Annotated in this window: 70 protein-coding genes, 2 tRNA genes and 3 pseudogenes; 41 read left to right on the plus strand and 34 right to left on the minus strand. The window is 68.0% G+C overall.

The genetic code is table 11. The annotated features are described in order from the left end of the window. Positions 1-75: 75 nt before the first annotated feature. From AX690_RS23520 to AX690_RS01910, 3 genes and pseudogenes are all read right to left on the minus strand, one after another. A pseudogene (locus tag AX690_RS23520) lies at positions 76-198 on the minus strand (hypothetical protein); the annotation flags it as partial. Further along, a complete protein-coding gene (locus AX690_RS01905) occupies positions 198-1,418 on the minus strand; it encodes a putative DNA modification/repair radical SAM protein (RefSeq protein WP_066682602.1) in 1,221 nt (406 codons plus the stop codon). The pseudogene AX690_RS23520 and the gene AX690_RS01905, both read right to left, overlap by 1 nt. Positions 1,419-1,549: 131 nt before the next feature. Then, positions 1,550-1,831 (minus strand): HU family DNA-binding protein, encoded by a 282-nt coding sequence (locus AX690_RS01910; protein ID WP_066682603.1) that lies wholly within the window; start codon positions 1,829-1,831, stop codon positions 1,550-1,552. Between the two features lie 326 nt (positions 1,832-2,157). On the opposite strand from AX690_RS01910, the gene AX690_RS01915 reads away from it, so the two are divergent. The 3 genes from AX690_RS01915 to AX690_RS01925 are packed head-to-tail and all read left to right on the plus strand — an operon-like array spanning position 2,158 to position 5,560. Then, positions 2,158-2,427 carry a hypothetical protein gene (locus AX690_RS01915; RefSeq protein WP_066682605.1) on the plus strand — a complete coding sequence of 90 codons (270 nt, stop codon included), beginning with the start codon at positions 2,158-2,160 and terminating at the stop codon, positions 2,425-2,427. Positions 2,428-2,438: 11 nt separating this feature from the next. Then, a complete protein-coding gene (ligD, locus tag AX690_RS01920; RefSeq protein WP_066682607.1) occupies positions 2,439-5,108 on the plus strand; it encodes a DNA ligase D in 2,670 nt (889 codons plus the stop codon). A gap of 56 nt (positions 5,109-5,164) precedes the next feature. Then, positions 5,165-5,560 carry a hypothetical protein gene (locus tag AX690_RS01925; protein WP_066682611.1) on the plus strand — a complete coding sequence of 132 codons (396 nt, stop codon included), beginning with the start codon at positions 5,165-5,167 and terminating at the stop codon, positions 5,558-5,560. Here the strand turns inward: AX690_RS01925 and AX690_RS01930 are convergent. The 3 genes from AX690_RS01930 to AX690_RS01940 form a co-directional block, all read right to left on the minus strand. Beyond that, positions 5,557-6,411 carry a Ku protein gene (locus tag AX690_RS01930; RefSeq protein ID WP_066682613.1) on the minus strand — a complete coding sequence of 285 codons (855 nt, stop codon included), beginning with the start codon at positions 6,409-6,411 and terminating at the stop codon, positions 5,557-5,559. The genes AX690_RS01925 and AX690_RS01930 overlap by 4 nt on opposite strands. A gap of 53 nt (positions 6,412-6,464) precedes the next feature. Next, the gene (locus AX690_RS01935; protein WP_066682615.1) at positions 6,465-7,496 is read right to left on the minus strand and encodes a DNA topoisomerase IB; all 1,032 of its coding nucleotides are present in this window, start codon (positions 7,494-7,496) and stop codon (positions 6,465-6,467) included. Between the two features lie 91 nt (positions 7,497-7,587). Next, positions 7,588-7,995 carry a helix-turn-helix domain-containing protein gene (locus AX690_RS01940; RefSeq protein WP_013080198.1) on the minus strand — a complete coding sequence of 136 codons (408 nt, stop codon included), beginning with the start codon at positions 7,993-7,995 and terminating at the stop codon, positions 7,588-7,590. A gap of 167 nt (positions 7,996-8,162) precedes the next feature. Between AX690_RS01940 and AX690_RS01945 the strand changes: the two genes are divergently transcribed. After that, positions 8,163-9,170 (plus strand): FAD-binding oxidoreductase, encoded by a 1,008-nt coding sequence (locus AX690_RS01945; RefSeq protein WP_066730222.1) that lies wholly within the window; start codon positions 8,163-8,165, stop codon positions 9,168-9,170. Between the two features lie 34 nt (positions 9,171-9,204). After that, positions 9,205-10,368, plus strand: coding sequence for an acyl-CoA dehydrogenase family protein (locus tag AX690_RS01950; protein WP_066682617.1), 1,164 nt, complete (start codon positions 9,205-9,207; stop codon positions 10,366-10,368). A gap of 72 nt (positions 10,369-10,440) precedes the next feature. Here AX690_RS01950 and AX690_RS01955 read toward each other — a convergent pair whose 3' ends face one another. After that, on the minus strand, positions 10,441-11,151 hold the full coding sequence (locus tag AX690_RS01955; RefSeq protein ID WP_066682618.1) for an energy transducer TonB: 711 nt from the start codon (positions 11,149-11,151) through the stop codon (positions 10,441-10,443). Positions 11,152-11,345: 194 nt separating this feature from the next. On the opposite strand from AX690_RS01955, the gene AX690_RS01960 reads away from it, so the two are divergent. Next, entirely contained in the window at positions 11,346-12,224 is an 879-nt protein-coding gene (locus AX690_RS01960; RefSeq protein WP_066682619.1) for a transglycosylase SLT domain-containing protein, read from the plus strand. Here the strand turns inward: AX690_RS01960 and AX690_RS01965 are convergent. The 3 genes from AX690_RS01965 to AX690_RS01975 all read right to left on the minus strand — a co-directional run bounded on the left by AX690_RS01965 (position 12,211) and on the right by AX690_RS01975 (position 15,918). Further along, positions 12,211-13,401, minus strand: a complete 1,191-nt coding sequence (locus tag AX690_RS01965) for a CaiB/BaiF CoA-transferase family protein (RefSeq protein WP_066682621.1) — start codon at positions 13,399-13,401, stop codon at positions 12,211-12,213. The genes AX690_RS01960 and AX690_RS01965 overlap by 14 nt on opposite strands. Before the next feature lie 79 nt (positions 13,402-13,480). Then, positions 13,481-13,900, minus strand: a complete 420-nt coding sequence (gene rnk / locus AX690_RS01970) for a nucleoside diphosphate kinase regulator (RefSeq protein ID WP_066682626.1) — start codon at positions 13,898-13,900, stop codon at positions 13,481-13,483. A 230-nt stretch (positions 13,901-14,130) separates the two neighbouring features. Then, entirely contained in the window at positions 14,131-15,918 is a 1,788-nt protein-coding gene (locus AX690_RS01975) for an ATP-binding protein (protein ID WP_066682628.1), read from the minus strand. A gap of 203 nt (positions 15,919-16,121) precedes the next feature. On the opposite strand from AX690_RS01975, the gene spbR reads away from it, so the two are divergent. Continuing rightward, entirely contained in the window at positions 16,122-17,255 is a 1,134-nt protein-coding gene (spbR, locus tag AX690_RS01980) for a pole-localized protein SpbR (RefSeq protein ID WP_066682630.1), read from the plus strand. 61 nt (positions 17,256-17,316) lie between these two features. Then, on the plus strand, positions 17,317-18,081 hold the full coding sequence (locus tag AX690_RS01985; protein ID WP_066682631.1) for an NUDIX hydrolase: 765 nt from the start codon (positions 17,317-17,319) through the stop codon (positions 18,079-18,081). Here the strand turns inward: AX690_RS01985 and AX690_RS01990 are convergent. From AX690_RS01990 to AX690_RS02005, 4 genes are read right to left on the minus strand one after another with little or no spacing between them, the layout of a single operon-like run. After that, complete coding sequence (locus AX690_RS01990; RefSeq protein ID WP_066682632.1) at positions 18,078-18,713, minus strand: ABC-type transport auxiliary lipoprotein family protein; 636 nt, start codon at positions 18,711-18,713, stop codon at positions 18,078-18,080. The two genes, AX690_RS01985 and AX690_RS01990, sit on opposite strands and share 4 nt — an antisense overlap. Next, complete coding sequence (locus AX690_RS01995; RefSeq protein ID WP_066682633.1) at positions 18,710-19,648, minus strand: MlaD family protein; 939 nt, start codon at positions 19,646-19,648, stop codon at positions 18,710-18,712. Before AX690_RS01995 ends, AX690_RS01990 begins: the two co-directional genes overlap by 4 nt. Continuing rightward, positions 19,648-20,481 (minus strand): ABC transporter ATP-binding protein, encoded by an 834-nt coding sequence (locus AX690_RS02000; protein WP_066682635.1) that lies wholly within the window; start codon positions 20,479-20,481, stop codon positions 19,648-19,650. The genes AX690_RS01995 and AX690_RS02000 overlap by 1 nt, the downstream gene beginning before the upstream one ends. Further along, positions 20,478-21,593: an ABC transporter permease gene (locus AX690_RS02005; RefSeq protein ID WP_066682637.1), complete on the minus strand. Its 1,116-nt coding sequence runs from the start codon at positions 21,591-21,593 to the stop codon at positions 20,478-20,480. The genes AX690_RS02000 and AX690_RS02005 overlap by 4 nt, the downstream gene beginning before the upstream one ends. Before the next feature lie 221 nt (positions 21,594-21,814). Here AX690_RS02005 and AX690_RS02010 point away from each other — a divergent pair, with 221 nt between their 5' ends. After that, positions 21,815-23,374 (plus strand): methyl-accepting chemotaxis protein, encoded by a 1,560-nt coding sequence (locus tag AX690_RS02010; RefSeq protein ID WP_066682639.1) that lies wholly within the window; start codon positions 21,815-21,817, stop codon positions 23,372-23,374. A 49-nt stretch (positions 23,375-23,423) separates the two neighbouring features. On the opposite strand, the gene AX690_RS02015 is transcribed toward AX690_RS02010, so the two are convergent. Further along, positions 23,424-24,476 (minus strand): LacI family DNA-binding transcriptional regulator, encoded by a 1,053-nt coding sequence (locus tag AX690_RS02015; protein ID WP_066682641.1) that lies wholly within the window; start codon positions 24,474-24,476, stop codon positions 23,424-23,426. Positions 24,477-24,694: 218 nt separating this feature from the next. Between AX690_RS02015 and AX690_RS02020 the strand changes: the two genes are divergently transcribed. From AX690_RS02020 to AX690_RS02030, 3 genes are all read left to right on the plus strand, one after another. Continuing rightward, positions 24,695-25,951: an MFS transporter gene (locus tag AX690_RS02020; protein WP_066682643.1), complete on the plus strand. Its 1,257-nt coding sequence runs from the start codon at positions 24,695-24,697 to the stop codon at positions 25,949-25,951. 18 nt (positions 25,952-25,969) lie between these two features. Then, positions 25,970-26,776 carry an RNA methyltransferase gene (locus tag AX690_RS02025; protein ID WP_066682645.1) on the plus strand — a complete coding sequence of 269 codons (807 nt, stop codon included), beginning with the start codon at positions 25,970-25,972 and terminating at the stop codon, positions 26,774-26,776. Positions 26,777-26,858: 82 nt separating this feature from the next. Continuing rightward, positions 26,859-27,842: an alpha/beta hydrolase gene (locus tag AX690_RS02030; protein WP_066682648.1), complete on the plus strand. Its 984-nt coding sequence runs from the start codon at positions 26,859-26,861 to the stop codon at positions 27,840-27,842. Positions 27,843-28,025: 183 nt separating this feature from the next. On the opposite strand, the gene AX690_RS02035 is transcribed toward AX690_RS02030, so the two are convergent. Next, on the minus strand, positions 28,026-28,745 hold the full coding sequence (locus tag AX690_RS02035) for a YafY family protein (RefSeq protein WP_066682650.1): 720 nt from the start codon (positions 28,743-28,745) through the stop codon (positions 28,026-28,028). Between the two features lie 94 nt (positions 28,746-28,839). Between AX690_RS02035 and AX690_RS02040 the strand changes: the two genes are divergently transcribed. Then, positions 28,840-29,568: a glutathione S-transferase family protein gene (locus tag AX690_RS02040; protein WP_066682651.1), complete on the plus strand. Its 729-nt coding sequence runs from the start codon at positions 28,840-28,842 to the stop codon at positions 29,566-29,568. A 194-nt stretch (positions 29,569-29,762) separates the two neighbouring features. Next, the gene (locus tag AX690_RS02045) at positions 29,763-30,098 is read left to right on the plus strand and encodes a hypothetical protein (RefSeq protein WP_066682653.1); all 336 of its coding nucleotides are present in this window, start codon (positions 29,763-29,765) and stop codon (positions 30,096-30,098) included. Positions 30,099-30,106: 8 nt separating this feature from the next. Here the strand turns inward: AX690_RS02045 and AX690_RS02050 are convergent, their stop codons facing one another. The 3 genes from AX690_RS02050 to AX690_RS02060 form a co-directional block, all read right to left on the minus strand. After that, positions 30,107-31,123, minus strand: coding sequence for a 2-hydroxyacid dehydrogenase (locus tag AX690_RS02050; protein WP_066682655.1), 1,017 nt, complete (start codon positions 31,121-31,123; stop codon positions 30,107-30,109). Positions 31,124-31,217: 94 nt separating this feature from the next. Next, positions 31,218-31,958 (minus strand): SDR family NAD(P)-dependent oxidoreductase, encoded by a 741-nt coding sequence (locus tag AX690_RS02055; protein ID WP_066682657.1) that lies wholly within the window; start codon positions 31,956-31,958, stop codon positions 31,218-31,220. Between the two features lies 1 nt (position 31,959). Next, a complete protein-coding gene (locus tag AX690_RS02060) occupies positions 31,960-32,436 on the minus strand; it encodes a DUF3429 domain-containing protein (RefSeq protein ID WP_066682658.1) in 477 nt (158 codons plus the stop codon). Positions 32,437-32,658: 222 nt separating this feature from the next. Between AX690_RS02060 and AX690_RS02065 the strand changes: the two genes are divergently transcribed. From AX690_RS02065 to AX690_RS02080, 4 genes are all read left to right on the plus strand, one after another. Then, the gene (locus AX690_RS02065; RefSeq protein WP_066682660.1) at positions 32,659-33,213 is read left to right on the plus strand and encodes an RNA polymerase sigma factor; all 555 of its coding nucleotides are present in this window, start codon (positions 32,659-32,661) and stop codon (positions 33,211-33,213) included. Further along, entirely contained in the window at positions 33,213-34,160 is a 948-nt protein-coding gene (locus tag AX690_RS02070) for a FecR domain-containing protein (RefSeq protein WP_066682662.1), read from the plus strand. The genes AX690_RS02065 and AX690_RS02070 overlap by 1 nt, the downstream gene beginning before the upstream one ends. 117 nt (positions 34,161-34,277) lie before the next feature. Next, positions 34,278-36,776, plus strand: coding sequence for a TonB-dependent receptor (locus AX690_RS02075; protein WP_066682664.1), 2,499 nt, complete (start codon positions 34,278-34,280; stop codon positions 36,774-36,776). 67 nt (positions 36,777-36,843) lie between these two features. Continuing rightward, positions 36,844-38,361: an alkaline phosphatase gene (locus AX690_RS02080; RefSeq protein WP_066682666.1), complete on the plus strand. Its 1,518-nt coding sequence runs from the start codon at positions 36,844-36,846 to the stop codon at positions 38,359-38,361. Positions 38,362-38,523: 162 nt separating this feature from the next. On the opposite strand, the gene AX690_RS02085 is transcribed toward AX690_RS02080, so the two are convergent. Beyond that, positions 38,524-39,285, minus strand: coding sequence for a helix-turn-helix domain-containing protein (locus AX690_RS02085; protein WP_197426748.1), 762 nt, complete (start codon positions 39,283-39,285; stop codon positions 38,524-38,526). 204 nt (positions 39,286-39,489) lie between these two features. On the opposite strand from AX690_RS02085, the gene AX690_RS02090 reads away from it, so the two are divergent. Both AX690_RS02090 and AX690_RS24165 read left to right on the plus strand, forming a co-directional pair. Next, positions 39,490-41,679 carry a TonB-dependent receptor gene (locus AX690_RS02090; protein WP_066682674.1) on the plus strand — a complete coding sequence of 730 codons (2,190 nt, stop codon included), beginning with the start codon at positions 39,490-39,492 and terminating at the stop codon, positions 41,677-41,679. A gap of 57 nt (positions 41,680-41,736) precedes the next feature. Next, the gene (locus tag AX690_RS24165) at positions 41,737-41,919 is read left to right on the plus strand and encodes a DUF2218 domain-containing protein (protein WP_066682676.1); all 183 of its coding nucleotides are present in this window, start codon (positions 41,737-41,739) and stop codon (positions 41,917-41,919) included. Between the two features lie 370 nt (positions 41,920-42,289). Here the strand turns inward: AX690_RS24165 and AX690_RS02100 are convergent, their stop codons facing one another. The 6 genes from AX690_RS02100 to AX690_RS02120 form a co-directional block, all read right to left on the minus strand. Beyond that, positions 42,290-42,703 carry a Fur family transcriptional regulator gene (locus tag AX690_RS02100; RefSeq protein ID WP_156449532.1) on the minus strand — a complete coding sequence of 138 codons (414 nt, stop codon included), beginning with the start codon at positions 42,701-42,703 and terminating at the stop codon, positions 42,290-42,292. A 28-nt stretch (positions 42,704-42,731) separates the two neighbouring features. Then, entirely contained in the window at positions 42,732-43,088 is a 357-nt protein-coding gene (locus AX690_RS02105; protein ID WP_156449533.1) for a hypothetical protein, read from the minus strand. Further along, complete coding sequence (locus tag AX690_RS02110; RefSeq protein WP_197426750.1) at positions 43,085-43,771, minus strand: protein-S-isoprenylcysteine O-methyltransferase; 687 nt, start codon at positions 43,769-43,771, stop codon at positions 43,085-43,087. Before AX690_RS02110 ends, AX690_RS02105 begins: the two co-directional genes overlap by 4 nt. A 95-nt stretch (positions 43,772-43,866) precedes the next feature. Next, positions 43,867-44,040, minus strand: a complete 174-nt coding sequence (locus AX690_RS23160) for a hypothetical protein (RefSeq protein ID WP_197426751.1) — start codon at positions 44,038-44,040, stop codon at positions 43,867-43,869. Further along, positions 44,037-45,131: a PepSY domain-containing protein gene (locus AX690_RS02115; RefSeq protein ID WP_062095370.1), complete on the minus strand. Its 1,095-nt coding sequence runs from the start codon at positions 45,129-45,131 to the stop codon at positions 44,037-44,039. The genes AX690_RS23160 and AX690_RS02115 overlap by 4 nt, the downstream gene beginning before the upstream one ends. A gap of 8 nt (positions 45,132-45,139) precedes the next feature. After that, the gene (locus tag AX690_RS02120; RefSeq protein WP_066682680.1) at positions 45,140-47,128 is read right to left on the minus strand and encodes a TonB-dependent receptor; all 1,989 of its coding nucleotides are present in this window, start codon (positions 47,126-47,128) and stop codon (positions 45,140-45,142) included. A 157-nt stretch (positions 47,129-47,285) separates the two neighbouring features. On the opposite strand from AX690_RS02120, the gene AX690_RS02125 reads away from it, so the two are divergent. Next, on the plus strand, positions 47,286-48,314 hold the full coding sequence (locus AX690_RS02125) for an AraC family transcriptional regulator (protein ID WP_066682682.1): 1,029 nt from the start codon (positions 47,286-47,288) through the stop codon (positions 48,312-48,314). Positions 48,315-48,403: 89 nt separating this feature from the next. Here AX690_RS02125 and AX690_RS02130 read toward each other — a convergent pair whose 3' ends face one another. From AX690_RS02130 to AX690_RS21955, 3 genes are read right to left on the minus strand one after another with little or no spacing between them, the layout of a single operon-like run. Next, a complete protein-coding gene (locus AX690_RS02130; protein ID WP_066682684.1) occupies positions 48,404-48,721 on the minus strand; it encodes a DUF3325 domain-containing protein in 318 nt (105 codons plus the stop codon). Further along, on the minus strand, positions 48,711-50,336 hold the full coding sequence (locus AX690_RS02135; RefSeq protein ID WP_197426752.1) for a PepSY domain-containing protein: 1,626 nt from the start codon (positions 50,334-50,336) through the stop codon (positions 48,711-48,713). Before AX690_RS02135 ends, AX690_RS02130 begins: the two co-directional genes overlap by 11 nt. Beyond that, positions 50,333-50,587: a hypothetical protein gene (locus AX690_RS21955; protein ID WP_082769448.1), complete on the minus strand. Its 255-nt coding sequence runs from the start codon at positions 50,585-50,587 to the stop codon at positions 50,333-50,335. The genes AX690_RS02135 and AX690_RS21955 overlap by 4 nt, the downstream gene beginning before the upstream one ends. A 143-nt stretch (positions 50,588-50,730) precedes the next feature. Here AX690_RS21955 and AX690_RS02140 point away from each other — a divergent pair, with 143 nt between their 5' ends. Then, positions 50,731-53,061 (plus strand): TonB-dependent siderophore receptor, encoded by a 2,331-nt coding sequence (locus AX690_RS02140; protein WP_066682688.1) that lies wholly within the window; start codon positions 50,731-50,733, stop codon positions 53,059-53,061. 316 nt (positions 53,062-53,377) lie between these two features. Here AX690_RS02140 and AX690_RS02145 read toward each other — a convergent pair. Further along, positions 53,378-53,452, minus strand: a tRNA-Val gene (locus AX690_RS02145). Between the two features lie 47 nt (positions 53,453-53,499). Continuing rightward, positions 53,500-54,213 carry an HAD-IA family hydrolase gene (locus tag AX690_RS02150; RefSeq protein WP_066682690.1) on the minus strand — a complete coding sequence of 238 codons (714 nt, stop codon included), beginning with the start codon at positions 54,211-54,213 and terminating at the stop codon, positions 53,500-53,502. Between the two features lie 69 nt (positions 54,214-54,282). Here AX690_RS02150 and glmU point away from each other — a divergent pair, with 69 nt between their 5' ends. The 9 genes from glmU to AX690_RS02195 all read left to right on the plus strand — a co-directional run bounded on the left by glmU (position 54,283) and on the right by AX690_RS02195 (position 64,367). Further along, positions 54,283-55,674, plus strand: a complete 1,392-nt coding sequence (gene glmU, locus AX690_RS02155; protein ID WP_066682692.1) for a bifunctional UDP-N-acetylglucosamine diphosphorylase/glucosamine-1-phosphate N-acetyltransferase GlmU — start codon at positions 54,283-54,285, stop codon at positions 55,672-55,674. Continuing rightward, entirely contained in the window at positions 55,671-56,357 is a 687-nt protein-coding gene (gene rpiA / locus AX690_RS02160; RefSeq protein WP_066682694.1) for a ribose-5-phosphate isomerase RpiA, read from the plus strand. The genes glmU and rpiA overlap by 4 nt, the downstream gene beginning before the upstream one ends. A 41-nt stretch (positions 56,358-56,398) precedes the next feature. Continuing rightward, complete coding sequence (gene gor, locus AX690_RS02165) at positions 56,399-57,799, plus strand: glutathione-disulfide reductase (protein ID WP_066682695.1); 1,401 nt, start codon at positions 56,399-56,401, stop codon at positions 57,797-57,799. Further along, on the plus strand, positions 57,796-59,031 hold the full coding sequence (locus tag AX690_RS22635) for an O-antigen ligase (RefSeq protein ID WP_066682696.1): 1,236 nt from the start codon (positions 57,796-57,798) through the stop codon (positions 59,029-59,031). The genes gor and AX690_RS22635 overlap by 4 nt, the downstream gene beginning before the upstream one ends. A gap of 112 nt (positions 59,032-59,143) precedes the next feature. Then, on the plus strand, positions 59,144-60,523 hold the full coding sequence (locus AX690_RS02175) for a class II 3-deoxy-7-phosphoheptulonate synthase (RefSeq protein WP_066682698.1): 1,380 nt from the start codon (positions 59,144-59,146) through the stop codon (positions 60,521-60,523). 62 nt (positions 60,524-60,585) lie between these two features. Then, the gene (locus AX690_RS02180) at positions 60,586-61,497 is read left to right on the plus strand and encodes an aspartyl protease family protein (protein ID WP_066682700.1); all 912 of its coding nucleotides are present in this window, start codon (positions 60,586-60,588) and stop codon (positions 61,495-61,497) included. Between the two features lie 96 nt (positions 61,498-61,593). Continuing rightward, the gene (locus tag AX690_RS02185) at positions 61,594-63,384 is read left to right on the plus strand and encodes a long-chain-acyl-CoA synthetase (RefSeq protein ID WP_066682702.1); all 1,791 of its coding nucleotides are present in this window, start codon (positions 61,594-61,596) and stop codon (positions 63,382-63,384) included. 164 nt (positions 63,385-63,548) lie between these two features. After that, on the plus strand, positions 63,549-63,905 hold the full coding sequence (panD, locus tag AX690_RS02190) for an aspartate 1-decarboxylase (RefSeq protein ID WP_010920154.1): 357 nt from the start codon (positions 63,549-63,551) through the stop codon (positions 63,903-63,905). 3 nt (positions 63,906-63,908) lie between these two features. Next, the gene (locus tag AX690_RS02195; protein ID WP_066682705.1) at positions 63,909-64,367 is read left to right on the plus strand and encodes a hypothetical protein; all 459 of its coding nucleotides are present in this window, start codon (positions 63,909-63,911) and stop codon (positions 64,365-64,367) included. 69 nt (positions 64,368-64,436) lie between these two features. On the opposite strand, the gene AX690_RS02200 is transcribed toward AX690_RS02195, so the two are convergent. Then, positions 64,437-65,198, minus strand: a complete 762-nt coding sequence (locus tag AX690_RS02200; RefSeq protein WP_066682736.1) for an SIMPL domain-containing protein — start codon at positions 65,196-65,198, stop codon at positions 64,437-64,439. Between the two features lie 149 nt (positions 65,199-65,347). Here AX690_RS02200 and AX690_RS02205 point away from each other — a divergent pair. After that, positions 65,348-65,423: transfer RNA gene (locus tag AX690_RS02205), tRNA-Ile, on the plus strand. Positions 65,424-65,684: 261 nt separating this feature from the next. After that, positions 65,685-65,915 (plus strand): annotated as a pseudogene (locus tag AX690_RS02210) (hypothetical protein); the annotation flags it as partial. A gap of 163 nt (positions 65,916-66,078) precedes the next feature. On the opposite strand, the gene AX690_RS02215 reads toward AX690_RS02210, so the two are convergent. Next, positions 66,079-68,805 carry a TonB-dependent receptor gene (locus tag AX690_RS02215; RefSeq protein WP_066682710.1) on the minus strand — a complete coding sequence of 909 codons (2,727 nt, stop codon included), beginning with the start codon at positions 68,803-68,805 and terminating at the stop codon, positions 66,079-66,081. 304 nt (positions 68,806-69,109) lie between these two features. On the opposite strand from AX690_RS02215, the gene AX690_RS02220 reads away from it, so the two are divergent. After that, positions 69,110-70,909, plus strand: a complete 1,800-nt coding sequence (locus AX690_RS02220) for an alpha-amylase family glycosyl hydrolase (RefSeq protein WP_082769449.1) — start codon at positions 69,110-69,112, stop codon at positions 70,907-70,909. Next, a complete protein-coding gene (locus tag AX690_RS02225; RefSeq protein ID WP_082769450.1) occupies positions 70,885-72,525 on the plus strand; it encodes an alpha-amylase family glycosyl hydrolase in 1,641 nt (546 codons plus the stop codon). Before AX690_RS02220 ends, AX690_RS02225 begins: the two co-directional genes overlap by 25 nt. Here AX690_RS02225 and AX690_RS02230 read toward each other — a convergent pair. Further along, positions 72,522-73,600, minus strand: a pseudogene (locus tag AX690_RS02230) (LacI family DNA-binding transcriptional regulator). The gene AX690_RS02225 and the pseudogene AX690_RS02230 overlap by 4 nt on opposite strands. Positions 73,601-73,853: 253 nt before the next feature. Here AX690_RS02230 and AX690_RS02235 point away from each other — a divergent pair. From AX690_RS02235 to AX690_RS02260, 6 genes are all read left to right on the plus strand, one after another. After that, on the plus strand, positions 73,854-75,350 hold the full coding sequence (locus tag AX690_RS02235; protein WP_082769451.1) for an MFS transporter: 1,497 nt from the start codon (positions 73,854-73,856) through the stop codon (positions 75,348-75,350). 36 nt (positions 75,351-75,386) lie between these two features. Then, entirely contained in the window at positions 75,387-77,708 is a 2,322-nt protein-coding gene (locus AX690_RS02240) for a glucan 1,4-alpha-glucosidase (protein ID WP_066682717.1), read from the plus strand. A 120-nt stretch (positions 77,709-77,828) separates the two neighbouring features. Continuing rightward, positions 77,829-80,180, plus strand: a complete 2,352-nt coding sequence (locus tag AX690_RS02245) for a methyl-accepting chemotaxis protein (protein WP_066682718.1) — start codon at positions 77,829-77,831, stop codon at positions 80,178-80,180. Between the two features lie 292 nt (positions 80,181-80,472). Continuing rightward, a complete protein-coding gene (locus AX690_RS02250) occupies positions 80,473-80,967 on the plus strand; it encodes a GAF domain-containing protein (RefSeq protein ID WP_066682721.1) in 495 nt (164 codons plus the stop codon). 54 nt (positions 80,968-81,021) lie between these two features. Continuing rightward, entirely contained in the window at positions 81,022-81,546 is a 525-nt protein-coding gene (locus AX690_RS02255; protein ID WP_066682723.1) for a flavin reductase family protein, read from the plus strand. Between the two features lie 76 nt (positions 81,547-81,622). After that, positions 81,623-82,299: aldehyde dehydrogenase family protein (locus AX690_RS02260; RefSeq protein WP_156449534.1), on the plus strand; the 677-nt coding region annotated here is incomplete at its 3' end.

Genomic DNA, 82,299 nt, shown 5'->3' on the forward strand with positions numbered 1-82,299 from the left:
GGATGGGAGTGTTTGCTCTGAGCGCGCCATGCTGACACCCCCACCCCCTGCCCACTCCCCGCAAGGGGGAGGGGAGAAGAGATCTCTTTCCACCGTCCAGACCACCGCTTCTGGCGGCGCGCCCTCCGCTCGCAGCGCCCGCGCCGACGCGCGCCAGCCGGTGAAGTCGATCTCGGAAGCCAGCCGCACCACCCGCATCAGAACAGGCTCAGCTGTTGGGGCTGGACCAACATCGCCTTCAGGCTGTCCTGGTCGGTCAAAGCGCCCGGCGTCCAGTCGGCGGTGATCACGAAGGCCTTGGCGCGCTTCAGGACGGCGCCGACGCGTTTCAGGTCGTCCAGGGTCAGGCGGGCGACCTTCCGGGCCGTCAGGACCCTCTCCACGGCCTTCGCGCCCAAGCCCGGCACGCGCAGCAGCGTCTCGCGGTCGGCGGTGTGGATATCGACGGGGAATTTCGCGCGGTTCTTCAGGGCCCAGGCGGTTTTGGGATCGACGGAGAGGTCCAGATCCTCGCCTTCGTCGACGATCTCGGGGCGCTCGAAGCCGTAGAAGCGCATCAGCCAGTCGGCCTGGTACAGGCGGTGCTCGCGCAGCAGCGGCGGCCGGGCCAGGGGCAGGCGGTGGCTGGCGTCGGGGATGGGACTGAAGGCCGAGTAGTAGACGCGGCTCAGTCGATAGGAGCCGTAGAGGTTGGCGCTGCGGGCCAGGATATCGCCGTCCCGGGCTTCGTCGGCGCCCACGATCAGCTGGGTCGACTGGCTGCGCGCGAAGGGTTTGCGGCCGGCCTTTCGCGCGGGCTCGGCGCGATCCTCGATCGCCAGGCGCATCCGCCCCATGGCGCGCTTGATGTCGGTGACGTCCTTCTCGGGCGCCAGGGTCTTGAGGCTGTCATCGCGCGGCAGCTCGATATTGATCGATACCCGGTCGGCGTAGAGGCCCGCCTCGGTCGCCAGCTCGGGCGAGGCCTCGGGGATCAGCTTCAGGTGGATGTAGCCGCGGAAGTCGTGGTCCCGCCGCAGCGACTTCGCCACCCGGACCATCTCCTCCATCGTGTAGTCGCCGGTGCGGATGACGCCCGACGACAGGAACAGCCCCTCGATATAGTTGCGCTTGTAGAAGTTCAGGGTGAGGTCGACGACCTCCTTCACCGAGAACCGCGCCCGGGGCGTGTTCGACGACACGCGGTTGATGCAGTAGGCGCAATCGTAGATGCAGAAGTTGGTCAGCAGGATCTTCAGCAGGCTGATGCAGCGCCCGTCGGGCGCGTAGGCGTGGCAGATGCCCATGCCCTCGGTCGAGCCGACGCCCTTGCCACCTAGCGAGTCGCGTTTCTGAGCGGCGGACGAGGCGCAGGAGGCGTCGTACTTGGCGGCGTCGGAGAGGATGGCGAGCTTGCGCCGAAGATCGAGAACGGCCATGCGTGGCACGTTATCGTTCTTGTTTTGTTCTGGAAAGGCTTCACGCGCAACGAGGGCATGAAGCGGATCGTCGCGCGTGAAGGGAAGCGTCGAGGAGCGGACACCGGGCGGCGTCCGCTCCCTGAACCGAATTAGCCGTTGACGGCGTCCTTCAGCTGCTTGGCCGGCGTGAAGGCGACCTTCTTGCTGGCGGCGATCTCGATGGTCGCGCCCGTGGCCGGGTTGCGGCCGGTGCGGGCCGGCTTGGCCTGGACCTTGAACTTGCCGAAGCCCGGGATCGAGACTTCTTCGCCCTTCACGGCGGCGTCGGAGATCGACTTGAAGACGCCGTCGATGATGGCCTTGGCTTGGGTCTTGGTCAGCTTGTCGTCAGCGGCGACAGCGGCGTCGACCAGATCGGAAACGTTCGTCATCTCTAAGCTCATTCCTGTGAATCAGGGAATTTCGAGCCTGACGAGCCCGATCGCGTTTGTCACCCGTTAGGGAAGGTTAAAAAGCCGATTTATGGGGGCAAAACGCCTGTCTGACTGGGTTTTTTATGAAATCGTCGCCTCCTGAACCGCCGCATCGGGGGCAAAAGCGTTAATTTTGGTTCCAAAAGTAGACCTTGGGTCCGCTCGCGCCATGGGTGATTCTGCGAACGAATCGCGCTGCGACGTCCGGTGGGCGGGGCGTGATCGACAAGACCGGAACGCCAAGCGCCGCCATCCATTCCTCCTGCGAGCACAGGAGAACAGCCATGACCGATGTGGATAACGGGTTGGACGGCCAGGACGGCGCCGAGACGATGGACGACGACGTGATCGGCCGCGACGGCGAGTTCCGCACCTTCGAGGAGCTGCCTGACGTGCTGGACGTGACCCAGGCCGAGGGCGACGCGGACGACGAGGACGCCCTGATCGCCGAGGAGCTCGACGACGACGAGATCATCGAATTGGAGCAGGATGAGGATCCGGGCGACGGACGCGACGTCGACGACGAGCGCCCCGAAGTCTTCGACGGCGAATAGGCGGGACGGCGATGGCGGCGCGCAAGCTCGCGGCCTACGAGGCCAAACGCGACTTCGAAAAGACGGCCGAGCCCTCGGGCAAGGTGGCCGTCGCCGCGTCCGAGCGCGCGCGTTTCGTCATCCAGAAGCACGACGCCACGCGCCTGCACTATGACCTGCGCCTGGAGCATGATGGCGTCTTCCTGTCGTGGGCGGTGACGAAGGGGCCCTCGCGCGATCCGCATGACCGGCGCTTGGCGGTGCACGTCGAGGATCACCCGCTGGCCTATGGCGATTTCGAGGGCACGATCCCAAAGGGCCAGTACGGCGGCGGCACGGTGATGCTGTGGGACCGCGGCTGGTGGGCGCCCGAGCCTGGCTTCGACCTCGCCAAGGGCCTCAAGAAGGGCGAGATCAAAATGGTCTTCGCCGGCGAGCGGATGAAGGGCGGCTATGTCCTCGTCCGGATCAACAACGACAAGTTCGCCAAAGCGGGGTCGAGCGGAAAGCGCGAGAACTGGCTGCTGATCAAGCATCGCGACGAGTTCGCGATCGAGGGCGACGCGGACTTCCTGGAGGACACGTCCTTCTCGATCGCCTCGGGCCGAACGATGGAAGAGATCGCTGCGGGGACGGGCAAGAAGCCCACGCCCTTCATGACCGCCAAGGGCCCGGCGTCCGACGCGGTCTGGAACAGTAACCGCTCGCCCGAGGCCAGCGCCGAGAAGGCGGCCGAGGAGACCAGCGCGCCAAAGGGACAGGCTGCGAAGCCCTCCGCCAAGGCCAGCCCCTCGCGAAAGGTCGTCAAGAAGGCGACCGCCATGCCCGACTTCGTGCCGCCGCAGCTGTGCAAGCTGGTCGACCGGCCGCCCGGCGGCGGCGGCTGGGCGCACGAGATCAAGTTCGACGGCTATCGCATGCAAATGCGCGTGGAAGGCGGGAAGGCGGCCTTGCGCACCCGGGCCGGCCTGGACTGGAGCGCCAAGTTTCCGCGGTTGATCCGGGACGGTTCATCGCTTCCGGACGCTCTCATCGACGGGGAGGTCGTGGCGCTGGACGCCGACGGCTCGCCCTCGTTCGCAGGCCTGCAGGCCGCCCTGTCCGAGGAGAAGACCGACGACCTGATCTTTTTCGTCTTCGATCTCCTCTACGCCGGCGGCGAGGATCTGACGGAGCTGCCGCTATCGGAGCGCAAGGCGCGGCTGAAGGCGCAGCTGCCGGAGGACAGCGACCGCATCCGCTATGTCGAACACTTCAAGAGCGGCGGCGAGGCGGTGCTGCAGTCCGCTTGCAAGATGTCGCTGGAAGGCGTGGTCTCCAAGAAGCTCGACGCGCCATATCGCTCGGGCAAGTCGGGGACCTGGACCAAGGCCAAGTGCCGGGCCGGGCACGAGGTGGTGATCGGCGGCTGGACGACGACCGGCGACGCCTTTCGCTCGCTGATCGTCGGGGTCTATCGCGACGGCGACCTCGTCCATGTCGGTCGCGTCGGCACGGGCTTTGGTCGCGACAAGGTCGCGCGCCTGCTGCCGAAGCTGAAGGCGGCCGCTCGCAAGACCTCGCCGTTCACGGGCAAGGGCGCGCCGCGCGGCGGCGCCAACATCCACTGGGTGGACCCCGTGCTGGTGGCGGAGATAGAGTTCGCCGGCTTTACGGGAGACGGCTCGGTGCGCCAGGCGTCGTTCAAGGGTCTGCGCGAGGACAAGCCGGCCCAGGCGGTCGAGGCCGAAGCCCCCGCGCCCGCGGAGGAGGTCGAGTTGGCCGAACCCACGGCCGTCCCCGCGCCTAAGCGGCGCACAGGTGGCAAGGCCTCGGTGCGCGGCGTGGCGATCTCCAACCCCGACAAGCCCTTGTGGCCGGACGCGGGCGACGGAACGCCCGGGACAAAGCTCGAGCTCGCCGAATATTTCGAAGTGGTCGGCGACTGGATGCTGGAGCATGTCAAGGGCCGGCCCTGCTCGGTGATCCGCATGCCCGACGGCATTGACGGCGAGAAGTTCTTTCAGCGCCATTCGGGCAAGGGCGTCTCGGCCCTGATCGACGAGGTCGTCGTCAGCGGCGACCGCAAGCCCTACTTGGTGTTCAATACGGTGGAGAGCCTGGTGGCGGCCGCCCAGTGGGGCGCCACGGAGCTGCATCCCTGGAACTGCCGGCCCGGCGAACAGGACGTTCCCGGCCGGCTCGTCTTCGACCTAGATCCGGCGCCGGACGTGCCGTTCGACGCCGTGGTCGAGGGCGCGCGGGAAATCCGCGATCGACTAGAAGCGCTGGGCCTTGCGCCCTTCTGCAAGACGACCGGCGGCAAGGGGCTGCACGTGGTTACACCGCTGAAGCCCACCAAGGTCGACTGGGACACGGCCAAGGCCTTCGCCCGCGAGGTGTGCGCCCAGATGGCCGCCGACAGTCCCGACCAGTACCTGCTGAACATGTCCAAGAAGGAGCGGGGCGGGAAGATCTTCCTCGACTACCTGCGCAACGACCGCATGAGCACGGCGGTGGCGCCCCTGTCGCCGCGCGGCCGTCCCGGCGCGCCGGTGTCTTGGCCGGTGTCGTGGACCCAGGTGCGCAAGGGCCTCGATCCGAAGCGCTTCAACCTTCGCACCGCGCCTAGTCTGCTGAAGAACCTGGACGCCTGGGACGCCTATGCCGAGAGCGAGCGCGATCTAGAGGCGGCGATCCGGAAGTTGAGAAGTGGGCGGTAGACGGCGGCAAGGGATGCGCTAAACCAAAGATATGCGCATCTGAAGTGAGCAGCCTTATGTTGATTTCCGCCCTCGTGGTCCTCGCGCTCACCACCGCCGCGCCGCCGGACTCGAACGCCGATCTTCGCGCAAAGCTCGCGCAATGGCCGATCCCTCAGACGCTGCGCGATGTCGAGAACCACTACGAGGTCCGCAAAATGCTGGCGATGCAGCTTGTGGCAGCCGATCGTTGCGACGACGCCGAAGCTAGCGTGGTCGCTTACGGTTATCTTCAGCTCGGCGAGACGATCCGAGCATACTGTTTTGCTACCGGACGAACCGTGCGCGACGGCCCGGACCTGAAGCGTCCGGTGGACCCGACCGCGTGGGGCCAGGACATCTCGCTAGAGACGGTCTACGCCAAGGGGAGACCCCCCAGCCAGCCTAAGGCCGCCGCGAAGCGCGGCCGTTAGGCGCTCTTCCTTTTCCTCGGCGTCGCCTTGCGAGCAGCGGGTTTGGCTTGCACCGCTGGCTTCTTCGCCGGCGCCTTGCCCAAGCTGGCCCGCAGCGCCTCCATCAGGTCGACCACGTTGGTGTCCTCGGGCTCCTCAGGCGCGGTCACCTTGCGGCCCTTGCCCTTCTGCTTTTCCTTGATCAGGGCGCGGAGGGCGTCCTCGTAGCGGTCGTTGAACTGCTCGGGATCGAACGGGCCTTCCTTCTGCTCGATGATCTTCTGGGCGATCTGGATCATCGCCGCGTCGGGCTTCTTGTCGGGAATGGAGTCGAAGTAGCTGGCCGCGTCGCGGACCTCGCGGCGCGAGCGCAGCGACCAAGCGACCATGCCGTTGTCGCGCGGTTCGATGGCCAGCAAACGCTCGCGCTGGTGCATGACCACGCGTCCCAGGGCGACCTGGCCCTCCTTGGTCATGGCCTCGCGGATCACGCCATAGGCCTCGGCCGCCAGCTTGCCGTCGGGAACCAGGAAGTACGGATTGTCCCAATAGAGCCGGTCGATCTCGGCGGCGGGGACAAAGCGCTCGATGTCGATCGTGCGGGTGCTTTCCAGTCGGACGCTGTCGATCTCGTCCTGGGTGATGACGATGTACTCGCCCTTCTCGTATTCGTAGCCCTTGACGATGTCCGAGCGCTCGATCGGACCCAAGTCCGGATCGGTCGGGATCATCCGGATCCGGTTGTGGGTCTTCTTGTGCAGCATGTTGAAGTGCACGTCGCCGCGCGCGTCGGTGGCGGTGTACATCGCGACGGGGCAGGTCACGAGCGATAGGCGCAGGTGGCCCTGCCAGGTGGGACGGCCGGCGGCCATGGGCGGTTCTCCGTTCGAGCCGACTCAACGACGCGAGGCGACGGCCGTTCCCGTCAGGCTTGCGCGTACGACGCCTTGGCCGCCTCCAGGAAGCGGATCACCGCTAGTTCGAAGGCGCGCTCGGACCCGCCGGGCTTCAGCGGCAACACGCCTTGCTGATAGGCCTCCAGCACCAGGGGGTGGATGTAGGAGCCGCGGCAGACGGCGGCGGTGTTGCCCAACAGGCCCGCGACCGCCTTCACGCAGGTGTTGACGTTGCGCTTGGCCTCCGCAGCGCCGCCGGCCTTGGGAACCAGGCACAGCGCGCGGGCGGCGGCCAGGGTGCCGGCCCAGGTGCGGAAGTCCTTGGCCGAGAAATCCTCGCCGATCGCGGCGCGGATATAGGCGTTGACGTCGGCGCTCTCGACCGACCGACGCTGGCCGTCATCGTCGAGATACTGGAACAGGCGCTGGCCGGGTACGTCCTGGCAGGCCTTGACGATGCGGGCCAGGCGTCGGTCGCGGAAGCCGGTCTTGTGGACCTTGCCGCTCTTGCCGCGAAACTCGAAGACGCCGCCGACGCCGGACAGTTTGGCGTGGCGATCGCGCAGGGTGGTGAGGCCAAAGCTCTTGTTGGCCTGGGCGTATTCCTCATTGCCCACCCGGATCAGGGTCAGCCCCATCAGGCGGATGACGGCGGCGATCACCTTCTCGCGCGGGAGGCCGCGCCTGGCCATATCCGCTTCGACCCGCGCCCGCAGGCGGGGGAGGGCGCGGCCAAAGGCGATCATGCGGCTGAACTTCAGCCCGTCGCGGTCGCGTCGCCAATCGTCGTGGTAGCGGTACTGCTTGCGGCCCTTCTGGTCGCGGCCGGTGGCCTGGATGTGGCCGCGCGCCGAGGGGCAGATCCACACCTCGGTCCAGGCCGGCGGGATCGCCAGGGCGCGGATGCGATCGAGGGTTTCGGGGTTCTTGACCGCGCGGCCGTCTGGGTCGCGATAGACGAAGCCTTCGCCCGCCGCCACGCGGCTTATCCCAGGGTCGTCGTCATTGACGTAGGAGAGGCCGGTGGAAGCCGGCGGAAGCTCGATCGTGTCGCGTGGCATGCCGCCAGCCCTCGTCGCGGGTCCGTTGGCGGATCAACGGGGCGCGAGAGCTGCGGGTTCCGACGGGGTAGTGGGGGCGGCGGCTCCGGCCTTAGGGCGCTTCGTCGTCGACCATCGCGCGGACCAGATCCACGACCCGGCGGCGCAGGCGGCGGTCTTCCAGGCGCGGGAACAGGCCGGCCAGTTCCAGGCCTTCCGGCGTCGAGACGAACTCGGTCATGCGCTGGGCGAAGCCGTCGTCCAGGCCGCCGTCGGTGTCTTCCAGGCCTTCGTAGAAATACGACACCGGCGCCTGCAGCAGCTTGGCGGCGTCATACAGCTTGCTGGCGCTGATGCGATTGGCGCCGCGCTCGTACTTCTGGATCTGCTGGAAGGTGATCCCGAGGGCGTCGGCGACCTGAGTCTGGCTGAGGCCCATCATCTTCCGACGAATTCTCAGACGCGCGCCCACGTACAGGTCGACAGGGTGGGCTTGCTCAGCCGCGGGTCGATCGTTCATCCGCCTCAAATCCCTCAACGCCGCGACGCGGCTCAAACGCGAGTATTAACGATATAGACCGAGCTTTGCAGAGTCGTCACGTCCGCGCGTACACGTAGCGGTCTCTTTGCAACATTATGGCCTCGCCCGGACTTGACGTTGACGGCACGGGGAGGTGTTTGCCCCCAATGTATTCTGCAAATGATGCAAAGATTTCGGTGGCTGGAGCTGGGGCCTTCGGCTTAGCGACAGCGTTACGTCTGGCGCGGGCGGGACTGGCCGTCACGCTGTTCGATCCCGCGCCGCCTGGCGACAACGCATCTGGCGTGGCGGCCGGCATGCTGGCTCCGATCAGCGAGGCGCTGTTCGACCCCGTCTCGCGCGATCATCTGGCCCTGATGCGGCGGGCGCGCGACCTGTGGCCGGACTTCGCGGAGGCCCTGGCGATTCCGCTGTCTCGCGCCGGCGTGCGGATCGAAGGCTCCGACAGCTGGCGCGCCGAGGTCGCCAAGCGGCTTGAGCAACTGGGCGTCTCGCCGACGGACGTTATCGACGAGGATTGGCGACTGGACGCGCGGCCCGCCCTGGCGGCGCTGCGCGCGGCGGCCGAAGAGGCCGGGGTGGTGTTCGAGACCGGCGCCGTGGCGGCCTTTCAGCCCGGAGCTCTGACCCTGGCCGACGGCCGCGTCGAGGCCTTCGACGTGCTGGTGCTGGCGACGGGGCCGGGAGTCCGTGACGGTCGCATCGCGCCCGAGACCGCCGCCCTGTCGCCGATCAAGGGACAGCTCCTGCGCGCGACGCTCCTCGACGACGAGGCGGTGGTGGTGCGCGGCGAGGGAGTCTATCTGGCGCCGGGCGAAGCGCTGGCCGTCGGCGCGACGATGGAGGCGGGCCGCGACGACCTCGCGCCCGACGCCTCGGCGACGCAGGCGCTACGCCAAGCCGCCCAGGCCTTGCGCCCGGCGTTGGACCTCGAAGGGGCGTCGGTGGAGGTCGGCGTCCGCGCCACGACGCCCGACGGCCTGCCGCTGGTCGGCTGGAGCCGCGCGCCGGGCGTGATGCTCGCGGTCGGCGCCCGACGTAACGGATGGCTGTTCGCGCCGCTTGTGGCGTCTATGGTGGCGGCTTATCTGACGGGCGATAACCCGGGCCCCGAGGCCGCCGCCTTCGATGCGCGGCGCTTCGAGAAGGCTTAGAGGAATGACGCATAGCGCAGGGGAGTAGGGCCGGATGTCCGGATTCTGGTTGACCGAAGAGCAGGAAGCCATTCGCGAAGGCGTCGCCAAGGTGTGCGCGGCCTTCGACGACGAATACTGGCGCCGCACCGACGAGACCGGAAACTTCCCCGAGGAATTCGTCGCCGCCATCGCCGAGGGCGGCTGGCTGGGCGTGGCCATGCCCGAGAGCGTCGGCGGGGCCGGCCTTGGCCTGACCGAGGCGGCGATCATGATGCAGACCGTGGCCCAGTCTGGCGCGGGCTTCTCGGGCGCCTCGGCCATCCACCTCAACATCTTCGGCCCGATGCCGCTGGTGAAGTTCGGATCCGACGAGCAGCGTGAGCGCCTGCTGCCCCGGATCATCTCCGGCGAGGACAAGATGTGCTTCGCCGTCACCGAGCCGAACTCGGGTCTCGACACCTCCAGCCTCGAAACGCGGGCCGAGAAGGTCGATGGCGGCTATCGCCTGAACGGGCGGAAGATCTGGACCACCGGCGCCCAGCGCGCCAACAAGATTCTGATCATCGCCCGCACCACACCTAAGGATCAGTGCGCCAAGCCGACCCAGGGCCTGTCGCTGTTCTATACCGACCGCGAGAAGATCGAGGCCAAGCCGATCCCGAAGATGGGCCGCAAGGCGGTCGAATGTAACATGCTCTTCATCGAGGACCTGTTCGTCCCGGCGCAGGATCTGGTCGGCGAGGAGGGCAAGGGCTTTCAGTACCTGCTGCACGGCCTGAACCCCGAGCGCGTGCTGTTCGCCGCCGAGGCCATCGGCCTGGGCCGCGCCGCGCTGGCCAAGGCGTCCACCTACGCCAAGGAGCGGGTCGTGTTCGGCCGGCCGATCGGCCAGAACCAGGGCGTCGCCCACCCGCTGGCCAAGTCGTGGGCCGAGCTGGAGGCCGCCAACCTTTTGGCCTTCAAGGCCGCGGCCCTCTACGACGCGGGCCAGGAGTGCGGGGCCGAGGCCAACGCGGCCAAGTACCTGGGCGCCGAGGCGGGCTTCCACGCCTGCGAGGCCTCGGTGCTGGCCCACGGCGGCATGGGCTACGCCAAGGAATACGACGTCGAGCGCTACTTCCGCGAGGCGATGATCGCCCGCATCGCGCCGATCAGCCGTGAGATGATTCTGAACTACATCGCCGAGCGCGTGCTGGGCCTGCCGAAGAGCTACTGAGCGACCAACAAAAGATGGCCGGGTCGCTGGAAGGCGCGACCCGGCCGCCGTTTCAACGCCGGAGGAGGGCTGTCAGCCCGCGTTGAACCGGATCGGGATGCTGACGCTGGCGCCGTCGACCGGCTCGCCGTTTTCCATCTGCGGCTTCATCTTGAAGAAGCGCGAGATCTTCAGGGCCGCGGCGCCGAAGCCCTGGCTGGCGGGCGTCTCCGAGATCACCGCGCAGTCGCGCACCGTCCCATTCACCGCCACCGTGCAGCTCAGCGTCGCCGAGCCCGAGACGCCCAGCTGCTGGGCCCTTTCGGGATAGTAGCGCGCGACCTCGTCGCCGGACGGAATGCGCAGCCAGTTGGCCCGAGTGATCACCTTGGGCGGAGGCGCGGGCGTCGTCGTGGGGGCGACAGGGACCGTCGGCAGGGTCACGGGACCGGGCGCAGTCGGCGTGTCGACCTCCACCGGCTTGATCGGCAGCGGATCCGGCGTGGGCAGGGGCGTCGGGACCGGCGTGTGCAGGCGAATCTGATTCTGCCTTGGCGTTGTCGGTTGCTGCGGCGGCGGGGGAGGCGGCGGCTTGGGCGTGTAAACCTGTTCGATCACGAACGGGTTTTCGGGCTCGGCCGTCGGCAGCGGCTGGTTCCACTTCTGATAGGCCAGGTAGCCGATCAGCATCAGGTGCGCGGCGGCCGAAACGCCGAGCCCCGCGATCAACACGGGAGACGGCTTGCGGGGCGCCTCGTCCAGGCCTGGAATGCCGGAGCCATTGGGATTCAGGGCCAGAGCCATATCGATCTCCCTAGCGAAAATTACATTCGTAGGATCAGATCAGCACGGGGGTGCGCCCCTGTAAATTGACAATCGTAATCTCCTGCCGATTTTTCTTACAATCGTACGATCCCCTGCGGCATCTCGTCTCCCAGACGGAGCGCGCGGAACGTGGTTAATTCTGAATTAACCATGATCGCCGACTCCTGAGGCCCATGCCCGCCGTAGGTTCCATTCGCAGCGTCGTCGAGTCGGCCATCCAGCGCGCCTCCAGCGCGACGGGCGTCGACTTCTCGTTCCTGATGGGTACGGCCAAGCGCGAGAGCGGCTTCAACCCCGGCGCCAAGGCTCGCACCTCGTCGGCTTCTGGCCTGTTCCAGTTCGTCGACCAGACCTGGCTGGCCACGCTGAAGAAGCACGGCTCCAAGTATGGCTACGCTCGCTACGCGGACCTGATCACGCAAAGTCCCGATGGTCGCTATCGCGTAAACGGCGACGAGGCGCGCAAGGCGGTGTTGGGCCTGAAAATGGATCCGCACGCCGCGTCGCTGATGGCCGGCGAGCTGACCTCGGACCACGCCTCGTACCTGCGCGGCCGGGTGGGGCGCTCGCCCACGGCCGGCGAGCTCTACGCCGCTCACTTCCTGGGGCCGCAAGGCTCGGCCAGGCTGATCCAGGCGGCGAACGCCTCGCCCGGCGCCAATGCCGCCGCGATGTTCCCCGAGGCCGCCCAGGCCAACCGCTCGATCTTCTATCGCGATGGCCGTCCGACCACCGTCGGCGAGCTCTACGCCAACCTGACCAAGACGGGCGGCGCCACGCGGATCGCCGATCCGGCCCCGTCTCGCGCGACCGATGGCGATCAGGGCTTCATGCAGTACGCTAGCAGCCGTCGCCTGGAGCACATCCAGCAGCAGGAGGCGGTGATGAACCTGATCCTGCGCGGCTCGCAGGATGTCGGCGACCCCTTCGGCGGCGCGGGTTCGTCCGGCTCCTCGGGCATGGGCGCGGGTCAGCGCCTGGCGAGCTCGATGTTCTCGGCCGAGATGCTGCGCGTGCTGGCCGACGCCAACGACAAGATCAAGCAGCGCTGATCGCGGTCAGCGCCGCGACCTTTTTCTCGTCCCAGCCCAGTTCCCGGAACACCGCCGCCGTGTCCGCGCCGAGCATCGGCGCTGGGCCTCGCGGTCCATCCTCCGCGCCGGGAAAACGGGCTGGAGCGGCCGGCGCGCGGAACGTCCCGCCGCGTCCATCCGGCGTCTGGACGAAGCAGCCCGCCGCCTCGGCCTGGGCGTCCTCGGCCAGTTCGCGCGGCGTCTGGTAGGGCGCCCAGGTGATGTCGCCAGCGTCCAGAGCTTCGGCCGCCTCGGCGTAGGTCATGGCCCCGAAGGCGGCGTCCAGGATGTCGACCAACGCCTCGCCGTGCTCGCGGCGGGCCTTGGCCGAGGCAAAGCGCGGGTCGTCGACCAGCTCAGGGCGTCCAGCGGCGGCGGCGATGCGGGGCCAGTCCACCGAGCCCTGGCGGGGCAGCAGGCAAATCCAGCGGCCGTCGGCGGTCTTGTAGAAGTTGGCGAGGGGCTGCACCGCCTCGCGCCGACCCCGCGTCGATGCCAGTTTCCCCAGGCGCAGCTGGATCGCCATGTCCGAGCCGATCGCATAGACGCCGGTCCGCAGCAGGGAGGTCTCGACAAGGCGTCCAGAGCCGGTTCGCTCGCGCTCATAGACGGCCGCCAGGATCGCCGAGACCGTCGCCAAAGATGTGACGTGGTCGCCCATGCCGGTGCGGATCGGGAAGGGTTCGGAGCCCTTCGGCGCGGTGATCGCGCCAACACCCGCACGCGACCAGAAGGCGGCCACGTCCATGCCGGGTTTGTCGGCGTCGGGACCGGTCAGGCCGTAGCCCGTCAGGCTGGCGTAGATCAGACGCGGATTGGCGGCCCGCAGGGTCTCATGATCGAGCCCGGCGCGGGCCAGGGCGGCGGGGCGGACATTGGTCAGGAAGACGTCGGCGGTCGCGACCAGGGCCTTCAGAGCCTCTCGGCCCAGGTCGCTGCGGATATCCAGCACAACGGCCCGCTTGCCGCGGTTGTCGAGCTCGAAGACCGGATTGGCGTCCTGGTCCGAACCGATGGTGTCGAAGAAGCGCCGCATCGGATCGCCCTCCGGCGACTCGACCTTGATCACGTCCGCGCCCCAGTCGGCCATGATCCCGGCGGCGCCCGGCGCGGCGATATAGGTCGCCAGTTCGACGACCCGCAGACCTTCCAGCATCGCGTCCTCCCTTTTTTGAGCGAGGATGCAGGCCTGGTCGGAGCTTGGAAAGGTTTACCCAGGGGCAGGTGGTCGCGGGTTAGAAGGCAAGGCGGCCGGGAGGCTCGGTCTTCAAGATCCTAAGCCATCTTTCATGGCCGTCGCGGTCAGGCCAGCGGATGGCCTGCCCTGTCGAGAGGCCGATGAGGCCCGCTCCGACCAGAGAAAGAACCGAGATCTTGCCGGAGGCGATGTCGGCTTCCTTCGGATAGACCAACAGGACAGAACGGGCCACGCCGTGGGCGTCGTCCTCGAACCGGACGGTGGAGCGCATGCGCACGACTTGGCGGGGCATGTCATCGTCGGCCCGGATGTCCGCGCGTTGGATCTCCCGCAGCAGCATTTCGGCCGCGACAGGCGTGGCCTGCTCCATTTGCAGGGCCAGAGTGGATAGGCGTTCGACCTCGGTTTCGGCCATGATGATAGGAGGACGCGCGACGGCGTCCGCTTGCGAGCGCATGGAAGGCTCCAGGCAGGAAATGAAGACGTGACGGCGCGCGTGGGGGCGGGCCGTCAGAGGGGGTTGTCGATGATGTTCGCCCCGAACGCCCGCGACGCACGCGCGGAAGGTTCGGGGCTAGGAGCCTGCGAGAAGGCTACCGCCGTGATGGCGAAAACGCCGGAAGGTCGGGCGCGAAAACATACGCCATTCTCCATCCAGGACCCGGCTTGTCAAACCCGACGCGGGCCTTAGGCCGCCTGCGAGCGCGCGAGATTGCGATCCAGCGCCGCCGCGTCGGCGACGGCCCGCGCCACGCCCGCCACGCTGACCGGCTTGCGCAGCACGATGTCGGCGCCGGCGTCGAGGCTTTCGCGGGCTTCGTCGGAGTCGCCGTCGATCATGGCGATGATCGGCGCGCGTCGATTGGGACCGTCAGTTTCGCGCAGGGCCTTGGCGGCGGCGGGGCCATCCATCACCGGCATGCGGCCGTCCAGCATCAGGAGGTCGAACTCGGCGATCCGGGCCAGGTCCACCGCGCGGCGGCCGTTCTGGGCGTGGACGACCTGATGGCCCAACTGCTCGAGGATGGCGCGCAGCATGGCTGCGTTCAAAGCGTCGTCCTCGGCGATCAGGACCCGCATCGCGCGCGGCGCGCCCAGGGGATCGGCGGCGGTCGCAAGGTCGTGCGAGCCGCGCTCGGCCAGCGGATCGAACGGCAGGCGCAGGGTGAAGCAGCTGCCGACGCCCATGGCGCTGCTGGCGTCCAAGGCGCCGCCCATCAGCTTGGAGAGCTGACGCGACAGCGACAGGCCCAGGCCCGCGCCGTTGACGCCCGCGCCGGTGCGCTCCACGCGGCGGAACGGCTCGAAGGCCAGTTCCAGCTCCTCGGGCGTCAGACCAGGACCCGTGTCGGCGACTTCGACGGCCACGTGGTCGTCCCGCAGCTCAAGGCGCACCTCGATACGACCGCGCACGGTGTACTTCACCGCGTTGCTGAGCAGGTTGGACATGATTTGGCGCGTGCGCAGGGGATCGGCGACGGTCGCCCCGCGATCCAGGCTCAGCAGCAGCGGGTCGATATGCACTGACAGCTCCAGGCCCTTGGCGCCGGCGTGCGGTTTTTCCAGGAGCACCAGATCCTGGATCAGGCGGACGGGGTCGAAGGGCTGCGTGTCGACGCTGAGGCGGCCGGATTCCGCGGTCTCGGAGTCGAGCGTCGCGTTCAACACGGCGATCAGATCCTGGGCGGCGTCCAGCGCGGCGTTCAACTGCTCGCGCGACGGCGCGGCGCGCCCGCCGCGACCGGCGGCGGCGGCCAGGACGTGGGTGACGCCGGTCAGGCCGTTGCGGATTTCGTGGCTCAGCGTCGCGACGATGTCGGACTTGGAGCGCGCCGTGCGTTCGGCGGTCTCGAGCACGCGCAGGCGCTCGTCGACCAACTGCTCGTGCTGGACCGAAAGGTCGTGTTGTCGACGCAGGGCGCGGTTGTGGATCATGGCCAAAGCCAGGGCCAGCGCCGTGGCGCCCCAGGTCAGCTCCAAGCCCGAACGCGGGGCGGGGCCTGTGAACTGGGCGATCAGCGGGCCGGCGGCCGCGAGCGGCGTGACGATCAGCAGGGCGGGCAGGTAGGGCGCGGAGAAGAACGCGCACAGCACCGCTCCGGCCGTCGCCAGCATCAGCAAGGTCTCGCGCGCCGGACCGGCGCTGGCCGCGAAGGCCGAGATCTGCGCGACCGCCATGGCCCACAGCGCCCCGCAGGCCACATGGATGCGGGCGCGGCGTCTCAGGTCCCGCGACGCGTCGTCGCGCAGCCAATTCACGGCGAGATAGAAGGCGCCCCAGTTGATCGCGAAGATCGCGAAGCTGGCCGTCATCCAGATGCTGTTGGCGGCGAAGGACGCGACCCAGACGAACAGCGGCAGGCTGACGGCGAAAACCCCCAGGGCGTAAGGCAGCAGCGCGGCCTGGGCGTCGAGAGCCTTGGCCAGCTGCGCGCTTCCCGCGGGGTCTTCGGTCTGGCGGCGCTCGGCGAGCAAAGGCGCGTTCCTCTTGATAGGCCGGGCACCTTAGGCGCGCGTCCTTTGCTCGGGGTTACGTCACATCGTTAATCGCTGGCTTCGCGGCGCAAACAATCGTTAAGCCTAACAACTGATGATCGTGACTCGCGAAACGCCCTTGAGGGCGCTTCCCGCAGACGCACGACAGGTTTCGACGCAACCCTCGGTCCGGACGGACGCCCTTGGCCACGACGCGCGCAGCACTGACCGAATCCGACATCCGGATGCTCGTGAAGGGCGCCACCGCCGATGAACGCGCCCTGGCGGCCCACAAGCTATGCCGCAAGATCGACCGCGCCGAACTCACCGAAGAGGATCGCCAGGTCGCTCACGACATCCTGCGGGTGATGGCCGCCGACGCCGCCGAGCTGGTGCGTCGCGCCATGGCGGTGACGCTGAAGAGCTCCAAGATCCTGCCGCACGACGTCGCCATGCGGTTGGCCCGCGACATCGAGCTGGTCAGCCTGCCGATCATCGCCTTCTCGCCGGTCTTCACCGATGCGGATCTGGCCGAGATCATCCGCGTCGGCGGTCCCGCCCGGCAACTGGCGGTCGCCAAGCGCCCGAAGCTCTCCAGCCGGATCACCGCCCAGCTGGTCGAGGAGGCGGGGGAGGAGGCTGTCGCCACGGCCTGCGCCAACGACAACGCGCGCTTCTCAGAGGTCTCGCTGAAGAAGGCGCTGTCGCGGTTCTCCAAGTCCGAGCAGGTGCTGCAGGCCGTCGCCTACCGCGCCACCCTGCCCATGGCCGTGGCCGAGCGCTTGATCGACATGGTCGGCGATCAGCTGCGTGACCACATCCTGACCCACCACGCCCTGTCGGCCGAGCTGACGCTGGAGCTGATCGTCGACGCCAAGGAACGGGCGACGATCGATCTGGTGGACCAGGCCGGCCGGACCGCCGACCCGAAGGCCTTCGTCGCGCACCTGAACAGCGTCGGCCGGCTCTCGCCGTCGCTGCTTCTGCGCGCCCTCGCGCATGGGCACATGACCTTTTTCGAGTGGGGCGTGGCCGAGCTGGCGGGCGTCCCGCACCACCGCGCCTGGCTCATGATCCACGATGCCGGCCCGCTGGGCCTGAAAGCCATCTGTGAGCACGCCGGCCTGCCCGAGCGTCTCTATTCGGCCTTCCGCGCCGGCGTGGACGCGTTCCACAGTCTGGAGTTCGACGGCGGAGATCAAGATCGCGAGCGGTTCCAGGAGCATATGATCCAGCGCTTCCTGACGTCGTCCCACGCCGCCTCTCGCGATGACACGGACTATCTGCTGGAGCGCATGGACCGCAGCGCCGAGAAGCGGCGATCCGCCTCAGGCTGAGGTCGAACAATCGTTCGAATCCGGGCTGGCGGCTGGACCGTCGCGGCGCCAGACTATCGACATGTCCGACTCTTCGCAGGGCGCTGTTCGCCCGGCCGCGACCATACTGCTGCTTCGAGATGCTCCCGATTTCGAAGTCCTGATGGTCAAGCGGCATCATCAGATCGACTTCGCCGCCGGCGCCCTGGTCTTCCCGGGCGGCAAGAGCCATCAGGGCGACAGCGACCCACGCTGGCGCGACCATGCGCTGGGCTTCGAGGCGATCGGCCCTGACGACGCGGCCTTGCGGATCGCCGCCTTGCGGGAGGCCTACGAAGAGGCCGGCGTCCTGCTGGCTCGCGACCGCGACGGCGCGGCCTATGCCGGCGAGGCGGCAAAGGACATTCGCGCCGCGGTGGCCGAGGATCAGGTTCCATTCCTCGACGTGGTGGCGGATCTGGGCCTTCGCCTGGACCTCTCCGCCCTGACGGTCTTCGCCCGCTGGATCACGCCGAAGCTGATGCCCAAGCGGTTCGACACCTGGTTCTATGTCGCCCACGCGCCACTGGCGCAGCAGGCGATCTGTGACGGGCACGAGGCCGTCGACGCCGAATGGATCGCGCCCCGCAGGGCGCTGGAAATGGCCGCCTCAGGGGCGCGCAAGGTGATCTTTCCCACGCGCATGAACCTGCAGCTGCTGGCGGAGAGCGCCGACCCGGCGGACGCGGTGCGGCGCGCGGCGGCGCGCGAGCTCGTCACGGTCGAGCCGTGGGTGGACGGGGAGGTCCTCCGCATCCCGGTCGAGGCGGGCTACGGCGCCGTCACCGAGCCCCTGGCGGCGCTTTAGCCCGCGATCCCCGGTCCGGCCGCATTGGCCCAGGCGACGATCTGAGCCAGCACCTGGGCGACGGCCTTGTCATAGGCCGGCACGATCGCGGACACGCGGTTATCGGCCGCCTTCACGCGCGCCTCGAAGACCTGGTCGCCGACGAGGGCGCGATCTGTGTTGCGGTTCAGGACGCCGCGCACCCGCACCACGACTTCGGGCGCCGCCTTGGGCCCATTGACGTAGTCGGTCTCGAAGGTCCGCACTTCCAGCCGCAGGACGAGATCGGCCTTGGCGATCTCGCCGCGGCCGATCAGGCGGGCGCGGCCCGGGTCGCTCTCGAACGCGCGGGCCACGGCCTCCTCGAACAACACGGAGGCCGCCGACACCCAGCGGGCGTCGGCGATATAGGCGACCTGGCCTTGGCTGCTGGTCAGGATCCGGTCGCCGGCGGCGGCGCGGGTGAAGACCGTCGGCGCCTTCAGCACGCCGAACATGGCGCCGGGAGGCCCCTTGGGCGCGCTGACCTCGGCTTCCCCGAAGCGGTAGAGGCCCACGGGCTTTGCCTTGGGGAAGACGCTGATGCAGGCCGAGAGGCTGAAGGCCAGGGCCGTGACGCCCGCGAGGCGGACGATGGTGCGGATGGGGCTCACGGTTTGACCTCCATTTCCTTGGCGGGCGCCTTGCCGATCGCGCCGCGAGGATTCTGTTCGACCTCGCCGACCAGACGATCGAGGGACTCGGCGGCCGATTGCAGGGTGACGATGGCCGCCGACAGTTGAGGCAGGCCGGTGTTGGCGAAGTCGCTGGTCGGGCCTTCCAGCTTGCTGACCATGCCACGGGCGTCTTTGGCGGCCGCCTTTAGTTCCGCGGCGGCGTCGCCCAGCTCCTTCAGCGTGCGCTTGGCGTCGCCATTGACCACGCCATCGGCGCTGTTGGCCAGCTGGGTGATCGATTGGGCCGTCTGGTCGATGCTCTGCAGCGCCTTCTGGGCGTCGGCGATGACTTCCTTGCGCTCGCGCATCTCGGCCGTGACGGCCTGGACGTCGCTGAGCGCGGCGCTGAAGGTCTTGATGTTCTTGTCGGAGAGCACGCGGTTGACGCGGTCCAGCGCCTCAATCGTGCGGGTCAGCACCGTGCCGCCGCCCTCCAGCAGGTCGGAGAGGGTGCTGCGCTGGCTGCGCAGGACCGGCACGCGGCCGCCCTTCACCGTATCCTTCAGCAATTCCTTGTTTGGCGAGCCGGCGGTGATCTGGATGTAGTTCACGCCGGTGATGCCCTGCGGCTCCAGCGTGGCGTAGCTGTCGACCTTGATCGGCACGTCCGAGGTGACGCGGATGCGCGCGATGACGCGGTTGGGGTCGCTCTTGTCCAGCTCGATGCGCGTGACCTCGCCGACCTTGATGCCGTTGAAGTGCGCCTCCCCGCCTTGCGAGAGGCCGCGGACGGGACCGACGAACAGCACGTCATAGAGGTCGTAGTCGCGATTGAAGCTGATCTTGGCCAGCCAGACGGCGAAGACGATCAGCCCCATGAAAAGGGCCAGCGTGATCGCGCCGACCACCGCGTAGTTGGCGTTTCTTTCCATCAGTCGGTCCTCGCCTTGGCCCGGGCCTCGGCGGACGCGGCGGCGCGTCCTCGTGGGCCCAGGAAGTATTTCTTGATCCAGGGATGATCCGAACGCTCGAGCTCGTGAACCGGCGCCGCGGCGACGACCTTCTTGTCGGCCAGAACCGCCACGCGATCGGTAATGGCGTAGAGGGTGTCCAGATCGTGGGTGATCATGAACACGGTCAGGTCCAGGCTCTCCGACAGGTCGTTGATCAATTCGTCGAAAGCTCCGGCGCTGATCGGGTCCAGCCCGGCGGTCGGCTCGTCCAGGAACAAGAGCTCGGGATCCATGGCCAGGGCGCGGGCCAAGCCGGCGCGCTTGCGCATGCCGCCCGACAGCTCGGCCGGCTTCAGCAACGCGGCGTGGGCCGGAAGGCCGACCATGGCGATCTTCAGGTCGGCGATCTCGTCGATCTCGCGACGGGGCAGGCGCGTGTGCTCGTGCAGCGGCGCGGCCACGTTCTCACGCACCGTCAGGTTCGAGAACAGAGCGCCCTGCTGGAACAGCACGCCCCACCGGCGCTCGATCGACGACCAGCGGCGGCGCGAAGCCGTGCGCATGTCGCCGCCGAACAGCCGCACGTGGCCGCCGTCCGGCGCCTTGAGGCCGATGATGGTGTTCAGCAGCACCGACTTGCCGGTGCCCGATCCGCCGACGACGCCGAGCACCTCGCCGCGCTCGACCTTCAGGTCGAGGCCATCGTGGACGACATGTTCGCCGAAGCGGGAGACGAGGCCGCGCACCTCGATCGGGTACTTTTCGCTGTCGGCCGTATCGACGACGGGGTCCTCGGTCTCGGGGCCGGTCATATGTCCAGCTCCATGTAAAGCAGGGCGAACACGGCGTCGATCAGGATGATCGCGAAGATGGCGTGCACGACAGCGGCGGTGACGCGCCGGCCCAGCGCCTCGACGTCCTGGCCGACCTCCATGCCTTGCCGGCAACCGATCGCGGCGATCACGGCCGCCATGACCGGGGCCTTGGACATGCCGATCCAGAAGTGGGTGGCGCCGACATAGTCGACAATCCGCTGCAGGAAGAAGGTCGGCGACAGGTCCAGCACGATCCAGACGACGAGCATGCCTCCCGCGAGCCCGGCGATGGTGGCCACAAAGGTCAGGATGGGGATGGTCAGCAATAGGGCGGCGAACCTGGGCAGCACCAGCGCCTCGTAGGGGTCGACGCCCATGACCTGCATGGCGTCGATCTCCTGGTTCATCTTCATCGAGCCGATCTCGGCGGCGAAGCTGGAGGCCGAGCGGCCCGCCAGCAGGATGGCGGTGATCAGAATGTTGAACTCACGCATCACCGAGATGCCGATCAGCTCGACCGAATAGACCTGGGCGCCGAAGTCGGTGAGCATGTTGGCGCCCAGCAGGGCCACCACCGCGCCGATGAAGAAGGTCGTGGTGGCCACGATCGGCATGGCGTCCAGGCCCGCGCGCTCGCACAGGGCGACGATCGGCGCCCAGCGGATGCGGCTGGGCCTGACCAGGCTGCGCCCCAGAGCGGTGAGCAGGTGGCCCAGAAAGGCCATGGTGCTGTAGGCGTCGTGGAAGAGGCCGAAGACGCCGCGTCCGATCCGTTCGAGCAAGGCTTTGAAGCCGCCGGGCCGCACCGCGGGCTCGGTCTGGACCTTGATGGCGGCCGAGACCAGCTCCAGCAGCCGCAGGACGCCGTGACGGGCCTTGATGTCCTCGGGCTTAAGGTCGTCGCCGGCGGCGCGCAGGATCGCATAGGCGCCGGCGGTGTCACAGCGGTTCAGGCCGGTCAGGTCGAAGGCGGGAGACGAGGCGCGCTCCAGCGCGTTGGCCAGACGTATGCCAGCGTCGAACAGCCCACGGGCGGTCCAGTCCCCCGTCAGGACAGCCGTCGCCCGACCGTCCTCTTCGCTCAAGGTGAAGTCCGCAGGGAGGGCCATGAAGTCCTTGGAGGTTTCTCGTTATATCCAAGCCCCGCCATGGCCTGACAAGTGCAAAACGCCTCAAGGCGCAGCTTGTTGCCACGCGATCCAACAGCAAGCGCGGCGGAGTCGAAAAAGGGGCAGGAAACTCACGAAAATCAGACCTCGGATTTAACGTCGGTTAAGACATTGGGATCACTCACGGGCCAACAGAACGGTGTTTAGTTAGGAGTTTCGGTATGGGCGCGGACGCGAAGCTTGACCAGCGGATGGCCTTCATGCGTTTCGACGAGCGTGCGTGCTCGGCCCTGCGCGCCATCCAGCCCTTGATCGACGCCGAGATCGGCGCGGCCCTCGGCCGGTTCTACGGTCAGGTTCGCGCCTTCCCCGAGACCCGCGGCAAGTTCCGCGACGAGGCCCATATCGCCGCCGCTGAGCGCGCCCAGGCGACGCATTGGCGTCGCATCGCCCGCGCCGACTACGGCGATAGCTATGTCAGCGACGTCGAGCGGATCGGCCGCGCTCACGTCCGCGTCGAGCTTGAGCCGCGCTGGTACATTGGCGGCTACGCCGTGGTCGCCGAGGAATTGATCCGGTCGGTGATCTCCAAGCGGGCCAAGGGGCTGTTCGGCGCCGGCAAGTCCGACCAGGCGCTGGCCGACGGCCTGTCGGCCATGGTCAAGGCCATCTTCCTGGACATGGATCTGGCCATCTCAAGCTACATCGCGTTCATGGACGAGCAGCGCCGGGCGCTTGAGGTCGAGCGTGAAGCCGGCCAGCGTCGCCAGGCCGAAGCGGTCAAAGCCCTGGGCGTGGCGCTGGCCCGCCTCGCCGAGGGGGATCTGTCGACGCGCGTCGATGGCGACCTCTCGCCGGAGTTCCAGAGCCTGAAGGCCGACTTCGAGACGGCGGTGAGCGCCCTGGATGAGGCGATGCACGCAGTCGAACGCTCGGCGGGCGGCATCCTCGCGGGCGCCGAGCAGATCGCCCGCAGCGCCGAGGACCTGTCCCTGCGCACCGAGCAGCAGGCCGCGACGCTTGAGCAGACCGCCGCGGCGGTCGAGGAGCTGACCACCGCCGTCGGCAAGACGGCTCAGAACGCGCACGAAGTCACGCTGCGCGTCGAGGAGGCCAGCGCGGAGGCCCAGCGCTCGGGCGACGTGGTCAGCCGCGCCGCCGCGGCCATGACCAAGATCGAGGCCCAGTCGCAGCAGGTGAACCAGATCCTGGGCGTGATCGACGAGATCGCCTTCCAGACCAACCTCCTGGCCCTGAACGCGGGCGTCGAAGCGGCGCGGGCGGGCGACGCCGGCAAGGGCTTCGCGGTCGTGGCGCAAGAGGTCCGGGCCCTGGCCCAGCGCTCGGCCGAGGCCGCCAAGGAAATCAAGTCGCTGATCACCGAGTCGAGCCGCCAGGTGGGCGAGGGCGTCGAGCTGGTGGGCCAGACCGGCGGGGCGCTGCGCGGCATCGTCGAGAAGGTCGGCGGCATCGGGGAGATGATCACGGCGATCGCGGCGTCCACCAGCGAGCAGGCCTCGGCTCTGGAGCAGGTCAATTCGGCCGTGAACCAGCTGGATCAGGTCACTCAGCGCAATGCGGCCATGGTGGCCCAATCCACCCAGGCCACCCAGTCGCTCCGGGGCGAAGCGTCCGACCTGTCGGAGCATGTGGGCGCCTTCCGCCTGGGCGGCGAGACGGTGCGGCCGCGCGGCCAGCTGTCCGCCGTGGATGCGTTCGGAGACAACGCGGTTCACACCGCCCAGGCGCGCATCGCGGCCTACGCCCGGCCGGGGCGCTGAGGGCGGAGGTCCTAGGCGCGCTCGAACTCAGGCTCGCCCCTAAGGCGCTCTAGCGCGGGGGCGGCGCCGTCGAGGCGCGGTGGATCAGCTCGAACGGCAGCAGAATGTCTTCGGGACGCTCCGCGGTCTCGTTCGTCTTGGCCCGGGCGATCAGCAGTTTCGCGGCGACGGACGACATCTCCGCCACCGGCTGGCGCACGGTCGTCAGCTGAGGACGGCTGAAACGGGAGCTGGGGCTGTCGTCGAAACCGGCCACCGACACGTCGCCCGGCGTCATCAATCCCGCCTCGGCGATCGCGGCGACGCAGCCCAGCGCCATGTCGTCGTTGCTGGCGAAGATCGCGGTCGGTCGGTCGGGCAGAGCCAGCAGCGCCTTGGCCTCGACCATGCCCGACTGGAAGGTGAAGTCGCCCTGGCGCACGAGCCCTTCCGAGACCGGAAGGCCATGCGCCTTCATCGCCGCCAGATAGCCCTCGCGCCGCGCCTGGCTGGCGCCGTAGCGCGGCTCGCCGACGATGAAGCCGATCCGCTTGTGGCCCAGGCCGATCAGGTGCTCGGTCATCTCGCGGGCGGCGGCGACGTCGTCCATGTGCACGCGCGGTCCCAAGCCTTCCGCCCGCTCGGGGCCCAGGCGGACATAGGGCGTGCCGGCCTTGTCGAGCAGTTCCAGCACCACGGGGTTGTCCGAGGAGGGCGGCGTCAGGATCACGCCGTCGGGCTTCAGGGCGGCGAGCAGGGCCGCGACTTCCTGGCGGACCTGCGGGCCTTCGTGGTCGATCAGCTCGATCAGCAGGTGGTAGCCGGCCTCGCGGCACTCCAGCGTCGCGCCCAGCTGGATGCGGCTCAGATAGTCCGCGCCGCGCTCGCTGCGCCAATGGTCGATGGTCAGGGCCGCGTCGACGAAGACGGCGATCACGAACGAGCGCGAGCCCGCCAGGCTGCGCGCCGAGAGGTTGGGGCTGTAGCCCAGTTCGCCGGCGGCCTGCAGCACACGATCGCGCATGGCGGGCCGGACGTTCGGCTCCTTGTTCATCACCCGCGAGACGGTCTTGATCGAGACGCCCGCCCGCGCGGCGACGTCGTAGATCGTCACCGAAGCCATAGTTCGCCTCGCCCCCTCGAGAGACTCACGCCAATCCGCGCACCGTAGAGCTATGGCGCGCCGGTTGGAAACCTCTGGACGACAGCATGGTGGCCCTTGTGCGGCAAGGCGGCCGCGGCCACTGTGCCGACAGACGCGGCGCAGACCGCGCGGACCCGTCCGGTCCGGTTCAAGAATCTGGGCGGCCGAAGCCGATCGGGCGCTCGGGGGGAGATGATATGCGGCCAGAGGATCGGGCCCGGCCCAAGGAGCCGGTGCGCGCGGGTTTCATCGCCGCCTACACCCTGGCGCAGATCGGCGCGTTCGTCTCGTTCCAGCCTCTGCTCCAGGTGCTGCTGCCGCTGAAGGCCCAGGCGATCGACCCTGCGGGCAAGGCGGTGGTCCTGAGCCAGGTCGCCTTCTACGGCGCGATCGTCGCCAGCATCGCCAACCTGCTGGCCGGGGCGATCAGCGACCGGACCACCTCGCGTTTCGGGCGGCGCAGGCCCTGGATCGTGGTCGGCGCCATCGGCGCGTCCCTGGCCTATCTGGCGATCATGCGCGCCACGACCCCGGCGGCCCTGGTCGGCGGCATGATCCTGTTCCAGTTGACCTTCAATCTCTGCTTCTCGGCGCTGGTGGCCGTCATGCCCGACCGGGTGCCCGACGGGCAAAAGGGACTGGTCGCGGCGTTCCAGAGCCTGGGCAATCCGCTGGGCACGGCCGCCGGGGCGGTGCTGATCGGCGGCGTCCTGGTGGTCGAGGGGCAACGCTATGCAGCGATCTCGGCGGCGCTGCTGATCGGGCTCTTGCCGTTGGTGATCAGCCTGCGCGACCCGCCGTTGCCCAAGAGCAGCGTGCCGCCGTTCCGGCTGGGCGCCTTCTTCGCGGGGCTTTGGGTGAACCCGAGAAAGCATCCCGACTTCGCCTTCGCCTGGGCGGGACGGTTCATGGTGCTGGTCGCCCTGTGCCTGACCCAGAACTACATGCTCTACTTTCTGCAGGACGTGCTGGACTATCCGCGCCTGTTTCCCGGCCGTCGGGCCGAGGAGGGACTGGCGATCCTGACGACGGTCTCCACTGTCTCGAATGTCGCCTTCGCCATGCTGGGCGGGGTGCTGTCCGACCGGTTGCAGCGGCGCAAGCTGTTCGCCTTCGGCGCGGCCTTGGCCATCACCGCGACCATGATCGTCTTTTCGATGTCGCCGAGCTGGCCGCTGCTGCTGGCGACCTATTTCGTTCTGGGCTGCGGCGCGGGGTGCTTCTACGCGGTCGACATCGCCCTGGTGACCCAGGTGCTGCCGTCCCAACGCGACGCGGGCAAGGATCTGGGCGTGATCAACCTGGCCAACACCTTGCCCCAGGCCCTGGCGCCGGGCCTGGCCGTCTGGGCGCTGGGACCCAGCCGGATGGACTACCACGTCTTCTTCCTGACCGCGGCGGCGCTGGCCCTGGCTGGCGGTCTGGCTATCCTGCCGATACGAGGGGTGCGTTAGTCCACCGCCGAGGCCGCCTTGCCACAGTTCCGCGTCGTCACCGATCCCGACGACCCCGCCGTCGCCCCGTTTCGCGCGATCAAGGAGCGTGACCTCGTCGGGCGCGAGGGGCTGTTCATCGCCGAGGGCGAGACGGTGCTGCGGGCCTTCGTCCGCGACGCGCCCGAGCGGGTGGTCTCGCTGCTGATCGATCCCAAGCGTCGGGACAAGCTGGAGGACGTCTTCGCGGGGGTGCCCGAGGAAGTTCCGGTCCATTTCGCCGACCAGACGGTGCTCGACGCCATCGCCGGCTTTCACCTGCATCGCGGCGTGCTGGCCGTCGGGCGGAAGCCGACGCCCGTCCCCGCCGCTGACTTGCTCGCGCGCCTGCCTGAAAGGGCGGTGGTGCTGGTGCTGTGCGGCATCGCCAATCACGACAACATCGGCGGCATCTACCGCAACGCCGCCGCGTTCGGCGTCGACGCCATCATCCTCGACGCCGACTGCTGCGATCCGCTGTATCGCAAGGCGATCCGCGTGTCGGTCGGCGCGGCGCTGTCGGTCCCGACCGCGCGGCTCGGTCGCGGGGAGGACATCGCCGACCTCCTGGCGCGGACGGGCTTCGAGGCCCTGGCGCTGAGCCCCTCGGCGTCCGAGATCCTGGCCCAGCTAAAGCCCGCGCCGCGCACCGCCGTGCTGCTGGGCGCCGAGGGGCCTGGCCTTTCGCCGGAGGTCATGGCGCGCGCCCGGACGGTCGGGATTCCAATGGCCAACGGCTTCGACTCGCTGAACGTCGCCACCACCAGCGGGATCGTGCTGCACCACCTGCGTTTCGCCGAGGTCTAGGGACGCTGGAAACCGGTTTCCAAATCGGCCGAGGCCGCTTTAGGGTCTCGCCCGCAACATCCCGTCAGAAGGCTTCGATCCCATGCTGAACCGTCGCGGCGCCCTTGCGGCTTTCGTCACTGGCGTCCTGGGATCCCTGGCGGCGCGGAAGGCGGAGGCGGCCGTGGAACAGTCCAAGTCGGCGCCCGCCGATCCCACCGAGATCATCACCCTCTGGCCGAACGGCGCGCCGGGCGGGGAGGGCGTCACGGTCGAGGAGCGGATCATTGATCGCACCACGCCCGGCGGTCCGCGCGACCGCGCCCTGACGCACACGCGCAAGCCGACCCTGGCGGTCTTCCGCCCCAAGAAGCCGAACGGCGCGGCGGTCATGCTGATCCCCGGCGGCGGCTACGAGCGGGTGGTGCTGGACAAGGAAGGCTACGAGACCGCCCGGCGGCTGAACGAGAGCGGCTATACCTGCTTTGTCCTGTTCTACCGCATGCCCGGCGACGGCTGGGCGGCGGGCGGCGACGCCCCACTGCAGGACGCCCAGCGCGCTATCCGCCTGGTCCGTTCGAAGGCTTCGGCCATGGGCTTCTCGGCGGACCGCGTGGCGATCATGGGCTTTTCGGCCGGCGGACATCTGGCGGCCAATCTGACGGTGCGGTTTGACGCCCCGACCTATGACTCCGTCGACGCCGCCGACCAGCTGTCGGCCAAGCCGAGCCTGTCGGCCTTGATCTATCCGGTTATCAGCCTGGACCTGTCGATCGCCCACGGCGGCTCGCGCAAGCAGCTGCTGGCCCGCGACGGCTCGCCCGACCGCGAGGCCGTCCTGTCGCCGGACAAGCAGGTGCGGGAAGGGCTGTCGCCGGTGTTCCTGCTGCACGCGGCCGACGACAAGACCGTGCCGGTCGCCAATTCCCTGACCATGTTCACGGCGCTGAAGGCCAAGGCGGTTCCGGCCGAACTGCACGTCTTCGAGGAGGGCGGCCACGGCTTTGGCCTGCGTTTCACCCCCGACAAGCCGGTCGCCGCCTGGCCCAGCCTGTTCGAGGCCTTCGCCAAGCGGCACGGGGTTTAGGGCGGCTTCAAGCTGGATAGTTCCGAGAACGAGCCCCCAAATCCGTGTCATCCCGGAAGCCTCGCAGAGGCTATCCGGGACCCAGGGGCTAGCGGCGGTGCGGTTGCCCCTGGGTCCCGGCTCTCCGCTACGCTCCGGCCGGGATGACACGAGAGGAGGCGATGAAGCAGTCCAGGCGTTCGCTCAGCAGGTTTCCCGTTCCCGCGCGTTCCAGGCGGCGATCTCGGCGTCCCGGAACTTGACCCACTCGGCCCGCAGCACCGCCGGCCGTTTGCCATGGCGCTCGTCGAGGAACTCGGCCCCGACGACGCGGTCGGTGCGGAAGGTGCGGAACGCCTCGCGCAGCTCGCACCAGGCGATGATCATCCGGATGGTCTCGCGATAGCCGACCGTGACCGGCCAGATGACGCGGTTGCTGACCGCGCCGGCCTCGTCGCTGTAGTCGAGGCGGATCTTGCGGCCAGCGTGGATCCAGGCGCGGACCTGAGCGACGTCGATGCGGTCGGTCTGGGGCTTCCAGGCGGGCGAGGCCGCCGCCGCCGGCTCCAGCACATAGGGGCGCAGTCGATCGGGAACAGCCGAGGCGATCTTGCTGATCAGGTCCTTGGCGGCCTTGGCCAGCACCGGGTCGCCGCGTCCGGCAACCCACTGCGCGCCCAGCACCGCCGCCTCGATCTCGTCGGGCGTCAGCATCAGCGGCGGCATGTCGAAGCCGGCTTCCAGCACATAGCCGACGCCGGCCTCGCCGCGAATCGGGGCGCGTTGGCCGACCAGGGCGGCGATGTCGCGATAGACGCTGCGCTTGGAGGTCTCCAGCTCGGCGGCGATGGCGTCGGCTGTCACCGGCGCGCGGCTGCGGCGCAGGATCTGGATGATCTGGAAAAGGCGTTCGGCGCGTCTCATGACTTCGAATATCAGCGATCGCTACTGACAGCATGCTGGCAGTAGGGTGGCGGTAGCAAGTGGTCATCACGACATTCGAGATCGGAGAGGGACCATGATCACGCTGTTCGCCGCCGGAGCCGGGTTCGGGCTGCCCGAGATCAGCCCCTATGTCACCAAGACCGAGGTCCAGCTGATGATGGCCGGCCTCGACTATCGCAAGACGGTCGGCAGCCGCGAGACCGCGCCCAAGGGCCAGCTGCCGTGGATCGAGGACGCGGCCCAGGCGATCGGCGACTCCACCTTCATCCGCGCCCACATCGAGCAGAAGTACAATGTCGATCTCGATATCGGTCTGACCGGCAAGGAGCGCGCCCAGGCCTGGGCGATCGAGCGGATGATCGAGAACCAGCTGGGCTGGGTCTCGGGCTATTTCCGCTTCCTGGAGCCCGCCAATTTCGCCAAGGGGCCGGCGCGCTGGTTCGACCAGGCGCCCGAGCACTTGCGCGACGGCCTTCGGCAGGGGCTCCTGGAGGCGGTCAGCGCCAACATCCGCGCCGTCGGCGTCGGGCGTCACCTTCGCGAGGAGATCGCGTGGCTGGGCAGTCTGTCGCTGCGCTCGCTGGACGAACTGCTGGAGGACAAGACCTATCTGATGCGCGACAGCCACCCCGTCGGCGTCGACGCCATCGCCTTCGCCATGCTGGCCGCGATCCTGACGCCGTTCTTCGATTCGCCGCTGCGGCGGGAGGCTGAAAGCTATCCGCGCCTTGTCGCCTATGTCGGCCGCATGATGAGCCAATTCTACCCCGCCCATCCCTGGGGACTGCGCCAAGCGGCGTAAGGGCCTCAACTATCCCCCGTGAAAGTCTAGATCACCGCCGTTCAGGTTGCGGTCGCCGGTTGCATTTCATTTCGATCTGACGTTGTTGACGGCCAATGACCTCGCTTTGGCGCGATCATTGGCCGCACATGTCTAGGTCTTGCCCCTCGCGGCGGGCGTGTGCTGTTTTGCGGCTTCAAAATAGGGGGTATGGGATGTCTGAGACTTTGGCGCCGGTAGAGGTTGAGACGGTGCTGGAAGCGATCTCGACGGAGATGTCGATCGCGGCCGTGGCGTGCGGACATCTGGACGTGGCGCTGGGCAAGATCCTCGAGGTCGTGCCGGCCGAGCATCGCTTGGCCGTGATGCACGAGCTGCACATGGTCGACATGCTGGCCCAGCACATCACCGCCATCACCGACTTCACCGGCCGCGTGCTGCACGAGAGCCACCACACCGGCCGCCTCGAGGTCAACGACGCCCTCAACGCCATCACCCTGGGCGACGTCGCCGCCCGCCTGCGCGCCTCGCTGCTGGCCAAGGCCGGCTAAGACGGCCCTTAGTGAGACGGCCGGACGGCGTCCGCGGACACCGCGTGCGCCGACGGTCGTCCGGCCTCGACATCAGCCAGATTGCCCAGCGTCGTCTCGGCGATCGCGGTCAGCGCTTCCTCGGTGAGGAAGGCCTGGTGGCCGGTCACCAGCACGTTCGGGAAGGTCAGCAGGCGCTGGAAGAGGTCGTCCTGGATGATCTCGTTCGACAGGTCCTCGAAGAACAGGTCCGCCTCCTGCTCGTAGACATCCAGCGCCACGCCGCCCACCTGCCGTGACTTGAGGCCCGCGATCAGGGCGGTGGTGTCGATCAGCGCGCCCCGGCTGGTGTTGATGATCAGCACGCCAGGCTTGGCGGCCGCGATGGCGGCGTCGTCGATCAGGTGCCGCGTCTCGGGCGTCAGCGGGCAGTGCAGCGAGATCAGCTCGGCTTCGCGCAGCAGGGTCTTCACGGGGACATAGCGGACGCCGGCCGCGATGAGCGCCGGATCCTGCACGACATCGCTGGCCAGAACCTCGCAGCCAAAGCCCAGGCGCAGCATCCGCGCGACCAGCGCTCCGATCCGGCCGGTGCCGACGACCCCCGCCGTGCGTCCGGCCAGGTTGCGGCCGATCAGGCCGTCGAGGGCGAAGTTGTTCTCGCGGACACGGGCGTAGGCGCGCGGGATGTTGCGATCCAGCGCTAGCAGCAGGCCCAGGGTGAACTCCGCCACCGCCTCCGGCGAATAGGCCGGCACGCGCACGACGGTGACGCCCAGCCGTTGCGCCGCCGCCAGGTCGACATTGTTGAAGCCGGCGCACCGCAGCGCCACGGTCCGCGTCCCGCCGGTGGCTAGAGCCTCCAGCGTCGCCGCGTCGAGGCGGTCGTTGACGAAGACGCACACCGCCGGGTAGCCGACGGCCAGCGGCGCCGAGGAGGCGTCGAGGCGGGCCTCGAAGTAGTCGATGCGGTGACCAAAGGCGCCATTCGCGGCGTCGAAGAAACGCCGATCGTAGGCCTTGGCCGAGAACATCGCCACCCGCATGGTCTGCTCCTCACGTGAAGGCCGCAGCGGTAGCAGATCGCGCGGGGCGCGCGCAGCGCGGGCGGCTACGGAGGGTCAGCCCGCCAAGGCCCGCTCACCAAGGTATCGGCGCGCCGTCGTAGTCGAAGAAGCCGCCGCTGTCGGCGGCCTCCCACTGGTGAACGACCTTCAGAAGCTTGGCGACGGCCTCGCGCGGCGTCGCGATCGACCGGGCGCCGCGCGCGAACGGGGCGCTCAGCGGCGTGTCGACTGTTCCCGGATGCAGGGCGGCGCAGATCGTCAGCGGCCGTTCGCGCGACAGCTCGATCGCCTGGCAGCGGATCAGCATGTTCAGCGCCGCCTTGCTGGCGCGGTAGGCGTGCCAGCCGCCCAGGCTGTTGTCGCCGATGCTGCCGACGCGGGCCGATAGCGCCGCGATCACGCCGCGTTCATAGCGGGGCAGCAGCGGCGCCAAGTGCTTGCAGACCAGCGTGGGCAGCACGGTGTTGACCTCGAACAGCCGAGAGAGGCTGGCGGCCGTCACCGCCTTCATGGACTTCTCGGGCGCGAGACCTGGCTCATGCAGAATGCCCGTGGCGATCAGGATCAATCCCGGAGCGCCGAGCCTGGAAATCTCGATCGCCAGATTGGCCAGGGCTTGCTCATCCAGCAGGTCGGCGGCCAGGAAGGGCAGGCGCGGATCGTCGGGCCAGTCGTCAGGCCGCCGGCGACCGACGCCGACCACCTTGTCCCAGCCCGGCTCGCCGCGCAGTTCCTCGACGAAGGCGCGCCCCAGGCCGCCGCCGGCGCCGACCACGACCGCGAGGCGTTGGTCTGGCTCTTGATCGAGCGTCATCTCAGCCGCCCGCCACCGCCGCGCCGATCACCAGGCCGACGCAGGCCATGGCCGTCAGCGGCAGGCGAAGCTGCCGGTACCACTCGGGGAGAGACTTGGAGGTTACGTCCCAGACGCCTTGCGCGGCCAGGGCGGCGCCCATGCCAAGCAGGGCGTCCGCCGCCAGCTTGGGTTCGCTCTGCCCCATGACGCCGACGGCGGCGAGCGCCCAGCCGACCAGGGGCGGGGCCATCGCCAGGACCAGGGTGTCGGAGCGGCAATCGTCGCTGAACACCGCCTGCGCCGCGCGCACGCCGCCCAGGAAGGACAGGATGGCGGCGGCGTAGACGACCTGGATGCTGCTCCAGGACAAGACCGGTTCGAACCAGTCGATCCGCAGCACCGGCGGCGCCAGGAACGGGATCAGCCCCAGGCCGCCCAGCCAGGTCATCAGCTTGGCCTGGGATCGCGCCTGGCCGATCTCTTGCGCGTGCGACATGGCTTTCCCGCTCCCTCGGACCAAGCGCCTAGCTGGCGCTCGGATGAGAGATACGCGGCGTCGCCGCGATTGGATGACCGCACACGCCGTATCGATCGCTCAAAGCGCTCGAGACGTCAGTCCTGGAGGTGCGCCAACGGCCGCTTCTGGCGCGTTGTAGTCGTCGGGGTCTCCCACACGGAGTTTCACACGATTGTCGTCAGGCGCTGGCATGGCCGGCTCATGTCCATCCCCGCCTCCGATCAAGGCCTGACGCCTGAGGCGTCCGGCTCGCCAGGCGCCGAGCGCTTTGAGGCCCTGGCCCGACGCCTTCGCGTTCCGCTGCTGCGCTACTTCACTCGCCGCACCGGCTCGCGGCCCGACAGCGAGGAATTGGTACAGGACCTGTTTCTGCGACTGCTGCGCCGCCCTGGCCTCATGGCCCTGGAAAGCATCGATGGTTACGTGTTCGAGGCCGCCGCGAACCTCCTTCGCGACAAGGTGAAACGGGAACGGACACGGCCGCTGCTGAGCGCGGTCGACTTGGATCGTATCGACCTGGCCGACGACCTCCCGGACGCGGAGGACGTCATCGGCGGGCGACAGAACCTGGAACGCATCCGGATCGCCCTCAAGTCGCTCTCGCCTCGGGCGCGCACCATCGTCATTCTTCGTCGCTTCGAGGATATGAGCCACGCCCAGATCGCCGCCCGGCTGAATATCTCGGTCAGCGCCGTCGAGAAGCATCTTGTGCGGTCGATGGCCGTTCTGCGCAACGCCTTGCGGGAGCAGGGATGATGAGGCGTCGCATCGTTGACGAGGACGAGGCCGCCCGATGGTTCGCCAAGGCTGATCGCGGGCCGCTGGCGGCGGACGACCGCAAGGCGTTCCTTGAGTGGCTCGAAGCCCCCGGCAACGCCGAGGCCTATCAGGAAACCGCCGACGCCTGGTCGTCCCTGAGGGCGGCCAAGGGCGCCGATGGCCTGATGGCGATGCGCGCGGCTGCTTTGCGCGACGCATCCGGGATCAGCCGTCGGCGCGCGATCTTCGGCTTGGCCGGCGCCGCGACAGCGGCGGGCGGGGGCGGCGTCGCGGTGATGATGGCCAGCGCGGCCGGCGCGACGATCCGCACCAGCGCGGGCGAGCGCCTTACCGCCCCGTTGCCGGACGGATCGAGCGTGACCCTGGCTCCGCTGTCGAGGGTTCGTGTGCAGTACGACGCCCAGCGTCGGCGCGTGCGGCTCGTTGAGGGGCAGGCCTATTTCGACATGCGCTCGGCCCCCGACCGGCCGTTCCAGGTCGTTGTTGGCGATGAGCGCGCCCAAGGCAGCGGCGGGCGCTTCCAAGTGACCAAGCAGGGCGATACGGCGCAGATTCTTATCGAGGACGGAGCGCTCGACGTCGCCGCGGCCGGACAGGCCGCGCCGCGAAGACTGACGACCGGCCAAATGGTGTCTGGTCAGGCCGGGCCAAAATCCGTGGCGGCGGCGGATCTCGACGCGCTCACGGCCTGGCGCGATGGCCGGCTGGTGTTCAACGACACGCCGTTGCCGCAGGTCGCGGCGGCGTTCAATCGCTATTCCAGCGACCAGTTGTCCCTGGCTCCGGGCGCGCGGCTGGACGACATCCGGATCTCCGGATCGTTCCGCTACGACGGCGCGCGCGAGTTCGCCAACGCCCTGCGCGTGGGCTTTGGCGTGCGCGTCCATCAGGTCGACAGGACAACCTGGGAGATCGCCGAATGACCGATGCTGGCGTCCCGGCATTCGATGAAATTTTCGCGACAAGGTGAGGCTTTCGGCGGAGCCGCGGTTCCTGGGGATGATCGGTCGACGGGGGCCGGATTTGCCTAGGAAAGCACGATGACGAACCGAGTTTCCCACGCCGCTGGTCTTCGGCGCGGCCTGATGGCCTGCTGCGCCGTGATGGTCCTGAGCGCGGCCGCGCCGGCCCTGGCCCAGGAGCCCGCCGCGCCGTCGGTGGCCTTCACCCTGCCCACCCAACCCCTGGAACTGGCCCTGCCGGCCTTCGCCAAGCAGGCCGACGTGCAGGTGCTCTATGCGTCGAACCTCGTGAAGGGCAAGCGGGCCAACGCCGTGATCGGCACGCGCCCGCCCGCCGAGGCGCTGCGTGACCTCCTGGCGGGTTCGGGCCTGAAGGCGACGGCCACCGGACCGCGGACATTTCTGATCTCGGTGGAGGAAAATCCGGTCGTCGCCGAGCTGGAAGAAGTGATTGTCACCGCCCAGAAGCGCTCGGCGCGGATCGAGAACGTCCCGATCGCCGTGACCGTCGTCGAAGGCGGCGACGCCCAGCGGCGCGGGATCACCAATGTCGTCGACCTCGTCGATCAGGTCGCCGGCGTCTCGGTGAACTATGCCTTCGGCGGCACCAACTACGGCCTGATCAGCATCCGCGGCATCGGCGGCGCCGACGACTACAAGCCCAACGGCAACCCCTCGGTCGCCTTGCATGTCGATGGCGTCTACCAGACCTCGAACGCCTATCTGGGCATGCCGCTGTTCGACCTCGATCGAATCGAAGTGCTCAAGGGACCGCAAGGCACGCTGTACGGCCGCAACACCACGGCCGGCGTCATCAACGCCATCACCCGGGGTCCTGGCCAAGCTCTGGAAGGCTCTGGCCGCGTCGAGTACGGCAGCTACGACTATACCGAGCTGGAGGCCTCGGTCGGCGGGCCGATCAGCGAGAACCTCGGGGTTCGCCTCGCCGTCCTGGCCCAGAACGGCGGCGGCTTCATGGATGGCGCCGGAGCGGGCCTTCTGGCCGGCTTCCGGCCTTCGGTGCGCGGCGTCGTCCAGACCCAGGTTCCGGCGCTGGTTGATCCGGGCCGCCGAAAGGGCTTTGGCGACAAGGACCTCGTCGCCGGCCGCGCGACCTTCGACGTCAAGATGGCCCCGGAAAGCGATCTGGTCGTGAAGCTGTTCGGCAGTCGCGACCGCGGCGACACCCGTCAGTACGACCGGATCTCGCGGGCCCGGGACGCCACGATCGCCAACGCCGGCGAGAATGACGATCCCTACGAGTTCTACTCGACCGGCTATCCGACCCAGAGCATCGACATCTATGGCGGCTCGGCGAGCTTCAGCCACAAGGTCCGGGAGAACCTGAATTTCACCGCCATCGGCGGCTGGCAGGGCAGCAAGCGCTCTGTGAAAGGCAACGGTGACGGCTCGCCCTATCCGGCCTCTTATTTCGACGCCAACGAGAAGCTCAGCCAGTCATCGCTGGAACTGCGCCTGGCCGACGACACCGGCGGCAAGCTGGACTGGATCGCCGGCGCCTTCTACGTGACCGACGACGTCAAGTTCGACACCAACTGGATCAGCTATTCGGCGCTGACGACGTACGACAACCTTCACCGCCAGGAACGCAACAGCTTCGCGCTGTTCGGCCAGGCCGACTATCATCTGCTCGATCGCCTGCAAGTGTCGGCCGGCCTGCGGTATACGCGGGACAACGCCCACTATGTCGGCCGCAACATCGACCACAATCCGTGGGGTATCAGCACCTTCACGACGACCTTCGCCACCACCAACCCCTTCTCATGGGATGAGAAGTTCGACGACGACAACGTCTCGGGCCGCCTGACCGTGAAGTACGACGTCACCTCGGCCCTGAACGTCTTCGTTTCGGCCGGGACGGGCTATCGCGGCGGCGGCTTCGACGGCACCTCGATCTTTACCGTGGCCGAGACCAAGCCGTTCGCCTCGGAGACCGTGCGCGCCTACGAGGCGGGCCTGCGCTGGACCACTTCGCGCCTTCGCCTGTCGCTGGACGTTTTCGACTACCGCTTCAGCGAACTGCAGGCGACGACGCGCCTGGCCAACGACACCAACGGCCGCGCCAATGTCGGCAAGGCTAGCAGCAAGGGTGTCGAGGTGGCGCTCAGCGCCCAGTTGCTGCGCACCGAGCGCCAGAACCTGACCTTTGACGTCAACGCCGCGTGGCTCGACACCGAAGTCCTGTCGTTCTCCTCCAACCGCGTGGCCGATGTGCTGCAGACGGTGGGCGACCCGCTGCCGGGCGCGCCGGATGTATCGGCCACCGCTAGCCTGAACCACAGCATCGCGCTGAGGGAAGGCTGGTCGCTGCGCAGCCGGGTGGGCGTCACCCACCATGGCGAGGAATCCAACCGCCTGAACGCGGCGCCAGGCAACACAGCCAAGGCCTACACCCTGGTCAACGCGCGGGTGGACTTGGCCACGCCATCGAACTGGACGGTCTATGCCTATGGTCGCAACATTACCGACGAGGTCTATTTCCCGGAGCTGAACGGCGCGGCTCGACTGGTCGGAGCGCCCGCCACCTACGGGATCGGCGCGCGGTTCGACTTCTGATCGCGGGGCGATCCGATCCTCTCGGGTCGGATCGCCTCCACCTCGTTTCTCCGACGGGATTCCAGCGATGTCCCTACTGACGCGCCGCGCGGTGATGTCGGCCTCGACCGGCCTGTTCCTGGCCCGCGCGACAGCGGCGCGGGGACTGGAGATTCGTCGGGCCGCGCCCGCCGAACCTTTCGCGATGGGCGTGGCCAGCGGTGATCCGTCGACAGACGGTTTCGTGCTCTGGACCCGCCTCAGCGCCGGCGGCGCGCCGCTCGACGCACCGGCCGTTCCCGTCGCCTATGAGGTGGCGGAGGACGAGGCCTTCCGCCGTATCGTACGACGTGGCCGCCGCGCGGCGACGCCGGTCTTGGGTCATTCGGTTCACGTCGAGCTATCGGGTTTGCGCCCCGGCCGACCTTACTGGTACCGGTTTCACGCCCTGGGCGCGATCAGCCCGGTCGGCCGCACCGCCACCGCGCCGGAGCACGCCGAACGCGCGCGGATCGCCGTCAGCTCGTGCCAGCATTTCGAACTGGGCTGGTTCAGCGCCTATCGCGACATGGTCGCCGCCCAACCCGACCTGATCGTGCAGTTGGGCGACTACATCTACGAGAACAGCTATGCCCAGTTTCCGAAGGTCCGGCGCTTCGACGCGCCCGAGCCCATGGACCTTGACGGCTATCGTCGCCGGCACGCGATCTACAAGTCCGATCCCGACCTTCGCGAGGCGCATCGGCAGGCGCCTTGGGTCGTGACCTGGGACGATCACGAGGTCGAGAACGACTATGCCGATCTAGCCAACCTCAAGGGACTGGACCCGGTGGTGTTCGCCCGTCGGCGCGCCGCGGCCTACCAGGCCTACTTCGAGCACCTGCCGGTGCGACCCAGCCTGTGGGCTCGTCCTGACCAGCCACGGCTCTATCGGCGCCTCGCCTGGGGCGACCTTGTCAGTCTTCCCGTGCTCGACGGTCGTCAGTATCGCTCGCCCCAGGCCTGCAATCCGCCCCGCCAGAGCGGGAACCGTCCGCGTCGCGACTGCCCCGCTCTGACCGCGCCGGCCCGCACCGTGCTGGGCGCGGCCCAGGAGGCTTGGCTGGACCAGACGCTAAAGGCCGAGCGCGGGCGCTGGACCCTGCTGGCGCAGCAGACGGTGCTCGCGCCGATCGAGACGCCCGACGGCGTGATGTCGGATCAGTGGGACGGCTACGCCGCGGCGCGCGACCGCCTTATGCGCAGCATGAGTCGTCCATCGGTGCGCAACGCCGTGGTCCTAAGCGGCGACATCCATGCCTACATGGTCAACGACCTGCGGATCGGCCAGGCCGATGCGGCGCCCGTGGCGACCGAGCTCGTGACGACATGCCTGGCCGCCAGCCACGCGCCGCCGGCGCGTTATGGCGATGTCCGGACCCGCAATGACCACGTCCGCTTCGCCGATATCGAACACTCGGGCTACACCTTGATCGAGGCGACGCCCCGGAAACTGGACATTGATCTGAGGGCCGTCTCCGATCAGGCAGACCCCAAAGGTGTCGCCCAAAGCCTGGCGCGATGCGTGATCGAGGATCGACGCCCGGGCGCGCAATTTGTCGTATGATCTCCGCCTTGCTCGGCTTTTTTCGTGACCTAAGCGGTGAGGCGCGAATCTTATGTAGCGTAGAGGCCTCAGGCGGGAGCGCATTGATCTGCCTTAAGCAGGCCCCCGCCATTCGCCTGACGAGCAGGATCATTTGGGTGAGGAGGGGCAGCCAACAGCGTCCTACCGGGCCTCTGATCTCGCTCGCCAGACGGTTGGAGAAGCGCCGATCAATCGCCGGAACGCGATCGAGAACTGCGCGGGATTGGCGTAGCCGCAAGCGCAAGCTGTCCGGGCCACACTCTCGCCGGCGCGCAGCAGGGCCTGAGCGCGAACCATCCGGCGACGCGTGATATAGGCGTAAGGCGTGCAACCGATGTCCGTCTTGAACGCACGGGTGAAGCCGCTGATCTCTCGCCCTGCCTGGGCCGCCATGCCGCCGACCGTGATGTCGCTGTCCAGATGGCTCTCGACCCAGTCGAGCACACGGCTCAAGCGTTCTCGAGAGAGGCGCGGCTGGGCGCTACGCGCCATGGAGCGGCCGGATAGCTCTTCAAGACGCCTAAGCACCAGCTCCGCGCCGTGCTGGAAGAAGGCGCTGGACGCGCCGTGCGCTTCGGCTTCGCACCAAAGCGCTCTCATGACGGATGACAGCAGTTCGTCCTCCACCAGTCCAAGTTGCTCGACGGCTTCGAACGACAAGCCCTGGCCAAGCACCGATGGATCTAGCGCCAGGCCGAGAGTCGCGACGGCGTCACATCGACTTTCCAGCGGCGCATCGGGCGGCGTCACGACGATCTGGCCCGCCCGCCACGGTCCCTCGATGCGCGTGTTCCCGCAACGATAGGTCAGGCGCTCGGCGTCTCCGAGCGAAAGGGCCAACCGTAGCAAACCACCGCTCTCGTAGCGCCCTTCGTGCGCGGGATAGCGGGCTCGGACAAGCACCGCGCCGCCTCCGCTGATGATCCTTCCATCCGTGGGCGCCGCGCGCCTGACCTGATCGGCCTCTGAGCCCTCCGACATGACGCGCGAAGTTTCCCGTTCCGGAGTGAAGACGTCCGACTTTGGAGTGGACGCGATGTTACAATATATCATTAGAGGTCGTGAAAATGGTTCGCAACAGGCGCGTCGGCGCGCCTTGGAGTTTTCATGACACGTGTTCTTGTTCTGGCCTCGACGGCTGCCGCCTCCTTGCTGAGCCTCCAGGCCGCCGCCCAAGAAGCCCCTCGCCAGGCGCGCAACGATGCGAGCACGGTCGAGGACCTCGTCGTGACGGCGACGCGGCGCGCCACGCGGCTGCAGGACGCAGATCTCTCCGCCACGGTCCTGGATCGCGAAGCCCTGGACCAGGCTCGTATCCGCGACATCCGTCAGCTGGACGCGGCGGTGGCCAATGTTCAGTTCAACGAAAGCGGCCAGCTGGGCAGCACCTTCATCAGCATCCGAGGCATCGAGTCCAACCCGTTCATCGTCAATCGCGCGGCCGTCTACATCGACGGCGTTCCGTTCCGAGAACTCTCGAACGCGGTTCTGAATCAGGTCGAAAGCATCGAGGTGCTTCGTGGCCCGCAAGCGACGCTCTACGGGGCCAACAGCGAGTCCGGCCTGATCGTTATCAACACCCGCGCGCCCACCGCCGCATTCACCGGCGAGGCGCGCGTCACGGCCAGCGCCTACAAGGGCGGAAACGAGGTCGAGACCGACGGCTTCATCGGCGGCCCGCTAGCCGGAGACGCCCTGACAGGCTCGCTGGCCTTCAAGCTGTCCAACGGCGACAGCTTCCTGCGAAACTTGGCGCCCAACGTCTCGGCCGGAAGCATTCGGGAGGCGTTCGTTCAGGGGCGTCTGCGGTGGCGGCCAAACGATCGTCTGACCGTCAACGGCCTGGCCTACGTCCTGGACACGCGCGCGCCGGGAGTCTTCGACCAGGAATACCTGCCGATGGACACCGCGCTGTACAACAAGTCCTACGCCGCCGCTTTCAACGGCGGCCGCGCCGTGAGCGACTTCACCTATGTCAACGACGCGCCCAAGCGGACCGACGAGCGCGAAGCCGTCGCGGGGGGCAGCCTGCGCTACCAGTTCGACGTTGGATCCCTGGACGCGGCCTTGTCCTATCGGCGTCTCAAGGTCGACGCGCGCGGCCTGGATTTCGACTTCACCGCCCTGCCGACCGCCGCCGGGCAAGACCACAAGGACACCGACTTCATCAACGGCGAGGTGCGCTTCAGTTCCCCCGACGACCGCCCAGTCACCTACATGGTGGGCGCTTCGATCTATCGTCAGGACACCCACCGGTTCCTGGCGACCTTCGTCGGTTCGGGCGGGCTGGATGACTACAACCCCGCCCCGACCCAGCGCGCTCAAGCCAAGGACTGGGGCCTCTTCGCCTCGGTAGGCTGGACGCCCTCAGCGCTGCCCGCGCTGACCATCAACGGCGGCGTCCGTTTCGATCATGCCCACCGCTCGGCGCGGCAATTGGCCGGAACGCTCGATCTGGGGCTAGGAGGCGTGCTCACCTACAAGGAGGCCGACCTAGACGCCGATTTCGAGCAGACGCTTCCTCGACTCGGCGCCAGCTACCGCGTGTCGTCCGATCTCAGCCTCTACGCCAATGTCGCCAAGGGCTACATTCCGGGCGGCTTCAACCTCGCCGCCGCTCAGTCCGATCTGGGAGCCGATATCCTCCGATACCCCTCCGAAACGATGTGGAGTCGAGAGGCCGGCTTCAAATGGCGCTCCACCGATCGCCGCCTTAGACTGTCTGGCGCGGTGTTCTACATCCGCTCGGACAACTGGCAGGAGATCCAGGTGGCGACGAACGCCTCGGGCCAGATCATCTCCTCGGACTATATCGGAGCCGACGCCTCCATCGACAGTAAGGGTTTTGAACTCGAGGCGGTCGCTCTGCCGCTGCCGGGCCTGGAACTGACGGCGGCCTGGGGATACGCCGACGCCCGCTATCGGGATCTGCGGATCGACGCGACCACGAACCTCAAAGGCCGGCGCGTGAAGCTGACGCCGTCCTATGATGGCTATCTGGCCGCCCGATACGCGCACACCAGCGGTTGGTATGTCCGCGCGGAAGCAGCCCTTACAGGCGAGGAGACCTTGGAGGCGACCGGCTCGGCCAAACAGAATGCGACCCAGGTCTATGGCCTGCAGTTCGGCTTCGAGACACAGCGCTATGCCGCGCGGCTGTTCGTCGAGAACCTGACGGATGTTCGTCGCCACAGCGGCATGGCGTTCCGCAATCTCGGCTTCGGCAATGATGGAAATTGGTACGCTCCCTTGGCTCGCGGCCGGCAAGCGGGTCTGGAGCTGACCTCGCGGTTCTGAGCGCTAAGTACGGCGGACATCGTTCCGCTGCGGTGCGTTTCGGAGGAACCATCGTGCGTGAGCTTGGCGTGGGCGTTGCCCGATGCGATCTTGATCCTGAATGCGCACCCGCAAGTCCTGGAAATCCGCCTTGAAAGCAAAGAGGCTGATAGCCTCGACCGCATGCGGGAGGTTGTACGGGATCACGTGTACGGCTTCGCCTTTCGGGAGGCGCCTTTGAGCTTCGACTGGCGTCCTTGAAATCCAGGGTTTCGCGGCTAGGGCCAGGTGTGCAATCCCGTCAAAAGCGTTCCTGGCGCGGATGGCGCGGGTGTCAGGCTGAGTTTCAGGCCCTTGCCGTCAGCGTGGCGGCCAATTCCTTCAATGGGTCCTCCGCGCTCGAGAGCCCGATAGCCGCCGGAGGCAGCTCCACCGGTAGCGGGAGCCATGTCCGACGGGGTCATCTACACGAACTTGGCCGGCGCTGGTCGCCAGCACATGGGTCCGCTCACTGAGCGGTGTCTACCAGCTCTCGCTATATGACTTGGCCAGAACGGTCCGGCTCTGCGGAGAACAACGGGATATCGGGCGGGCGAGGTCCCCGGCGCGTCGGCCGAGGTCCCAACGCCGCCTATTCCGAATGACCGAAGGGGACGCCATAGAGCTCGAGCCGGTGGTCGACCAGCCTATAGCCCAGCTTACGGGCGACGGCCTGTTGCCGCGCCTCGATGTCCGCATCCACGAACTCGATGATCTTGCCGGTCTTCATGTCGATCAGGTGGTCGTGGTGCTGGTCGGTCGCCTCCTCGTAGCGGGTGCGCCCGTCGCGGAAGTCGCGCCGCTCGATCACGCCGATCTCCTCGAAGAGGCGCATCGTCCGGTACACCGTGGCGATTGAGATATGCCGGTCCATGGCGTGGGCTCGGCGGTAAAGCTCTTCCACGTCGGGATGGTCATCGGCTGCCGAGAGCACCCGCACGATGACCCGCCGCTGTTCGGTCATGCGGACGCCGCGTTCCAGGCAGAGCTTTTCCAAAGGCGTCACGCAGCAGACTCCTTGAAGGGGGCGGGCGTCATGCCGACGCCGCGGCTGACAGGGGCAGACTCATGGCCATCATGATCCGCATCGACTTGACCGCTCCGTCCAGCGCGGCGGCCAGGCCCGCGGAGCAGTGGACGTTGGCGTCGCAGGTGCGGGAGCCGTCTAGCAGTCCCGCCAGCAGACGCTCGTCTTCCGAGGGCGCCAAATCGCCGACCGCGATCGGGCGTCCCAAGACCGCTTCCAGCAGGCGAATGATGCTGTCGAACACGGGCGCCAGCATCTCCCCGTGCCGCGTCGCAAGAACCGCGTGAAGGCGCTGCTGGGTTGGCGCGTGCTGATCGCGAGCCAGACGCCAGCACCGCGTGGCCGTGGTCAGCAAATCGATCATGCCGTCCACCGCGGCAGCAGGCGTCCGGCGCGGGCGCAATAGGCTTCCCAGGCCTCGCCGAACTGGAGGCGCATCATGGTTTCCTCCTTGGGAACCCTAATGAACCACATGGCTGCAAAGGCCGGCGCGACAAGGAAGCCGGCGATCCAATTCTGGATCAGCAAGGGCTGGGCTAGGACCGAGATCCAGATCGCCGCGTACATCGGATGGCGAACGCGCGCATAGACGCCACGCGTGATCAAGCTATGGTCCTCGCGCACCTCCAGCCCCGGGCTCCAATTGCGACCGAGGTCGGCGTGCGAGCGCCAGAACAGCCAGAGGCACGGGATCTGGAGCAGCGCGCCCGCGGCGATCGCCCCTGAAGGCAGCCGATAGTCGGCGAAGCCGAAGGCGCCGGTCGCCAGTTGCAGGAGCGGCAGCACCATCATGGTCAGGAACATGGCCGCCAGCAGCGCAGTCTCGGCGAAATCCTTGCGCGCATCCACCACGACGTTGCGTCGGTTGCGCAGCGTGTGAGGCGTGCGGATCGCCAACATGACGAGCAGGGCCGCCAGCCAGACCAGCGCGCCCGGACCGTTCTGGCGCCATCGCAGCACCGCCAGTCCTAGCAGACCCACGCCGATCGCCATCGTCACGACGGCGGCCAGGCTGGAGGACATCGATCGGGTCTGCCGGGTGGCCATGGGCCGCTCCTCTGTCGTCCGCTACGGCGTCGATGGCGGTCTAGATAGCTTTGTTGAGAATGACTCGCAATAACATTGAGTTTCTGATGCTGCACTCAGGCCTTCAGGGCTCCGACGGCCCGAGCCAGGAGGAGGCCGACCAGGATCAAAGCCGGGGAGAGCAGGGCGCAAGCGAGAAGATCCCAGCCGCCGGCGCCGAACAGCGCAAGGACCAAACCGGCCAGAGTGGCGACCGCCACGAGGACGGGGAACAGCAGAACAGATTTCATGCGGCGACCTCGGCGAGACTATCATGCGGTCCCTTGCGACCCTTCGAGACGGTCAAGATCAGGCCGCTGACCAGCACGGCGATGGTCGTCAGGTCCAAGAGCGCCCAGATCACCTTCAACGTCAGGCCACCGTAGTCGCCGAAATGCAGCGGCTGGGAGAGGGCCAGGGCGGAGATGTACCAGGGCGGCCGCGGCGCGCCGATCACGCGGGCGGTGACGCTGTCGATCAGGACCGGCTGGAAGATGTGCTCTTTCAACCCGTCCGGGCCCCGCAGATAGACGGCGTGGAACCGTTCGCCGGCCATCAGCGAGCCTGGATAGGCGACGAAATAGGGCTGGAAATCGGGATAGCGGGCGCGGGCGGCGTCGACGATAGTGTCGATCGGGGCGGTCCTGCCCGTCGGTGGCGTGCCTTGCGCGGCATAGGTCGAAAGCTCGCTCATCTGCCAGAATCGGATGATCGAGGCGCCCCATGTGTTTATGAGGCCCGTGGCGCCGACCACCAGCATCCAGGCCAGGATCACCGCGCCCAGCATGTTGTGCAGGTCCAGCCATGCCGTGCGCGTCGTGCGTCCGCCGCGCACCTTGGCGAAGCCGGCCTTGCGCGCGAAGGGGCCGTAGATGACGGCCCCAGAGACCAGGGCCACGATGAACAGGACAGCCGGAACGCCAAGCACCAACGGCCCCATCGGCCCTAGCAGTAGCGTCCCGTGCAGATCGACCAGCCACTGGGTGGGGCTGGCGCGGTCGCCCCCCGAAGGGGGGCTGGCCGTGGCGGCGTCGATCAGCACGTTCTCGTTGTCAAAGAAGGACTTGGCCCCCGGCGGCGCGATCGACAGGGTGATCACGCCGGGCTTGTCCGGCTCCCAGACCAGGAAGTGGATCTTGCCAAGAGGCCGCGCGACCCGCGCGGCCGCCTCTATGGCCGACAGCGGAGCCGGCCTGGCCGCCGCTTGACCGCCCGTCCCATACCCCAAGGCGTGGTCGATCTCGCCCCGGAAGATCAAGGGCAGACCGGTGACGCAGAGCACCAGCAGGAACGCGGTGCAGATGAGGCTCGACCACTTGTGCGCCCAGACCCAGAATCGCATGGCGGGCCTCAGTAGGATGCGCGGACGCGCAGGCCGACCTGGCGACTGGGACCCGCCTGATAGACATTGACCCCCGGCGCGAAGGCCACGCCATAGGGCGCATACAGCTTGTCGCCCAGGTTCTCGCCGTAGAGGTCGAGGCTCCAGCGGTCCGTCGGTCGCCAGGACAGGCGCGCGTCGTACAGCGCGAAGGCCCCCTGGCCGAGGGTGTTGGTTTCCTCGAACCAGTAACGGCCCGAATAGCTCACGCCGACCTGCGCCTCCAGTCGACCCAGCGCGCCGGGCAGGGCCACGCGCCGCGTGACCGCCGCCCTTCCGGTCCAGCTTGGCGCATAGGGCAGGACATTGCCCGTCAGGTTCGCGGTCGGGCTGGTCGGGTTGTGATAGTCGGTGAACTTGGCCTTGTTGTAGGCGACCCGCGTCTCGATCCGCCAGGCGGCGTCGGCGTCCCAGTCCAGCCGCGCCTCGGCGCCCTTGGACTCCACCTCGCCGACATTGCTGAGGTACTGGCTGGGCGCGAAGCCAACATAGTACTGATAGTCGTCGCTGCGCGTGAAATACGCCGCCGCGGTGAAGCGCAGCCGGTCCTCCAGGCGTCGGGCGCGCAGGCCCGCCTCCAGGTTCCACAGCTTCTCGGGCTTGTAGGAAAAGCCGACCGTCGCGGGCGTGACGAACCGGCTGAAGCCCCCGGCCTTGTAGCCGCTGCTGGCCTGGGCGTAGAGCCGTGTGTCCTCGCGCAGCTGATAGCCGATCGCCAGCTTGGGCGAGACGCTGTGGAAGTCCTTGTCGCTCTTCAGGATCAGCGCGCCCTGGCCGGCGGTGGCCTCGACGCTGTGCTGGTCCAGGCGCAGGCCGCCCGTGACGTCCAGACGGTCGGACAGCTTGTAGGTCGCCTCGCCGAACGCGGCGTAGGTCTTCAGGGTCTGAGCCGCGCTCTGGCCGTACTGCGGCCGGGCGAAGGTGAAGTCGGTGTGCTCGAAGGCCAGGCCCGCCACGTAGGACAGCGCTCCACTCGCCGCCGCGTCGTCGCTGAGCCGCAACTCCTGGGTGAAGGTCTTCTGGGTTTCGGGGCTGTAGGTGCTCAGCACCGTGCGCTGGTAGTCGCGGTCCTGGTAGGCCGTCACCGAGGTCAGCTTGGCGCGCCCCAGGTCGGCGTCCAGGCGCAGGCTGGCCAGGTCGTGGGTCAGCCGGTGGTGGCTGTCGGCCGGATAGACGGTGCGGGTCGGCAGGTCGGAGGCCAGGACGTACTGCTCCTCCTGCGAGCGGACATCCATCCGCGACAGGGTCAGGAGGGCGCTGACCGGACCGCCTTCCGGCGCGACGCGCAGGCGGACGCGGCCGTTGACGGCGCGGCTGTCGCCCAGGCGCGAGCCGTCGACCGGGCTACGATACTCGCCGTCCTCATCGCGATAACCAGCCGAGAGTTCTAAGAAGGTCGAGGCGCCCAGCGCCAGGTTGGCCAGGGCCGATCCGGCGCGAAAGCGAGAGGCGACTTCGCCCTGAGCGATGAAGGTCTGGCCGTCCGGCGGGCTGGAGACCAGATTGATGACCCCGCCCATCGCGCCACGGCCATAGAGCGTGCTCTGGGGGCCGTACAGAACCTCAACCTGCTGCAGGTTCAGCGGCAGCGCTTGGCCGAACGTCGCCTGATCCTGGGGGACGCCATCCAGATAGATCTGGACGGTGGGATTGTAGAAGTCGACCGACGACTGGCCGCGCAAGGTCAGGCTCAGATAGGTCCTGCTGGCCCGCTGGCGAACGGTCAGGTCGCCGACCACTCCGCCCAGCTGATCGACCGAGCTGGCGCGCGACAGACCGATATCGTCGCCCCGCATCACCACGGCCTGGCCGTCCAGCGAGTCGAGGGCCTGGGCCCGCTTGCTGGCGGTGACGATCAGCGCCTCGGACTGGAAGTTCGATCCGTCGTCGGCATAGGCTTGGCCCCACAGACCGACAAACAGGCTGGCGCTCAGCAACCACAGCGTCTTCGACATCATCAGGACTCCCGCGAGCCTGGCGTCGCCCCGACAGCGCGCCTTGTCTCGATGGCCGCGCTTAGACGCGTGCTGGGAGGCCCGCTAACGCGATCGGGGGCGACAAGGCCGCGATCAGGGAAAAATTGACTTTGAGAACTATTCGCAAATAGAATTGCGCATGCCTCTCGACGTCGACCACCAGTTCCACCTCCAGGAGCGCCGCCTCGCGCAGCACGCGGCCAAGGGTCTCTCCGCCTGCGTGGGCATGCCCGCGGCCCAGTACTTCACCGATCGGATCCCGGTGTCGGGCGTCAGTCGCCGCTTCGCCGCGCGCGAAGGGCTGGATGTCCTGACCCACGACGTCCTGGTGCTGGAGGCCGCCAGCCAGGAAGTTCGCTCCGAACCGTGCCTGGCCCTGACGCTGCTCTTTGAGGGCGAAGGGGAAGGCGTCATCCTCGGCGACGCGGACGGTCCGGCCCTCGGCGTCGCCTACCGGCCGATGACCTGGTACGCCAGCTTTTCGACCCGCGCCCTGGGCGCGCGTTCGGCGGCCCCGGCCGGCTCTCGCTATCGGCTGGTGGAGTTGCGAGTCTCGCACGACTTCCTGGCGCGCCTGGGGCGGCTGGACGATGTCATGGTGCTCGACGCCCGCCATCCGCGCCACTGCATGTCACGGCCAGGCGTCTGGGTGGGCGCCGCGCCGGTGACGCCCATGCTAGCCCGGGTCGGCGAACAACTGCACGCCGCCGCGCGGGCCGAGCAGGTCGACGACCTGACGCTAGACGCTCGCGCCCTGGACTTCCTGGCTCTGTCGATGGACCTGATCGTTCCACGGGAGGCCGCCAGGGCCGACGGGCTCGATGGACGCCGCCGCCGCCGCGTCCAGGAGGCCGCGACCCTGATGCGCGCGGAACTGGCCCACCCCTGGACCATCGCCGCCCTGGCTCGCCGCATTGGCCTGGGCGAGAAGACGCTCAAGCAGGGTTTCCGCGAGGTCTATGGCGTCGGTGTGATCGGCTACCTACAGGACCAGCGCCTTTGGCGAGCCCGCGCCCTGATGACCGAGCAAGGGGTGAGCGTCATCGAAGCGGCGCTACAAGTCGGCTACGCCAATCCCAGCCACTTCGCGCGTCTCTATCGACGCGCCTTCGGCGTCTCCCCGAGTAGGGCGATACGCCAGGGGGGCGAGCCAGGACACGGGGCCTGAGGCGCGCGGCTCACCGCGCGCTGTGCGGGCGAAGGCGGATGGGCTTGTGATGACAAGGTTCACACCGCGATGTCGATGAGAGTCTAGGGTCAATGGATCGCGGTGAAGAGGGCGCAGACTAGGCTGACGCCGGCCAGGATCGCTGACAGCCTTGGCCGCCACGACAACATGAGCACCAGCAGTGGCGCGGCCACGCACATCTGGCCGATCCAGGCGGTTACGCCCAAGGCGGGGCCCAGGCGCGCGACGGCGACGATGGCCGATAGGGCCAGCAGGGCCCATCCCAGCACCCGGAGTACGCGCTGAGGGGGCAGGGCGCTCCAACCCAGGCTGCTCCCGTGCTTCTTCATCGCCAGGGCCAGACTGGCGAAGGCGGCGTAGCTGATCATGCCGCTGTCAAACGGCATCGGCGTTTTCCCGGACAGATGCTGGCTTGAGCGTCGCGGCTCGGGCCTGGCGAGCGGGCGCGAAGGAGCGCGGCTCCGGTTGGCGAGCAGCCTTCAGCGCGCCGAAGCCGCAGAGCGCGGCGATGGCCAGCATGGCCAGGTCGAAGCTGACGAACAGCCAGTCGGCGGCGACCAGACTGGCGACAAGTCCGCGATCGGTGGTCAGGGCGTTGACGACCGGAATCGTGGCGAACGCGACGGCCGCCAGCCCCAGGGTCTCAATCCAGGCGCGACGGGCGGGGCGTAGCAGCGACAGCGCCGCCAGGCCGAACCAGACCCAGAACATGGCCGAGACCTCAAGATTTGCACGGCCAGGCAGGCCGGCGGGAATCAGCCGGTTGGCCAGCAGGAAGGCGGCCATTCCCGCAGGCAGGCAGGCGATCGCGCCGATGTTCAGGCGTTCGACCAGTCGCAGTCCGAAGAAGGGCGGAGCGTTCGCCTTGCGGCGCTTGACCACCCAAAGGACCTGACCCGTCCCGACCATCGCCGCGCCGGTCAGGCCCAGAAGGAAGCAGATCCATCTCAGGGCGGGGTCGGCGAAGTGGCCAAGATGCAGGCCCAGCATGACGCCGGCGGTGGATATGGCCGGGCCGGGCGGAGGCGATTTGGAGAGCTGTTGGCCGGTCACGCCGGAGAAGGTGATCGAGTCCGGCCGCGCGTTAAGACGGCTGGCCGTGGTGCGTAGAACCGTGACGGTGGCCGCCGCGTCGTTCGGATGGCGTATCACGATGGTGCGAGGCGGATCGCCGCCCCAAGCGCGCTCGGCGGCTTGGATCATCGGGCCCACCGGTCGCAGCGGCGCGGCGTGTCCCGACGCCTTGCCTTCCGCCGGCGCGCCATAGGCCGCGGCCGTGAAGTCCTCGAACCTCTTGAAGTTCGCCTGCGCGGGCCAGGGCATGTACATCGCCACCAACGTGATCAGGCCCGTGTAGGTGATCATGGCGTGGAACGGCAGGGCCAGCACCGCCGAGGCGTTGTGGGCGTCAAGCCAGCTGCGTTGACCCTTGCGCCAGCGCAGGGTGAAGAAGTCCGCGAAGATGCGCTTGTGGGTGATCACGCCGGAGATGATCGCCGCCAGCATGAAGATCGCGCAGACCCCCGCCAGCCACCGCCCCCACGGATGGGGCAACTGGAGTTGGAAGTGGAACCGGTAGAAGTGCTCGCCGCCCTTGGTGTCACGGGCCGTCAGCGGCTGACCCGTGACCGGGTCTAGCTTCAGTTCGGGACGACGCGGCGCGGGCTTGGCGGGGTTGGGCTTGGCGCGGGCGAAGACCCGGGTCACCCCGGTGCGGTCGTCGGGCAGATAGATGAACCACTGCTGGTCGCCCGGCGAGGTCGCCTGCAGGTGGTTGATGGCCGCCTGGGCTGCCTGCTCGGCGGAGGCGTGGGTCGAGCGCAGCTCGGGCTGCATCCAACGGGTGATCTCAGGCCGGAAGTAGCTCGCCGTGCCGGTCAGGAACATGGCGAACAGGATCCAGCCCGCCAGCAAGCCGAGCCAGGCGTGAATCCAGGCCATCGACTGGCGAAGGCCCCGGACGGCCGGTGAGCTCTCATTCGGGTTCGACCGGGTGTTCAAGGCCTGACTCCGAGCAGCAAGACCGCGCCGCCGGCCAGCAGCGCCGCGCCCCATAGCACGGCCGCCACGTGGGCCAGCCGACGCGCGTGGAAAGCCCACAGCCCGAGCCCGGCGAACAGCGCGAACGACACGATCATGCCCCAGGCCGAGGCCTCGGCCGGCGGTCCCGGCAACAACCTGGCCAGCAGCGAGGATAAGGCGGCGGCGGCCGCGTATCCGCCCACCAAGGCGGTGAGTCCACGCGCGGTCATCCGCGCCGCGCTGTGCCAGGCAATCGTCTTTCTCGGCTGTCGATCGTGACCCACGCGCCCTCCAGAAGCTGGCTTGCGTCTAACCGCTTGCCTCTATATTTGCAACTAATTCGCAATCTTAATAAAGTCCATGAGGGGCGTTCATGATCATCCGTTCAAAGTGCGCGCGCGGCGCGACCGCCGGCCGGGAGGCCTGGAAAGGGCTGGTCATGACGTTGGCCGCCGCCGCCGCGTTGCAGGGGCTGTGCGTCGGCGCGGCAAGCGCGGATGACGCCGACGGCGATCCGAACGCCGTCGAGCGCGTCGAGATCACCGGCCTGAAGGCCCGTCGCGCCGCCGCCGGGACCAAGACCGAAACGCCGCTGATCGAGACGCCCCAGAGCATCACCGTGATCGACGGCGCCGAGTTGTCGCGCCGCAACGTTCAGTCGATCAACCAGGCGCTGGGTTTCGTCGCCGGCGTCGCCCCTAACCAGCGCGGCGGCATGGTCACGCGCTATGACCAACTGGTCGTTCGCGGCTTTACGCCAGGCGTTTTCTTGGACGGCATGCGCCTGATCGCCGGGCCGTACTCGATGCCGCAAATCGACTTCAATCGCATCGACCACATCGATATCGTCAAGGGACCAGCCTCGGTGCTGTACGGCAACGCCACGCCCGGTGGCCTGGTCAACCTAGCCAGTAAGATGCCCGAGGAGGGCCGGTTTGGCCGCGTGGAAGGTCAGCTGGGCAACTACGACTCACGGCGCGTGGCGGCGGACATCAACACGCCGCTGGATAGCGAGGGCAAGTGGTTGGGCCGCCTGGCCGCCGGCTGGCAAAAGGGCGACGGCCTCACCCAAGGCACCTTCAGCGAGCGCTTCCACGTCAGTCCGATGGTGACTTTCGAGCCCACGGCTGACACCAGCCTGACCCTGGTCGCGGCCTATCAGGAATCACCCAGCGGCGGCGGCTATTCCGGCGTCCCGGCCTATGGCTCGGTGCTGGCCAATCCGTTCGGCAAGCTGCCGCGCGACATCAACACCGGCGACCCCGGCTATGAGCGCTACGACCACAAGGCCAAGTCGCTGGCGGCCTTCTTCCGCCATGACCTCAACGAAAACCTGACCTTCCGCTCCAACGCGCGCTTTCAAAACAACACGCTCTCGTATCGCCAGCTGTATGTCGCCGGTTTCGCCACAACCGGGACAGGCGCGAACCGCAACACCGACTACTCGACCATCATTCGCGGCGGCGGCGGCGCGGACGAGGACTTCAACACCTTGACGCTGGACAACCAGCTGAGCGGCCAGTTCGCCACCGGCGCGATCAAGCATCAGGTGTTGGCCGGTCTCGACTATCAGCGGATCACCGGCGAAAACTTCCAGCAGTTCAACACGGGTCAGACCAGCAACCCGCTGACCAGCATCCCGAACCTGAGCTTGTTCGCCCCGACCTATGGCGGAACGCTGCCCAGCTTCGATCTGAAGACGCTGTCGGCGGCCTACGTGAACACCGACTCACGGCGCGAGCAGAAGGGGCTTTACGCTCAGGATCAGATGTCGATCGGCCGGCTGCAGCTGATCGCAAGCGGCCGCTACGACTGGTACGAGCAGGTTACCGACAACAAGAAGACCGCCACCAGCAGCACGCTCAAGCAGAACGCCTTCACCATGCGGGTCGGCGGCCTCTACGAGCTGACCGACGGCCTGGCGCCCTATGTCAGCTATTCGGAATCGTTCGAGCCCCAGGCTGGCGCGACCTGGCGGGGCGAGGCTTTCGTGCCTGTCACGGGGCGCCAGATCGAGGGCGGCGTGAAGTATCAGCCCAAGGGGACCTCGGCCCTCTTTACCCTGGCCGCCTATGAACTGGAGCGCCAGAAGGTGCCGGTCGCCGATCCGCTGGCCGGCACGAATGGGATTCCCAGCACCTCGCAGGTGCAGATCGGCGAGGTCCGGGTGCGCGGCGTCGAACTGGAAGGTCGCGGCGAGGTCGCGCGCGGCCTCAGCGTGGTCGCCGCGGTCAGCTATACGGACGCGATCATTACCCAGGGCGCGCCCGCTGTGGCGGCGACAGCCACCAACAGTGGCGCGCCCACGACGACCGGCACGCGTCAACTGGGGGTTCCCGAGTGGGGCGCCTCGAGCTTCGTCTCGTATGATTTCGGTCGCGGCGGATGGGCGACGGGGGCGCTGGCCGGGCTGCGACTGGGCGCCGGCGTTCGCTATGTTGGCGGCTCGGACGGCACGACGACCTACGCCGTGATCAACAACGTCACGACGTTCCGGCGCTTCCGCACGGACGGCTTTGTGCTCGTCGACGCGCTGATCGGCTACGATCTGGGCCAGATCTCACCGAACCTGAAGGGCTGGGAGGGGGCGCTGAACGCCGCCAATCTGTTCGACAAGACCTATGTCTCCGCCTGCCCCTTCAACAACAGCTGCTACTTCGGCGCGGCGCGGACGGTCACGGCGACATTGCGATATAGCTGGTAGGCCAGGGCGGCTGGCGATTTCATGTCGCCAGCCGCACAGTCCATCGCTCTTGTGCGTCAGCTGCCGTTTGCGAATGGCGATCGAGTGTCTGAGTTCTGGTACGCCGCCAACGGCGGCTCCTGGCCACGTCCTGGAAGTCCGTTCGATGGTGAGCGTAGTGACGCTCGAGCGTCATCGCGCTCATGCCAAGGTAGGAGGCCGCGAGCCAGATATCGACATTGGCCTCCATAAGAAGGGGGGGCGGCGGTGGGGCGCACCCAGTGCGGCGTGATGGCCTCGGACAAGCCCGCATCGGCATCGTAAAATAAGGGGAAAATGGTGGATGCGACAGGGATTGAACCTGTGACCCCCTCGGTGTGAACGAGGTGCTCTCCCGCTGAGCTACGCATCCGCCGTGTGGAGGGGTCCGAAACGAACCCGTCCGCGAGAGGAGGGGGCCTATAGCCCGGTGTTCGCCGCGGGGCAAGAGGCCAATAGCGTGATGCAGGCGTTCGGCACGTCCAAAAAGCTGTGGATGACCAAATCGCCGCCCAGCGTCTCGACCGGATCCTCGGTGTAGCCGAACGAGACCAGCACGCTGGGCACTCCGGCGTTCCTGGCGCCGAGGGCGTCGTTGATGCTGTCGCCGACCATCACCGCGCGGGCGACATCGCCGCCGACAGCGGCCACCGCCGCGGCGACGTGGCGGCCGTCGGGCTTGGCGGCCGGAGCGCTGTCGGCGCCGACCACCGCGTCGAAGAAGGGCGTCAGGCCCGTGGCGTCCAGCAACGCGACCGACAGGTGGGTCAGCTTGTTGGTGCACACGACCAGGCGCGCGCCGGCGGCCTTCAGGTCGGTCAGGGTCTCGACCACGCCGGGGAAGGGCGCGCTCTCGTCGGCGATGCGGGTCAGGTAGAGGTCGATGAAGCGCTGGACCAGGGCGGGCGCGTGCTCGGCGTCCAGCGGCGCGCCGGCGGCGGCGAACCCGCGCTCCAGCAAGGCCCGCGCGCCTCGGCCGACCATCAGCCGCACCTCGTCGAAGGGCAGGGCGGGCAGGGACTCTTCGGCCAGGATGGCGTTCAGCGAGCCGACGAGGTCGGGCGCGGTGTCCACCAGCGTGCCGTCCAGGTCGAAGGCGATCGTCGCCCCGTTCAGGTCATGAAGCGCGTGCATGGGTCTGGCCTTTCGGCCAATTGCACGGCTAATGCAACTTTGGTTCGCCTCCAGGGAGTCGCGAGAGCCATGACCGTCCCCGTCTTACAGCCCGTTCGGCCGCGCGCCGCCGTGATCCTGGCGGCCGGCCAGGGCACGCGGATGAAGTCGCCGACTCCCAAGGTGCTGCACAGGCTGGCGGGGCGGACCCTGCTGGACCACGCCATCGACGCGGCCGAGGGCCTGGGCTGCGAGCGGATCGTCGTCGTGGTCGGCGCGCACAGCCCTCAGGTCGGCGAGGCCGCGCGCAAGCGCCTGGGGCCGAACGCGACCGTGGTCCAGGACCCGCCGCTGGGCACCGGCCACGCCGTGCTGGCGGCCAAGGACGCGCTGGCGGACTTCGACGGCGACGTCGTCGTCACCTATGCCGACTGCCCGCTGACCACCGCCGGGGTGATCGCGCCGCTGTTCGACCAGATCACCGGCGGCGCCCATGTCGCGGTGCTGGGCTTCGAGGCCCACAACCCGACCGGCTACGGCCGCCTGATCCTGGCCCCCGGCCACGTGCTGCTGCGCATCGTCGAGGAGAAGGAGGCCGACCTCGCCACCCAGCAGGTCAAGCACTGCAACTCCGGCGTCCTGGCCGCGGACCGCGCCGTGCTGTTCGACCTGCTGGCCAATGTCCGCAACGACAACGCCAAGGGCGAATACTACCTGACCGACGTCGTCGGCCTGGCCCACGACCGCAAGCTGGTCACCCGCGCGGCCTTCGCGCCGGAGGCCTCGGTGCAGGGCGTCAATTCGCAAGGCGAGCTGGCCGCCGCCGAGGCCGTCTGGCAGAGGGCCCGCCGCCACGCCCTGATGGTCGAGGGTGTCAGCATGCCCGCGCCCGACACCGTTCACCTGTCATGGGACACCAAGATCGCCGGCGGGGCGGTGGTCGAACAGTTCGTGGTCTTCGGTCCGGGCGTCAGCATCGAGAGCGGCGCGGTGATCAAGGCCTTCAGCCACCTGGAAGGCGCGCGCGTCGGCGAGGGCGCCCTGATCGGCCCCTACGCCCGCCTCCGCCCCGGCGCCGAGATCGGCCCCGAGGCCCACATCGGCAACTTCGTCGAGGTCAAGAAGGTCAAGGTCGGCAAGGGCGCCAAGGCCAACCACCTTTCCTATCTGGGCGACGGCTCGATCGGCGAGAAGGCCAACATCGGCGCGGGCACGATCTTCTGCAACTACGACGGCTTCGAGAAGTTCGAGACCCATGTCGGCAAGGGCGCCTTCATCGGTTCCAACAGCGCCCTGGTCGCGCCCGTGCGGGTCGGCGACGGGGCCATGACCGGCTCGGGCTCGGTGATCACCAAGGACGTCGAGGACGGGGCGCTGGCCCTGGCGCGTCCCGAACAGACCATCAAGGCAGGGTGGGCGACCAAGTTCCGCGCCCTCAAACAAGCCCAAAAAGATAAGAAGAAGGACGCGAAGACGAAATGAGCAGCGCCGACGATCAGAAGCGCGCCTCGGGCGAGGCCGCCGCGCAACTCGTTGAGAACGGCATGGTGGTGGGCCTGGGCACCGGCTCGACGGCCGCCTGGTTCGTCAAGGCGCTGGCCGCGCGCAAGCTGAGCGACATCAAGGGCGTGCCGACCTCGGACGCCACCGCCGCCCTGGCGCGCGAGCTGGGCATCCCGCTGGTCGCGCTGGACGACGTCAAGACGATCGACCTGACCGTGGACGGCGCCGACGAGATCGGACCGGGCCTTAGCTTGATCAAGGGCGGCGGCGCGGCCTTGCTGCGCGAGAAGCTGGTCTGGGAAGCCTCGACCCGCTGCGTCGCGATCGCCGACGCCGCCAAGCGCGTGCCGGCCCTGGGCAAGTTCCCGCTGCCGATCGAGGTCGTGCGCTTTGGCCACGTCCACACCGGCCATCGCCTGGCCGACATCGCCGCCGAGTTCGACCTGCCGCCGCCGCGCCTGCGCACGGCCGAGCGGGGCGTCGTCGTCACCGACGGCGGCAACCTGATCTACGACATGGCCTCGGGCCGCATCGACGAGCCGGCGGCGCTGGCCACGGCTCTGAAGAGCGTCACGGGCGTGGTCGACCACGGCCTGTTCCTCGACCTCGCCGACGAGGCGCTGGTCGGCACGGACGAGGGCGTGGTGCGCCTGGTTCCCTGACGTCTTACATAGAGCCCCACGCTTAGGTTCGGAGGCCGGTGATGGCTGACTACGACTATGATCTCTTCGTCATCGGCGCGGGCTCGGGCGGCGTGCGCGCAGCCCGCCTGGCCGCCATGAGCGGCGCCAAGGTCGGCGTGGCCGAGGAGTACCGGGTCGGCGGCACCTGCGTGATCCGCGGCTGCGTGCCCAAGAAGTTCATGGTCTACGCCAGCGAGGTCACCAGCCAGCTGAAGACAGCCAAGGGCTATGGCTGGACGTTCGAGGACGCCAAGTTCGACTGGAAGAAATTCCTGCACGACAAGGACGTCGAGATCGCCCGCCTGTCGGGGATCTACGTCACCAACCTTCAGAAGGCTGGCGCGGATCTGCTCCACGGCCGCGCCCAGGTCGTCGACGCCCACACCGTCGAGGTGCTGCCCAAGGATGGGTCCGACGACGCGGGGACCTATACCGCCCGGAAGATCCTGATCGCCACGGGCGGTCGTCCGGTGAAGCCGGAGTTTCCCGGCGCGGAGTTCGGCATCACCTCGGATGAGGCGTTCCACCTGCCGACGCTGCCCAAAAGCATCATGATCGTCGGCGGCGGCTATATCGCGGTCGAGTTCGCCGGCATCTTCGCGGGGCTGGGCGTCGAGACGACGCTGCTCTATCGCGGCGCCAACATCCTGCGCGGCTTCGACGACGACGTCCGCGCCCACCTCGCCGACGAGCTGGGCAAGCGGGGCGTCAAGGTCGTGCTGGGCTGCTCGCACACCCGCATCGAAAAGCAGGAAGACGGCGCGCTGCTCAGCGTCCTGAACAACGACCTGACCTTCGAGACCGAGGCGGTGATGTTCGCCACCGGCCGCGAGCCCTACGTCCAGGGCCTGGGCCTCGAGAAGGCGGGCGTGAAGCTGAACGAGCGCGGCGCCATCGCCGTGGACGCCTATTCCAAGACCAATGTCGACAGCATCTGGGCTGTCGGCGACGTCACCGACCGGATCAACCTGACGCCGGTGGCGATTCGCGAGGGCGCGGCCTTCGCCCAGACCGAGTTCTACGACAACCCCACGACCTTCGATCACGACATGGTCGCCTCGGCGGTGTTCTCGCAGCCGCCGGTCGGCGCGGTCGGCATGAGCGAGGCCGAGGCGCGGCACGCGTTCGGCGCGGTCGACATCTATCGCTCGGTGTTCCGTCCGATGAAGATCACCTTCTATGGGGGGCAGGAGCGGTGCCTGATCAAGCTGGTGGTTAAGGCCGACGACCAGAAGGTCGTGGGCGTTCACGTGGTGGGCCCTGACTCGCCCGAGATCATCCAGATGGCCGCCATCGCCGTGAAGATGGGCGTGACCAAGCCGCAGTGGGACTCCACCTGCGCCGTGCACCCCACGCTGGCCGAAGAGCTGGTGACGATGCGCGAGAAATACGTGCCAGTCGAAGTCGGCGGGGTGGGATGACTGAGGCGGGCGTCCTGCCGGACGCTGCGGAGCGCCGCACCCGCTGGCTGGGCGGCCTCGCTGTCTTCATGATGGTGATGACGCCGCTGCTGGGCTACCTGGCGCCCAAGCAGTTCGCCGCTTTGCTCAGCCTCGTCGGCCTGCTGGCCGCGCCGGGCCTCTTCCGATCGCGGCCGCCGCTCTTGCCCATGTTCGCCCTGGCGCTGCTGGCGCTGTGGTCGCTGATCAGCCTGAACTGGACGCCGGCCCTGCCGGATCCGGCGAGGCTCAAGAAGTTCGGCGCGGTCGAGAGCTTCACGGCCTTCAAGCTGTTCCTGCAACTAGGACTCTATGGCGCCGCGGTCGCCATGCTGGGCCAGATGTCGACGCGCTCGACGCGCTTGGCGTCCCGGGTGATGCTGGCCTGCGCCGCGCTGCTGGCGCTGGTCACCTGCCTGGACGGCGTGCTGGGCGCCAAGATCTATCAGGCGGTCCGCCAGGCCAGCGGCGATCCCCTGACGCCCGATCTGGCGATGGTGAAGGTGTCGATGGGGACCTATCCGCTGGTCCTCCTGCTGTGGCCCTGCGCGCGCGTGCTGGGCGCCTCGACCCTCAAGGGGCGCAACAGCCTGACGGCGATCCTGTTCGTGCTGGTCCTGGTCGGCGCGCACCTGACGGGCGCGGACGCCCCGGTCGTCGCCCTGCTGCTGGGCGGGCTGGTCTGGCTGGGCGTGCGGTTCATCGGCAAACCCGTCGTACGGGTCCTGATCCCGCTGGTCTCCGCGGCCTTCATCTTCGCGCCGATGGCGATGCTGTGGGGCCAGAAGTCAGGCTTTGTCGCCTGGCTGCATGCGCTGGTTCCGCCCTCGTGGGATCATCGCCTGAACATCTGGGCCTTCGCCACCGACCGCATCCTGGAGCACCCGATGCGCGGGTGGGGGATCGACGCCAGCCGCACCTTTGGCGCGGCCATCCCGCTGCACACCCATAACGCGCCCCTGCAGATCTGGCTGGAGCTGGGCGCGTTCGGCGCGGCCATGGCGGCCGCCTTCTACGCCTGGATCCTGTATGGCGTCCTGAGCTGGACCGAAACGAACCGGCGCGACGGCGCCATGGCGGCCGGCGCGGCGGTGTCCTATCTGGTGGTCAGCGGTTTCAGCTTCGGGGTCTGGCAGGAGTGGTGGCTGGCCCTCGGCGCTTTGACCGTCATCGCCTGCGGCGTTGCGCAAAAATCCAGCGCTTCGTCGCGATAGCGCGATAACGAAATTCCTCATCTGGCCGGATCGGCGCGCATCGATCGCACGATTTTGCCTTTCGGTTCCATTCGCGGTATCTACGCCGCCCCTTGTTGCTGTTGAGCCTGTCATGACCGCCCGCTGGACCCCCGCCGCCTGGAGAGCCAAACCCGCCAAGCACATCCCCGCCGACTATCCGGACGCGGGCGCTGTAGAGCGGGTCGAGCAGACGCTGCGCCAGATGCCGCCGCTGGTCTTCGCCGGCGAGGCGCGCCGCCTGAAGAGCCTGCTGGGCGATGTCGCGGAGGGGCGGGCCTTCCTGCTGCAGGGCGGCGACTGCGCCGAGAGCTTCAAGGAATTCCACGCCGACAATATCCGCGACACCTTCCGCTTGATCCTGCAGATGGCGGTGGTGCTGACCTTCGCCGGGGGCAAGCCGGTGGTGAAGGTGGGCCGCATCGCCGGCCAGTTCGCCAAGCCGCGCTCGGAGCCGACCGAGGTCCAGGGCGACGTGACCCTGCCGTCCTACCGCGGCGACATCATCAACGGCATGGACTTCAACGAGGCCGAGCGGGTTCCCGATCCCGACCGCCTGCTGAAGGCCTACGGCCAGTCGGCCGCGACGCTGAACCTGCTGCGCGCCTTCGCCAGCGGTGGTTACGCCGACCTCTACAACATCCACCGTTGGACCCTGGGCTTCGTCGGCGACAGCCCGCAGGGCGCGCGCTATCGCGAACTGTCCGAGAAGATCTCCGAGGCCCTGACCTTCATGGCGGCCGTCGGCGTCACGCCCGACACCCAGCCCGACCTGCGTCGCGTCGAGTTCTTCACCAGCCACGAGGCCCTGCTGCTGGGCTTCGAGGAAGCCATGACTCGCGTCGATAGCACCTCGGGCGACTGGTACGACACCAGCGCCCACCTGCTTTGGATCGGCGAGCGCACCCGTCAGCTGGACGGCGCCCACGTCGAGTTCATGCGCGGCGTGAAGAACCCGATCGGCCTGAAGTGCGGCCCGACCATGGAGGGCGACGACCTGCTGCGCCTGATCGACGTCCTGAACCCGAACAACGAGCCGGGCCGCCTGACCCTGTACGGCCGCTTCGGCTCGGACAAGATCGCCGATCGCCTGCCGCGCCTGATGCGGGCGACCAAGAGCGCCGGCCGTTCGGTGGTCTGGGCGACCGACCCGATGCACGGCAACACGCTGAAGGCCTCGACCGGCTACAAGACCCGCCCGTTCGACCGGATCCTCTCCGAAGTGAAGAGCTTCGTGGAAATCGCCCAGTCCGAGGGCGTGCACCCCGGCGGCGTCCACCTGGAGATGACCGGCCAGAACGTCACCGAATGCCTGGGCGGCGCCCGCGCGGTCTCGGAGACGGAGCTCGCCGACCGCTATCACACGCACTGCGACCCGCGCCTGAACGGCGAGCAGGCGCTGGAACTGGCCTTCCTGGTGGCCGAGAAGCTGAAGGCCGCTCGCGACGACCAGCGCCGCCTGGCCGCGGGCTAGAGAACGGCGCTATCTGGCGTCGTCCGTCCCGGGACGATAGCTTCCTCTTGGGGAGGAAGCGCATGGATTTGCAGGATGCGGCGCGCCGCGCGCTGATCGGGGGCTTGGCGGCGACGGCGCTGCCCACTGGCGCGGCCCACGCCTTCCAGCGGCCTAGCGCCGATGACGCCGATCCGCTGCGCTATCTGGACGCCGCCAATCGCCTGACCGTCCAGGCCTTCGTCAACGGGCAGGGGCCCTTCGCTTTCCTCGTCGATACGGGGGCGACGACCTCTGTGATCTCCACCGAACTCGCCGATCAACTGGGTCTGGCGCGTCGGGAGAGCGGGCGGCTGCACAGCATCGCCGGAGCCCAGGCCGTGAGCATGGTGCGCGTCTCGAGCCTCTCGGTGGGCAAGCGCGAACGCCGCGACATGCTCGTCGCCGTCTTGCCGCGCGCCCAGCTGCGCATGGATGGAGTGCTCGGATTGGAGTGGCTGGGCCAGGCCAGCCTGCTGCTCGACTTCGGACGGCGGCGCATGGTCGTGGGCGAGGCCTTGCCGATCCCGGACGAACAGACGGTGATCGTGAAGTCCAAGCTCCTGCGCAGTGGCCTCATCCTCATCGACGCCTCGATCCCGAGCCACCGGGTCATCGCCTTCATTGACAGCGGCTCGACGACAACCGCCGGCAACATCGCCCTGCTGGAGGCCGCGCGCCGCGGAAACGGGCTGGTGGGCGGCCTGGGGCCGTCCGAGCTGGTCAGCGTGACCGGTCAGGTCCTGCAGGGGCGTTCGGCCGTGCTCTCGAGCCTCACGCTCGGGCCCATGACGCTGCGCAGCCTGCCTATCGTGATCGGGCCGATCCACACCTTCGAATATTGGGGGCTGCAGGACCGTCCGGCCCTCGTGATCGGCGCCGACGTGCTTAGAAACTTTGACAAGGTCGCGTTGGATCTGAGGCGAAACGAGGTGCGGTTCCGGATCGGCCGATGACGGCAAACCCGGAACGGCGTTCGTTTTGCGATGCGGCGAACGGCCGCTTGACCGCTCGCCCGGCGCTCTCCAATGGTTGTTTGAAGGGAGAGCAGAATGCGTTTGCGCCAGAAGATCCGTCGAGAGGTCAAGTTCCTGAAGGGGTTGGTCCGGACACTCAAGCGCGTGAACTCCATTGCTCCCGACAGCGCCAATCTGATCTGCGACGACATCGAGGCGGCCGTCGACAAGTGGAGCGATCGCCCGGCCATCACCTTCGAAGGCAAGACGATCAGCTACGCCGAGCTGGACGCCATGGCCAACCGCTACGCCCACTGGGCCAAGGGGCAGGGGCTGACGCGCGGGCAGACGGTCGCGCTCTTCATGCCCAACCGCCTGGAATATTTCGCGGTCTGGTACGGCCTGACCAAGGTTGGGGTCGCCACGGCCCTGATCAACAACCAGCTGACCGGCGCGGCCCTGGCTCACTGCCTGAACATCTCGCAGGCGCTGCATTGCATCGTCGATCCCGAGACCTCGCCCTGCTTCGAGGACGTGAAGGGCCGCCTGGAGCGCCATATGCAGCAATGGGTGCTGGGCCCGGTCCACGGCGAGCAGCGCGATCTGGTCAAGGCGCTGAAGAGCTGCAGCCAGCTGCGGCCAGACCGCGTCACCGCACGCGAAGGCATCACCGCCCGGGACACCGCGCTCTACATCTTCACCAGCGGCACCACCGGCATGCCCAAGGCCGCGCGCATCACGCACATGCGCGCCCAGCTCTACATGCGCGGCTTCGCCGGCTCGACCGGGGCCAAGGAGAGCGACCGCATCTATGTGACCTTGCCGCTCTATCACGCCACCGGCGGTCTCTGCGCCCTGGGCGCGGCCTTCCTGAACGGCGGTTCGATCGTGCTGCGCAAGAAGTTCTCGACCAGCCATTTCTGGCCCGAGGTGGTCGCCGAGAACTGCACCATGTTCGTCTATATCGGCGAGCTATGCCGCTATCTGGCCAACCAGCCCGAACACGAGCTGGAACGCGCCCACAAGATCCGGCTGATCTTCGGCAACGGCCTGCGGCCCGACGTCTGGGACGACATGCTGGACCGCTTCAAGGTCGGCGAGGTGCTGGAGTTCTACGGCGCGACCGAGGGCAATGTCTCGCTGTTCAACTTCGACGGCCGACGCGGCGCGATCGGGCGGGTGCCAGGCTACCTGCGCAGCAAGTTCAACATTCGCGTCGTCAAGTTCGACGTCGAGACCGAGACGCCCGTGCGCGGCCCCGACGGCTGCTGCATCGAGTGCGCGCCCGGCGAGGTCGGCGAGTGCATCGGCCATATCGCCAATGACGCCCGCTCGAACTTTGTCGGCTACGCCGACAAGGCCGCTACCGAGAAGAAGGTGCTGCGCGACGTCTTCCAGAAGGGCGACTCGTGGTTCCGCACCGGCGACCTGATGCGGGTGGACAGCGACGGCTACATCTATTTCGTCGATCGCATCGGCGACACCTTCCGCTGGAAGGGCGAGAACGTCGCCACCAGCGAGGTGGCCGAGCGTCTGGCCGCCGTCGAGCACGTGCTCGAGGTCAATGTCTATGGGGTCCCGGTCGGCGACCTGGACGGCAAGGCCGGCATGGCCGCGCTGGTCACCGATCCGCAATTCGATCTGGCGGCCTTCGCCCAGCATGTCGACGAGCACCTGCCCAGCTATGCGCGGCCGATCTTCCTGCGGCTGCAGCAGGCGATCGAGACGACCGGGACCTTCAAGTATCGCAAGGTCGACCTGGTCGGCGACGGCTTCGACCCGACGCGGACCAAGGACCCGCTGTACTTCCGCGATCCGAACAAGGGCTATGTGAAGATCACCAAGGCGGTCTTCACCAAGCTCCAGGCGGGCGGCTACAAGCTGTAGGCCTGGGCTCGCCGCCCCAGGCTGTCGCCCGATCTGCCGTTACGTCATGTTGCGGTGCGATTGAATCGCGCCGGCGTCATGGCTATATGGCGGGAGCTGATCGTTGGGCCTTGTGTGTGGCGGCCCTAAATATCTCATCCAATCAAAGGGATAGACACTCCGCCATGCTGCTCACCATGCTGAAGGCTAAGCTGCACCGCGCCACGGTGACCCAGGCCGACCTCGATTACGAAGGCTCGATCGCCATCGATCGCGATCTGCTGGACGCCTCGGGCATCCTGCCGAACGAGCAGGTCGACGTGCTGAACATCACCAACGGCGCCCGCTTCACCACCTACGCCATCGAGGCTCCGCGCGGCTCGAAGGTCATCGGCGTCAACGGCGCGGCCGCGCGCCTGGTGCAGAAGAACGACCTCGTCATCGTCGTGACCTACTGCCAGATGCCGGCCGAAGAGGCGCGCAACTACGCCCCGACCGTCGTGCTGCTGGACGAAGGCAATCTGATCAAGAAGGCGGCCTGACGCATGGCCCGCCGCCTGGCCCTCGTCGCCATCGCCGCCGCGGGCCTTTCGGCCTGCTCGGCGAAGCTGCCCGCCGACATCGACGAGGCCGTCCTGACCCAGGCGATCGGCAAGTCGATCGGCTCCCCCTCGACCTGCGTGATCGTCGCCGACGCGCAAGGACGCACCGTCTGGCGCGGCGGCGGCTACATCACCTGCTCGCGCAACCTACCGACCTGCCAGGGCGAGACCACGACCGCGGCCGACGTGCTGAAGGCGGGGCTGGGCAAGCCGGCCCGCTTCACCAGCTGCCCGACGACTGGAAACAACACCGTGGGTTGGGCCGTCGGTCCCGTCCCGACCGGCGAGGGCAAGCCCCAGCGCGGCCTGAGCTACGTGGCCGTCATGGAGGGCGAACGCGCCCTGCCGGGCCTGGAGATCAAGGAACGCGCCGAGCAAGCCTTCGAGAAGGCCGGGTTCTAGCACCAAAAAGCTCGTGTCATCCCGGAAGCCTCGAAGAGGCTATCCGGGATGACACGGAGAAGAAGCCGCCTACCGCGCCGCCTCGTAGACCGCGCTGACGTCCACCCGCACCTTCAGCTCGCCGGCCGAGATGCTGGTCGAGTCGGCCATCTCGCGCTTGGCCATGGCGAACACCGGCATCGGCGGGGAGGGGGGCGTGTAGCCGCCGCCTTCGCTCAGATTGACCAGACGCACGGCCTTGTAGCCGGTGGCGCGGCCATAGAGCTCGGCCTTGGCCTGCAGGGCCTTCACCGCCTCCAGCCGCGCGGCGTCCTCGGCCGCTTGCGGGTTCGTCAGGCCAAAGCCGATGCCGTTGACGGTGTTGGCGCCCGCGCCGACGGCGGCGTCCACCGTCGCGCCCAGCTTGGCGAGATCGCGCACGGTGATCGTCACCTGGTTCGAGGCCTGGTAGCCGGTCAGCTTCGGCGGTTGGTTCTGCTCATAGGCGTACTGGGCGTTCAGGTTCAGGTTCGAGGTCTGGATGTCGCGCTCGGCGATCCCGGCCTTCTTCAGGGCGGCCATGGCCTGGTTCATCCGCGCGCCGTTGGCCTTCAGGGCCTCGCCGGCGGTCGGGGCTTCCGTCTGCACGCCCAGGGTGATGGTGGCCATGTCGGGCGCTACGCGGGTCTCGCCATAGGCCGACAGGTTGAAGGTCGTGGCTTTGAAGGCGCTTTCGGCGCTGGTCTGGGCCAGGGCCGGCGCGGCCGCGCCCATCAGGAGGGCGCCGCCCATCAGGGCGGGGGCGACTAAGGCGGCCATCAGTTTGGCGGGGCGGCGGGCGGTGTTGGTCATCATTGTTCTCCAGATCTGTCCGGCGCAGGCGAAGCGTGGCCGGACAGCTATGGTTCCCTGATGACAGCTCCAACCTGAACCGGACCTTTAAGCCGCGTTCGGCCCGTGCTAATCCGCCGGCTCGCGTGCGCCGTGAAGCGACTCCGCGCGGGCCTGTAGCTCAATGGTTAGAGCCGACCGCTCATAACGGTCTGGTTGGGGGTTCGAGTCCCTCCGGGCCTACCACGCTCCCCCACGGCTATGACTGCGCAAGCTTGGCTGTCGCGGCGTTTTGTTCTCAATTTGTTCCGTTTCTCCACTGGAACATCTTTGGGCGACTCGACGTCAAATGCGGACGCATGGTCCTCTGAAGCGAGTCGACTCCGGCCTCGCCGATGGGCAGAGTCGTTAACGGCGAGGGCGTTCCGAGCGCAGCCGCGGCCGCGGCGCGAAGAGCGGAACACCCTTGAGCCGTCACCCCAAGATCCCGGGCTGGAGGAGGCCTCGATGGACATCGATCCCGATCGCCTGCGCGCGATCGTGGGCGCGCTAGGCGGCGTGGCCGTCTACGGCCTGGTGCAGATCGGCGCGCTGAGCGTGGCCGAGCGCGCGAACCTGCGCGACCTGACGATCCGTCTGGCCTGCGCGGCCGGTTCGGCCGTCATCGTCGCGGCGTTTCTCGTCAAGGCGGCGCTGCCGGTCATCCCATGGCCCGCGGTGCGCGAACCCTATCTGTTCGGCTTCGCGGTCGGCGCCTTCAGCTGGGAGTTGCTGCCCCTGGTGTTCAGCGTCGTCAAGCGCCGCGCCGCCGAGCGGGCGGAGAAGCTCTAGGCCGGCCAAAAAGAAAACCCTCGCCGGGCAGGACCGGCGAGGGCTCAAGGCTTAGGGGAGGGATAGGCGGCTAGAACTTGTAGGACAGGCCGATCAGGTAGGTGCGGCCGTAGCGCTGGTAGTCGATCACCTGGCGCTGGTCGTTGTTCTGGTAGGTGGTGAACGGCTCGTCGGTCAGGTTGTTGACCTGGGCCAGCACCGACAGGCCCTGCATCGGACCTTCGTTGAAGGTGTAGCCGATCTGGCTGTCGATGACGGACTCGCCCTTGACCATCCGATAGTTGCGGCCGTTGCCGAAGCCGGTGACCTCGCCCAGGAACTTGGAGCGATAGCGATCGCTGATCCGGAACGAGAAGCCGTTCTTTTCATAGTAGACCGTCAGGTTGGCGACGGTCTTCGACAGGCCCGGGATCGTCGAGCTCTTGTCGTTCGGGTTCGGTTGGATCGAGCTGTCGGTGTAGGAGGCGCTGAAGGTGGCGCCGAAGCCGTCGAGGATCGGGGTCAGCAGGGCGCCCGGCATCGAGGCGGCGAACTCGACGCCCTTGACCGAGCCGCCCTTGCCGTTCTGCGGCGTGGTGACGAGACCCAGGCGCGTCGCCGGCTCTGGCCCGCCGCCGATCGGGAAGCCGGTGAAGTCGAAGATGACGCTCTGGTCGTAAACGTAGGTCTTCAGGTCCTTGTAGAAGGCGGCCAGCGAGACGTAGGCCTGGCGGCCGAAATACTTCTCGTACGAGACGTCATACGAGTCGGCTCGCCAGGGCTCCAGCTCCGGATTGCCGCCCGTCCCGCTCCAGGGCGAGAAGTTGATGTTGCTGTTGCCGGCCTTGGCCTGGTCGTAGCTGAAGGTCTTGCTGGCGCGCATCTGGTCCATGCGCGGACGGGCCAGGGTGCGAGCCACGGCGAAGCGCAGGCTCTGTTCCGCCGGCAGGGCGAAGCGCAGGTTCACGCTGGGCAGGAAGTCGACATATTTCTTGCCGCCCGACAGGTTGGCGCGAACGACGCCGCTGCCGGTGCCGCTGGCGCCCAGGGCGGTCGAGCCCTGGTCGGTGTGGACGACCTGGAAGCCGAAGTTGCCGGTGACCGGCACGCCGCCGAGATCGGCGTCGATATTGGCCTTCAGGTAGCCGATCGCGACCTTCTCCTCGACGTCCCAGCTCTTGACCAGCACGTCGGCGTTCGGGTTGCGGACCAGGTCGTAGGCGCCCGAGCGGATCAGGGCGAACGGGTCGTAGCTGATCACATTGCCGAGGCCAATGAAGCCCAGCGAGGTGTTGCCGACGATGGCTGACGAGGGGATGGCGACGCTGGCCGGCGAGCCCTTGGCGCGCAGGAACCATTCGTCGTTCACCAGGCCCTTGGTGCGCTCGCTGTAGCTGGCGCCCAGCTCGACGCTGGAGAGGCCCTGGTCGAGCGCGCGGGTGATCGAGAAGCGGCCGGTCTTCAGCTCGTCCTCGATGGTCGGCTGGTTCAGATAGCCGTCCTGACCGCCAGTGATGATGTCGCCGCCCCAGCCTTGCGGGCTGGTCAGCTTGATCTGGCCCGCGTCGGCGTAGTTCAGGGTCGAGGTGAAGATCGCCTTGCCGTCGCCGTCCATCATGAAGGTCATGTTGTCGGTGGCGCCGACGCCGGCGCGGCCCGTGCCCGAATAGGACTCGACGACCTGGTCGGTGCGCTCGACCTTGGACCAGGAGAGGTCGGTGACCAGGGTCCAGGCGTCGCCCATCTCCCACTTGTTGTTCCAGCCCAGCGACTTGATCGTCGCGTCGCGGTCGTTGCCGTCGTTGCGGACCACGCCCTTGACGCCGTTGAAGGCGCCGCCGACGACCATGCCGTTCGAGACCTTCGAATTGGTCAGCGGAATGCCGCCCCAGACCAGAGGTAGCTCGACGCCGCGCTGGATCTGGTGGTTGTTGAACTCCGAATAGAAGACGTCCAGCGACGAGGTGAAGCGATCGGTCGGCGCGAACTCGACCACGCCCATAAAGCCGTCGCGCTTGAGCATGCTGGACTGCACGTAGGGCTTGGCGCCGCCGATCACCAGATTGCCGGAAGCGTCGGTCGGATAGCCCCACGAATTCCAGCGCTCGGCCTGATAGGGCGACTCCATGTGGGCGTAGCCCAGCGCCAGACCCAGCTTACCGTCCATGAACTGGTCGATGTACGAGATGCTGAGGCGGTTGCCGTGCGACTTGGTCCCGGCGTTCAGGGCGCCGATGTCATTCCACTCGTAGCGGGCGCCGACGGCCAGGGCGCGCTTGCCGAAGGCCAGCGGGCGCACGGTGCGCATGTCGGCGGTGCCGGCCAGGCCCTGGCCGATCAGGCTGGCGTCGGGGGTCTTGTAGACCACGACGGCGCTCAGCAGTTCCGAGGGGTACTGGTCGAACTCGACCCCGCGGTTGTCGCCGGTCGAGACCTGCTCGCGGCCGTTCAGCAGGGCGGTGGTGAAGTCGGGCGCGAGGCCCCGGATCGAGATGACCTGGCCGCGGCCGTCCAGGCGTTGGGCGGTCAGGCCGGGCAGGCGCGCGATCGACTCGGCGATCGACATGTCGGGCAGCTTGCCGATGTCCTCGGCCGAGACGGCTTCGACGATCGAGGTCGAGCTCTTCTTCAGCGAGATGGCGCCTTCGATGCCGCGGCGGATGCCGGTGACGACGACTTCCTCGACCTGGGCGTTGTCCTGTTGCGCGGGGGCGGCGGTCTGCGCCTGGGCCGAACCGGCCAGCGCGAAGGTCAGCGCCAGACCCGTGGCCCCACCGGTCATCAGCCAGGCGCGGCGGCGCGAAATTGCAGTGTTCATGAGTCTCACCCTCCCTGTCCGGCTCTGCGCTTTGATGATGCGGCGGGCCGTTGGTGAAAATTACTGCAAATTAATCCGCTGTAATCAACCCAAAAAAGTGCAAACGATCGCTGGAGAGGCTCTCGATGTCCCGTGCTGACGGCGATATGTGGCTTATTTGCCCCACTTATCGCGGCGTGCTCTGGCGGAAAATCGCTGCAAATTGGTCTGACAACCCGGATTGACACGGCTGGCCCGTCCCTGCAAATTCTTGCAAAGAGTTGCAATGGCGGTCCGGCGCTGAACCGGGCGCGGGGAGGGAGCGATGTCGATCATGACGCCTTGGCGACGCACGCTGCTGGCCGCGCTGGGTCTGAGCGCCCTGGCCGCTTCGGCCTTCGCCGCGCCGGCGCCCTACCTGCAGCGCAAGCCGCAGGACGAGGTGATCTATTTCCTGCTGCCCGACCGCTTCGAGAACGGCGACCCGACCAATGACCATGGCGGCCCGGACCGGGGGGCGCTGGTCGACGGCTTCGATCCGACGCGCGCCGGCTTCTATCACGGCGGCGACCTGAAGGGCGCGGCCCGCCGGCTGGACTACATCCAGGGCCTGGGCGCGACGGCGATCTGGCTGGCGCCGATCTTCACGAACAAGGCGGTGCAGGGCGCGCCGGGACAAGAGTCGGCGGCGCATCACGGCTACTGGATCACCGACTTCACCGATGTCGATCCGCACTTCGGGACCAAGGCCGACTTCAAGGCCCTGGTCGACGCGGCCCACGCGCGGGGCCTGAAGGTCTATATGGACATCGTCGTGAACCACACGGCCGACGTGATCCAGTATCGCGAGCGCCCGGACGGCCGTTGTCCCTATCGAAGCATCGCCGACTACCCCTACACGCGGAAGGGCGGGGCGGCGGGGTCAGCGATCAACGCCGGCTTCGAGGGCAAGGACTTCAGCAAGCTGACGCGGCCGGACTGGGCCTATGCGCCGTTCGTTCCGCCGGGCCAGGAGCACGCCAAGGCGCCCGACTGGCTGAACGACCCGATCTACTATCATAACCGGGGCGAGAGCACGTTCGCGGGCGAGAGCTCGCTGCTGGGCGACTTCGCCACCCTGGACGACGTCTTCACCGAGAACCCGCGCGTCGTGCAGGGCTTCATCGAGGTCTACGGCCAGTGGATCGACGACTTCGGGATCGACGGCTTCCGCATCGACACCGCCCGCCACGTGGACCCGAAATTCTGGCAAGCCTTCGTTCCCGCGATGCTGGCGCGCGCCAAGGCCAAGGGGATCCCGAACTTCCACATCTTCGGCGAGGTCTTCGACGCCGACGCCGCGATCCTGGCCAGCCACACGCGGGTCGACAAGCTGCCGGCGGTTCTGGACTTCGCCTTCCAGGCGGCGGTGACCGATGTCGTCACGGGCAAGGCGGGCCCCGAGCGCCTGGCGCGCGTCTTTGCCGCCGATTCCGTCTACGAAGGTGGCGAGGCGACTGCGCGCCAGCTGCCGACCTTCCTGGGCAACCATGACATGGGCCGCATCGGCTGGTTCCTGCAAAAGGCCCGGCCCGGGATCGGCGACGAGGAGCTGCTCGCGAGAGCGAGCCTGGGCAACGCCATTCTGCTCACCGCCCGCGGCGTCCCGACGATCTATTACGGCGACGAGCAGGGCTTCACCGGCGATGGCGACTATGCCGACTCCCGCGAGGACATGTTCGAAAGCCGGGTCGCCAGCTACAACGACAACCGCCTGATCGGGGTGTCGGCGAAGGGGCCAAGATCGGCCTTCGATTCCAACTCCGTGCTCTACCGCCGCATCGCCGAGCTGGCTCGCCTGCGGGCCACGACGCCGGCCCTGCGCGAGGGTCGCCAGGTGACGCGCGTCGCTGACCCGCAGCCCGGCCTCTTCGCCTTCTCGCGCCTGCTGGCGGGGACCGAGGTTCTGGCCGTCTTCAACACCGGCGACAAGCCGATCAGGGCGAACGTGCCGGTCGAGGCTGGTTCGGCGTCGTGGCGTTCGCTGCACGGCGCCTGTTCGCCTCGCGCCAACGCGCCGGGCAGCTATTCCATCGAGCTTGCGCCGCTCGACTACATGCTATGCGTTTCCGAGGGACGACCGTGACCGTTGAAGTTCTAGCCAAGCCCCCTGCGGAGACCTTGATGAGCGAGTGGTGGCGGGGCGCGGTGATCTATCAGGTCTATCCGCGCAGCTTCGCCGACTCGAACGGCGACGGCGTCGGCGACCTGCCGGGGATCACCGCGCGGCTCGAGCACATCGCCTCGCTCGGCGTCGAGGGCGTGTGGCTGTCGCCGTTCTTCAAGTCGCCGATGAAGGACTTCGGCTACGACGTCTCGGACTATCGCGACGTCGATCCGATCTTCGGGACCCTGGCTGATTTCGACGCCCTGGTCGCCAAGGCCCACGCCCTGGACCTGAAGATCATCATCGATCTGGTCTTCTCGCACACCTCGGAGGAGCACCCCTGGTTCGCCGAGAGCCGCCAGGACCGGGCCAACGCCAAGGCCGAATGGTTCGTCTGGGCCGACGCCAAGCCCGACGGCAGCCCGCCCAGCAACTGGCAGTCGGTGTTCGGCGGCCCAGCCTGGACCTGGGACGCCCGGCGCGGCCAGTACTACATGCACAACTTCCTCAGCAGCCAGCCGCAACTGAACCTGCACAATCCGGCGGTCCAGGACGCCTTGCTGGCGGTCACCCAGTTCTGGATCGACAAGGGCGTGGACGGCTTCCGCTTCGACGCCATCAACTTCTCGATGCACGACCCGGCGCTGACCGACAATCCGCCGCTGCCGCCGGGCGGCAAGCGCACGCGACCGTTCGACTTCCAGGACAAGATCCACAACCAGAGCCACGCCGACATTCCGAAGTTCCTCAGCCGCATCCGGGCGTTGACCGACGCGGCGGGCGGGCGGTTCTCGGTGGCCGAGGTCGGCGGCGATCACGCCGACCGCGAGATGAAGCTGTTCACGGCCGGCAACGACCGGCTGAACAGCGCCTATGGCTTCCTCTATCTCTACGCCGACAAGTTGACCGGCGACATGATCCCCAAGGGCGCGGCCATGTGGCCGGGCGCGGACGGGGAGGGCTGGCCCTCCTGGACCTTCTCGAACCACGACGCGCCGCGCGCGGTGTCGCGCTGGGCCGAGGGGCGCGACCGCAAGGCCTTCGCCGAGATGTGCCTGCTGCTGCTGATGGGCCTGCGCGGCAACGTTTTCGTCTATCAGGGCGAGGAGCTGGGCCTGCCCCAGGCCAACGTCCCGTTCGAGCGGCTGCAGGATCCGGAAGCCATCGCCAACTGGCCGCAGACCCTGGGCCGCGATGGGGCTCGCACGCCGATGCCCTGGCAAGCTCATGCGCTGAACGCCGGCTTCTCGGCCGTCGAGCCGTGGCTGCCGGTCGATCCCGAGCACATGGCGCTGGCCGTCGACGCGCAGGAGGCGGATCCGAACTCGACCCTGCACGTCGCCCGCCGCCTGATCGCCTTGCGCCGCAGCCACCCGGCGCTGCGGACGGGCGCGATCACCTTTCTCGACACCAACAGCCCGCTGCTGATCTTCCAGCGGGGCGAGGGGGCGGACGCTTTGCTGCTGGCTTTCAATCTGGGCCACGAGCCGGTCGCCTGGTCGTTGCCCGACGGCTGGGCCTTGCTCGACGGCGTCAACCTGGGCGTCGACGGCGAGATGCCGCCGTGCGCGGGGCTGATCGCGCGGCGCGCCTAGCCCCCGCAGCTCTCCCGAATGATCAAATCCGTCGGCACGCGCTCGGAGCGGCTGGCGCGCTCGCCGCTGTCGAGCAGCTTGGAGACCATCAGCCGGCCAGCCTTGGCGGTGTCCTGGGCGATGGTCGAGAGCGCCGGGCTGGCGTAGCGGCTGAAGGGGACATTGTCGAAGCCCATCACCGAGACGTCGCCCGGAACCGACAGGCCGGCGTGCTTCAGCGCCCGGATGGCGCCCAGGGCAATCAGGTCGGACGCGGCGACCACGCCGTCGAACTGGATGCCGTGGTGGATCAGGCTGTCGACGGCGGCCTCGGCCGACTCCACCTCGAAGTGGGCGGGGACGATCAGGTCCGGATCGACGCCCAGCTTGGCCTGCTCCAGGGCCTCCAGATAGCCGCGGTGGCGGTGCATGGCCTCGGGCGCCTCGGTGTCGCCCAGGAAGACGATGCGCTTGCGGCCCAGGCGCGCCAGGTGGAGCGTCGCGCGGCGGCCGCCCTGGATGTTGTCCGAGCCGACCGAGCAGTAGTTCTGGTCGGGGAACTGCGCGCCCCAGACCACGAAGCGGGTCTCGGTCTCGGCCAGGCGGTTGAAGGCCGCGTGCAGCGAGCTCTGGCCCAGGAAGATCACCCCCTCGGCCCGGCTGGTGTTCATCGCCGCCGCCAGATCCTCGAAATTGGCCGGCGCGATGTGGCTGAGGATGACGTCGCAGCCGCGCTCCTTGGCCGCCTCGCCGACGCCCGCCAGCAATTCGAGGAAGAACGGGTCGGACATGCCGCTGTCGCGGCCCTGGGGGCGAGGCGTGACGAGCGCGATCGTGGCCTCGGCGCCGATCGGGCCGGCGGGCATGTAGCGGCGGAACGGATAGTCCATCTCGCGCGCCAGCTTCCAGATCAGCTGCTTGGTGCGCTGGTTCACCGCCGGGCTGTCGTTCAGCGCCCGCGAGGCGGTGGAGATCGAAACCCCGGCCAGCTTGGCCAGGTCCTCAAGTCGTGTCGCGCCCCTGCTCACCTAACCCCCGTCCCTCAACGCGTCGCCGCAAACATTTCTGCAAAGTTTTTCATTGGCCATAAGGCCATGTTCGGCGAGATTTGCAACCGCCGCGCGGCCGAGGACGATGCTCCCGAGCGCACTGAAAAATCATGCAAATTATTGACCGGCGCGGCGAGGGTTGGGTCAGCGGCCTTGAGGCGTGATGGCGCAAAATATCGACAAAACCCTTGTTTATCGTTGCAACGCGCTGACGGTCATGTGCAAATGCATCGCGCGCAGTTTGTGCAAAATATTGAGAAAACGGATCGGGTCCAACCGATCCCGGCGGGGCGGAGACGGATGGCCAGGCAGAGGCTGACTTTCCTGCAGATCTGGAACATGTGCTTTGGATTCTTCGGAATCCAGATCGGCTTCGGCCTGCAGAACGCCAACACCAGCCGCATCTTCCAGACCCTGGGCGTCGACGTGAACCATCTGGCGATCCTGTGGATCGCCGCGCCGGCCACGGGCCTGCTGGTTCAGCCGATCATCGGCCATTTCAGCGACAGGACCTGGGGGCGTCTGGGCCGCCGACGGCCTTACTTCTTCTGGGGCGCGATCCTGACGACCCTGGGCCTCCTGGTCATGCCGAACTCGCCCACCCTGTGGGTCGCGGCGGCGGCGTTGTGGATCATGGACGCCTCGATCAACGTGACCATGGAGCCGTTCCGAGCCCTCGTCGGCGACAACCTGCCCGACGAGCAGCGGGCGACCGGCTACGCCATGCAGAGCTTCTTCATCGGCCTCGGCGCGGTGCTGGCCTCGGCCCTGCCGTGGATGCTGACCAACTGGTTCCAGGTGTCCAATGTCGCCCCGGCGGGCCAGATCCCCGACGCGGTGCGGATCGCCTTCTACGCCGGCGGCGCGGGGCTGTTGCTGGCGGTGATGTGGACGGTCTTCACGACCCGCGAATATCCGCCCGAACAGTTGCTGGTCTTCGAGGCCGAGGAGGCGAGGGGCTTTGGCCCGCGTCAGGAGCCGGCGCCCTCGATCAACGCCTACATCGCCCTGGGCGTCGGCGGCGTTTTGCTGGGCGCGGCGCTGGCCCTCGTCGTCTGGTGGGCGGGGCTGGAGAAGGAGCTCTACGTCCTGGCGGGCTTGCTGATGGCGTTCGGCGTGGCGGGCGTCGCCGGGGCGCGGTTCAAGCGCCTGGGCCTAACCGACAACGGCTTCTCCGAGGTGCTCGAGGACGCCTTCCGCATGCCGATCACCATGCGCCAGCTGGCGGTGGTGCAGTTCTTCTCGTGGTTTGGCCTGTTCGCCATGTGGATCTACACGACGCCCGCCGTGGCGGCGGTCCACTTCGGGGCCGCCGACACCGCGTCGAAGGCCTATAACAACGGCGCGGACTGGGTCGGCGTGCTGTTCGCCGTCTACAACGGCGTCGCGGCCCTGGCGGCGCTGCTGATCCCGCTGATGGTCAAGATCTCCAGCCGCAAGGTCAGCCACGCCGCGTGCCTGACTCTGGGCGCGCTGGGCCTGTTGTCCTTCCTGCTGATCCGCCAGCCGGGCCTGCTGTGGATCGGCATGATCGGCGTCGGCTTCGCCTGGAGCTCGATCCTGTCGGCCCCGTACTCGATCCTGGCCGGCGCCCTGCCGGCCCGGAAGATGGGCGTCTACATGGGGATCTTCAATTTCTTCATCGTCATTCCCCAGCTCCTGGCGGCGACGGTGCTGGGCCTGCTGCTGAAGACCTTCTTCGGCGGCCAGGCCATCTACGCGCTCGTTCTGGGCGCGAGCTCCCTCCTCATCGCGGCCCTGGCGACCTTCGCGGTTCGCGACGCCAAGCCCGCCTGATCCCTTGTTTTCTCCAAGCCTGACGAGGTCCTCGCCATGCGCCGCCTGAAACTGTTCGCCCTGGCCTCGGCCGCCACCGCCCTCGCCAGCGCCGCCCACGCCGCCGGGCCGGCCACGACCTGGGCCTACGCCGCCAAGACCGGCGTCGGCGCCGCGTACGAGGCCTATGTCGACGGCGCCTACAGGCCCGGCGGGCCGACGGGCGCTGTGTCCAAGGTCTGGTTCTCGATCGCTGATGGGGTGCTGACCGAGACCATGTACGGCCTGATCCACGAGGCCCAGATCAAGCAGATGCGCATCGCCGTCCAGACGCCGACCGGCCTGGCGGTCGAGGGCGCGGACACCACGGCCAAGACCGAATATCTGCACGTCGACGGCGCCGGCCGGCCGCTGTCGCCGGCATACAAGATCACCACCACCGACAAGCAGGGTCGCTTCGTCATCGAGAAGCGGATCTTCACCGATCCGGACCGCGACAGCCTGTTCGTGCGGGTCACCGTCAAGGCGCTGAAGGGGCCCGTGACCCCGACCCTGGTGCTGGAGCCGCACATGGCCAATACCGGCGGCGGTGATACGGGGGACGCCTCAATGACGGCCCTGACCGCTTTCGAAGGGAAGGCGCATCTAAGCCTGAAGGGCGCCGCGCCCTTCGCCAAGGCTTCGGCCAGCACGTTGCAAGGCGGCGACGCCCTGGCCGGCCTGGAGGCCACCACGACCTCGGGGAGAGGCGCGATCGTGCTGACCGCCCAGCTGCCGGCGGTCGCCAAGGAAGAGACCTTCGACTTCGCCATCGGCTTTGGCCCCGACGCCAAGGCCGCCGACGCGGGCGCCTCGGCCACGCTGAAGACCGGCTACGCCGAGGTGCTGGCCCGCTTCAACGGCGAGGGCGCGCGCGTCGGCTGGGAAGACTACTTGGCCTCGCTCTCGGAGCTGCCGCGCCTGCGCGAGGCGTCCGAGGACGGCGGCAAGCTGCTCCAGGCCTCGGCCCTGATGCTGAAGGTGCAAGAGGACCGCACCCACGCCGGGGCCCTGATCGCCTCGCTGTCGAACCCCTGGGGCGACACGGTCGACGCCACCCAGTCCTCGACCGGCTACAAGGCCGTCTGGCCGCGCGACTTCTACCAGTGCGCCATGGCCCTGGCGGCGCTGGGCGACCAGCAGACGCCGCTGGCGGCGTTCCATTACCTGCCCACCGTGCAGGTCGGTCCGAAGACGCCCGGCAACACCGGCGTCGGCGGCTGGTTCCTGCAGAAGTCGCACGTCGACGGAACGCCCGAATGGGTCGGCGTCCAGCTGGACCAGACCGCCATGCCGATCATGCTGGGCTGGAAACTGTGGAAGCTGGGCTGGCTGCCGGAGACCGAACTCAAGGCCTATTACGGTCGCATGCTGAAGCCGGCGGCCGACTTCCTCGTGAAGGGCGGTAAGGTTGGCCTCGGCTGGAACAGCGCCACCATCACCCCGCCGTTCACCCAGCAGGAGCGCTGGGAAGAGCAGGGCGGCTATTCCCCCTCGACGACCGCCGCCGTGATCGCAGGCCTGGTGGTCGCCGGCGACATCGCCGAAGCGGCCGGCGACAAGGCTTCGGCGACTCTGTACCGCCAGACGGCCGACGACTACTCCGCCAAGGTCGAAGCCCGCATGGTCACGACCAAGGGAACGTTCGGCGACGGCCACTACTATCTGCGCCTGAACAGCGACCAGGATCCGGACAACAAGAGCCCCGTCGAGGAGCGCAACGGTCAGGCCGCCGTCCCCGAGGACAAGATGCTGGACGCCGGCTTCCTGGAGCTCGTCCGCTACGGCGTGCGCCGCGCCGACGATCCGGCCATCGTGGCCAGCCTGCCCAAGATCGATGACCAGGCGATGGAGGACCTCTATCGCGTCCGCTACGACTTCACCTTCGCGGGCGAGACGGGGACTTTCCCCGGTTGGCGGCGCTACGGCGTCGACGGCTACGGGGAGGACGTGAAGACCGGCGCCAACTATGGCGAAGGCGGCCAGATGCGTCCCGGTCAGCGCGGCCGCGTGTGGCCGATCTTCACCGGCGAGCGCGGCCACTACGAGCTCGCCCTGGCCGGCGTCTCGGGCAAGCCGGACGCGGCCGCGGTGAAGAAGGTCCGCGACACCTATGTGCGGGCGATGGAGCTGTTCGCCAATGACGGCCTGCTGATCCCCGAACAGGTCTGGGACGGCGTCGGCGCGGCCAGCGCCCACGGCTACGTGCGCGGCGAGGGGACCGATTCCGCCACGCCCCTAGCCTGGAGTCACGCCGAGTACGTCAAGCTGCTGCGTTCGGTCAGCGATGGCCAGGTGTGGGACAGCTATGCGCCGGTGAAAGCCCGTTTCGGGCGCTGAAAGGGGCGAAAAAGACGCGCGCATTGTCGCAGGCGCGCGCTTGGCGAACGTGGTTAACGGGCGGTTAGGATTCGGTAGCGAAGACAGGGTAACAGCCATGTTCGCGGCCGGAGATCTCGCATGAAGCCGTTTCGTCGGTTGACGATCGCCTGGAAACTGATCCTCGTGGCGGGGCTTGCGATTGGCCTGCTGCTGATCGCGGCGGCGGCGACCGTGTCCTCGCACACCAGCGCCATCGTCTCGGGCCTGACCAACCGCTATGCAGGCGCGGTCGCCGACGACGCCATTCAGACGGCGCAGGCGGACATCGGGCGAGTGGAGTCGACCGCGCGGTCGATGGCCGTCTCGATCGGCGCGGCCCACCAGGCCGGCATGACCGACCGCAAGACCGTGATCGAGATGCTGAAGCCCAACGCCGAGTCCTCGGACATGGTGCTGGGCAGCTGGTTCATGGCCGAACCGAACGGCTTCGACGGCAAGGACGCCGAGCTGGCCGGCAATACGGCCATGGGCTCCAACAAGGTCGGCAACTTCCAGCCTTACTGGGTGCATGACGGCGACAAGGTGATCTTCCAGCCCCTGGATCAGGGCGACGAATACAGCCAACCCTATTACGCCATTCCCAAGAAGACCGGCCGCGCCGCGGTCGTGGAGCCCTATCCCTACGACGTGGCCGGCAAGTCGGTGCTGATGACCTCGATCGTCTACCCGGTGACCTCCAACGGCCGGTTCATCGGCGTGGCGGGCCTGGACCTGGCGCTCGACAGCCTTTCGCGCAAGCTGGGGGCGATGAAGCCACTGGGCGGCGGCCGGGTGATGATGCTGTCGCCGAGCGGCAAGTGGGTGGCCCACCCCGATCCGGCCAAGCGCATGGCCGCCTATGACGATCCGGGCGCCGACCAGGTTCAGGCGGTGCTGGCCGGCGGCGAGGCGGTCGAGGTCAAGGGCGTGGTCGCCGACGGCGTGCCGATGGCCCGGATCGTCCGCCCCGTGCCGATGCCGGCCCTGAACACCACCTGGGCCCTGGTGATGGACGTGCCGCTGGCGGCGATCACCGGTCCGGCCGACCAGCTGGCGCGGATTTTGTTCATCGGCGGTCTGGTCATCACCCTGGCGGTGCTGGCGGCCCTGTTCTTCGCCAGCGCGGCCTTGGTCAAGAAGCCGCTCACCGGCCTGACCCGCAGCGTCGACAAGCTCAGCGCCGGCCGCTACGACGACGCCGTTCCGGGCATCGAAGGCGGCGACGAGATCGCCGCCATCGCCCGCGCCCTCGACGGCTTCCGCCATGACCTGGCCGACGGCCAGCGCCGCCGCGCCGAGCAGGAGGCCGAACGGGCCGCCGCCGAGGTCGAGCGTCGTCGCCACGCCGAGGAGGCCGAGGCCTTCGCCGCGGCCCAGGCCCGCGCCGTCCACACGCTGGGCGAGGGCATGGAGCGACTGGTTGACGGCGACCTGATCTGGCGCATGCGCGAGGACGACTTCGACGGCGAGGCGGTGAAGATGCCGCGCGACTTCAACGCCGCCGTCGAGAGCCTGCAGGCGACCATGGCCGGCATCCTCAACGCCGCGCGCAGCATCCGAAGCGGCTGCGCCGAGATCAGCAGCGCCGCCGACGACCTCTCGCAGCGCACCGAGCGCCAGGCCGCGGGCCTGGAGCAGACCGCCGCCGCCCTCGACCAGATCACCGCCACCGTCCGGCGCAGCTCCGAGGGGGCCGAGCGGGCGCGCCAGGTGACAATCAGCGCCAAGGCCGCCGCCGAACGCAGCGGCGCGGTGGTCAAGGAGGCGGTCGAGGCCATGAGCGGCATCGAGAAGTCCTCGCAATCGATCACCCAGATCATCGGCGTCATCGACGAGATCGCCTTCCAGACCAATCTCCTGGCCCTGAACGCCGGGGTCGAGGCCGCGCGGGCGGGCGAGGCGGGGCGCGGCTTCGCGGTCGTGGCCCAGGAAGTGCGGGCCCTGGCCCAGCGCTCGGCCGACGCGGCCAAGGAGATCAAGGGCCTGATCACCGCCTCGACCGACCAGGTCGGCAAGGGCGTCAAGCTGGTCGGCGAGACCGGCGACACGCTGCGCGAGATCCTGGTGCAGGTGGCGGAGATCAACGAGCTGGTCGGCGAGATCGCCGCCTCATCCAAGGAGCAGGCCGTGGGCCTGGCCGAGGTGAACCAGGCCGTGAACCAGATGGACCAGGTCACCCAGCAGAACGCGGCCATGGTCGAGCAGTCGACCGCCGCCAGCCACGCCCTGTCGCAGGAGGCCGCCGAGCTGGAGCGCCTGATCGGCCGCTTCCAGGTTGGGGCCGAGATCCACGAGATGCCCGGCCGCCCCGAGCGTCGTCCGGCCGCGCCGCCGCAACGCCCGACGGTCGCCGCCCCCACCCGCGAGACCTTCCGCCAGCGCTACGTCCAGGGCTCGAACGCCCTGAAGGTCGCGCCCAGCTCGCGGCCCGGCGAGTGGGAGGAGTTCTGAGACGTCCCCGACCGGCCATGGAGCTCGACGACGGCGGCCAGACCCGCATCGACAAGCTGTAAGGGCTGATCGGCGAATGCCGATACGGCATCCATGACCTGCCTTCACGGCCGACCTGCCGGCGATCGCCGCCGACCTCGAGTTCGACGCCGAGACCATTCCCTATGTCGATTTCGAACGCATGATCGTCGGCTGGCCGCTGACGGCGGGGCCGCCGGCTTAAGCGTCGCTTTCGTTAGGGCCCAAGCCACTTCCCCCTCGCATCCCGCGCCGGCCGCGCTATATCCGCGGCATGGCCGAAGCGTTCAACGACATCACCCTCTCCGCCGACAAGGCGACCCGCTATGCCGAGGTCGCCGGCGAGATCGCCTCCGTGCTGGACGGCGAGACCAACCTGACCGCCCGCATGGCGACGGTGGCCTCGATGCTGGCGAGCAGCTTCGACCACTATTTCTGGACCGGCTTCTATGTCGTCGATCCGGCCAAGCCGCGCGAGCTGGTCGTCGGGCCCTATCAGGGCACGCTGGGCTGCCTGCGCATCGCGTTTGGGCGCGGCGTCTGCGGAGCGGCGGCCGAGACGGGCCAGACCCAGCTGGTGCCCGACGTCCACGCCTTCCCCGGCCACATCGCCTGCGATAGCCGCTCGGAAAGCGAAGTGGTGGTCCCGGTGTTCGACAAGGCCGGCCAGCTGATCGCCGTGTTCGACGTCGACTCCGACAAGCCCGCCGCCTTTGACGAGACCGACCAGGCGTGGCTGGAAAAGATCCTCAAGGCGACCTTCGCTTGATCCGCGGCGCGCGCCGGCTTGCTCCCGCCATCGCTTTGGCCCACTGCTAAGGCGATGAGTAGGGCGGTCACGATCGAGCTGGGAGAAGGCGGCGTCCACGACGCCCGCGCCCTGCGCAACGCGTTCGGATGCTTCACGACCGGCGTCACGGTCGTCACTACGATCGGCGTCGATGGCGGCCGCGTGGGCCTGACCGCCAACTCCTTCACGTCCGTCTCGCTGGATCCGCCGCTGGCGCTGATCTGCGTCGACCTGAAGTCGGCCAGCCTGCCGGCGCTGGACGCGGCCGGCCGCTTCGCCGTCAACGTCCTGCACGCCGAGCATCAGGCGCTGGCCCGCCAGTTCGTGCAAAAGGACATCGACCGCTTCACCGGCGTCGAGACCGAGACCTGGCGCACCGGCGTGCCGATCCTACCCGGCTGCATGGCCAACTTCGAGTGCGAGACGCATCACAGCTTCGACGCCGGGGATCACCGGGTCTATGTCGGGCGGGTCGTGAAGCTACGCTACGACCCGGATCATGAGCCGCTGGTCTATCTGCAAGGCCGCTTCCGACGGGTCCACGTCGATGCGGAGTAAGGCGGCATAATTTCGCGCGGTACGGCTCGGGCCGGGGATGCTATTGACGCGCAAAACAAGCGTTAGGGAGCGCATCATGCGAGACATCGCCCATTTCGTGAACGGCCAAGCCCTGGTCGGAACCTCCGGCCGCTACGGCGACGTCTTCAATCCCAACACCGGCGAGGTCCAAGCGCGCGTCCAGTTCGCGACCGACGCCGAGCTGGACGCGGCCGTTCAGGTCGCCGCCAAGGCCCAGGTCGGCTGGGCCCAGACCAATCCGCAGCGTCGCGCCCGGGTGATGTTCGAGTTCAAGCGCCTGATCGAGCGCGACATGAACGCCCTGGCCGAGATCCTGTCGTCCGAGCACGGCAAGGTCATCGCCGACGCCAAGGGCGACATCCAGCGGGGCCTCGAGGTCATCGAGTTCGCCTGCGGCATCCCCCACATCCTGAAGGGGGAATATACCGAGGGCGCCGGTCCCGGCATCGACGTCTATTCGATGCGCCAGCCGCTGGGCGTCTGCGCGGGCATCACCCCGTTCAACTTTCCGGCCATGATCCCGATGTGGATGTTCGGCATCAGCATCGCCGTCGGCAACAGCTTCATCCTCAAGCCGTCCGAAAAGGACCCGACCGTGCCGGTCAAGCTGGCCGAGCTGATGATGGAGGCCGGGGCGCCCGCCGGGGTGCTGAACGTGGTCCATGGCGACAAGAGCGCCGTCGACGCCATCCTGACCCCCCCGCTGATCCGCGCGGTCAGCTTCGTCGGCAG

The sequence above is a fragment of the Caulobacter sp. CCH9-E1 genome, from assembly GCF_001556515.1.
In the GTDB taxonomy this organism is placed as follows: domain Bacteria; phylum Pseudomonadota; class Alphaproteobacteria; order Caulobacterales; family Caulobacteraceae; genus Caulobacter.

Bases quoted from the DNA above. Each gene is read 5' to 3' on its own strand.
- AX690_RS01905 (WP_066682602.1), bottom strand. From the start codon at position 1,418: ATGGCCGTTCTCGATCTTCGGCGCAAGCTCGCCATCCTCTCCGACGCC.
- AX690_RS01910 (WP_066682603.1), bottom strand. From the start codon at position 1,831: ATGACGAACGTTTCCGATCTGGTCGACGCCGCTGTCGCCGCTGACGAC.
- AX690_RS01915 (WP_066682605.1), top strand. From the start codon at position 2,158: ATGACCGATGTGGATAACGGGTTGGACGGCCAGGACGGCGCCGAGACG.
- ligD (WP_066682607.1), top strand. From the start codon at position 2,439: ATGGCGGCGCGCAAGCTCGCGGCCTACGAGGCCAAACGCGACTTCGAA.
- AX690_RS01925 (WP_066682611.1), top strand. From the start codon at position 5,165: ATGTTGATTTCCGCCCTCGTGGTCCTCGCGCTCACCACCGCCGCGCCG.
- AX690_RS01930 (WP_066682613.1), bottom strand. From the start codon at position 6,411: ATGGCCGCCGGCCGTCCCACCTGGCAGGGCCACCTGCGCCTATCGCTC.
- AX690_RS01935 (WP_066682615.1), bottom strand. From the start codon at position 7,496: ATGCCACGCGACACGATCGAGCTTCCGCCGGCTTCCACCGGCCTCTCC.
- AX690_RS01940 (WP_013080198.1), bottom strand. From the start codon at position 7,995: ATGAACGATCGACCCGCGGCTGAGCAAGCCCACCCTGTCGACCTGTAC.
- AX690_RS01945 (WP_066730222.1), top strand. From the start codon at position 8,163: ATGTATTCTGCAAATGATGCAAAGATTTCGGTGGCTGGAGCTGGGGCC.
- AX690_RS01950 (WP_066682617.1), top strand. From the start codon at position 9,205: ATGTCCGGATTCTGGTTGACCGAAGAGCAGGAAGCCATTCGCGAAGGC.
- AX690_RS01955 (WP_066682618.1), bottom strand. From the start codon at position 11,151: ATGGCTCTGGCCCTGAATCCCAATGGCTCCGGCATTCCAGGCCTGGAC.
- AX690_RS01960 (WP_066682619.1), top strand. From the start codon at position 11,346: ATGCCCGCCGTAGGTTCCATTCGCAGCGTCGTCGAGTCGGCCATCCAG.
- AX690_RS01965 (WP_066682621.1), bottom strand. From the start codon at position 13,401: ATGCTGGAAGGTCTGCGGGTCGTCGAACTGGCGACCTATATCGCCGCG.
- rnk (WP_066682626.1), bottom strand. From the start codon at position 13,900: ATGCGCTCGCAAGCGGACGCCGTCGCGCGTCCTCCTATCATCATGGCC.
- AX690_RS01985 (WP_066682631.1), top strand. From the start codon at position 17,317: ATGTCCGACTCTTCGCAGGGCGCTGTTCGCCCGGCCGCGACCATACTG.
- AX690_RS01995 (WP_066682633.1), bottom strand. From the start codon at position 19,648: ATGGAAAGAAACGCCAACTACGCGGTGGTCGGCGCGATCACGCTGGCC.
- AX690_RS02000 (WP_066682635.1), bottom strand. From the start codon at position 20,481: ATGACCGGCCCCGAGACCGAGGACCCCGTCGTCGATACGGCCGACAGC.
- AX690_RS02005 (WP_066682637.1), bottom strand. From the start codon at position 21,593: ATGGCCCTCCCTGCGGACTTCACCTTGAGCGAAGAGGACGGTCGGGCG.
- AX690_RS02010 (WP_066682639.1), top strand. From the start codon at position 21,815: ATGGGCGCGGACGCGAAGCTTGACCAGCGGATGGCCTTCATGCGTTTC.
- AX690_RS02015 (WP_066682641.1), bottom strand. From the start codon at position 24,476: ATGGCTTCGGTGACGATCTACGACGTCGCCGCGCGGGCGGGCGTCTCG.
- AX690_RS02020 (WP_066682643.1), top strand. From the start codon at position 24,695: ATGCGGCCAGAGGATCGGGCCCGGCCCAAGGAGCCGGTGCGCGCGGGT.
- AX690_RS02030 (WP_066682648.1), top strand. From the start codon at position 26,859: ATGCTGAACCGTCGCGGCGCCCTTGCGGCTTTCGTCACTGGCGTCCTG.
- AX690_RS02035 (WP_066682650.1), bottom strand. From the start codon at position 28,745: ATGAGACGCGCCGAACGCCTTTTCCAGATCATCCAGATCCTGCGCCGC.
- AX690_RS02040 (WP_066682651.1), top strand. From the start codon at position 28,840: ATGATCACGCTGTTCGCCGCCGGAGCCGGGTTCGGGCTGCCCGAGATC.
- AX690_RS02045 (WP_066682653.1), top strand. From the start codon at position 29,763: ATGTCTGAGACTTTGGCGCCGGTAGAGGTTGAGACGGTGCTGGAAGCG.
- AX690_RS02050 (WP_066682655.1), bottom strand. From the start codon at position 31,123: ATGCGGGTGGCGATGTTCTCGGCCAAGGCCTACGATCGGCGTTTCTTC.
- AX690_RS02055 (WP_066682657.1), bottom strand. From the start codon at position 31,958: ATGACGCTCGATCAAGAGCCAGACCAACGCCTCGCGGTCGTGGTCGGC.
- AX690_RS02060 (WP_066682658.1), bottom strand. From the start codon at position 32,436: ATGTCGCACGCGCAAGAGATCGGCCAGGCGCGATCCCAGGCCAAGCTG.
- AX690_RS02065 (WP_066682660.1), top strand. From the start codon at position 32,659: ATGTCCATCCCCGCCTCCGATCAAGGCCTGACGCCTGAGGCGTCCGGC.
- AX690_RS02070 (WP_066682662.1), top strand. From the start codon at position 33,213: ATGAGGCGTCGCATCGTTGACGAGGACGAGGCCGCCCGATGGTTCGCC.
- AX690_RS02075 (WP_066682664.1), top strand. From the start codon at position 34,278: ATGACGAACCGAGTTTCCCACGCCGCTGGTCTTCGGCGCGGCCTGATG.
- AX690_RS02080 (WP_066682666.1), top strand. From the start codon at position 36,844: ATGTCCCTACTGACGCGCCGCGCGGTGATGTCGGCCTCGACCGGCCTG.
- AX690_RS02090 (WP_066682674.1), top strand. From the start codon at position 39,490: ATGACACGTGTTCTTGTTCTGGCCTCGACGGCTGCCGCCTCCTTGCTG.
- AX690_RS02105 (WP_156449533.1), bottom strand. From the start codon at position 43,088: ATGATCGATTTGCTGACCACGGCCACGCGGTGCTGGCGTCTGGCTCGC.
- AX690_RS02110 (WP_197426750.1), bottom strand. From the start codon at position 43,771: ATGGCCACCCGGCAGACCCGATCGATGTCCTCCAGCCTGGCCGCCGTC.
- AX690_RS23160 (WP_197426751.1), bottom strand. From the start codon at position 44,040: ATGAAATCTGTTCTGCTGTTCCCCGTCCTCGTGGCGGTCGCCACTCTG.
- AX690_RS02115 (WP_062095370.1), bottom strand. From the start codon at position 45,131: ATGCGATTCTGGGTCTGGGCGCACAAGTGGTCGAGCCTCATCTGCACC.
- AX690_RS02120 (WP_066682680.1), bottom strand. From the start codon at position 47,128: ATGATGTCGAAGACGCTGTGGTTGCTGAGCGCCAGCCTGTTTGTCGGT.
- AX690_RS02125 (WP_066682682.1), top strand. From the start codon at position 47,286: ATGCCTCTCGACGTCGACCACCAGTTCCACCTCCAGGAGCGCCGCCTC.
- AX690_RS02130 (WP_066682684.1), bottom strand. From the start codon at position 48,721: ATGCCGTTTGACAGCGGCATGATCAGCTACGCCGCCTTCGCCAGTCTG.
- AX690_RS21955 (WP_082769448.1), bottom strand. From the start codon at position 50,587: ATGACCGCGCGTGGACTCACCGCCTTGGTGGGCGGATACGCGGCCGCC.
- AX690_RS02140 (WP_066682688.1), top strand. From the start codon at position 50,731: ATGATCATCCGTTCAAAGTGCGCGCGCGGCGCGACCGCCGGCCGGGAG.
- AX690_RS02150 (WP_066682690.1), bottom strand. From the start codon at position 54,213: ATGCACGCGCTTCATGACCTGAACGGGGCGACGATCGCCTTCGACCTG.
- glmU (WP_066682692.1), top strand. From the start codon at position 54,283: ATGACCGTCCCCGTCTTACAGCCCGTTCGGCCGCGCGCCGCCGTGATC.
- rpiA (WP_066682694.1), top strand. From the start codon at position 55,671: ATGAGCAGCGCCGACGATCAGAAGCGCGCCTCGGGCGAGGCCGCCGCG.
- gor (WP_066682695.1), top strand. From the start codon at position 56,399: ATGGCTGACTACGACTATGATCTCTTCGTCATCGGCGCGGGCTCGGGC.
- AX690_RS22635 (WP_066682696.1), top strand. From the start codon at position 57,796: ATGACTGAGGCGGGCGTCCTGCCGGACGCTGCGGAGCGCCGCACCCGC.
- AX690_RS02175 (WP_066682698.1), top strand. From the start codon at position 59,144: ATGACCGCCCGCTGGACCCCCGCCGCCTGGAGAGCCAAACCCGCCAAG.
- AX690_RS02180 (WP_066682700.1), top strand. From the start codon at position 60,586: ATGGATTTGCAGGATGCGGCGCGCCGCGCGCTGATCGGGGGCTTGGCG.
- AX690_RS02185 (WP_066682702.1), top strand. From the start codon at position 61,594: ATGCGTTTGCGCCAGAAGATCCGTCGAGAGGTCAAGTTCCTGAAGGGG.
- panD (WP_010920154.1), top strand. From the start codon at position 63,549: ATGCTGCTCACCATGCTGAAGGCTAAGCTGCACCGCGCCACGGTGACC.
- AX690_RS02195 (WP_066682705.1), top strand. From the start codon at position 63,909: ATGGCCCGCCGCCTGGCCCTCGTCGCCATCGCCGCCGCGGGCCTTTCG.
- AX690_RS02200 (WP_066682736.1), bottom strand. From the start codon at position 65,198: ATGACCAACACCGCCCGCCGCCCCGCCAAACTGATGGCCGCCTTAGTC.
- AX690_RS02215 (WP_066682710.1), bottom strand. From the start codon at position 68,805: ATGAACACTGCAATTTCGCGCCGCCGCGCCTGGCTGATGACCGGTGGG.
- AX690_RS02220 (WP_082769449.1), top strand. From the start codon at position 69,110: ATGTCGATCATGACGCCTTGGCGACGCACGCTGCTGGCCGCGCTGGGT.
- AX690_RS02225 (WP_082769450.1), top strand. From the start codon at position 70,885: ATGCGTTTCCGAGGGACGACCGTGACCGTTGAAGTTCTAGCCAAGCCC.
- AX690_RS02235 (WP_082769451.1), top strand. From the start codon at position 73,854: ATGGCCAGGCAGAGGCTGACTTTCCTGCAGATCTGGAACATGTGCTTT.
- AX690_RS02240 (WP_066682717.1), top strand. From the start codon at position 75,387: ATGCGCCGCCTGAAACTGTTCGCCCTGGCCTCGGCCGCCACCGCCCTC.
- AX690_RS02245 (WP_066682718.1), top strand. From the start codon at position 77,829: ATGAAGCCGTTTCGTCGGTTGACGATCGCCTGGAAACTGATCCTCGTG.
- AX690_RS02250 (WP_066682721.1), top strand. From the start codon at position 80,473: ATGGCCGAAGCGTTCAACGACATCACCCTCTCCGCCGACAAGGCGACC.
- AX690_RS02255 (WP_066682723.1), top strand. From the start codon at position 81,022: ATGAGTAGGGCGGTCACGATCGAGCTGGGAGAAGGCGGCGTCCACGAC.